The sequence below is a fragment of the Schaalia vaccimaxillae DSM 15804 genome (assembly GCF_000420425.1).
Lineage (GTDB): Bacteria > Actinomycetota > Actinomycetes > Actinomycetales > Actinomycetaceae > Pauljensenia > Pauljensenia vaccimaxillae.
This window is the reverse complement of record NZ_ATUX01000006.1, coordinates 1-115,343: the sequence shown is the minus strand read 5'-3', so window position 1 is coordinate 115,343 and position 115,343 is coordinate 1. Positions and strand designations below refer to the sequence as shown.

105 protein-coding genes, 2 tRNA genes, 1 rRNA gene, 1 pseudogene and 1 riboswitch (1 of these 110 running past the window's edge) are annotated in these 115,343 nt (G+C 56.1%); of the genes and pseudogenes, 25 read left to right on the top strand and 84 right to left on the bottom strand.

Translation table 11 applies throughout. The features are described from left to right. Positions 1–584: the 3' portion of a (d)CMP kinase gene (gene cmk / locus G439_RS0103560; protein ID WP_022867815.1), read on the top strand. It extends 142 nt beyond the left edge of the window; the window shows 584 of its 726 coding nt (coding positions 143–726); its start codon lies off the left edge, out of view; its stop codon occupies positions 582–584. Between the two features lie 11 nt (positions 585–595). Here the strand turns inward: cmk and G439_RS12875 are convergent, their stop codons facing one another. Genes G439_RS12875 through G439_RS0103550 form a run of 3 tightly spaced genes read right to left on the bottom strand, consistent with a single transcriptional unit; the run spans position 596 to position 3,627 of the window. Further along, positions 596–1,060 (bottom strand): pyridoxal phosphate-dependent aminotransferase, encoded by a 465-nt coding sequence (locus tag G439_RS12875; RefSeq protein WP_341532746.1) that lies wholly within the window; start codon positions 1,058–1,060, stop codon positions 596–598. A 43-nt stretch (positions 1,061–1,103) separates the two neighbouring features. Then, positions 1,104–1,781 carry an aminotransferase class I/II-fold pyridoxal phosphate-dependent enzyme gene (locus G439_RS12870; protein ID WP_341532745.1) on the bottom strand — a complete coding sequence of 226 codons (678 nt, stop codon included), beginning with the start codon at positions 1,779–1,781 and terminating at the stop codon, positions 1,104–1,106. A 7-nt stretch (positions 1,782–1,788) separates the two neighbouring features. Continuing rightward, complete coding sequence (locus tag G439_RS0103550) at positions 1,789–3,627, bottom strand: glycoside hydrolase family 2 protein (RefSeq protein ID WP_022867814.1); 1,839 nt, start codon at positions 3,625–3,627, stop codon at positions 1,789–1,791. 139 nt (positions 3,628–3,766) lie between these two features. Here G439_RS0103550 and G439_RS0103545 point away from each other — a divergent pair. Then, positions 3,767–3,840, top strand: a tRNA-Pro gene (locus G439_RS0103545). A 361-nt stretch (positions 3,841–4,201) separates the two neighbouring features. On the opposite strand, the gene G439_RS0103540 is transcribed toward G439_RS0103545, so the two are convergent. The 4 genes from G439_RS0103540 to G439_RS0103525 all read right to left on the bottom strand — a co-directional run bounded on the left by G439_RS0103540 (position 4,202) and on the right by G439_RS0103525 (position 9,823). After that, entirely contained in the window at positions 4,202–5,020 is an 819-nt protein-coding gene (locus G439_RS0103540; protein WP_040434647.1) for a hydroxymethylpyrimidine/phosphomethylpyrimidine kinase, read from the bottom strand. Positions 5,021–5,183: 163 nt separating this feature from the next. Further along, the gene (putP, locus tag G439_RS0103535) at positions 5,184–6,692 is read right to left on the bottom strand and encodes a sodium/proline symporter PutP (protein WP_022867812.1); all 1,509 of its coding nucleotides are present in this window, start codon (positions 6,690–6,692) and stop codon (positions 5,184–5,186) included. 6 nt (positions 6,693–6,698) lie between these two features. After that, complete coding sequence (gene der / locus G439_RS0103530; protein WP_022867811.1) at positions 6,699–8,177, bottom strand: ribosome biogenesis GTPase Der; 1,479 nt, start codon at positions 8,175–8,177, stop codon at positions 6,699–6,701. A gap of 62 nt (positions 8,178–8,239) precedes the next feature. Continuing rightward, complete coding sequence (locus G439_RS0103525; protein WP_022867810.1) at positions 8,240–9,823, bottom strand: UDP-N-acetylmuramoyl-L-alanyl-D-glutamate--2,6-diaminopimelate ligase; 1,584 nt, start codon at positions 9,821–9,823, stop codon at positions 8,240–8,242. A gap of 83 nt (positions 9,824–9,906) precedes the next feature. On the opposite strand from G439_RS0103525, the gene pepN reads away from it, so the two are divergent. The 7 genes from pepN to G439_RS0103490 all read left to right on the top strand — a co-directional run bounded on the left by pepN (position 9,907) and on the right by G439_RS0103490 (position 16,355). Beyond that, positions 9,907–12,480, top strand: coding sequence for an aminopeptidase N (pepN, locus tag G439_RS0103520; protein WP_022867809.1), 2,574 nt, complete (start codon positions 9,907–9,909; stop codon positions 12,478–12,480). Then, positions 12,477–13,322 carry a DUF881 domain-containing protein gene (locus G439_RS0103515; RefSeq protein ID WP_022867808.1) on the top strand — a complete coding sequence of 282 codons (846 nt, stop codon included), beginning with the start codon at positions 12,477–12,479 and terminating at the stop codon, positions 13,320–13,322. Before pepN ends, G439_RS0103515 begins: the two co-directional genes overlap by 4 nt. A gap of 1 nt (position 13,323) precedes the next feature. Further along, complete coding sequence (locus G439_RS0103510; protein WP_022867807.1) at positions 13,324–13,656, top strand: small basic family protein; 333 nt, start codon at positions 13,324–13,326, stop codon at positions 13,654–13,656. 1 nt (position 13,657) lies between these two features. Further along, positions 13,658–14,407 carry a DUF881 domain-containing protein gene (locus G439_RS11040; RefSeq protein ID WP_022867806.1) on the top strand — a complete coding sequence of 250 codons (750 nt, stop codon included), beginning with the start codon at positions 13,658–13,660 and terminating at the stop codon, positions 14,405–14,407. Positions 14,408–14,497: 90 nt separating this feature from the next. After that, the gene (locus tag G439_RS0103500) at positions 14,498–14,929 is read left to right on the top strand and encodes an FHA domain-containing protein (RefSeq protein WP_026459351.1); all 432 of its coding nucleotides are present in this window, start codon (positions 14,498–14,500) and stop codon (positions 14,927–14,929) included. Beyond that, complete coding sequence (ftsR, locus tag G439_RS0103495) at positions 14,926–15,687, top strand: transcriptional regulator FtsR (protein WP_026459350.1); 762 nt, start codon at positions 14,926–14,928, stop codon at positions 15,685–15,687. Before G439_RS0103500 ends, ftsR begins: the two co-directional genes overlap by 4 nt. 110 nt (positions 15,688–15,797) lie before the next feature. Continuing rightward, positions 15,798–16,355: a MerR family transcriptional regulator gene (locus G439_RS0103490; RefSeq protein WP_022867803.1), complete on the top strand. Its 558-nt coding sequence runs from the start codon at positions 15,798–15,800 to the stop codon at positions 16,353–16,355. Between the two features lie 11 nt (positions 16,356–16,366). On the opposite strand, the gene G439_RS0103485 is transcribed toward G439_RS0103490, so the two are convergent. Then, on the bottom strand, positions 16,367–17,878 hold the full coding sequence (locus G439_RS0103485) for an Hsp70 family protein (RefSeq protein ID WP_022867802.1): 1,512 nt from the start codon (positions 17,876–17,878) through the stop codon (positions 16,367–16,369). Positions 17,879–17,882: 4 nt separating this feature from the next. Next, positions 17,883–18,698, bottom strand: a complete 816-nt coding sequence (locus tag G439_RS11035; RefSeq protein ID WP_022867801.1) for a phosphatase PAP2 family protein — start codon at positions 18,696–18,698, stop codon at positions 17,883–17,885. Between the two features lie 219 nt (positions 18,699–18,917). On the opposite strand from G439_RS11035, the gene G439_RS0103475 reads away from it, so the two are divergent. After that, entirely contained in the window at positions 18,918–19,283 is a 366-nt protein-coding gene (locus G439_RS0103475; protein WP_022867800.1) for an RNA polymerase-binding protein RbpA, read from the top strand. A gap of 131 nt (positions 19,284–19,414) precedes the next feature. On the opposite strand, the gene lnt is transcribed toward G439_RS0103475, so the two are convergent. The 43 genes from lnt to G439_RS0103260 all read right to left on the bottom strand — a co-directional run bounded on the left by lnt (position 19,415) and on the right by G439_RS0103260 (position 65,354). After that, positions 19,415–20,998 (bottom strand): apolipoprotein N-acyltransferase, encoded by a 1,584-nt coding sequence (gene lnt, locus G439_RS11030; protein WP_243442543.1) that lies wholly within the window; start codon positions 20,996–20,998, stop codon positions 19,415–19,417. An 11-nt stretch (positions 20,999–21,009) separates the two neighbouring features. After that, positions 21,010–23,790, bottom strand: a complete 2,781-nt coding sequence (locus G439_RS0103465; protein ID WP_022867798.1) for a DEAD/DEAH box helicase — start codon at positions 23,788–23,790, stop codon at positions 21,010–21,012. Then, positions 23,787–24,737 (bottom strand): helix-turn-helix transcriptional regulator, encoded by a 951-nt coding sequence (locus G439_RS11025; RefSeq protein ID WP_022867797.1) that lies wholly within the window; start codon positions 24,735–24,737, stop codon positions 23,787–23,789. Before G439_RS11025 ends, G439_RS0103465 begins: the two co-directional genes overlap by 4 nt. After that, positions 24,730–25,662, bottom strand: a complete 933-nt coding sequence (locus G439_RS0103455) for a helix-turn-helix transcriptional regulator (RefSeq protein ID WP_022867796.1) — start codon at positions 25,660–25,662, stop codon at positions 24,730–24,732. The genes G439_RS11025 and G439_RS0103455 overlap by 8 nt, the downstream gene beginning before the upstream one ends. A gap of 38 nt (positions 25,663–25,700) precedes the next feature. Continuing rightward, entirely contained in the window at positions 25,701–26,546 is an 846-nt protein-coding gene (gene hisG, locus G439_RS0103450; RefSeq protein WP_022867795.1) for an ATP phosphoribosyltransferase, read from the bottom strand. An 8-nt stretch (positions 26,547–26,554) separates the two neighbouring features. After that, a complete protein-coding gene (locus G439_RS0103445; RefSeq protein ID WP_022867794.1) occupies positions 26,555–26,818 on the bottom strand; it encodes a phosphoribosyl-ATP diphosphatase in 264 nt (87 codons plus the stop codon). 77 nt (positions 26,819–26,895) lie between these two features. Further along, positions 26,896–27,939, bottom strand: coding sequence for an ABC transporter substrate-binding protein (locus G439_RS0103440; RefSeq protein ID WP_022867793.1), 1,044 nt, complete (start codon positions 27,937–27,939; stop codon positions 26,896–26,898). A 9-nt stretch (positions 27,940–27,948) separates the two neighbouring features. Then, complete coding sequence (locus G439_RS0103435; RefSeq protein ID WP_026459348.1) at positions 27,949–28,722, bottom strand: ABC transporter permease; 774 nt, start codon at positions 28,720–28,722, stop codon at positions 27,949–27,951. A gap of 60 nt (positions 28,723–28,782) precedes the next feature. Beyond that, a riboswitch (FMN riboswitch) is annotated at positions 28,783–28,907 on the bottom strand. A 78-nt stretch (positions 28,908–28,985) separates the two neighbouring features. After that, entirely contained in the window at positions 28,986–29,648 is a 663-nt protein-coding gene (rpe, locus tag G439_RS0103430) for a ribulose-phosphate 3-epimerase (RefSeq protein WP_026459347.1), read from the bottom strand. A 45-nt stretch (positions 29,649–29,693) separates the two neighbouring features. After that, positions 29,694–31,166: a transcription antitermination factor NusB gene (locus tag G439_RS0103425; RefSeq protein WP_022867790.1), complete on the bottom strand. Its 1,473-nt coding sequence runs from the start codon at positions 31,164–31,166 to the stop codon at positions 29,694–29,696. Next, positions 31,166–32,110: a methionyl-tRNA formyltransferase gene (gene fmt, locus G439_RS0103420; RefSeq protein ID WP_022867789.1), complete on the bottom strand. Its 945-nt coding sequence runs from the start codon at positions 32,108–32,110 to the stop codon at positions 31,166–31,168. The genes G439_RS0103425 and fmt overlap by 1 nt, the downstream gene beginning before the upstream one ends. A gap of 31 nt (positions 32,111–32,141) precedes the next feature. Next, positions 32,142–34,121, bottom strand: coding sequence for a primosomal protein N' family DNA-binding protein (locus G439_RS0103415; protein ID WP_040434609.1), 1,980 nt, complete (start codon positions 34,119–34,121; stop codon positions 32,142–32,144). A gap of 47 nt (positions 34,122–34,168) precedes the next feature. Then, positions 34,169–34,714, bottom strand: a complete 546-nt coding sequence (locus tag G439_RS0103410; RefSeq protein ID WP_424133825.1) for a vitamin K epoxide reductase family protein — start codon at positions 34,712–34,714, stop codon at positions 34,169–34,171. Between the two features lie 77 nt (positions 34,715–34,791). After that, positions 34,792–35,994 (bottom strand): methionine adenosyltransferase, encoded by a 1,203-nt coding sequence (metK, locus tag G439_RS0103405; RefSeq protein ID WP_022867786.1) that lies wholly within the window; start codon positions 35,992–35,994, stop codon positions 34,792–34,794. Beyond that, entirely contained in the window at positions 35,991–37,229 is a 1,239-nt protein-coding gene (coaBC, locus tag G439_RS0103400; RefSeq protein WP_022867785.1) for a bifunctional phosphopantothenoylcysteine decarboxylase/phosphopantothenate--cysteine ligase CoaBC, read from the bottom strand. Before coaBC ends, metK begins: the two co-directional genes overlap by 4 nt. Before the next feature lie 5 nt (positions 37,230–37,234). Next, positions 37,235–37,501, bottom strand: coding sequence for a DNA-directed RNA polymerase subunit omega (gene rpoZ / locus G439_RS0103395; protein WP_022867784.1), 267 nt, complete (start codon positions 37,499–37,501; stop codon positions 37,235–37,237). Positions 37,502–37,546: 45 nt separating this feature from the next. Further along, on the bottom strand, positions 37,547–38,104 hold the full coding sequence (gene gmk / locus G439_RS0103390; RefSeq protein WP_022867783.1) for a guanylate kinase: 558 nt from the start codon (positions 38,102–38,104) through the stop codon (positions 37,547–37,549). Positions 38,105–38,149: 45 nt separating this feature from the next. Further along, positions 38,150–38,461 (bottom strand): integration host factor, actinobacterial type, encoded by a 312-nt coding sequence (gene mihF / locus G439_RS0103385; RefSeq protein ID WP_022867782.1) that lies wholly within the window; start codon positions 38,459–38,461, stop codon positions 38,150–38,152. Positions 38,462–38,558: 97 nt separating this feature from the next. Continuing rightward, the gene (gene pyrF / locus G439_RS0103380; RefSeq protein ID WP_022867781.1) at positions 38,559–39,410 is read right to left on the bottom strand and encodes an orotidine-5'-phosphate decarboxylase; all 852 of its coding nucleotides are present in this window, start codon (positions 39,408–39,410) and stop codon (positions 38,559–38,561) included. After that, positions 39,407–42,706: a carbamoyl-phosphate synthase large subunit gene (gene carB / locus G439_RS0103375; protein ID WP_022867780.1), complete on the bottom strand. Its 3,300-nt coding sequence runs from the start codon at positions 42,704–42,706 to the stop codon at positions 39,407–39,409. Before carB ends, pyrF begins: the two co-directional genes overlap by 4 nt. Further along, entirely contained in the window at positions 42,706–43,290 is a 585-nt protein-coding gene (locus G439_RS11020) for a carbamoyl-phosphate synthase domain-containing protein (RefSeq protein WP_022867779.1), read from the bottom strand. Before G439_RS11020 ends, carB begins: the two co-directional genes overlap by 1 nt. Beyond that, a complete protein-coding gene (locus G439_RS0103365) occupies positions 43,290–44,606 on the bottom strand; it encodes a dihydroorotase (RefSeq protein ID WP_022867778.1) in 1,317 nt (438 codons plus the stop codon). Before G439_RS0103365 ends, G439_RS11020 begins: the two co-directional genes overlap by 1 nt. Next, a complete protein-coding gene (locus G439_RS0103360; RefSeq protein ID WP_022867777.1) occupies positions 44,599–45,591 on the bottom strand; it encodes an aspartate carbamoyltransferase catalytic subunit in 993 nt (330 codons plus the stop codon). The genes G439_RS0103365 and G439_RS0103360 overlap by 8 nt, the downstream gene beginning before the upstream one ends. A 1-nt stretch (position 45,592) precedes the next feature. Further along, positions 45,593–46,162: a bifunctional pyr operon transcriptional regulator/uracil phosphoribosyltransferase PyrR gene (pyrR, locus tag G439_RS0103355; RefSeq protein ID WP_022867776.1), complete on the bottom strand. Its 570-nt coding sequence runs from the start codon at positions 46,160–46,162 to the stop codon at positions 45,593–45,595. A 253-nt stretch (positions 46,163–46,415) separates the two neighbouring features. Beyond that, on the bottom strand, positions 46,416–47,363 hold the full coding sequence (locus G439_RS0103350; RefSeq protein ID WP_022867775.1) for a transketolase family protein: 948 nt from the start codon (positions 47,361–47,363) through the stop codon (positions 46,416–46,418). A gap of 1 nt (position 47,364) precedes the next feature. Continuing rightward, positions 47,365–48,246, bottom strand: a complete 882-nt coding sequence (locus G439_RS0103345; RefSeq protein WP_279379489.1) for a transketolase — start codon at positions 48,244–48,246, stop codon at positions 47,365–47,367. 40 nt (positions 48,247–48,286) lie between these two features. After that, positions 48,287–49,570, bottom strand: coding sequence for a TRAP transporter large permease (locus G439_RS0103340; protein WP_022867773.1), 1,284 nt, complete (start codon positions 49,568–49,570; stop codon positions 48,287–48,289). A gap of 3 nt (positions 49,571–49,573) precedes the next feature. After that, on the bottom strand, positions 49,574–50,188 hold the full coding sequence (locus G439_RS0103335) for a TRAP transporter small permease (RefSeq protein WP_022867772.1): 615 nt from the start codon (positions 50,186–50,188) through the stop codon (positions 49,574–49,576). 3 nt (positions 50,189–50,191) lie between these two features. Next, positions 50,192–51,226 (bottom strand): TRAP transporter substrate-binding protein, encoded by a 1,035-nt coding sequence (locus G439_RS11015; protein WP_022867771.1) that lies wholly within the window; start codon positions 51,224–51,226, stop codon positions 50,192–50,194. Between the two features lie 44 nt (positions 51,227–51,270). Next, complete coding sequence (locus G439_RS0103325) at positions 51,271–52,086, bottom strand: SDR family NAD(P)-dependent oxidoreductase (protein WP_243442542.1); 816 nt, start codon at positions 52,084–52,086, stop codon at positions 51,271–51,273. Between the two features lie 157 nt (positions 52,087–52,243). Then, positions 52,244–52,918 (bottom strand): GntR family transcriptional regulator, encoded by a 675-nt coding sequence (locus G439_RS0103320; RefSeq protein ID WP_022867769.1) that lies wholly within the window; start codon positions 52,916–52,918, stop codon positions 52,244–52,246. Between the two features lie 206 nt (positions 52,919–53,124). Then, positions 53,125–53,814, bottom strand: coding sequence for a transcription antitermination factor NusB (gene nusB / locus G439_RS0103315; RefSeq protein ID WP_022867768.1), 690 nt, complete (start codon positions 53,812–53,814; stop codon positions 53,125–53,127). Further along, positions 53,814–54,377 carry an elongation factor P gene (gene efp / locus G439_RS0103310; RefSeq protein WP_022867767.1) on the bottom strand — a complete coding sequence of 188 codons (564 nt, stop codon included), beginning with the start codon at positions 54,375–54,377 and terminating at the stop codon, positions 53,814–53,816. Before efp ends, nusB begins: the two co-directional genes overlap by 1 nt. Positions 54,378–54,403: 26 nt before the next feature. Then, the gene (locus G439_RS0103305) at positions 54,404–54,952 is read right to left on the bottom strand and encodes a shikimate kinase (RefSeq protein WP_022867766.1); all 549 of its coding nucleotides are present in this window, start codon (positions 54,950–54,952) and stop codon (positions 54,404–54,406) included. Beyond that, on the bottom strand, positions 54,949–56,532 hold the full coding sequence (gene aroB, locus G439_RS0103300) for a 3-dehydroquinate synthase (protein WP_022867765.1): 1,584 nt from the start codon (positions 56,530–56,532) through the stop codon (positions 54,949–54,951). The genes G439_RS0103305 and aroB overlap by 4 nt, the downstream gene beginning before the upstream one ends. Next, a complete protein-coding gene (gene aroC / locus G439_RS0103295; RefSeq protein WP_022867764.1) occupies positions 56,529–57,743 on the bottom strand; it encodes a chorismate synthase in 1,215 nt (404 codons plus the stop codon). Before aroC ends, aroB begins: the two co-directional genes overlap by 4 nt. Positions 57,744–57,787: 44 nt before the next feature. Further along, entirely contained in the window at positions 57,788–58,561 is a 774-nt protein-coding gene (gene hisF / locus G439_RS0103290; RefSeq protein ID WP_022867763.1) for an imidazole glycerol phosphate synthase subunit HisF, read from the bottom strand. A gap of 22 nt (positions 58,562–58,583) precedes the next feature. Further along, a complete protein-coding gene (locus G439_RS11010; protein ID WP_022867762.1) occupies positions 58,584–59,621 on the bottom strand; it encodes an FKBP-type peptidyl-prolyl cis-trans isomerase in 1,038 nt (345 codons plus the stop codon). Beyond that, positions 59,618–61,006, bottom strand: a complete 1,389-nt coding sequence (gene pafA, locus G439_RS11005) for a Pup--protein ligase (RefSeq protein WP_040434605.1) — start codon at positions 61,004–61,006, stop codon at positions 59,618–59,620. The genes G439_RS11010 and pafA overlap by 4 nt, the downstream gene beginning before the upstream one ends. A 1-nt stretch (position 61,007) precedes the next feature. After that, complete coding sequence (locus G439_RS0103275) at positions 61,008–61,190, bottom strand: ubiquitin-like protein Pup (protein WP_022867760.1); 183 nt, start codon at positions 61,188–61,190, stop codon at positions 61,008–61,010. Positions 61,191–61,226: 36 nt separating this feature from the next. Beyond that, positions 61,227–62,762, bottom strand: coding sequence for a depupylase/deamidase Dop (gene dop, locus G439_RS0103270; RefSeq protein WP_022867759.1), 1,536 nt, complete (start codon positions 62,760–62,762; stop codon positions 61,227–61,229). Further along, positions 62,759–64,315: a proteasome ATPase gene (arc, locus tag G439_RS0103265; RefSeq protein WP_022867758.1), complete on the bottom strand. Its 1,557-nt coding sequence runs from the start codon at positions 64,313–64,315 to the stop codon at positions 62,759–62,761. Before arc ends, dop begins: the two co-directional genes overlap by 4 nt. Then, a complete protein-coding gene (locus G439_RS0103260) occupies positions 64,305–65,354 on the bottom strand; it encodes a tRNA (adenine-N1)-methyltransferase (RefSeq protein WP_022867757.1) in 1,050 nt (349 codons plus the stop codon). Before G439_RS0103260 ends, arc begins: the two co-directional genes overlap by 11 nt. Positions 65,355–65,434: 80 nt before the next feature. Here G439_RS0103260 and G439_RS11000 point away from each other — a divergent pair, with 80 nt between their 5' ends. Further along, positions 65,435–66,292, top strand: a complete 858-nt coding sequence (locus tag G439_RS11000; protein WP_022867756.1) for a RecB family exonuclease — start codon at positions 65,435–65,437, stop codon at positions 66,290–66,292. A gap of 6 nt (positions 66,293–66,298) precedes the next feature. On the opposite strand, the gene G439_RS10995 is transcribed toward G439_RS11000, so the two are convergent. Both G439_RS10995 and G439_RS0103245 read right to left on the bottom strand, forming a co-directional pair. Beyond that, positions 66,299–66,982, bottom strand: a complete 684-nt coding sequence (locus G439_RS10995; RefSeq protein WP_022867755.1) for an HAD family hydrolase — start codon at positions 66,980–66,982, stop codon at positions 66,299–66,301. Further along, a complete protein-coding gene (locus tag G439_RS0103245; protein ID WP_022867754.1) occupies positions 66,979–67,836 on the bottom strand; it encodes an undecaprenyl-diphosphate phosphatase in 858 nt (285 codons plus the stop codon). The genes G439_RS10995 and G439_RS0103245 overlap by 4 nt, the downstream gene beginning before the upstream one ends. Positions 67,837–67,924: 88 nt before the next feature. On the opposite strand from G439_RS0103245, the gene G439_RS0103240 reads away from it, so the two are divergent. Beyond that, positions 67,925–68,860 (top strand): aldo/keto reductase, encoded by a 936-nt coding sequence (locus G439_RS0103240; protein WP_022867753.1) that lies wholly within the window; start codon positions 67,925–67,927, stop codon positions 68,858–68,860. Between the two features lie 91 nt (positions 68,861–68,951). Here G439_RS0103240 and G439_RS12600 read toward each other — a convergent pair whose 3' ends face one another. From G439_RS12600 to G439_RS0103210, 6 genes are all read right to left on the bottom strand, one after another. After that, positions 68,952–69,248, bottom strand: a complete 297-nt coding sequence (locus tag G439_RS12600; RefSeq protein WP_022867752.1) for a hypothetical protein — start codon at positions 69,246–69,248, stop codon at positions 68,952–68,954. A gap of 30 nt (positions 69,249–69,278) precedes the next feature. Then, on the bottom strand, positions 69,279–70,376 hold the full coding sequence (locus tag G439_RS0103230; RefSeq protein ID WP_022867751.1) for an FAD-dependent oxidoreductase: 1,098 nt from the start codon (positions 70,374–70,376) through the stop codon (positions 69,279–69,281). A gap of 82 nt (positions 70,377–70,458) precedes the next feature. Beyond that, positions 70,459–71,499 carry a GNAT family N-acetyltransferase gene (locus tag G439_RS0103225; RefSeq protein WP_022867750.1) on the bottom strand — a complete coding sequence of 347 codons (1,041 nt, stop codon included), beginning with the start codon at positions 71,497–71,499 and terminating at the stop codon, positions 70,459–70,461. Further along, positions 71,496–72,182, bottom strand: a complete 687-nt coding sequence (locus G439_RS0103220) for a DsbA family oxidoreductase (RefSeq protein ID WP_026459341.1) — start codon at positions 72,180–72,182, stop codon at positions 71,496–71,498. Before G439_RS0103220 ends, G439_RS0103225 begins: the two co-directional genes overlap by 4 nt. A gap of 80 nt (positions 72,183–72,262) precedes the next feature. Continuing rightward, positions 72,263–72,348: transfer RNA gene (locus G439_RS0103215), tRNA-Leu, on the bottom strand. 173 nt (positions 72,349–72,521) lie between these two features. Further along, entirely contained in the window at positions 72,522–72,983 is a 462-nt protein-coding gene (locus tag G439_RS0103210) for a MarR family winged helix-turn-helix transcriptional regulator (RefSeq protein ID WP_022867749.1), read from the bottom strand. Between the two features lie 115 nt (positions 72,984–73,098). Here G439_RS0103210 and G439_RS0103205 point away from each other — a divergent pair, with 115 nt between their 5' ends. Next, complete coding sequence (locus G439_RS0103205) at positions 73,099–73,761, top strand: HAD family hydrolase (RefSeq protein ID WP_022867748.1); 663 nt, start codon at positions 73,099–73,101, stop codon at positions 73,759–73,761. 6 nt (positions 73,762–73,767) lie between these two features. On the opposite strand, the pseudogene G439_RS10990 reads toward G439_RS0103205, so the two are convergent. Continuing rightward, positions 73,768–77,074: pseudogene (locus G439_RS10990) on the bottom strand (error-prone DNA polymerase). 69 nt (positions 77,075–77,143) lie between these two features. Between G439_RS10990 and G439_RS0103195 the strand changes: the two are divergent. Then, positions 77,144–78,205 (top strand): alcohol dehydrogenase catalytic domain-containing protein, encoded by a 1,062-nt coding sequence (locus tag G439_RS0103195; RefSeq protein WP_341532744.1) that lies wholly within the window; start codon positions 77,144–77,146, stop codon positions 78,203–78,205. Here the strand turns inward: G439_RS0103195 and G439_RS0103190 are convergent. The 3 genes from G439_RS0103190 to G439_RS10980 all read right to left on the bottom strand — a co-directional run bounded on the left by G439_RS0103190 (position 78,194) and on the right by G439_RS10980 (position 83,477). Further along, positions 78,194–81,346 carry a DEAD/DEAH box helicase gene (locus G439_RS0103190; RefSeq protein ID WP_022867746.1) on the bottom strand — a complete coding sequence of 1,051 codons (3,153 nt, stop codon included), beginning with the start codon at positions 81,344–81,346 and terminating at the stop codon, positions 78,194–78,196. The two genes, G439_RS0103195 and G439_RS0103190, sit on opposite strands and share 12 nt — an antisense overlap. A 281-nt stretch (positions 81,347–81,627) precedes the next feature. Continuing rightward, positions 81,628–82,992, bottom strand: a complete 1,365-nt coding sequence (locus tag G439_RS10985; RefSeq protein WP_083940768.1) for a DNA polymerase Y family protein — start codon at positions 82,990–82,992, stop codon at positions 81,628–81,630. Continuing rightward, complete coding sequence (locus G439_RS10980; protein ID WP_022867745.1) at positions 82,992–83,477, bottom strand: hypothetical protein; 486 nt, start codon at positions 83,475–83,477, stop codon at positions 82,992–82,994. The genes G439_RS10985 and G439_RS10980 overlap by 1 nt, the downstream gene beginning before the upstream one ends. Positions 83,478–83,635: 158 nt before the next feature. Here G439_RS10980 and G439_RS0103175 point away from each other — a divergent pair, with 158 nt between their 5' ends. Beyond that, on the top strand, positions 83,636–84,097 hold the full coding sequence (locus G439_RS0103175) for a tRNA (cytidine(34)-2'-O)-methyltransferase (RefSeq protein ID WP_022867744.1): 462 nt from the start codon (positions 83,636–83,638) through the stop codon (positions 84,095–84,097). Between the two features lie 2 nt (positions 84,098–84,099). Here G439_RS0103175 and G439_RS0103170 read toward each other — a convergent pair whose 3' ends face one another. Next, a complete protein-coding gene (locus tag G439_RS0103170; RefSeq protein ID WP_022867743.1) occupies positions 84,100–84,600 on the bottom strand; it encodes a hypothetical protein in 501 nt (166 codons plus the stop codon). A 202-nt stretch (positions 84,601–84,802) separates the two neighbouring features. Between G439_RS0103170 and lpdA the strand changes: the two genes are divergently transcribed. Together lpdA and sucB are read left to right on the top strand one after the other, a co-directional pair. Next, positions 84,803–86,176: a dihydrolipoyl dehydrogenase gene (gene lpdA, locus G439_RS0103165; RefSeq protein WP_022867742.1), complete on the top strand. Its 1,374-nt coding sequence runs from the start codon at positions 84,803–84,805 to the stop codon at positions 86,174–86,176. 19 nt (positions 86,177–86,195) lie between these two features. Beyond that, entirely contained in the window at positions 86,196–87,947 is a 1,752-nt protein-coding gene (sucB, locus tag G439_RS0103160; RefSeq protein ID WP_022867741.1) for a 2-oxoglutarate dehydrogenase, E2 component, dihydrolipoamide succinyltransferase, read from the top strand. 43 nt (positions 87,948–87,990) lie between these two features. On the opposite strand, the gene G439_RS0103155 is transcribed toward sucB, so the two are convergent. Further along, entirely contained in the window at positions 87,991–89,232 is a 1,242-nt protein-coding gene (locus tag G439_RS0103155) for a protein kinase domain-containing protein (protein ID WP_022867740.1), read from the bottom strand. A 114-nt stretch (positions 89,233–89,346) separates the two neighbouring features. On the opposite strand from G439_RS0103155, the gene G439_RS0103150 reads away from it, so the two are divergent. From G439_RS0103150 to G439_RS0103135, 4 genes are all read left to right on the top strand, one after another. Beyond that, on the top strand, positions 89,347–90,042 hold the full coding sequence (locus G439_RS0103150) for a DUF4191 domain-containing protein (RefSeq protein WP_026459338.1): 696 nt from the start codon (positions 89,347–89,349) through the stop codon (positions 90,040–90,042). 97 nt (positions 90,043–90,139) lie between these two features. Continuing rightward, positions 90,140–91,081, top strand: a complete 942-nt coding sequence (locus tag G439_RS0103145) for an ABC transporter substrate-binding protein (protein ID WP_026459337.1) — start codon at positions 90,140–90,142, stop codon at positions 91,079–91,081. Between the two features lie 59 nt (positions 91,082–91,140). Beyond that, entirely contained in the window at positions 91,141–92,082 is a 942-nt protein-coding gene (locus G439_RS0103140; RefSeq protein WP_022867737.1) for an amino acid ABC transporter permease, read from the top strand. Then, complete coding sequence (locus tag G439_RS0103135; protein WP_022867736.1) at positions 92,079–92,852, top strand: amino acid ABC transporter ATP-binding protein; 774 nt, start codon at positions 92,079–92,081, stop codon at positions 92,850–92,852. The genes G439_RS0103140 and G439_RS0103135 overlap by 4 nt, the downstream gene beginning before the upstream one ends. Before the next feature lie 28 nt (positions 92,853–92,880). Here G439_RS0103135 and G439_RS0103130 read toward each other — a convergent pair whose 3' ends face one another. Continuing rightward, positions 92,881–94,494, bottom strand: coding sequence for an ABC-F family ATP-binding cassette domain-containing protein (locus G439_RS0103130; protein WP_022867735.1), 1,614 nt, complete (start codon positions 94,492–94,494; stop codon positions 92,881–92,883). Between the two features lie 104 nt (positions 94,495–94,598). Here G439_RS0103130 and G439_RS0103125 point away from each other — a divergent pair, with 104 nt between their 5' ends. From G439_RS0103125 to G439_RS0103110, 4 genes are read left to right on the top strand one after another with little or no spacing between them, the layout of a single operon-like run. Next, positions 94,599–95,282 carry a queuosine precursor transporter gene (locus G439_RS0103125; RefSeq protein ID WP_022867734.1) on the top strand — a complete coding sequence of 228 codons (684 nt, stop codon included), beginning with the start codon at positions 94,599–94,601 and terminating at the stop codon, positions 95,280–95,282. Then, on the top strand, positions 95,279–96,598 hold the full coding sequence (tgt, locus tag G439_RS0103120; protein WP_022867733.1) for a tRNA guanosine(34) transglycosylase Tgt: 1,320 nt from the start codon (positions 95,279–95,281) through the stop codon (positions 96,596–96,598). Before G439_RS0103125 ends, tgt begins: the two co-directional genes overlap by 4 nt. Positions 96,599–96,601: 3 nt before the next feature. Next, positions 96,602–97,498, top strand: coding sequence for a KPN_02809 family neutral zinc metallopeptidase (gene ypfJ / locus G439_RS0103115; RefSeq protein WP_022867732.1), 897 nt, complete (start codon positions 96,602–96,604; stop codon positions 97,496–97,498). 56 nt (positions 97,499–97,554) lie between these two features. After that, complete coding sequence (locus G439_RS0103110) at positions 97,555–99,237, top strand: AMP-binding protein (protein WP_022867731.1); 1,683 nt, start codon at positions 97,555–97,557, stop codon at positions 99,235–99,237. An 80-nt stretch (positions 99,238–99,317) separates the two neighbouring features. Here G439_RS0103110 and G439_RS0103105 read toward each other — a convergent pair whose 3' ends face one another. The 17 genes from G439_RS0103105 to rrf form a co-directional block, all read right to left on the bottom strand. Next, on the bottom strand, positions 99,318–99,743 hold the full coding sequence (locus G439_RS0103105; protein WP_026459336.1) for a metal-sulfur cluster assembly factor: 426 nt from the start codon (positions 99,741–99,743) through the stop codon (positions 99,318–99,320). Then, a complete protein-coding gene (sufU, locus tag G439_RS0103100) occupies positions 99,736–100,206 on the bottom strand; it encodes a Fe-S cluster assembly sulfur transfer protein SufU (RefSeq protein WP_022867729.1) in 471 nt (156 codons plus the stop codon). The genes G439_RS0103105 and sufU overlap by 8 nt, the downstream gene beginning before the upstream one ends. Next, positions 100,206–101,495 carry a SufS family cysteine desulfurase gene (locus G439_RS0103095; protein ID WP_026459335.1) on the bottom strand — a complete coding sequence of 430 codons (1,290 nt, stop codon included), beginning with the start codon at positions 101,493–101,495 and terminating at the stop codon, positions 100,206–100,208. The genes sufU and G439_RS0103095 overlap by 1 nt, the downstream gene beginning before the upstream one ends. A 5-nt stretch (positions 101,496–101,500) precedes the next feature. Next, a complete protein-coding gene (gene sufC / locus G439_RS0103090) occupies positions 101,501–102,253 on the bottom strand; it encodes a Fe-S cluster assembly ATPase SufC (RefSeq protein ID WP_022867727.1) in 753 nt (250 codons plus the stop codon). 66 nt (positions 102,254–102,319) lie between these two features. Continuing rightward, the gene (gene sufD / locus G439_RS0103085) at positions 102,320–103,498 is read right to left on the bottom strand and encodes a Fe-S cluster assembly protein SufD (protein WP_022867726.1); all 1,179 of its coding nucleotides are present in this window, start codon (positions 103,496–103,498) and stop codon (positions 102,320–102,322) included. Between the two features lies 1 nt (position 103,499). Further along, on the bottom strand, positions 103,500–104,951 hold the full coding sequence (gene sufB / locus G439_RS0103080) for a Fe-S cluster assembly protein SufB (protein ID WP_022867725.1): 1,452 nt from the start codon (positions 104,949–104,951) through the stop codon (positions 103,500–103,502). A gap of 39 nt (positions 104,952–104,990) precedes the next feature. Beyond that, on the bottom strand, positions 104,991–105,686 hold the full coding sequence (locus G439_RS0103075; protein ID WP_022867724.1) for a helix-turn-helix transcriptional regulator: 696 nt from the start codon (positions 105,684–105,686) through the stop codon (positions 104,991–104,993). A gap of 105 nt (positions 105,687–105,791) precedes the next feature. Further along, the gene (locus G439_RS0103070; RefSeq protein WP_022867723.1) at positions 105,792–106,442 is read right to left on the bottom strand and encodes an NUDIX domain-containing protein; all 651 of its coding nucleotides are present in this window, start codon (positions 106,440–106,442) and stop codon (positions 105,792–105,794) included. Positions 106,443–106,452: 10 nt separating this feature from the next. Beyond that, positions 106,453–107,370, bottom strand: coding sequence for a copper transporter (locus tag G439_RS0103065; protein ID WP_026459333.1), 918 nt, complete (start codon positions 107,368–107,370; stop codon positions 106,453–106,455). A 10-nt stretch (positions 107,371–107,380) separates the two neighbouring features. Beyond that, positions 107,381–108,562, bottom strand: a complete 1,182-nt coding sequence (steA, locus tag G439_RS0103060) for a putative cytokinetic ring protein SteA (protein ID WP_022867721.1) — start codon at positions 108,560–108,562, stop codon at positions 107,381–107,383. After that, positions 108,562–110,235, bottom strand: coding sequence for a DNA repair protein RecN (gene recN, locus G439_RS0103055; protein WP_022867720.1), 1,674 nt, complete (start codon positions 110,233–110,235; stop codon positions 108,562–108,564). The genes steA and recN overlap by 1 nt, the downstream gene beginning before the upstream one ends. Then, positions 110,232–111,089: an NAD kinase gene (locus tag G439_RS10975; protein WP_022867719.1), complete on the bottom strand. Its 858-nt coding sequence runs from the start codon at positions 111,087–111,089 to the stop codon at positions 110,232–110,234. Before G439_RS10975 ends, recN begins: the two co-directional genes overlap by 4 nt. 4 nt (positions 111,090–111,093) lie before the next feature. Further along, positions 111,094–111,924, bottom strand: a complete 831-nt coding sequence (locus G439_RS0103045) for a TlyA family RNA methyltransferase (protein WP_022867718.1) — start codon at positions 111,922–111,924, stop codon at positions 111,094–111,096. Beyond that, positions 111,921–112,100 carry a hypothetical protein gene (locus G439_RS0103040; protein ID WP_022867717.1) on the bottom strand — a complete coding sequence of 60 codons (180 nt, stop codon included), beginning with the start codon at positions 112,098–112,100 and terminating at the stop codon, positions 111,921–111,923. Before G439_RS0103040 ends, G439_RS0103045 begins: the two co-directional genes overlap by 4 nt. Continuing rightward, positions 112,097–113,941: an HAD-IIA family hydrolase gene (locus G439_RS10970; protein ID WP_051125685.1), complete on the bottom strand. Its 1,845-nt coding sequence runs from the start codon at positions 113,939–113,941 to the stop codon at positions 112,097–112,099. The genes G439_RS0103040 and G439_RS10970 overlap by 4 nt, the downstream gene beginning before the upstream one ends. 71 nt (positions 113,942–114,012) lie before the next feature. Beyond that, on the bottom strand, positions 114,013–114,636 hold the full coding sequence (locus tag G439_RS12130) for a hypothetical protein (protein WP_051125684.1): 624 nt from the start codon (positions 114,634–114,636) through the stop codon (positions 114,013–114,015). A gap of 461 nt (positions 114,637–115,097) precedes the next feature. Further along, positions 115,098–115,216, bottom strand: a 5S ribosomal RNA gene (rrf, locus tag G439_RS0103030). Between the last annotated feature and the right edge of the window lie 127 nt (positions 115,217–115,343).

The window sequence follows — 115,343 nt, the reverse complement described above, 5'->3', positions numbered from 1 at the left end:
TGTATCGGGCACTGACATGGTTCGCCCTCGAATCGGGTATCGATCTGACAGATCAGGAAGCGGTCCGCAGATGCGCTGACGACCTGCCCCTCATCATGGATTCACACCCACGTAACCCTCGACTATGGGTGGGAGAAACGGAAGTGACCTCCGACATCCGTGACCCCCGAATTGCCCTGGCGATTAAACACGTGTCCACGAACCTAGCGGTGCGCAAATGGATGGCCATCGAGCAGCGACGCCGCATGATGGAAGCACGTGAACGAGGCTCGGGCATGGTAGCTGAGGGGCGCGATATCACCACCGTAGTGTGTCCCGACGCCGATGTTCGCGTCCTTTTGCTGGCCGATCAGGAAGCTCGGCTCAAACGCCGTACCCTTGAAATCTACGGTGATACCAGACCTGAACACCTGGAAATCGTGCGCGAACAAGTTGAAGGCCGCGACCAAGCAGACTCCACTGTCTCAGAATTTATGACACCAGCTCCCGGGGTTGATGTCGTAGACTCCACAGGATTGGATGTCGACGCAGTGGTGGAAGGGGTGCTCGCCCTCGTCGATACGAATCTGACTGCGCGCGCGTAACGAAGTTAGGGTTAGCTGCCGGCAGGTGGGGCCAGTAGTGGAGCCAGCCGCCTGATGCCCTCCCGAATGTCGTCAATCGAAGCCGAACACGATAAACGCACATGCGTTGAAGCAGTCAAAGGCCCAAAATCTTTACCCGGAGTTAAAGCAACACCACATTCTGCCAACGCCCGTGCGCAAAAGACGTCGGCTGATAAGCCCGTTGAAGCCACGTCAATATAGACATAGAACGCTCCCTCCGGGACAACTGGAACCTCAAGGCCCACCCTGGACAGCTCTTCGATGGCCACCTGACGGCGACGTTGAAAGAGGTCGCGGCGCTGTTCGCACCAGTCGATGGAATCGGTGGTGAAACATTGCAAAGCTGCCATTTGAGCAGGAGTCGACGCACACAGGAAGAGATTTTGAGACAAGCGATCCATTGCCTCAACCATGTCGTCTGGGACAATCGCCCAGCCCAAGCGCCAACCGGTCATACCGAAATACTTCGAGAAACTTGAAATAATGATGGCCTCATCGTCAACCGTTAACGCACTGGGGGGGGCGCGTCCCGTCCGCGAGATCGTCAGACAGATCCAAGTAGATTTCATCGATGACACGCCAAGCTCCCTGCTCACGAGCAAAACGGCAGATCTTGTCAAGTTCGTCAATGGGAACTCGTGTGCCTGTGGGATTCGATGGTGAGGCGATGAGAACTCCACGAGTGTCTTCAGTCCAATGATCGCGGACCAGTGTCGAATCGAGCTGGTAGCGAGTATGCGGCGAGGTCTCAACTAGGTCGACGTGGGCGCCGAAGGTGGAAAGAAACTGTCGATTACACGGATAGGACGGATCGCCAAGCATGACATGGTCGCCAGGATTGACCAAAGCGGCTGAGACGAGAAGCAGCGCGGCCGATGCGCCGGCCGTAATACAAACACGACGAGGAGAGATCTGGGCCCCGTGAATATCGCGGTACCGGTCAGCAATAGCTTGGCGTAGCTGTGGCAAGCCGAGGGCATCGGTGTAGGGCAAAGGCCGCCCATCGGCGAGCTCACGTAGGGCATTGATCACCGGCTGAGGTGCCCCAGAATCAGGTTCACCCAAGCTGAGCTTGATGATGTCTTGACCTTGCGCTCGCCTTGCATTCGCCTCGGCAGCAATCGCCATCGCATGAAAGGGCTGAAAATCAAGAGCACGTTGAGCCAGTCGGGTCATCCCTCCATCATGGCGCGCCGTGATCGTTTATGAAGGCCCGTTCCAATTCCTGGTTGAGGCTGCGCATCAGCTGCGGGTCGACCTTTGTGACCTCGCGGTCGTAGGTCACCAGCCCGTTTGTTTCCTGCTCCACGTCACTGACCTGGGTGTACGTAATCGCCGTCAACCCGTGTTCGACCAGAGGAATAATCTGCTCGCGGTAGAGGTCAGTTAAAGCCTGAGCAAGGGCGTGCTCGTCCTCGTAAAACCCGTATCCAAATGGAGCGATGGTCGGCCACATATGACCTTCGACTGCCAGGTTATAACCGCCAAACTCAGACAAATAATACGGTCTGGGATCGCGTTGGCTCGGTTTGCGCAGCTTCAAGAAGTACTGGTGGCGAGAGCGAAAATCGCCGCAATTGTGGCCTTGATCGAACCACCCAGACGCTGCGTCAACCAAGCGTGTCGGGTCCGTTCGCCGCGTGATGCGGTCGAGCGTTCGGGCATCAAATTGTCCCCAGCCCTCATTGAAGGGGACCCACATGACGATGCATGGGTGGACTTCGAGATGATGGATCGTGTTGATCCAGTCATGGATGAACTCGGCGCGTACATCAGCATCCTGGCGCCCCGTGCGCATCGCGAAGAGCTTGGATCGATCTGGACTGGTAATATCCAACGCCTGGACAACGCCCGATAGTTGGATTCCTAACGGAGCTTTCGCGCCCGACACAGCGTCCTGAACGACCATCAATCCCATGCGGTCAGCCAAGGTGTAGAAACGCCTTGGTTCGATCTTGGCGTGAATACGGACTCCGTTGAAACCCATGTCTTTGAGCAGTTGCAGATCGTGGACCATTGCGTCCTCGTGGGGAGCAGTCATGCCAGACTCTGGCCAATATCCTTGCTGCAAGGGGGCATTGATCAGCATGGGTTTTCCGTTTAGTAAAACGTGACGCCCTTGGCCGGCCCTCTTGCGGGGTTTACTACCGGGCGCCTTGTATTCGGGCGCTGAGATGGCCACGGTACGCAGTGCAAAGTAGGACCGAGCCTCGTCAGTGCTTGTGCGCACCGTCATGGAATATAGATACGGATTGGCGGGGGACCAGCACTGAGCATCAGGGATCTCAACATCGAAAGGAATGCCCGAGGTTCCTTCGGCAGTGATGGCTGACTGTCCCGCATCGATTGAGAGTGCGACACTCTCACGAGGGCCATCCGTTTCTACCAGCACCGACACGGTCTTCAGATCCTCATGGGTTCGCGTCGCAACACGCGTGATGGCGTGTTCGGGCAGTGGCTCCATCCAAACGCTCTGCCAGATTCCCGATGTAGGCGTGTACCAGATCGTTGCAGACGTTAAGGCTTGCTTGCCTCGTTGCTGCATGCCAGTATCAGTGGGATCAGTTACTTCCACCCTGACGGTGACAGAGCTTTGGTGTGTGTCAGGGATTTCCGCATGGAAGGGCAGGTAGCCTCCCGTATGAGTAGTGACCAGCGTGCTATCGATCCATACGCGGGCTAGATAATCCACGGCCTCAAAATTGATGGCAATGCGGCGCCCTTGCCACTTCTTGGGAATGTCGATTGAGCGCTCATAGACCAATGTGTCTGCAGGCGTGAAGCGCTTGTGAACTCCCGATGCCGCTGATTCGACGGCAAAGGGCACCCTGATTTTACCGTCCCAGGAAGCGAGGGGGAGGGGAGCGGCTTCGCTATTGTGCTGCCCGACGATTGCATAATCCCACCAGCCGTTGAGATTGATCCATTCAGCGCGTTCCAGCATGGGGCGCGGGTAGTGGTTCAACGGCTGGTCGTTAAGGGATTGCCCCCATCGGCTGGTTAAAGGGGCGTCGGCAGTCATGGGCAGATCCTACGGCAGAAAAGAGGGAATAACCCGTTCAGAGATATCAAAAGGTGATCTGGATCGCTCTGCTGGATTGGCTTTCAGGAGGTCAAGTGGGCTAACATCATCGAGTCGCTTTCAAGCGGCGAAGTGAATACGGGCTGTGGCGCAGTTTGGTAGCGCACTTGACTGGGGGTCAAGGGGTCGTGGGTTCAAATCCCGCCAGCCCGACAATGAAAAACCGCGGGAAACCGCGGTTTTTTCTTTTCTGAAGCGGGATCTCACTGAGAGTTTCAGCCTTGTGCGGATGAGATCCTTGGTTTGTTGGAGCCACAGCTCACCCCCCATACGACCGCGGACTCGCCCGTATACGACCGTGCTAGGAGTCTTAGCGCGGCGTCACCCGCAAAAACAGACACAGTCGCGGTATTGCCTCACTCTCATCTTCGGATGAAACCTTGATATTTAGCGGATCTTAGTTTCAGATGTGGCAGTGCTGGCAGACGACTGTGTCTGTTTTGCGGGGTTAGTGCAAACAGATGGGGGCTGGTGAGGTGTTCAAACTCCTCACCAGCCCCGTTGAGTCAAACTGTCACTTTTGACCGTAACGCCCTTGATAGACGCAGTCGAAAGGAGCATTGCCGTGCATGCGATGTGTGATCGCTGAGACCACAACATCCTTCGCGGTACGCGAAGCATCGAGGGCAGTAGCACCCTTAGCCAGTTCGGCGGTGATGGCGGCCGCAAGAGTGCACCCAGCTCCCGAAACCCGTTCCTTGCCGATCGCAGGAACTTCCAGGACCTCTAAAGTCGTACCGTCGTAGAAGACATCCAACGCGGTACCCGTATTGAACAAAGTGCCAGCCTTGGCCAAGACCGCGGGCACTCCCTGGTCAAAGATCTTCTTCGCGGCGTCCTTGAGCTGATCGACGTTGGTGATTGAGTCCACTCCAGCCAAAACCTGAGTCTCGAAGAGATTGGGCGTGGTGATGGTTGCGTAGGGCAGGACCTTGTCACGCAGAGCATTGTCGATATCGAGGGCAGCGGATGCTTCCTGGCCCTTACAGATCAGCACAGGGTCAACCACGATGTTCGAGAACTTGTAGTGCTCTAAAGCATCGGCCACAGCGTCAATGGTAGGGATTGAGCCAAGCATGCCGATCTTGACTGCATCAATGGTGCCGTGAACACCAACAGCTGCCTCGATCTGATCGGTCAGAACCTGAGGATCAATGGGGGTAAGGCGGTGTGCGAAGTCATTCTTCGGATCGAAGGAAACAATGCAAGTCAGCGAAACTGCACCAAACACACCGAGCTGGGCGAAAGTCTTGAGGTCAGTCTGTGCACCAGCACCGCCAGATGCTTCCGATCCGGCGATGGCGAGGGCGATAGGAGTGGAATCTTGTGTCATGCACATAGAGTCTCACTCCTGGACCCGTCGCGCATCTTTGTGGCCACGAAGTGGTTACTTGTAACAGATATCGCGACGCGTAGCTTATTAAGACGAGCATTCTGACAATCAGGCGAGCATGAGGACTATCGAAAACGCTGGCCGAATGACGGTGCAGCGCAATTCACTGCGCGTCAGGGGCTTTAAGGACCCTCTCCATAGCGTCAAATTGAGCATCGACACCGGCAGAAGCTCGATACGTCGCCCTTGAAACAACGACTGCGACCGCTAGATTGGTGATGAACCCGGGAACAATCTCATACATCGCGTTAGAGAGCACATCAACTGTACCCCATACATAGGTGGTGATGGCTCCGGCGATGAGACCCGCAAAAGCCCCTGTGGGGGTTAGTTTGCGCCAGTAGAGGCTCAGCAGTATCAGGGGTCCAAAGGACGCGCCAAATCCGGCCCATGCGAATGCCACAAGACCAAGAATTGCGTTGTCCTTGTCCAATGCCAGCATCACCCCAATGAGCGCGATGATCAGCACGCCCACACGGCCCAGCATTAGCTTGCGTGCAGGCGACCAGATGCGCCCAGTCAACGCCAGCAGATCTTCAATTAACGCCGATGAACACACCACTAGCTGACTGGACATCGTGGACATGATTGAGGCCAATACAGCTGCCAGAACAAAACCGGCAACCAGAGGGTGCAAGAAAACCCGAGACATCGCCAGGAATACGGTTTCTGGGTCTTCGAGCGTCAAGTTAGTGTTGGTCCCGAAATAGCCGATGGCGATGAGAGCTGTGAACATCGCACCCACTGCCGTGACGACCATCCACAGGGTGGAGATCCTGCGTGCGACCACGGCTTCTCGTGGGCTACGCAGCGCCATGAAACGCACGATGATGTGCGGCTGCCCGAAGTATCCCAAGCCCCAAGCTGCGGTTGAGATGATCCCAATAATCCACAGGATGGGACCCTTTTCGTTCCATCCGGCAAAAAGGTTGAGGGCATCGGGGTTGATTGAGGTGATTGCCTGCGTTGCTGCACTCAAACCACCCAGCTCCACAACTGCCACGATCGGAACAAAAAGCAGCGCTGCAAGCATTAAGAGCCCCTGGGCAACGTCTGTCAGTGTTGCTCCAAGAAATCCACCGAAAGCGGTGTAGGCCAGGGTAATAGCAGCGACAATCAGCATTCCCGCCAGGTAGGGCAGGCCGAATGAGGCTTCGAAGAATTTGCCTGCTGCCACCATTCCTGACGACACATAGAAGGTGAAGAAAGCCAGAATGACGATGGCTGCGGCAATACGTAGGGGGCGTGAGCCTTCGCCCAGCCGATTGGATAAGAACGACGGAATGGTGATGGAGTCTTGGGCGATTTCGGAATAGGCACGCAGGCGCGGAGCGACGAATTTCCAATTCAGCCAGGCGCCAATAGTCAGACCGATGGCAATCCAGGCTTCCACCAGCCCCGACAGGTAGATCGCACCGGGAAGGCCCATGAGGAGCCAGGCTGACATATCGGCTGCGTTTGCTGAGAGCGCGGCCACTGCGGGGCTTAAACCCCGTTCTGCCAGCATGTATCCGTCAAAACTCTTCGTTTTTCGATACGCGTACCAGCCGATCGACAGCATGACCGCGAAATAAATGGTGATAGCGATCAGCTGATAGGAATGGTCAGTCATCAAAAGTTACTTCCTGCGTCGTTCGCGTGCGCGCACCGAAATCTGAATGGGAGAGCCGGAGAACCCGAATTCTTCACGCAGGCGACGCTCAATGAAGCGTCGATAGCCGGGGTCAAGGAATCCCGTGGTGAAGAGGACGAATCGGGGAGGCCGGTTGGAAACCTGGGTTCCGAAAAGAATTCGAGGTTGTTTTCCACCGCGTAGCGGGTGGGGATTAGCGGCAACCAATTGGCCTAGGAATGCGTTGAGCTGGCCCGTGGGGATTCGGGTTTCCCAACCTTCGAGGGCTTCGTCAAGGGCTCGAACAATCCGGTTGGTATGCCACGACGTCTTGGCCGAAAGGTTGATGCGTGGCGCCCACTTGACCTGCACGAGCTCGCGTTCAAGTTCATCGCGCAATTCTTTTTGGCGTTCTTCGTCAACCAAATCCCATTTGTTATTGACGATCACCAGGGCGCGCCCGGCATCGACCGCTTGTTGTACGACGCGAACGTCTTGTTCGGTGAGTTTTTCGGAGCCGTCAAAGAGAACGAGGGCGACCTCGGCCTTTTCCAAGGCAGCTTGGGTGCGGATGGAAGCGTAGTAGTCGGCCCCTGTTGTGCGGTGCATCTTGCGTCGAATGCCTGCAGTATCAACGAACCACCATTCGCGGCCGTCCAGAGTGATGAGTTCGTCGACGGGGTCGCGGGTAGTGCCGGCAAGCTCGTTGACGACGACGCGGTTGGACTTAGCTAGAGAGTTGAGCAACGACGACTTTCCCACATTGGGCCGGCCGACGAGGGCGACGCGGCGAGGTCCTCCAGCAGGTAGAGCCTGAGCAATTGCTGATTGCGTTGGCAGAATCTGCATGACAGCGTCCAAAAGGTCGCCGGTGCCGCGTCCATGAAGAGCTGAGATGGGGTAGGGCTCGCCCATTCCAAGGGACCACAGATAGGAGGCGTCGGCTTCCTGCTGGGCGGAATCGACTTTGTTGGCAGCCAGGATGACGGGTTTGCCTTTGGTGCGCAGCATGGACACGATGCGTTCATCTGACGAGGTGACCCCTACGGAAACATCGAGGACGAGGATGACCGCGTCGGCAAGATCGACGGCGATTTCTGCTTGTTCGGCTACGGAACGATCAAGGCCTTTCACGTCGATTTCCCAGCCGCCAGTGTCGACAACGGTGAAGTCTCGGCCGGCCCACTCAGCAGGGTAGGAGACCCTGTCGCGAGTTACTCCAGGAGTGTCTTGGACAACGGCTTCCCTGCGGCCAATAATGCGGTTGACCAGGGAAGACTTTCCGACATTGGGACGTCCAACAATGGCGAGGACGGGAAGGCCCGCCTCGATATCGTCGACATCTTGGATAGTGGCTTGCCCCGAGAGGATGGCAAGGTCCTCGTCGTCAAGTTCGAATTGGTCGAGGCTCGCGCGCATCGCGCGCGCACGTGCCTCGATATCGTCGTTGTCGGCGGGCTCAATCGGCAAGTCGTTGTCAATCACCTGAACAGTCTAAAGGGTGGGCAGGTCTGGGCGCCCAAGCGACCGCAGGCGCCGTGCCCGTTTTAGTGATCCGTGAAGCTGTAGTGCAGGACTTCAGCGGCGACTGCTGCGTCGTCGTAGGCGTGTTTAACTCCCATGACTTCCTGGTACCACTCGGGGCCTTTGCCAGTAAGAATCACGGTGTCGCCGGCTTGGGCTGCTTGGATCGCCATACGCGTGGCGTCTCGTCGCGACGTTTTAACTTCGGTGACATCGTGAAGGTCGGGCCGCACGTTGGCAATACCGCGCATGAGGTAGTCGCGGATTTCTTGGGGGTCTTCCGTGCGCGGATTTTCGTCTGTTACCCACAAGATGTCGGCCTCTTGTGCCGCAACTTGGGCAAGCCCTTCCCGTTTGGACGCATCCCGATCTCCGTCGGTGCCAAACACAATAATGAGGCGTCCGCGGGTCAGTTCTCGGGTGGAGCGCAAAGTCCATTCCAATGCCTCGGGTGTGTGCGCGTAGTCAACGATAACGAGGGGCTGGTCGGTGGCCTCAGGGTTGATCTTTTGCATTCGTCCGGGGATCTGTTCGGCGTTCTCTACCGAAGTGATCACTTCATTGACCTCGTAGCCCAATTGGACGGCGGACACGATTGCCACGGCGGTGTTTTGAACATTGACCTGGCCCAATAAAGGCATGGCGACCCGATGACGACCTCCGTCAGGATCAATCAAAGTGAACACGGTCCGACTAATGCGCTGGTCGGGGTGCGTATCACGAACCTGCCAGTCGGCTTGGTGATCAGTCAGCGCTGAAACGGTCGCAACGGGTATCTCGGATTCGCGCGCAAGCCTTTGGCCCCACTCGTCATCGACGCAGACAACTCCACGGCGTGCATGGGCGGGGGTGAAAAGTTGCTTCTTCGCCTCGAAGTAGGTGTCCATATCCCCGTAATAGTCGAGGTGGTCATGCTGCAGGTTAGTAAAGCCCACGACGTCGAAGACAATCCCGTCAATCCGGTGAAAACTCAGAGCATGCGATGAGGACTCAACAACTGCTGCTCCAAGATTTCTCTCGGCCGCCAAAGCCAAGAAGCGTTGAATCACGGGGGCTTCAGCCGTGGTGCGCGAAGAAAGGAAACGCAGATCACCGATTCGAGTTTCGATCGTTCCGCATAGAGCAGGGTCTGCAAACTTTGTTTTAAGGGCGGCTCTCATGAGGTACGAGGTCGTGGTTTTGCCGTTCGTTCCTGTAATCGCCATTGTTGTGAGTCGACGAGCGGGACGATTGGCGAGCGTTGCCGCGATACGAGCCGCTTCTCGGCGAGGATGAGCAACCACGACAATAGGAACGGGCGAGGCCAAGTCTGCTGCCTGCCTGGCACCGTCCTCGTCGGTGAGAATAACGGTGGCTCCGGCATCGACGGCCGTAGACGCGAAGCGAATTCCGTGCTGAGTCAAGCCGGGGATGGCAACGAAAATCCAGTCTTGATCGCAGTCATCGCTTGCCACTGTCACTCCGCGAACTCCAGGATATTCCTCAAGTGAATCCACGCTGGCCTGTTGTCCCTGCTGGTCAATGACAGAAATGACGTCGACGCCTACGAGTGCGTGGCTCAAGGGCATCGGATCGATGGTCGGACGGATATCAACGACAGAACTCATGGGCACACTCTAACGTCGTTGCCTATTGGACCCGCGGGCCGTAAGCGTGGGTGTTGAGGATCAAGGCCCATAGAATCGCAGTCATGCAGATGCTGACACGTGATGAAGCGCGCAAACGTTCCCAAGACTTAACGGTCACCGAGGTTGATGTCGACCTCGACTTATCAACGGCACACGACATCTCAGCATCCCAATATCCGGTAACATCCAGGTTTTCTTTAACGACATCCAGCCCAGAGTTCTTCATCGACATCGCTGGAGACGTCGAGCAAGTCACGGTCGATGGACGCGTGTGGCCACATGAAGCAGACGGCGAAAGAGTCACATTGCACGACATCCCCACTCACCGCCGCCTGGAGGTCAGTGTGAGTGCACGCTGCTCGTACTCTCGAAGTGGGGAGGGACTCCATCGATACGTCGATCCTGAAGACCAAAGGATCTACCTCTACACCCAGTTTGAGCCCAATGACGCCCATCGGGCCTGGCCATGTTTCGATCAACCCGACATCAAACCCCGCTGGCTCTTCCGCGTTACCGCCCCACGCGGGTGGGTAGTCACTTCCAACGGAATCCAAGAATCTGCCAGTGAGCAAGGGGATTTGCGGATTCACGAGTTCTCCCGCACGCACCCGTTGTCGAGCTACATCACTGCTGTCGTTGCAGGACAGTGGGCAGTGGTCGATGGGGGCACCTGGAGTGGGGGAGCGGCGGACAACGGCCACGTCGAAGTGCCACTGCGTTTGATGTGCCGACAGGCCTTAGCCGAGCACATGGACGCTGACGACATTCTTGAAGTGACGCGTCAGGGTTTCGACTTCTATCACCGCCATTACGGCGTTACTTTCCCCTGGGGCTCCTACGATCAAATCTTCGTACCCGAATACAACCTGGGTGCGATGGAAAACCCGGGGTGCGTGACTTTTAACGAGAACTACCTGTCCCGCAGCGTGCCTACACATTCGGAACGCCAGAGGCGAGCAAACACCATCTTGCACGAGATGTGCCACATGTGGTTCGGAGATCTGGCGACGCCAGCGTGGTGGGACGACCTGTGGCTCAAAGAATCTTTCGCCGAAAACCAGGGAGCCTACGCCCTGGCGCAAGCAACCCAATACACCAGCGAATGGGCGTCCTTCGCGATGAATCGCAAAGCGTGGGCGTACGAACAAGACCAGCTGCCCACGACCCACCCTATTGCCGCAGACATTGCCGATGTGGCTGCTGCGAAGACGAATTTCGATGGCATCACCTACGCGAAAGGAGCGGCGGTCCTTAAACAACTCGTCGCCTGGGTGGGCGAGGAGGCGTTCTTTGCAGCTGCCCGCCAATATTTTCAGACTCACGCTTTTAGTGCCACGACGCTAGCAGACCTTCTGGAGGCTTTGGAAGAAGCGAGTGGTCAGTCTTTGGATGATTGGCGCGACGCATGGCTGTACACCTGTGGCCCGTCAGTTCTAAGTGCCTCATGGAATGTTGACGCGGTGGGGTGCATCAGTGGCTTGACCCTAGAACAGCGTCCGAGCGAAGCTGTGACGAGTTCTGATCTGCGTCCTCACCGTGTCATTGTCTCGACGTGGAAGCGGCACGAAGGAACGCTGCAGCGCACACATCGTTTTGATATCCGTGTGCAGGGGCGTTCCACACTTGTTGATCCTGAGCGGATACTCAATGTGCCCGGTGCTTCAAATGACATCGACATGGTCGTGGTTAATGATGAGGATCTGACGTACGCGGTGTCGCGTTTGGATGAGCTTTCGACGGCGACAGCCTTGTCAATGATCAGTAGTTGCCCCGAAGCTGTCACCCGCGCAGTAGTTTGGGCAAGTCTGTGGAATGCCGTGCGTGACGGTCTGCTCGACCCGGCGCGTTTCGTCAGAGCGGTGCTCGTCCAGGCGCCAGTTGAAGAAGAAGCAGCGATTCGAGACCGACTCTTGGCCCTCTTGCCGATTGCAGTTAGTCGCTTTCTGCCAGGATCGAAGCGTCAAGAGTTGCGCGAAACAATCATGTCCACTTGTGCCCAGGTGTGCGCTCGCACCAATGACGAGGACGCGCACAGGATGTGGACACGGCTACTCATCGAAATATTCGCGACCTCGTCATCACCGAGCCACACTCTTGATATCGAGGGCTTAAGTGAGGGGCCTGATGTCGACTTGGCGTGGCGAGCACGGCGGGCTTTAGCTGCACGCGGTTTGACACCTCGCGGTCGCCTCGACCAGTGGTTAGATGCGGACCGCTCGGGTGAGGCCCAACGCCACCACTGTCAGGCCGTGGCCTCACTGCCGGATGCACAATCGAAGGCTCAGGCGTGGAATCGAGTCTTCTCCGATGAGCTTTCGAACGAACTGTTGTCAGCTACCTTGGATGGCTTAACGTCCTCGGCAACTAGCAGCGCGCAAGATGCTCAAAGGGTTATTGATGGTCTCGAAGCGTTCTGGAACTCGCACACCATAGGATTGGCGATGCGCTATGTGCGCGGCGGGCTTGAACTCGGGCTGAATGTCGAAGATGAGGAAGCCACAAAGACGTTTCTGGATGGACTTGGCCAATGGTTGGCCGACCATGAGGCGGCTCAGCCTCAGCTGCGGCGCCTCATTATCGAAAAAATTGATGAACTTGAACGCAGTCAACGTGTCCAAAAGAGTTGTTTGCCATGACCGAACCCAACAAGAAGAATGGCGAAGAGTCAGGGCGCGCTTGGGCTGACCCTGCGGCTTCGATGTCCCTATTGACCGATCTTCTGTCTAATCCCCTCGACGCCGGCTATGGCTACTACGCCAACCAAGAACGGCGGCGAAGTCGTTGGTGGCAACGCGTACTTGTCATCATCGTTGCGATGGCCCTTGGTATGGCATCGGTGTTAGCGGTCAGATCCTTGAGACATCCAGACGATGACGGGGTTACCGCTCAACTACTTGAGCAGGCACAGTCGCAGCAAGTAGTAGTTACAGGCCTGGAATCTGAAGTTAATACGCTGTCGGAAACAATTGCGGGACACGGGGCTCAAATGTCAGGCGGAGCCGATATTTTGGACCCCTCGGTGTCTTTGCGTACCGCCACGTCGTCGGTGAGTGGTCCAGGCTTGGTTGTCACATTGAGTGATGCAGATGATGCAGCCGCGTTGAAACGCAGTTCGTCGGGAGCAGTGAGGGATCAAGATCTCAACGTCGTGGTTAACGCACTGTGGTCGGCAGGGGCAGAAGCAGTTTCGATCAACGGCAAAAGGATTGGTCCTTCTACGTTTATTCGCACAGCGGGAAGCGTCATCCTCATTAATGTCACCCCTGTTCAATCGCCCTATCAGATTGAGGCAATCGGTGATGCCAACGCAATGTCTGTGACCCTCGTTCGCGGAACGACCGGTGATTATTTGTCGAGTGCTCAATCAATTAACGGCATTTCGATCACGACAGCAGGAAGTTCTTCACTGACAATGGAAGCGCTCGATCCTCGGGTCTTCAAGTACGCCGAAGCTATCGACACCCCCGAAGGAGATTAAGATGCTGGCATTCATCGGCCTGGCTCTGGGCATTGTTCTGGGGCTAATGATCGACCCGACCATTCCGGCTTGGTTGCAGCCCTTCTTGCCCGTGGCAGTCGTTGCTGGTCTAGATGCACTCTTTGGTGCGGGTCGCGCCTGGCTTGAAGGTACTTTCCAGGATCGAGTCTTCATCATGTCGTTTTTCTGGAATGTTGTTGTGGCATGCTTGCTGGTTCTTTTGGGAACTCAGCTGGGAGTCGGCTCAGCGATGACCACCGCAGTTGTTGTTGTTCTCGGTATCCGAATCTTCTCCAATACAGCGTCAATTCGTCGGTTGATCTTCAAGGCGTGATATGGCTAGGAACTCGCATCGGTCAGGACGTCAGAGCGACGCAGTCTCGTATGGGCATCGGCTCAAAGGGGCAGTTTTTGCGATGCCGCGAGGGTTGCATCTGCTCCTTCTTGTCATTTGTGCGGCCTTGGGTTTTGCCTTGGTGACACAGGTGCGAGCCCAGCGTGAGGATCCCCTGGAGTCGTTAGCAGAAGAAGATTTGGTCGTTTTGCTCAATGAGCTCAACACTCAAGAGGATGCGCTGCGCATTCAAAGGAATGAATTGCAATCCCAATTGGCGTCGTTGGAAGCGGCAAGTTCTCAACAGGAAGCTGCTCAAGAGGCAGCAAGAACCGCCCAACAGCAGGCGCGTATTAGCGCAGGCCAGGCCGCGGTAACGGGGCCGGGTGTCGTGATGAATGTGGTCGATAACCAGGCGAGTCTGACATCCACGCAATTCGTCATGACTTTGGGAGAGCTTCGTAATGCGGGGGCTGAGGCCATTGAGCTGAATGGTCATCGCCTCACCGTCAGATCGTCTTTTGTCTCCGATGAATCCGGGATAGAAGTTGATGGACACAAGATCACTTCGCCATATCAATGGAGGGTGATTGGCGCATCGGGAACAATTTCAACGGCGCTCGAAATTCAGGCTGGGTCGGCGGCTCAAATGCGTGCAAAAGGCGCCACTGTCTCCATTAGTGAGGAAGATTCTGTGCTCATTGAATCGACGGTTGAGCCTCTGGTCCCTCAGTATGCGAGCGTTGATTGAGTCTCGAAGTTGACCCAAGTGTCTGCCGTTGGGGCGTTGAGCGCCTACACTGACGGAGTTGCACTAATGCTGACCGATGGGGGAGACACGATGGATTCGCAGCAGGAGTTCGATCCGACCGCCACTTCGATCTTCGGGCCCAATAGCCTGGAGGATTCCGGGCAGATGCCCGTTGTCCTTTCTGCAAGGGACCGAGATGCCGTTGACGCTCTTCCTGCCGGCTCTGCGCTGCTCATCGTCATGCGTGGCCCGAATACGGGAGCGCGTTTCCTTCTTGATCCAGAAGTGACGAATGCTGGCCGTTCACCTAAGTCAGATATTTTCCTTGACGACGTGACAGTTTCTCGTAAGCATTGCCAATTTATTGCCGAGGACGGCGGACATATTGTCCGTGATTCGGGTTCTCTCAATGGAACCTACGTGAACCGTGAACGTGTGGACCAGGTGCGACTCAGTGCGGGAGATGAAGTCCAGATCGGCAAGTACCGCCTGACCTACCAGCCTTCCCCGCTTCAGGCATGAGCCAGGCACGCGCGCTCAAAGAGGAGCAGATTGAAGAACTGGGCCCGTGGCCACGAGGAGTGTCACGCGATCCTGTCCTCTCCATTGGACAAGTCGTGGGACGTCTTGAAGCCGAGTTCCCAGCGATTACGGTCTCAAAGATTCGTTTTTTGGAGGACCAGGGCTTGGTGACGCCTGCGCGCACGGCAGCGGGATACCGAAAGTATTCCAAAGCTGACATTGAGCGGCTTCGCTATGTTTTGATTCAGCAGCGTGATTCTTTTACTCCGCTGAAGGTCATCGGCGACCAGTTACTCGCTCTCGATGCAGGGCACGAGGTCGAGCCCGTACGTCCCGCCCAGGTAGTTGCCTCGCAGGGGCGAGTTGTGGCGACGGCGAATCGCAAGTCGATACCTGTACGGGATCTGTGTGATTTAACGGGGCTTGATGTTGCAAGCGTTGACCGTTTAACTCGTTTGGGGATTATTACTCCAGATATTGGCGGCTATTTTCCCTCGCGCTGCGTGCAAGTGGTTCAGCTCGTCATTCAGCTGGAATCGATGGGGTTTGATGCGCGCTTGCTTCGCACGGTGCGTAACAGTGCTGAGCGGGCCGTCGATGTTATCGACCAAACGGTTTCGTCGCAAAGATCACGACGCCGAGCTGGTGATCTTGAGCGTGCAAACGCTCGAGCAGTGGACTTCGGCGAAATCATTGCTGAGCTGCACAAAGAAATGCTTAGAGTGTCGATTCTGCAACTGACTGAACATAACGACTGAGTCTCAACTTCAACTTGAAGGTCAGACTCGCCCATAGGATCGTTGACCGGACAAGCGCACCGGCCTAGCGTGAAGGCATCATCAACGTATCCGCAATCAAGGAGCACACCGTGAGCGCTGAACCTCTTGAGGCAGCACCTGCCCGCCAGGCGATGCTCTTCGGAGATCCTCTCGAAGGTCTCAACACTGACGAGCTCGGTTATCGAGGACCTGTAGCATGCTCTGCCGCAGGTATTACCTATCGCCAACTCGACTATTGGGCCCGAACAGGCCTGCTCCAACCGTCAATTAGGGCAGCTCGCGGCTCCGGATCGCAACGCCTGTATTCTTTCCACGACATTCTCGTGCTCAAGATTGTCAAGAAGCTCCTCGATGCTGGAGTCTCGCTCCAGCAGGTGCGAACCGCCGTATCTTCCTTGCAAAACAGGGGAGTGGAAGACCTGTCTTCGATCACCTTGATGAGTGACGGCGCCTCCGTTTACGAATGCACGTCAACAGACGAGGTCATTGACCTACTCCAGGGCGGTCAGGGCGTGTTTGGCATCGCCGTTGGGCGCGTGTGGCGCGAGGTCGAAGGCTCATTGGCTGACCTGCCCGTCGAGCACTCCGACCATGCTTTCGTTGACGAATTGGCGCAACGGCGCCGCAAGAAACTCTCGGCCTCGTAAAATACTCCAAATTAAGCTGAACCGAGATTCTTCTTAATGGAGTATCCCGATTCAATGTCGGTGATCTGGACAGAAACGATCCCGTGAGAGTCCACGCTGTAGCGTTCTTCGATCAGCGGTGAATCGGCGCAACGATCGATGGGGTAGGCGCCCAATTCGATCTCAGGAACCTGTAGGGAACGATCAAAGGGGAACAGGACTTCTCCAAAGGGCAGGACATCCCCACGCGGGACGCCTGAGTCGTCAAGATGCGAATACTCAGCAAATCGGAAATATCCGATGTTGTGTGCGGCTCGATACCGACGAGTGATAGTAGCGCCCTTGACAGAATCTACGGCGAAATCTGGTTCGAGCAACGTATCGAACGAGACTAAAGCACCTGATTCTTTCTCCCTGAAAACACCCAGTCCACGTGAGAGCTGATCACGCATCGTAAAGCCCGCGTCCGGGTCGATACCGATTGCCAAACCGATAGCGGTCGAAGCTGTCGGCATTTGTGAACGGTGAACGCGCCGACCGTGGTGATCGCGCAGGATCCGTGCAATAAGGGGGAGTTGGGCCCCTCCACCTACCACGTACAGGCCTGCGATATCATCGCCGAGCTTGGCGCCACTTTCGTCATTGACCAATAGTGGCAACATTGACGCCAATGTTGATTCAACGAGTGGGGTAGCGGCCTCGTAGAAGGTCTGAACCGGAATCGAAATAATGCGCTCACCCAAAGGTACAGAGACAATACGAGAGTTTGGGGTGAGTGCTTCTTTGGCCGTTTTGCATTCGTCGATGAGCGCTGACCACGCAGCCTCTCCAAGATGACCAGAATCCGTGTCACCAGCTTGTGCAATGCAGTGAGCGAGGACGAGGTCGAAGTCATCGCCGCCAAGCAGATTGTCACCGCGCGTTCCAAGGATCTGATGGTCTGTGCCCGTCGCCGCGACAATGGAGGCATCGAAAGTTCCGCCACCGAGGTCATAGACGAGGACGCAGGTGCGTTTGGAGTTGAGCGTGCCAGCGTGTCGATGAGTGTATTCAAAACCTGCAGCGGAGGGCTCGTTGATCATAGATCTGACGGTCCAGCCAGCATCGCGGAAAGCCTCTAAGGTGAGGAAGCGCTGCCCAGACCATGCGTGAGCAGGCACTCCGATAGCAGCTTCAAGAGGCTCAGAATCGTCCAATGTGGCAACTGAGGATGAGTGGCGAAGAGCTGTGGCGACGTAGCGCAGGTAAAGGGTCACCAATTCGAGAAGAAGAAAATCGCGGTTACCTAGCCGCACGGTCGTGGTCGATGTGACCTGGGGATCTGCCAAGAGCCGCTTGAAGGAACGCAGATGTTGGGCACCGGCGCGCGCACGTCGGTCGGCTTCAAATCCGAAATGTAAACCGTCCTCGTCATAGGCGATGACGGAGGGAATCGAGTCGAAGACATCGCCGAAACCATCCTCGAAAGAAACCACTGGATAGTTTCCACGGTCAACTGTGGCAACGGTGGTTGTTGTGGTACCGAAATCGACTCCAAATCTCATGGAGTCAGACTAACGAAGTGACCGCAGATGTGGGGGACTTCGTCGCAGTTGCTTGCCTCTCGGCATCAGTGACTACGTGCGAATGGCAGATATTGGAGAAGACGGCTCGCACGAAGAGGAAAGCCCCGAGGAAATAAAGCGCCCCAGCAACCGCATCAAGGATGTAGTGGTTGCCAGTAGTGATGACAATGATGATGGTTAAAGCCGGGTGGATGGCAAGTAAGAGGCGCTGCCAAGGGGCTTTCCAGACGAATAAACCGAGGCATACGGCTACCCAGATTGACCAGCCAGTGTGCATTGAAGGCATTGCAGCGTAAGGGTTTCCCAGCGCTGAATATAGTTGGGAATATCCAGAACCGAATGCGGATTGCTGGGCCACGGAGTCAACGAATGCTGTTCCTGAAAGCAGCCGTGGGGGAGCCAAAGGGTAAACCCAGTAGGTCACCATGGCTGCACCGGTCATGATGAAAAGGACGTTGCGGGAAAAATGGTAGTGTTCGGGCTTCTGAAACCAGATGAGTAATAGTGCGCCAAAGGTCAGTGCGAAGAATGACACTGAGTAGTAGATGGCGAAAGACTCAGCGATGACAGGGTGGCGTTGGAGCCAAAGGTTTGCAGACAACTCAATGTCGAGTCCCAGAAGGTCCTCAATGCGCAGAATCTGTCGGGCGTGTGCGTTAGCGCTTTGAGCTGTTATTGGAGCGATGTTGCACAAGATTGAGTAGGCCATCGCACATAGGGCTACAAGCGACACTTCCTTGACCAGTGCGCGCCGGTCCAGCGCCGTGGGCGCAATGGATCTGCGAGTCTGAGAGCTCATGGGGCTCCTTGTGCACATCAACTGAACGGATAGCTGAATTGATCTTAGGTGTATTGCGGACAGGAGATCTGTCAATAAGGCAAGGGTGGGGGCTTAATCAGGGTGATTCCTGATACCTTTCTCAAAACTGACATAATGTACATTATCGGATAGTCCGGTGGGGCTTCGTCGGTCCGGTACAATCAATGCGGTTCAATTTTTGATATCAGGAGGCCGCACATGGCAGATCGCGCACTTCGTGGCATGCAGATCGGCGCAAAGTCGATGGAATCGGAAGAAGGCGTCGTCTTCGCCGACCGTTTCGTCGTCAAATACCTATGCCCGAATGGTCACGAATTTGAAGTGCCACTGTCGACCGAGGCCACCGCGCCGGCGACGTGGGAATGTCGATGTGGCGCAGCAGCGGACCTTATTGGTGAGGCCGAAGAAGACGAAGACCTCAAGCCTGCCAAGCCGGTGCGCACGCACTGGGACATGCTGTGTGAACGCCGTTCCCTTGAAGAACTCGATGTGGTCTTGCAAGAGCAACTTGCTTTGTATCGCGAAGGGCGGCTGCGCCCCGAAGGTCACTACCGCAAGGGCTAATTCAAGATATTAATCTCAGATCGACGTATCAAGCGTCCTGTGTTCTATGCGCAGGCCGCTTGTGTTGAACTGCTGGGCCGGAACAACTCAGGATCCGTGGCATCCCATCTAATTCCTGGATTGATCCGACTTTATTTCTTGGATTGGACGAACTTTAACGCGGCCTTCAACGCGCGCCACGTCATCGCACACACCACCAGCAAGGCGGTGGCGCATTGAACTGCCAAGCCTGGCCAATGCCCCATTTGAGTCGTTAACGTCAGTGACGTGCGCAAAGGCACCTGGGCAACCAAATACTCAGCAGATTGAGGTTGTGTCATTGCTTGAATTTGTCCATCCGGACGAATGACATACGACCTGCCAGTTGTTGAAGCCTGAACCGAAGAACGCGAAAATTCCATACTCCGAAAACGCAGCGTCTGCCCCTGTTGAGCAGTCTGAGCGGAATCGAGGAAATGATAGTTATTCGACGGAGTGACAATCATTTGGCCGCCCATTGTCACGCCCTCGCGAAAAATCGACGCGTACGCTGCCTCAAAGCAAATGCCAACGGCTAACGGAACTTGTCTGCCCGAAGCAGTCCGGATTTCCATATATCCCGGGTTATCTGCCGGAGCCATATCGAGGTTGACCTGGGCCGCCTCGGTAGCCAAACGGGACACAAGGCTGCGCCACGGAATAAACTCCCCAAAAGGCACAGGCTTTTGCTTCGCGTACAGGTTCGACTCATCCAGGCCCTCGCCCGGATACCATGTGCCAATCCAATTCCACCTCAAGTCATCTTTGACATTGGCAAATCCCAAAAGGATAGGCGCATCAAGTTTCTTTGAAGAACGCGACACCAAATCTGCAACCAACTGGGATTCGCGCGGATCGCGATCAGCCGCAGTCTCCCCCCAAATCACGAGGTCAACAGACTCACCTGCGCCTGCAACTTCGGCTGTCACCTGCGCATTATTAGCCGTCACCTCGCCCTCGCGACTGAAAGCTTGAGCTCCTGGTAGGCGCACATCACCTTGAACGAGCGCCAAACGCAATGAGCCAGCCTCTTGCGAACTTGGCAAAGGAATGGCCAGAGGCGCAACGAATAGTGCACATGCCAGGCCCAACATCGCTGGCCTGCCCCACCAAGACGTCACGTCGTGGACTTGCCGTAAAGAAAATGTTCGCCTAACCAGAACTGCTACGACAACGACAACACCACCAACCAGGGTCTCTCCCCCGTACGGGGCTAAGTGGCCAAGTGGCGAGTCAACCTGGGGAAGATGGACCGCCCCCCACGGGAAACCCGACCAAGGAAAAGACGATCTGAGCTGTTCAATGCCCACCCAGGTGATCCCATAGATTACGCTCTGCCCCAAAACTGACATAGTCCAGTGCCAGACCTCGATGAGTTTGACGCACAACACCCATACTGCGTAGAAGAAAACTTGGCTAGCCGTCAGAGCAATCCAGGGAAGCCAGCCACCGGTTGCCAACACGACCCAATCAATCAAAGGAAGCCAAAAACAGGTGGCAAAGACAATGGTGTAGAGCAGGCTTCTGCCCCAGCCCACTGTGTCAATACGTGAGAAGAACAGGGCCAAAGACGGCACGACCAGCCACCACAAACCCGCATCTGGGAAGGCACACCACATGGCCAGACCTGCCAGGGCGCAGACCACGACGTCAATAAATCCACCCAAACGGCCTCGGGAACGACTCGACCCTGTCACTCCCCCTGTCTTTACAGATTTGACCATGAGACCACTCCGTGAACAAGAAGTTGGCGAGCTTTCTTCGCCTTTTCGCCAATCTCACCGCGATCCAGGTGTCGCAACTGATCCAGCAGATCCATCACCTGTCGAATCCAGCGGACAAAGTCTCCACCCTGCAGGTCGCACTCTGACAGCGCAGTGGACAAAGAAGCTCCGTGAGCCCATGCCAAACATGCGGTCATTAAACCTGAGTCTAGCTGGGCGGATAGCTGTGTTCCGCATGATTTTTCTGCTGCGTGAACCCGTCCCATGGCCGCCAAAGTGCGCTCCCAAGCCTGGGCCAAGCGAGCATTGACCCCCACTGGCAGCACTGTGGGATCGGCCTCGTCCGAGCGAGACTCAAACACGCACGCCGACGCAATCGCCGCCAATTCGGCCGGCTCAAGATCGTCCCAGGCGCCACTGACAATGGCTTCCATTGTGATGAGGTCACGCTCACCGAAGACACGACGCAGTTGGCGTCCCGATTCGCTCACTTGCTCGCCGTTGAGAAAACCGAGCTGATCAAGTACTGCACACACCCGATCAAACTCCTTGGCTACGGAGTTTGTTCGCGAATCTATCGAAGCCATCGTTTGATCGATCTGGCGACTTAGACGCGCCCACTCATGGCCTGCGTGAGCATGAGATTCACGCTGAGGACAACGGTGGACCGGATGAGAGCGAAGCCGCGTCTCCAGGGCGCGGATGTGCTCATCCTGGCCCATAGTGGGTGACGAGGGCGTGGGAGCAAGATTCCCCGAGCGCACTAGACGGCGCAGTTCCTCTCCAATACGCACTCTCTCCTTATTACGGTGTAATGCCGAGCCACCAGCAATCTTCATCCGCCCCACAACATCGAGGCCGCCCGGAGCGCCCTCGGCTAAAAGATGATGCCACTTTGAATCAGTACCAATCACCTGGGGAATGACCTGACCGGCAGCCGAATGGGCCATTGCGGCCACGACTCCATGCAATTGGCGTCGTCCCTTGCGATACGCCACAACGTCTCCAGGTTTGAGGCCAGCCAGCGTCTCGCGCATCTGGTGTCTGCGGGCAGCAGCCCTGTTCTTCGATGCTTCCTTTTGAGCCAATGAAATCTGATCTCGCAAGGAAAAGTACTCCCCGGCATCTCCCAGGTCGCAATGCATTTCCTCTTCCAGGTCAGCGCGCCTACGTACCAGCTCACGCGAACGGGTTGCCAAATGAACTACTGCACCATCAGCTTGGAATTGGGCGAAGGAGGTCTCCAAAACGTCACGAGTGGCGGCGCGCGAAGAATGCTCGAGAAGATTGACCACCATGTTGTAGGTCGGATGAAAAGCACTAATGAGCGGATAGGTACGTTTCGACGCGAGAGCCGCCACTTCCTCGGGGGCTACGGTGCCTCGGTGGAGTACGACTGCGTGCCCTTCGATGTCGATGCCGCGTCGACCTGCTCGCCCCGACAACTGGGTGTACTCCCCCGGTGTTAACTGCACATGAGAGGCACCATTCCACTTGCGCAGTGATTCGATGACCACGGTTCGGGCAGGCATATTGATCCCCAGCGCCAAAGTCTCTGTCGCGTACACCATCTTGACCAGGCCGTGAAGGAATAGATATTCGACAGTCTCTTTCATTACTGGAAGCATGCCTGCGTGATGGGCTGCCACTCCCCTCATCAAGGCGCGCGTCCACTGATCGATACCGAGCACCGCAAAATCGGAAGCATCGATGAGAGCAGTTGCAGACTCGACAAAGTTACGAATCTGTTCAGACTCCTGACGCGTTGTCAGCACAATGCCAGAGCTGAGAATCTGATGAACGGCGTCTTCGCAACCGGCGCGAGAAAAGATGAAGGTAATCGCCGGTAAAAGGCCAGCCCGATCTAAGGTAATAAGAGTTGATGGGCGAGATTCGCGTCGCACGGGTCTGCGTTGTCCAGATTCAGCCCAGTTGCGTCCTCCCCTGCCCACACGCCCGCCAGGGCCGGGTGCAACGGCGTGGACGAGCTCGGGGTTGAGGCGACCTCGGGCGACAGCATCCTTTGTTGGCGCGTAGAGGTCAAATAGCTCTTCGCCCACCATCATGTGCTGGTAGAGGGGAACGGGACGAGTTTCGGACACAATGATTCGGCAGGAGCCGCGGACCTCTTTAATCCAAGCGCCGAACTCTTCAGCGTTCGACACTGTTGCTGACAAAGCCACAACCTGGATCGGGTGCGGCAGGTGAATAATGACTTCTTCCCACACCGGCCCGCGAAAACGGTCAGCTAAATAGTGCACTTCGTCAAGGACAACGGAGTCAAGCTCGGATAAATCAGCTCCCGCATAAATCATGTTGCGCAGGACCTCCGTGGTCATGACAACTATCGCAGCGTTGGGATTGATTGAAGTGTCGCCCGTGAGCAGGCCAACGTTGTCTGAGCCGAAACGCTGTGACAAGTCGAGATACTTCTGGTTCGACAGGGCCTTGATGGGGGTTGTGTAAAAACTCCTCTTGCCTCGGATCATCGCCAAATGAGTGGCAAATTCGCCCACGACAGTTTTACCTGCTCCAGTGGGGGCAGCAACGAGAACGCAATCACCGTCCTCGACACCATCCATTCCCTCAATTTGAAAAGGATCAGGGCGAAAACTTAAGGTCGAGGCCCAGGCGTGGCGGACAGAGGCTTGCTCAGCTTGGTTTGCTTTGAAAGCTGCCATTCTTTCGGCTGCACTTAGAGCTGGTTCAATGCTTGGCTCCATGCTGGGCGAAGTTGCTCTACGCCGACGGCGTTTCGGGCTCATTCTTCCTCCTGAAATTCCAGTCCAGGCATAGTTGACCACCGGTGTAAGGCTGCGTTGGCGCGAGATCTCATTCGCTCGACGAGGTCAGTGGGAGCATCGATCAAAAATGGGGAGATGTCGATGAGCATCGCTTCCAACCATTCCTCATCCCATACTCGCAATTCAATTCGCATAGCGCCATCCGCCTCGTGGCCTAAGACCGCTGCTCCGGCCTCGTCAATGAGCCACTGAGCCCCAGGGCCTACGGTCAGCCGCACGCTGCTTGGACTCTGCACCGGAGGGCTTGTCGGAGCTTGAGAGGCACAGGCCTGGATCTGGTGAACATCACTCATACGGTCCACCCGGAAGGTCCGCTGATCCTGAGCCTGGTGGCACCATCCGTGCAACAGCCACCCCTGGGAACCCATAGAGACCTGCCAGGGATCCACAATCCGTAAGGATGCTCCACCATCGGACTTGAGGTATGTGAATCCCAACTGGCATTGTTCGCGCAAAGCGCTCAATATCGGGTCGAGCTGATCAGGGTGCTCGTCTTGGTAGGCAGCAACGACTGAGTCAGCGGGGATTCCTGGGCTCAAATGACGCACAGCCATTGCCACGCGCGGTAGGCGCTCGCGCAGGTCATGGTCTAAAGCGCCGGATACAGCGTGAAGTCCCACGATGATGGCGGTGGCTTCTGCTTCAGTTAATCGAGGAGGAAGATCTGCACCGAGTGTCGTTCGAATCGAGAGTTTTGCCTGGCTGGCGTAGAGGTTCCAGTCAACTTCGAATGACCGCCCAGGTAACGAGTCTCCGACTTGGCCAAGGTTTTCAATATCTCGTGTGATTTGGCGTTTGGTTCGGCCAAAGTGTTGAGCTAACTCTTCGATGGTAATACCCGGATGGTCACCAATCCAACTGACCATTGAAAGCAAGCGAGAAAGCGCAACGGGGACTGCTTCAGGCATGACGGTCCTCCCACCTTGCTGCGGCATTGAGTCGTGCCAAGACCGCATCTTTGAGACGCTTGGGTTCAACGACAATAACGCGATCTGCTTGCTGCAACACTGCGGAGATCCACTCCCCCAGTTCGGCCTCCTCGCCGCGCATGAGAGTCCAATCGGGGCCGAGGTCCGGAGATTCAACTTCTAGCGCTTCACTGTGCGTGACCACAGGGCCAGTTGCCTGAGCACTGACCGCCAAAATGGGACTCACGACAAGCTCTGTGAAAGGATCAGTGAAAGTTTCAGGGGCTGGTAGAGCATCACCCGGCTCGCCCAAAAATGACACTTCGGAGCGAAAACGTGAAATACGGAAGAGCCGATCATCGTCACGATCAAAATCCTGACCCCACAGGTACAGTGCGCGGCCTCGCACAATCAATCGCCACGGCGATACAGCCCTTTCAAAAAGACCATTGACCGATCCGTACAGGAAGGACACAACACGACGCTCAGCGATAGCTCGGGTCAGATTTGCAACAGTGGTAGCGCCGCTCAAATCGAGAGTTAAACCCGCAGACCGCTGTATAACATTCGCATTCGTTGACGCTGCAAGTTTGGGCTCGACCAGACTAAACGCAAGATCTTGACCATTCCAAGCCTGGATAGCCATATGAATCAGAGAGATGTCGGTGTCGTCCAGAGTCACATCCACCGCAGCGAAAGAGGAATCGGCGACGCGATAGCGTTCGTCAGCGCCCACATCCAGAACAATGCCGACGTCTCGAAGGGCATCCTTGTCGCGTTGAAATTGCGATTCGAAGGCCGATTCAGACAGCCCTTCGTAGCCGAGCAGGTGGCGAATCTGCTGCTTCGTTCGTCCTCGCTCGGCCGTCAACAATTCGAAGAACAGCCCGAGTACCCGGACATTCGTCGACAATTCGTAGCTCACCGGCTCAGCCTACGGGGCCAAGCCGGTGAGGAGGAACATCACAGACGGGAAGCCGTCAGTTGAGTAACGATAATGCCCCTTGCTCCGGCCTGGTGGAGACGGTCCATCACCAGATTGACTCCTTGGGACGGAACCATTGCGCGGACCGCCATCCACTCCGAATCCACCAGCGGGCTGACCGTGGGTGAATCGAAGCCCGGTGCAATAGCGATGGTCGCTTCAAGGTCGTCCTGGCGCACGTTGTAGTCGATGAGGACGTAGGACCGCGCGACTTGAACGCCTTCGAGCCGACGGTCGAGAGTTGCTAGGGCAGGATCGTCACGCAGTTCTTCTCGAGTGATGAGAATGGCTTCAGACTCAAGGATTGGCTCGCCAAAAACTTCGAGGCCAGCAGCTTTGAGAGTCGAACCTGTTTCGACAACATCAGCGATGAGGTCAGCGACCCCCAGACGAACAGACGATTCAACCGCGCCGTCAAGGTGGACCACCTCTGCAGTGATTCCCTGCGATTCCAGGTAGCTGCGCACAAGCAGGTCGTAGGAGGCTGCCACGCGTTGGCCTTCGATCTGGCTCAGCTGCGTGATCTGGCCTTGAGGCGCCGCGAAACGGAACGTGGAACGAGCAAAGCCTAGCGCTCGGTGCTCGACCGCTGCGGTACCCGAGTCCAGAAGCAAGTCGCGTCCGGTGATACCCGCGTGGATGGAACCGCGGCCCACATACACGGCGATATCGCGGGGGCGCAGGAAGAACAATTCAACGTCATTATCAGAGTCGGTCAAGACCAGCTCACGTCCTCGACGCTTGGTCTTGTAGCCGGCCTCGGCCAACAAAGAAATCGCCGGATCAGACAGGGAACCCTTATTGGGCACAGCAATGCGCAGCATGGAAGTCCTCACAGGTGCTTGTAAATATCGTCGAGAGTCAGACCTTTGGCGATCATCATGACCTGCGCGTGGTAGATGAGTTGAGAAATCTCTAGCGCACAATCATCTAGGGATTCATATTCAGCGGCCATCCATACCTCACCGGCTTCTTCAACAATTTTCTTGCCGATGAAGTGGACGCCTTTATCGAGTTCATCAACGGTTCCCGAACCTGCTGGGCGGGATTGCGCTTTCTGGGATAGCTCTTCAAAAAGGTCTTCAAAAGTAGTCACAGGAACACACTAGCGCGAGTCGAAGCACATTCGGCGTCCTGCCCGTTCGTTAAGACCCAGGCAGGACGCCGCTGGCATCACTGGCTGACGTAGTCGTTGGTGACGGCCTTGCCAGCGTCCGGAGTGGTCGAGACGAGGTCGGGCACATCGGCTAGGAAGACAGCCATGTTCTTCCACACGTCAAGATCCTGCACCGCCGAGGCTTTGCCAGAGTCATCAACCATGAGTTCAAGAGTTGCTTGAAGAACAGCTCGAGCCGTATCGAGTTGCTCTTCCTGGGTCAAAGTATCGTCGCGTTTCTGGGTGGCAGAGATTGCCAACTCGGGATCATTGAGAATCATTTGCGTGCCCGAGGTAATTGCTGAGACAACAGCTTTGGCTTGTTCGGGATTATCTTGGGCCCACTGACGAGTAGTAATAATCGAGGCCGCGACCAGCGCAGTCTGCTCAGGATCGAGGTCGACGGTGCGCACGTCGATTCCGCCGCGGCGCATCTGGACGAGGTCGTTGTTGGTGAATCCGATGACCGCATCAACGGACTTTTGCGCAATAGCTGCTTGCTGCGTGTATCCGATGGATTCAATCTTGACGTCCTCGCGAGTCAATCCTGCCTGCTTGAGGGCCGAAAGAGCTGCATACCAGTTCGATCCGTACTCTCCGGGAATCCCAATGGACTTGCCTTTGAGATCATCAAGGGAATCAATGTCGGAGTCTGCCGGAACGATTACAGTTGCCGGATAGCTTCGGTAGTAGGCGCCAATGGACACCAGGTCCATTCCTTGATCGCGGGCCACCATCGCTTCGTCGCCTGAGGCAACGACAACATGTTCCTCCCCCGAAATTAACGCGGTAAATAATCCTTCATCGCTGCCGTGATGGCGAATCGTTGCGTCAATGCCGCGATCGTCAAAGAGACCGTGGTCTTCGGCTACATAAACTGGGGAGAACTGAACGTTGGGAATGTACGTCAGTCCGACAGTGACCGATTCGGCGGCAATCGTGGACTGCGTTTGTTCAACGGCGGACGATTGATCGGATGGAGCCGAGCTGCACGCGGAGAGAATGAGCGCTGCTGCGGCAATAGTTCCACCCCATCGGGTGGCTGTATTCACGTGAATCATTTGTGACCTTCATTGCTCGATGTCGTACCGGCGGGAGCGTTCGATCCTGTAAATCACGATGTAGGCGATGGTCGCCATGATGCACAAAATGAGGATCGTGACGAACATTCCAGCGGTATCAACATTTGTTCGGGTTTGGGTGAGCACCTGCCCGAGCCCCGAGCCACCCATGACCATCTCCCCCACTACTGCGCCGGTCACCGACAGAGTAAAACCGTTACGAAGTCCGGCCAGAATTGACGGTGCTGCAAGTGGCAGCTCAATAGCAAAAGCCATTTTGAAGCCAGAAGCACCGTCAAGTTCTGCAGCTTCAAGCACCTCAGAATCAAGGTGTCGAAGACCTACAACTGTAGAAACCAAAATGGGAAAGAACACCATGAGTGTGCACAGGGCAGCAATCGACCACAGCCCGTAACCGATCCACAGGACCAGGAGCGGTGCCAAGGCGATTGCTGGTAGCGCCTGGGTGGCGCCGAGGAAGGGTTCGACCGCGGCCTGGATGAGCCGCGACCGATAAATGATGTAGGCAAGTGGAAGAGCAATGACCGCCCCCAGCGCCGACCCAATGAGGGCTTCGGTCGCAGTGATGCCAACACGCTTCCAAATTGATGCCTGCGAGAGCAAAGCCTGCGCACGATTCCAGGTGTCTGCCGGTGAAGGTAAACGCCAAGATTCGATGCCGGTTAGAGATGTCGCGGCCCACCATGCTGCCAAGCAGATGGTGAGAAATACGATCGGCGCCACGACGGTCATTTGACCTGTTGGCTTGGATCGACGTGCCACGAGGCGCCCTTTCCGGCATCCGGGTACGCACGGCGTGGCGCACGCGGCTACGCCGCACGCGCTGCACTCCTCCCATCCGGACTTTAACCGTCGGTATCGGATTTTCACCGATTCAACCATCCGATAGCGGACGGGTCGCGGACTATCACCGCCGGTTCGGACTTTCACCGACCCCGGAGTACTCGGAGGATATTGTGCCACTGATTGAGTGCCAATGCGACTACAGCTCTCAATAGCGGTGCCGAGCGGCTGCGGCGAAAGAATCAGTGGCAGTGTTGTGCAGCCAGCCGGCGCAGTTCTTCGACCTCGGCGTAGGCGTCGTCAGCTTTAAAGACCGCAGATCCGGCCACGAAGTTATCTGCTCCTGCCTCGGCCGCAATTTCAATGGTCTTGCGTGAAATGCCACCGTCAACCTGAATAGAAACCTCGAGTCCGGCGGCGCTAATAGCCTCACGGGTACGGCGTACCTTCGCCATCATCGACTCAATAAAGGACTGGCCTCCAAAACCAGGTTCGACGGTCATCACGAGGATCATGTCGAATTCACCCAAAATATCGACGAAAGGGTCGATGTCCGTGGCTGGGCGAAGGGCGAGACCCGCCTTTGAACCCAGATGCCGCAATTCTCGAGCTAAACGCAAAGGTGCAGTTGCGGCCTCGGCGTGGAATGTCACTGATTCGCAGCCAATCTCGGCATAAGCAGGTGCCCAACGATCCGGATCTGCAATCATCAGATGAGCGTCTACGGGAAGGATGCCGGACTTGACGACGGCCTCGGCCACAGGCACTCCCCAGGACAGATTCGGCACGAAGTGGTTGTCCATGCAATCCACGTGTGCCCTGTCTGCGTTTTGAATCTTGGTCAATTCACCGCGTAGATCAGCGATGTCACAGTTGAGAATGGAAGGTGAGATCATCGGTTTCATGAAAGTCATGCTACCTGTGGGTATGGAACAAATTGGGTATTCGATTCACAGTTTGCGCATGACTGACACGAACATCAGGTCAGTGCCGTAGCGGTGATCCCACATTTGTAGGGTGCGTCCCTGGCCTCCACCGGAAACGACACCTGCCGACTTTGGAACCTCGAGCGGCGTTGGCGAGACACCATTAGCTAGCTCAATAGCATCCAGCAATTCGACACCGCCTTGGGATAGCAGGCGCTCAACCTGGTCACGCGTCTCAGCTAGGTGAGGAGAACAGGTGATATAGACCAGGACGCCGCCCGGCCGAGTCAGAGCCTGAGCCCTGTCAAGGAGATCCCGTTGAAGGGCCACGAGGTCTGCCAAGTCGGCCTCGGACTTTCGCCACCGTGCCTCTGGACGTCGGCGCATTGATCCCAGACCCGAACACGGGGCGTCGACAACGACGCGGTCAAAAGACCCAAATGGCCACGACGTACGTGGACCTCCAAAGACCCGCCCATCGCCCGACACAACCTCGACATTATCGAGCAAACGTGTTGTGCGTTCGATCAGTCGTGCTCGATGCGAATGCACCTCATTGGCGGTGAGCTTTGCTCCGCGTTGAGCACCAATGGCGCCCAACAGTGAGGCTTTGCCGCCAGGTCCTGCGCATAGATCGAGCCACTGGGAGTCGGGACCCTCAATTGGTGCTGCTGCGGCGATGATCGCAGCTAACTGAGAACCTTCGTCCTGTGCGCCCGCACGCCCGTCTCGGATTGCAGGCAGCAAAGCAGGATCTCCGGATTCAAGAATCACCGCGTATTCACTGAAGTCTCCGGGTGCAACGCGCGTGGAAAGGATCTCTTGAGCTTCATCAGCCAAGGCCGCTGGATGGATGAGGGTTGGCCTTGCAGCCAAGGTCACCAAAGGAGGCTCATTGTCAGCGTCCAGAAGATCCTCTAACTCGTTGGCATCGTATCCGTGTCCTACAAGGGCTTCGCGAAAAGCGTTGATCATCCAGACTGGATGCGACGTTCGTACGCTGAGTCTTTCGAGCGGATCCTCCAGAGCGTCGATCTTGGCATCGATCGAACCGGGTTCCTCGCGGGTGATTGCGCGCAGCACCGCATTGACCATACGCGCGGGTCCTTCAGTCAGATGCTCGCGAGCCAGATCCACCGTTGTCGATACCGCTGCATGATCTGGAACTCTCATATTGAGAAGCTGGTGGGCCCCCAATCGAAGTAGATCGATGACCATTGGATCAGTCTGGTCAATAGGTCGACTCAGATACTGGGAGATCACCCAGTCCAGACGTCCTCGGGCACGTAAAGTTCCATGAACGAGTTCAGAGGTGAAGGCAGCATCTCTGGCATCGAAGCGTTCTTGGCGTCGGATCTCGCGCAGTACTTTGGCAAGAAGAATATTTGCGTACGCGTCTTGAGAGGTGACCTGGGAGAGCACATTGAATGCCACCCTGCGAGGGGCGTCTACCTGTCTTTTCGCACGGTAGCCGTCGGAATATCGGTGAGTAGCCATTAGTTCTCCTGTGGTTGTCCCAGGACTGCGCCAACTTCGAGGCGTGCGCCGCGAGCCCACGCCGCGCCGTCCATCCACCCTTTACCTGCAGGCGCCACCCTTCCTAAGCGCAAACTGCCATCACTACACCCGACGTAGACATCCGTCTTGGTAGCGTGGACCTGTCCGGGAGCTAATTGAGGTTCTGGGCACGCCTGACAGTTGGCGAGCTTGAGTCTGCGACCATCGGGCAAAGTCGTGTAAGCACCGGGATTGGGGCTTACCGCGCGGATACGTTGATCGGTCTGCACTGCCGTTTCAGTAAAGGTGATGAAGCCGTCTGCGGGGCGGAGCATACGGGCGTGCGGGGTTTCTTCATCGAGCGGTGTTTGAGGAATTGCAGTGGCGCCATCTTTTGCGATCTTGTCGACGACTTCAAGAACCTGGTCAGCGCCCATAGTCGACATCCGTTCTAAGAGCTCGCCGGAGGTTTCATGACCGATTTCTAGACGTTGGCGCGAAAAAACTGGACCCGTGTCTAATCCTTCTTCAAGCTGGAAAACACATGAGGCAGTTGTTGTATCGCCGGCCAGGATCGCCCACTGAACAGGAGCTGCTCCTCGCCATCTGGGCAGGTCAGAAAAGTGCAGATTGATCCAACCGTGCGTTGGTAGGCTCAGCACATCAGCAGGTACGAGGGCGCCATAGGCAACGACGACCGCCAAGTCAGGATTCGTTTCCTCCACGCGTGTCTTGACCTGCGGGGTTTTAAGCGTGGAAGTCTCGATGAGTTCAATGCCGTGTTCGGTTGCGACCTGCGCAACCGGCGAGGGATGCAAGGATCTTCCACGACCGGAGCGTGCGGGCGGACGGGTCAGCACTGCGACAACGTCATGATCGGAGCCGATCAAGGCTTTGAGGGTGGGGACAGCCGCTTGCGGGGTTCCTGCAAAAAGAATACGCACTCCCCCAGTCTATGCGAGGGCGCCCGCCCCATCAGAACAGCTCGGGCGGATTCACTGTCATTTTAATGACAGGCATTTTCCGTGAAGCGCGTGTTCTTTGGATCTGTGCCAAATTCTTGAGTAAGTCAAGTGACTGAGCCTTTTCCACTCGCACAAGGCATCGCACAAAAGCCTGCCCAGTGGCTGGATCTTTTCGGTCCACGGTTCCCAGGATGGGCGCGTCAATCTGTGCGACAACTGGAAGAACTTGAGAGCTTGGACCATCCAAAGCGATGATCGTTGTGGCTGGAAAGAAACGTAATGCTTCGCGTTCATCAAGCAATCGTTGGGCAGCGTCCACAGGATCCCAACGAACCATCGCCTGCCCCAGTTCGGAACCGATCTGACCAATAATCATGCCGTGACGGCCGGGAGCCAGCAACGAGAAAGCATTAAACCACCGACGCAGAGCCTCTTGCGGAGCCCAGAGCTCAGGTCTTCCAGCGATCGCTTGCGCGTCGAGCACTAATACTGCCTCGTAGCCATTGGTGGCTTGTGGTTCCGCTCCGGCCGTGGCTACGACCACTTGAGGCTTGTCAAGGATATGCCGAGTGATTCGATGAGTTGATGATGATTCAAGAATGGATACGTCAGAGAGATTGCGAGCTAATTCTTCAGCGGTACGTTCAGACCCCACACGAACAGCCCGTAACTTCGTAGAAGAACACACTTGGCAACGCCACTGCGTGGCTTCTCGTGAACACCATGTACAGGTGATTGTCCCATTGACACTCATTGATAGTTGGCCCGCGCACTGGGGGCACCGCGCCGTTTTGTGACAACGACCGCAGCGGATTGCTGGCACATAACCAGCGTTGGCTACTTGCACTAAAACGGGACCGACTTTGAGCCCGTTGCGAATCATTCGAAGCGCTGCCGAAGGCAGTCGGGAATATCCTGACGGGCCTTCACGGTCAGCTTCGGCCTCACCATGGACGTGGATCTTTGGGGCGGACAAATGGCGGGCGGTGTCATTGGGGACCAGGGAGGCAGCCCACCCTGATTGTACGAGCGCCTGGGCTTTGATCGAACGGCTATAGGCTCCGCACACCAGAGCACAATCTTCAAGATGCGATCGCGCCACCGCAACATCCAGGGCATCACAACGCGGGGCCCGCTGCTCGACCAACCTGTCATCGGCGTCGTCCCACACAACAATGAGCCCTAGCGATTGAAGAGGAGTCCACACCGCTGACCGTGTCCCCACAACGATGCGTGTTTGCCCTTGCAAGGATGTCAGGTGAACTTGGTATCTTGTTGCCGCAGCGACGTCCGAACCGGTCAAATCGATGCCAAACCCAGTGTCTTGCGCAAGGTTTTCGCTGATTTCTTGGGCTTGCCAAGAAGTTGGTACGACGATTAAGACACTGCGTTGGGAAGCCAAGGTCGCTTGAACCATGCAGGCCAGCTGGGCACGCTTGTAGTGAGCAAGAGCAGTCCACACTGCCCGAGGGCTGCCGCCACCGCTTAGGTGCTCGATGAGTGCCGGCCCTGCGTTCCATTCCTGCCAGGGACTTTCGTCGAAGTCGTTGTGTGTAACGGGAGTATCAACCAAACTTTGCGCGGTCTTGAGCACTGCCTTCTCTGTTGCTGCATGACGAGCAGGAATCGCCAGGGAAAGGACCTGTGAAAGGGTACAGATGTGGCGATCGGCGATTCTTCGTGCCAAACGCAAGGTCTGTGGATTGACCACCGGGCAGGCTGAAACCACTGATTCGATAGATTCCAGGCGTGGCTGCTGCGCCTTGATATGACGGTCAATAATCCACCCGTTATATCTTTTGCCAGCCAATCTGATGCGTACAAGATGACCAACCTGGGCGCGGTCAACGAGATTGTCGGGAATGAGATAGTCAAAGGGGTGGTCTAGATGTGGTAGATCTGTGTCGACGATGACTCTGGCAATCAGGGCAGGAGGAAGCTCAGGAGCGGCAAAACCTTCGAAAGTGTCCTGAACGGGGTCCATAGTCATAGTCAATCACCAAGCGTCCTCATTTGCGGACGGCCCTTTAGCTAGACCTATGCGAAGAGTTTGACACCGTAACCTGCGACAAGCATTGCGGCGATGACGAAGAGGATCAGACCCCAGATTGCCCAGTCAAAGCCTTTGACAACAAAGTGACGGAGGCTATCTGGCGCGGGAATAATCCCATCACGAATATTGATCCTCGTCAGTCCTGCGAATACCAGCGTGGTGGTGACGGTGATGCACAGGCACCAGGGGCACAGGACATGGATAACGAAGTAAGACTGCAAGAACAGCCAGTAGGCGAAGAAGAGAGCGATCGCGTACAGCAGATTTGCGCAAATCATGTACCAGCGTGGGAACTGTACGCGAGCAAAGATAGCCACGGAGATTGCCAGCACAACGGATTCAAAAAGGATACCGAGGAAAGCGTTGGGAAATCCCAGGAGGTGAGCTTGTGGAGTTGTTGCCACTGTCGAGCAGGACAAGACCGACGAAATATCGCAAGAAAAACGGGCTGAAGAATCCTTGGCTAGCTCCCATGCTTCAATGGAGAGCACCATTGAAGCCAATAGGCCGATGATGCCAGAGATAGTCATCTCGACAGCTGTGTGCTGATGCCAACGTTTCGATTCAGGAGTCTCCTGACCAACAACGTAGTCGCCGCTTCGCTGCATCATTGGATGGCCTCCTTGAGGGCATCGACTCGATCGGTACGTTCCCAAGGCAAGCCTTGGCGCCCAAAGTGTCCATAGGCGGCGGTCTGGCGATAAATGGGACGGAGTAGCTCCAGGTCTTCGATCATGCCCGCAGGACGCAGGTCAAAGACTTCCTCAATTGCTTGGGCAATCCGATGGTCTGGGACAATGCCCGTCGAAAAGGTATCGACATACAGCCCCACTGGGCGCGCCCGTCCGATCGCGTAGGCAAGCTGAAGTTCGCAGCGTTGCGCCAGTCCTGCGGCCACGACATTCTTGGCAACCCAGCGGGCAGCGTACGCCGCAGAACGGTCCACCTTGGACGGGTCCTTGCCAGAGAATGCTCCGCCGCCATGACGCGCCATTCCCCCGTAGGTATCGACAATAATCTTGCGCCCCGTGAGTCCGGCATCACCCGCTGGCCCACCAATGACGAAGCGCCCCGACGGATTGACGAGCACGTTGGTAGCTGAAGCATCGATGTTGAGCCCCTTAGCACCCTCGGCTTCGAGGACTGGTGAAAGCACCTCTTGAATCAGGGCATCATGTAGCCATCCCCCGCTGCGGTCTTCATCGTGCTGGGTGGAGATAACGACGGTATCGAGGCTGACTGGACGACCGTCCTCGTAGCCAATTGTCACCTGGGTTTTGCCGTCGGGGCGCAGCCCCTCGACGATTCCCTCTTGACGCACATAGGCGAGGCGCTCGGCGAGTCTGTGGGCAAAATGAATTGGCGCAGGCATAAGTTCAGTAGTCTCATCGCAGGCATAACCGAACATGATTCCCTGGTCACCTGCTCCTTGCCGGTCCCTGGGATCAGTCTGAGCACCTTCACGCACTTCGAGCGCTTGGTCAACGCCTCCCGCGATGTCGGGGCTTTGCTGTCCAATAGAAATGGAAACACCGCACGATGCTCCATCGAATCCAACTTTGGATGAGGTGTAGCCAATCTTGCAGATCTCGTCGCGCACAATTTGTGGGATCTCAACGTAGCCGTTACAGGTGACTTCACCAGCGACATGCACTAAGCCGGTGGTGGCCATGGTTTCGACGGCAACGCGCGCGTGGGGGTCTACCTCAAGCATTGCGTCGAGAATGGCGTCGGAGATGCGGTCACAAACCTTATCGGGATGTCCCTCAGTAACGGATTCGGATGTGAAAAGCTGTCGAGTGAAAGTCACCTGGCAATCGTACCGAGTCTGAGGGCAATCATCGAGATCAACTCCTGAGCAACGATACTTTTAGTACCCGATGCTTGGCCAACCATCTTTCCAAGATGGTCAAGTACATAGACGGAATTATCAACGTCACCAAAACCGTGTCCGTGTCCGACGCGGTTAACAGCAAGTAGGTCGGCGTTCTTTCGAAGCGCCTTTTGGCGACCGAGCTCGAGAACTTCATCGAGTGTTCCCGTTTCCGCAGCAAAACCAACTAGGACTGACGGACGGTCGGATGACTGCGCTACGGCGGCGAGAATATCGGTGGTTTGTTCCAGCGCGATCGTAGGAGCCTCGGTTGACAATGGATCCTTCTTGATCTTTGAGTCATGCGCAGCTTTGGGTCTGAAGTCCGCAATAGCTGCAGCCATGATGACGACGTCAATGTGGTTAAGACGTTCCATCACGCTCTTTTCGACCTCGGCTGCACTTGGAGCGCTGACAATCGAAATGCCGGAGGGCAATTCATTGAGAATAGAAGCGTCAATATTTGAGGCGATCAGGGTCACATTAGCGCCCGCATCGCTGGCTGCCCGGGCCAAAGCAACTCCTTGACGGCCAGAAGATGAGTTTCCTATAAAACGAACGGGGTCGATAGGCTCACGCGTGCCGCCGGCAGTGATGAGGACACGGCATCCTGTTAATGCCAGGTCGGATTCGTTTCCAGCAGATCCGGTCAAGACATTGAGGGCGCGCCAGGCAATCGCCTGGGGTGCAGCCATGCGGCCGACGCCGAAGTCTCCCGAGCCGAGTGCTCCATCTTCAGGGGCGATGAAGATCACTCCCCGAGACTTAAGCGTTTCTACATTGTCTTGGGTGGCCTGTGACAACCACATTTGGGTGTGCATTGCCGGGGCGATGATCACCGGGCAGGAGGAAGCCAAAATTGTCGTGGTGAGCAGGTCATCTGCGATGCCCGCACGTGTGCGCGCAATAAAGTCGGCGGTTGCAGGTGCCACCACAATGAGGTCGGCGCGGCGCGCCAACTCGATATGGTCGGCGCCTCCAGCGTCAAACACTCCAGTGTGGACAGGGTTACCCGTCAGGCCTTCCCATGTTGCGGTGCCAATGAATTGGGTGGATGCAGGAGTGGGCACGATGTGAACATCGTGCCCAGCTTTAATGAGCTCGCGCACAAGGCTGGCTGCCTTGTACGCGGCTATTCCTGCGGTGACCCCGACAATGATTGTGCGGGACACAGCGATCAGGCTCCGGGTTCAGCCTCGAGAGACAGAACACCTTTGTTGATCTCGCGCAGGGCGATAGCCAAAGGCTTTTCGTCTGGCTCAACATCGACCACAGGGCCAACGAATTGAATCATGTTCTGTTCGAGTTGAAGGTTGTAGGAGTTGATCTGTCGGGCGCGGCGTGCCGCGAAGATCACCAGCGCGTACTTCGAATCGACATGCTCAAGCAGGTCGTCGATGGGCGGTGAAGTAATACCCTCGGGCTGTGCGACGATTCCGGACATACGTCTCCTCCTCAAAATTCGGCCATTTGGCCACGGTTGGCAAGTCTACTCCAGGCCCATGACTCGAGCCAGTTCGGACACGGTGGTCTTGAGGTCGTCATTGATCACAGTTGTGTCGAATTCGCTTTCCGCTTGCATTTCTATTCGGGCTGTTTCGAGCCGACGGCTGCGTTCGGCTTCGTCCTCGGTGCCACGTGAGACAAGCCGATCGACAAGGCAGTCCCACGACGGTGGCGCAAGGAAGACGAAGCGGGCATCTGGGCGGCTTTGACGAACCTGACGTGCGCCGGACAGATCGATTTCCAGAAGTACGCTTTTACCCGCATCTAATGCCTCGTCGACGGGAGGCCTGGGGGTGCCATAGCGATGTCTACCATGGACAGTTGCCCATTCGAGCATATTGCCGGAGGAAATGAGGTCATCGAACTGGGAGTCCGAGACAAAGTAGTAGTGGACACCGTCGATTTCACCTGGACGCGGAGAACGGGTCGTTGCTGAAATGGACACAACAAGCTCAGGATGTCGTTGTCGCAGTAGAGCAACGACCGTACCCTTACCCACAGCCGTGGGACCTGCAAGAACCGTCAAGCGAGGAATGTCCATGTGGTCATACTGCCATCCGGATCGGTTCTGGGCCGAATCGCGCGCCTAGCCAAACTTCTTGACGAGCTGCTCACGCTGAACTGGGCCCAAGCCACGAACTCTGCGCGAAGGTGCGATGGCGCACTCTTCCATGAGTGCAGCAGCAGTTGTTGTCCCGACCCGCGGGAGGGATTCGAGCAAAGCAACTACCCTCATCTTTGCGATAGCTTCATCGGATTCGGCCATCGTGAGAACTTCAGATAGCTGCATCTGCCGGGTCTTGAGCGCAGTCTTAATCTCTGCGCGGCGACGCCGTGCTTGTGTCGCTTTCTCAAGCGCCTCGGCGCGTTGCTGCGGAGTCAGATCGGGTAGAGCCATTTCGGACCACTCCTCACATAGGACCAAATCGTGTGATTAGCATGACACCTTTATCGGTGGTTTGCGCGTCACTATCCGATCTGACTCCGCATTCATGTCATACGAATGTCATTTCTGAGGCGGTTTGTCCATACGCTCGACGCAAGCCTTCGATGCTGGGGCCCTGAGCGAGGATGGCGCGAGACGAGGATGCGAGGACTGTGTCCTCTACCCCTGCAAAAACATTCCTGACCTGCATTGGTCCGGCTCCTTGCGCTCCGATTCCTGGGGCCAGGAATGCGCCTTTGAGCGCTGCTAAATCGATGCCGAGTGAGCGGACCGAATCTCCAACGGTGGCCCCGATAACGATGCCAGCAGGGCCAATGTGATGTGCATCACATTTTGTATTAAAGGTTGCCAATTGACCGACGACCGCGCCGGCGACCGACACTCCGTCAACACTCCGTGCATGCTGAACCGAGGCACCCTCGGGATTGGAGGTTAACGCCAAGACAAACACTCCCCTGCCAGATTCATGCGCCAGCTCCAAAGCCGGCATGAGAGAACCGACACCCAAATAGGGCGAAAGCGTTACGGCGTCTCCAGCCAAGGGCGAGTCATCGGATAAGAACGCATCTGCGTATCCCCTCATTGTTGAACCGATATCACCACGCTTGGCATCAACAATGCACAAAGTGCCGGCATCCTTCGAGGCACCGATCACCTCCTCTAACACACCAACGCCACGCGATCCGAAGCGCTCAAAGAAAGCGGCCTGAGGCTTAAAAGCCGCAACCTTACCGCCAAGAGCTTCGATGACAGTCATGGAAAAGGCGCGCACGCCCTCGACGTCATCACTGAGCCCCCACTGAGCCAGCAGAGACGAATGAGGATCAATACCCACACAGACTGGACCGAATTTTCGCATTGCCTCATACAAACGGTCGCCAAACCCCTGCTTCGTGGTCATGCAACATCCCCTTGGCTGCGCAATTCACTCCACTCCTGCAATGAGCGCACGCGGTATGCGCCGCGTAGGCGCACCTCAATGGCTTGCACCGCAGCGTTAAAGGCCTGCAGAGTCGTGATGATTGTTCTGTCGTTCGAGGTCGCCGCGGTCCTAATTTGGTAGCCATCATGGCGGTTCGAGGACTTCTGAGGTGTGTTGACAATAATGTCGATCAAGCCATCGTTAATGAGATCAACGACCGTTGGCTCGCCATTCGGGCCACGTCCATCCGAGGACTTGCGTACGATCTGGGCTTCAATACCGTTACGGTGTAGAACCGAGGCCGTGCCAGCCGTTGCCATGATATGGAAACCAAGCTCACGCATGCGAGCCACAGGGAAGACAATGGCTCGCTTATCCGAATCGGAGATCGAGATAAAGACATTACCTTCCATCGGCAATTCGCTCACAGCAGCTGACTGAGACTTTGCAAAGGCTGTCGGGAAATCACGGTCGATGCCCATGACCTCGCCCGTTGATCGCATTTCCGGCCCGAGGATGGTGTCAACGACTTTGCCGTCAACGGTGCGGAAGCGCCTAAAGGGAAGGACGGCCTCTTTGACGGAAATTGGAGCGTCGTCGGGAATCGTCCGAGCATCAAAACTGGGCAAAATCCCCTGCTCTCGCAAAGACTCAATCGTCTCACCAACCTGGATGAGGGCGGCAGCCTTGGCTAGCTGCACACCCGTCGCCTTCGAAGCGAAAGGAACCGTCCTGGATGCACGCGGATTCGCCTCGATGACATACAGGGTGTCTGAGAGCAAAGCGAATTGGATATTAATCAGGCCGCGAACTCCCACGCCGTGGGCAATTGCCTCAGTCGAGGCCGTAATACGCTCAAGCTCTCGGCCAGACAGCGTCATTGGAGGCAAAACACAGGCCGAGTCGCCAGAGTGAATACCGGCTTCCTCAATATGCTCCATGATTGCGCCCATGAACAATTCGTTGCCGTCATACAGAGCATCGACATCGATCTCAATTGCTGCATCCAAGAAGCGGTCGATCAGAAGGGGCCCACGGGCAAACATCTGATCGATGTCATCGCGATCCAGGTATTCATTCAGAGCCGACTCATCGTTGATGATTGCCATACCTCGTCCCCCCAGAACGAAGCTAGGACGCACCAAAATCGGATAGCCCAACTCGCGGGCCACTGCGTGTACTTGGGCCACAGAATGAGCCACATCGTGGGCGGGAGCCGGACACCCAGCAGCTTCCAAGACCTTACCGAACTCCTCACGGTCTTCAGCCAACTCAATGGATTCCGGTGAGGTTCCAAGAATCGGAACACCCGCTTTCTTGAGTTCTTCAGCCAAGGACAGCGGGGTTTGGCCGCCCAACTGAACGATGACGCCTCGCACCGGTCCCGCAGCGCACTCGGCGCGGTACACCTCAAGTACATCCTCAAGAGTCAGCGGCTCAAAATACAGGCGGTCCGAAATGTCATAGTCGGTCGAGACTGTCTCAGGGTTGCAGTTGACCATAATCGTTTCGAAATGCTGCGACAAAGCCATCGTCGCATGGACGCAGGAGTAGTCGAACTCGATTCCCTGGCCAATGCGGTTTGGGCCAGCGCCCAGGATCATGACGGCTTCGCGTTCGCGAGGACGCACCTCGTTTTCCTGGTCGTAAGTGGAGTAAGCGTAGGGCGTGTCCGCAGCGAATTGTGCAGAACAGGTATCGACCATCTTGAAAACCGGATGGATTTCAAAAGCGCCGCGAACCTCGCGCACCGTGTGCTCGGAAAGACCTCGCATGTCCGCGATCTGGCGATCCGAGAATCCGTGCCGTTTGGCTTCTTCAAGAACCTCGCGCCCCAATGCTGGTGCATTGATGATACGTTGAGCGACCTCGTCGAGCAGATACATTTGGTCGAGGAACCACGGATCAATCTTCGTCGACTCGTAAAGATCTTCGAGTGAGGCTCCGCCACGGATAGCCTGTTGGACCTGAACTAAGCGGGCTTCGGTGGGAGTTGCCGCAGCCTCGACCAGATCCCGTGTCTCCTGCGAGGAAGGGACCGGACCATTCCAATGGAATTGGATCCCCGCTTTATCGATCGAGCGCAGAGCCTTTTGCAATGCTTCGGTGTAGTTGCGACCAATGGCCATCGCTTCACCCACGGCTTTCATTGAAGTCGTGAGGGTTGGATCAGCAGCCGGGAACTTCTCAAAAGTGAAACGAGGAACCTTGACCACGACATAGTCCACGCTCGGATCCGCTGAAGCAGGGGCACCCGTGATGTCATTACGGATCTCGTCGAGCGTATAGCCAATGGCCAACTTCGCCGTAATCTTGGCAATCGGAAAACCGGTGGCCTTTGACGCCAGAGCCGACGAACGCGACACACGCGGATTCATTTCGATGACAATGACGCGGCCCGTACGTGGATCCAAGGCGTACTGAATATTGCAGCCTCCTGTTTCGACGCCGACCTCGCGAATGATTTGGAAGCTGAGCTCACGAAGTTTCGTGGCTTCCTCATCGGTCAGGGTCAGCGCGGGGGCAATGGTGATGGAATCACCAGTGTGTACGCCTACAGGATCAACATTGTCGATGGAACAGACGGCAATGCAGGTGCCCGCGGAGTCACGCATGACCTCGTATTCGATCTCTTTCCACCCCAAGATGGACTCTTCGAGTAGCACCTCGTTCGTAATCGAGTCTGTCAACCCCTCCCCTGCGATCCGTTCAAGATCCTCAGGCGTGTAGGCAAAACCAGATCCAAGGCCACCCATAGTGAACGATGGGCGAACGACCAGCGGATACCCCAATTCGGCGGCGGCCTCATGACACTCTTGCATGGAATGGGCGATAAAGGAACGCGCAACCTCAGCTCCACAGCGTTCGACAACCGCTTTGAACTCGTCACGGTCCTCGCCCTTGCGGATAGCATCCAGGGAAACGCCGATCAATTCGACGCCGTACTTTTCCAAAACACCGGCCTCGCCCAACTCGATTGCAGTGTTCAGAGCAGTCTGCCCACCCAGGTTGGCGATCAGCGCATCGGGGCGTTCTTTATCAATGATTGAAGTGATGACGTCCAGGGTCAGTGGTTCAACATATGTTGCGTCAGCCATGCCCGGGTCAGTCATGATCGTGGCGGGATTGGAGTTGACGAGGATGACGCGGTAGCCCTCAGATTTGAGAATCCTGCACGCTTGGGTGCCCGAATAGTCAAACTCGCAGGCCTGGCCAATAACGATAGGGCCTGAACCAATGACGAGGATGGAATGAATGTCTGTTCTACGGGGCATCAGAGCGCCGTCCTTTCAGCCGCTAAGTGATCGGCTTTGGCTGCACACATGGAATCGATGAACAGGTCGAATGTTGATGCGGTGTCGGCACCAGCTTGTCCAGCCTGGAATTGTTCGGTAATGAAGTTCAGATCGAGGCTCTCGCGGCTTCTGCCCTCCAGGTATGCCGCAGATGCGGGCAAAATCTGGCCAGAGACAATGGCTGCTCGCATGGAACCTGCTGCTCGTATGCGTCGTGTAATAGCGCGAGTATCCACACCTGCGATTCCAATGACGTTCTCGGCTTGGAGCTGTTCGACAAGTTCTCGGCGTTTCTTGAGCGGATGCGGTCGCGCTGGCTCACGCACGACCAGGCCCGCAGGCGTAATCTGTGCGTCATCATTTTCGTCGAAGGCGCCAATTCCCACGTGAGGTGTGGTCATGACGAGGATGCGCCCGACCTTTTCAGGATCGGTCATTGGACGCTGATAGCCGATCATTTCGGTGGTGAAATCCGCATCGCCAACCACCAATCCTGTTGCTCCCCAAGCGGTCCCCACGTAAACGGTTCCGTCTTCGAGGACGAGTAATGCAATGTTGGTCATCAGCGATTCTCCTTTTCAATCGGCACGCCGCTATCGACGGTGATGGCGCCCTCGTAGATCGTGTACAGTGCGCGACCAGGTAACTCGAGTCCCTTGTAAGGTGAGTTCGTCGATCGGGTCCACTGCTGGCGTGGATCGACCACACGGCGAACCGTGGGATCGACCAGAGTGAGATTGGCGTTGGCACCGACCTCGAGGGCTTGTCCTTGACCTGCCACCCGTCCGATACGCGCAGGCGTCGTCGATAAGACACGGGCGACGTCATTCCAATCCATACGACCGGTATTGACCATCGTTTCAATGACAACGGGTAGCGCGGTCTCAAGGCCTGTCATACCGAATGATCCGGACTGCCACTCACAGTCTTTCGATTCGAGGGGGTGAGGCGCATGGTCGGTACCCACCACGTCAATGGTGCCGTCTGCCAGCCCTTCACGCACCGCTTCAACGTCCTCAGCCGTGCGCAGTGGCGGGTTCACCTTGTAGATCGGGTCGTAACTGCGAGCGAGTTCTTCAGTTAATAGCAGATGGTGTGGTGTCACCTCAGCGGTAACATTCACACCCATCTTCTTTCCCCACCTGACGATGTCGACTGATCCTGCAGTGGATAGGTGGCACACGTGCAGACGTGAACCCACATGTTTGGCCAGAAGGATGTCCCTGGCAATGATGGCTTCTTCAGCGACCGCAGGCCAGCCGGCCAAACCAAGTTCGCCCGAGAGTGCCGATTCATTCATCTGCGCGCCCTCGGTCAACACGGGGTCCTGGGCATGTTGGGCGACCACCGCGTCGAACGCCTTGACATATTCGAGGGCGCGACGCATCAAGACTGGATCGGCAACGCACTTGCCGTCATCGGAGAAGACACGGACCTGTGAGCGTGAGCGGGCCATCGCACCCATAGCCGACAGCTGCTTGCCTTCAAGACCAACGGTGACAGCACCGACAGGGCGTACCTGCACCCATCCTGCTTCCTGGCCCAGTTCAAGAACCTGGTCGACAACTGACGCGGTATCGGCCACAGGATTCGTGTTAGCCATTGCGTGGACCGCGGTGTATCCGCCAACTGCGGCTGAACGCGTTCCGGTAAATACTGTCTCAGCATCCTCTTGGCCAGGTTGGCGCAGATGGGTGTGAATATCGACGAGGCCGGGCAAAGCAATGAGTCCCTCGGCGTCAATAATCCGAGCGTCGTGTGCTTCGTCTTGTGCTTGCGATCCGGCGGCAATGATGATTCCGTCGCGGATAAGGAGGTCATTCGCTCCGTTTCCCACGAGGTCGGCACCCCGGATTAGCAGGTCACGGTTTTCAGTCACGGGTGGTTCCTTCCGGAGCAAGAAGTAGATAGAGAGCTGCCATACGCACGCTCACACCATTGGACACTTGTTCAACGATGACGGACTTGGGTGAGTCTGCGGCCTGGGCGCAAATTTCCAGACCTCGATTCATGGGTCCCGGGTGCATGACGATGGCGTCGTCTGGCAATCGGGCATAGCGCTGGCTGTCGAGGCCGTAGGCGGCATGGTATTCGCCAGGTGATGGGAAGAATCCTCCCCCGGCACCGCTCATGCGTTCACGCTGGACGCGCAACATCATGATGGCGTCGGGTTCTTGAGCGATAGCACGGTCTAGGTCATATTCGACGACGCAGTTCCAGTTTTCGACCCCAACGGGCAGGAGCGTTGGCGGGGCAACCAGAGTGACTTGAGCGCCCAGCAGAGTCAGTAGATCGACGTTGGATCGGGCGACGCGAGAGTGCAAGACATCTCCGACTATGACAACCCTGGCTCCTTTCAGGTCGGTGCCGGGAGCCAGTGGCTCGGCCTGGTTAGCCTGGGGATCGCGTTTGTAGTGGCGGCGCAATGTCATCGCGTCGAGCAGTGCTTGAGTGGGATGTTGGTGCGTACCGTCACCAGCATTGAGGACAGGCAGATTCATCCACCCTGCGTGGGCCAGACGGTGCGCAGCACCAGATGATGAGTGACGAACGATGACCGCGTCCGCGCCCATGGCCTGCAAGGTCAGTGCAGTGTCTTTAAGAGATTCCCCCTTTGACACAGAAGATCCTTTGGCTGAGAAGTTGATAACGTCCGCGCTCAGACGTTTTGCCGCGGCTTCGAAAGAGAGCCGCGTGCGCGTGGAGTCTTCGAAGAAAAGATTAACCACTGTGCGGCCGTGAAGTGTTGGAAGTTTTTTAACTCGTCGCGACTGTGTGGCTGCCATCTGTTCGGCAGTATCGAGCAGCTGAACCGCCTCACGGTAGTCAAGATCGCGAATGGAGATCAGATGGTCGAGGCTCATGCTAGGCGCTCCTTCCCAGAAGGACCGCGTCACGTCCGTCGGTTTCTTCGAGCAGAATGGTCACAGTCTCGGTATGCGATGTTGGCAGGTTTTTACCGACGTAGTCGGGCCGGATGGGAAGTTCACGGTGGCCTCGGTCAACCAGAACCGCAAGCTGGACGATAGAGGGACGCCCAATTCCCATGAGGGCATCGAGGGCTGCCTTAATGGTGCGTCCCGTGTAGAGGACATCGTCGACGAGGACGACGGTGCGGGCGTCTATACCTTCGACTGGGATGACTGTCTCGTGAGGGGTACGCAGAGGTTGGGAACCTAAGTCGTCGCGAAACATCGTTGTGTCGAGCTGAGCAAATTGCGGGCGTGGGCCACCAACTTGCTCAATGCGCTCAACGAGGCGATGGGCAAGAGTTGCGCCACGAGTTGGGATTCCCGCAATAATGAGGCCTTCACCTCCCCCGTTTTTCTCGAGGATCTCGAAGGCGATGCGAGTCAAAGAACGGGCGACATCTTGAGCGCCGAGCACTTCTTTGCCGCGACTTGCGCGATCTGCGGATGCTTGCACTGATCCCATGCGGATCTCCTTCCCCGCCTCTCTGGACGGTCATTAAAGGATTGCTTCCGACAAACAGACTACGCCTCGAGGCAGTCGCTGGCAGCGTCGATCCAGCCATGTGGACAGTGCAACTGCCCACGTCCGTGCCCAACTGCAAGGCCCCCATGCACTCTCGTGGATATAAAACCGTGACCCGGCTGATCACATGCTTTGGGCTGGAGGAACAAAGCATGTGGATCAACCGGGTCGGGTCGAGGTGGGGATCAGCCGATCAGGCGAGCAGCTCCTTGGCCGCGGCAACGATGCCTTCGACGGTGATGCCGTTCATTTCGAGGAGTTCCTCGTAGGTTGCGGACTGGCCAAATTGGTCTTGGATACCGATCTGGCGCACGCGCGCGCCTCCTTCTTCGGCAACAACCTGGGACACTGCGGCGCCCAAGCCGTGCAGTACCTGGTGATCTTCAACGGTCACGATCTTGCCCGTCTCGATGCATTTGAGAACCTCATCGCGGTCGAGCGGTTTGATCGTGTGCATGTCGAGCAGGCGGACCTTGATTCCTTCGGCTTCGAGTTGCTCGGCAGCTTCGATTGCCAAACGCACGGTGTCGCCGTTGGCGATGATTGCAACGTCTTCGCCCTCGTTAAGAATCTTGGCTTTGCCGATCTCGAACTCTTCATCGGGACCGTAGATGTCCGGCACCGCATCACGGGTGAAGCGTAGGAACATGGGGCCAACCCAGTCGGTGGCTGCACGGACCAGCTTCTTGGTCGAGTTCGCGTCTGCGGGCATCACGACGGACATATTCGGCATGCCGCGCATGGTGCCCATGTCTTCGATAGCCTGGTGAGAACCACCATCGTTACCGGGGGTCAGACCGCCGTGCGAGCAGGCGATCTTGACGTTGAGGTTCGGGTAGCAGATGGACTGACGGATCTGCTCTCCCATGCGTAGTGAACCGAACACGGCGTAAGTGACAACGAAAGGAATCTTGCCGGTTGTTGCCAGGCCTGCGCCGACGCCTGCGCCATTTTGCTCAGCGATGCCGACGTTGACATGCTGTTCGGGCAGAGCCTTGGAAAACGCCGTGGTCTGGCAAGACTTAGCGATATCGCAGTCAACAACGAAGACCTCGGGGCGTTCCTTGCCGATCTCAACGATTTCCTCACCAAAAGCGGTGCGGGTAGGAGTCTTAGAATCGTAGTTAACCGAGTACTTCATCTCAGTTAAGTCCCTTCTCGAGTTCTTCCATGGCTTGCTTCCACTGCTCGTCGTTGGGAGCTGCGCCGTGCCAGGCTGCCTGGTCTTCCATGTAGGACACGCCCTTACCCTTGATGGTCTTGAGCACAAGACCCTTGGGCTTGCCGTTCTTGAGTTCGCGGAAACGATCAAAGGCGTCAGAAATCGCCTGCATATCGTGGCCGTCAATCTCTACTGCGTCGTAGCCGAAGGCTTCGAGCTTGGCAACGAAGTCAAGGTTCGGAGAAATCTCGTCACAGTGGCCGTCGATCTGGAGGTTGTTGTCGTCAATAATGACGACGAAGTTATCGAGCTTCTGAGAGTTGGCAAACTGAATGGCCTCCCAGACCTGGCCTTCCTGGGTTTCACCATCGCCCAGCAGGGTGTACACGCGAGAGTCGCGACCATCGCGCTTGAGACCAAGGGCCATACCGACCGCTGCAGAGATGCCTTGTCCAAGGGAGCCCGTGGAGATTTCCACGCCCGGGCACTTCTTAGAATCCGGGTGTCCTTGGAAGGGCGAGCCCTTTTGACGCAGTGTGTGGATGGTGTCCATCGGAACGAATCCGGTGATCGCCAGGGCGGAGTACATGATCGGAGCAACGTGTCCCTTGGACAAAACGAAGCGATCGCGATCCTCCCACTTGGGGTTCTTCGGGTCGAAGCGCATCTCGCGGAAATAGAGATTAGCAACGACATCTGCAGCTGACAGCGAACCGCCGGGGTGTCCCGACTTAGCTTCGTAGACCATCGTGACGGCGGTCTTACGGAGCTCCTTCGCACGTTCCTTCAGCTCTTCGGTGGAAACGTTCTGCACCATTGGTGTGCTCTCGATTCTTCTGATGGGTGGATGGTGTTTAGGCAAACGGTGGGGGCGCTACCTGGGCAACGCCCCCACCGAGGGATCAGGCCGCGCCGACGGGGATCAGGAAGACCTGAGGCAGGTAGGCGATAGCAAGAACGAAGAGGATGATGAGCGCGTAGAACGTCAGCAGCTCCCTTGTCACCTTGTTAATACCTACTCGGCCAATGCCGGCAGAGATGTATAGCGTCGTTCCAACTGGCGGTGTGTACAGACCCATGGCCAGGGTGCAGACCATGAGGATACCCAGGTGGATGATGTTCATTCCGATTTCGTTGGCTAGAGGCATCAGGACGGGCGTCAGCAGTAGGACTGCCGGAGCCATGTCGAGGAACATGCCGGTGACCAACAGGATCAGGATGAGGAAGAGAACGATGAGGTAGTAGTTGTCCGTCAACGACAGCAATGAAGCGGCGAGCTTCTGAGGAGCTTCCTGAATGGTCAGGAGCCAAGATAGAGCAGCCGAGAACATAATGAGGATCATGACGACGGCCGTCGAACCAGCAGACTCTGCTGCTGAACGCATGAAGGTCTTCCACGACAAATCGCGGTAGAAGAACACGCGAATAATGATGGCGTAGACACATGCCAGAACCGAAACCTCGGTGACCGTGGCGGTGCCGGTGAAGAGGAATACACGGATGAGCACCACGGGGATGATGATGGCCGGGGTTGCTACCAGCAGGCCCTTAATCAGGCCGGCCGTGGTGAGCTTTGCGCGTACGCGCGGGTAGTCGTTTCTCCAAGCAACGAACCAGCAGGCGAAGATCAACGCCACGGCCATGACAACACCGGGGATCATGCCGGAGTTGAAGACTGCTGCGACGGAAGCTCCAGAAGCGGCGGCGAAGAGGATCATCGGGATCGACGGCGGAATAATCACGCCGAGGACGGAGCTGGCTGCGTTGACGGCGGCTGCGTACTGAGCCGGATATCCGATGCGCTTGGTCCACGGAATAAGAACCTTGCCTAGACCGGTGGCGTCGGCGACGGCAGAACCGGAAACACCGGCGAAAACGGCGTTCGTCAGAACGGAGGTCATACCCACACCGCCGCGGAAACGGCCAACAAGGCGGGTCATCAAGCCAATGACCTGGCCACCCAGCTTTCCGGAGAAGAGCAGGTCAGCGGTCAAGATGAAGAATGGGATGGCGAGCATCGAGTAGTCGGTGGCGCCGGAGAAAGACTGCTGTGCCAATGCTTCCATCGGCAGGGAGCCAATAGCGAAGAGGCCGACGATCGTTCCGGAGATCACCGAGAATGCAACGGGCACGCCCAAGAGAAGCAGGGCGATGAAAACGAGGATGGCAATGCCGACTTCAAGCATGTGTCATGCCTCCTTGGTCGTAGCGGAGCTCTCGTCGACCATGTCGACAGTATGCAGAGCACCGTTCTTGTAGAAGTACCAGGCGCGCACGAGGGCCTGAATGCACAGCACGGCTGTCATGACGATGAATGCCATGAAGGAACCGAGCTGGGGCCAACCCATGATCGGGGTCTCCTGCTGGGCCATGGGGCCAGCCATGTAGATTCCGAGGTAGGTCATGTATGCCATAACGACGGCAACGAAAATCCAGATACCGATTGCCATGTATTCGTAGGCCTTACCTTTGAACTTCTCAAGGAAGAAGTTGACACCAACGTGTGCCATTTGGGCCTGGGCAACGATAGCGCCGGCGCACACCAGCCAAGGCAGGAGGTATGACGGTGCTTCGGCGGCAAGGTCGATGGAAGAGTTCATCACGTAACGCAAGAAGACTGCGACGGTAATGAGGGTGACCATGACGATGGTGATGGCAACTGCTGCCCATGAACCGACGCGCAGGAACCACATATTGATTGGGTCGGTTGCTTCCAAGGGCTCATCGAGGGCGGATTGAGTATCGAGCTTCTCAATGTCTTCTTCAGTAATGACACTGGCTGCGGACTTGGTGTTCTCGCTCATGGTTCACTTCCCTTCTGCGTAATCGGCGCGGGCATTGTCCGCGGCTTCAGTAATGATCTTGTAGAACTCGGGGTACTTTGCTTCCCACTCGTCGTAAACCGGCGCGGTCGCCTCGCGGAAGGCATTCTTGTCCGGGTAGCTCACGGTCAAGATGTCTTCGAACTCGGCGTAGATGTCATCTGTCTGGGCCGTCATTTGCTCACGCTGGTAGTCGCGTGCCTCATCGGCGGCTTCCTGAATGATGGCCTTTTGCTCATCAGACAGGCGTGCCCAACGCTGGGTTGAGATGACGAAGGGGTTCGATTCGTACTTGTGTCCCGTGGAGGACAGGTACTTTTGCACTTCCTGCAACTGGGAAGACTTGATATTGACGACGGGGTTTTCCTGGCCGTCGACAGCACCGGTCTTCAAAGCCAGGTAAAGCTCACCGAAAGCCAGTGGCGTTGGGTTGGCGCCGAGCTGGTTGAAGATCGAGATCGTCATTGTGTCGTCGGGGGTGCGAATCTTGAGACCTTTGACGTCCTCGGGGGTGTTGATCTCGCGCTTGTTGTTCGAGATGTCGCGCATGCCGTTGTCCCAGAAGCCCAGGACGTGGAAGCCGTCGGCCTCAGCCTGCTCAGCCAGGTAGCTCTCGATCTCCTTCGAGTCGACGACTGAGTATGCGTGCTCGGAGTTCTCAAAGAGGAAGGGCAGGCCGATGAGGGCCGCCTCGGGAACGTAGCTAGCGAAGGGTCCCTGCGAGTTGATCGACATGTCGAGGGTTCCAGCCGAGACCGACACCATCATTTCTGAGTCAGAACCGACTGTTTCTTGGGCCAGAATCTGGATATCAATCTCTCCGTTGGACTTTTCCTCCACAAGTTCTTCGAACTTTTGCGCGGCGAGGAAGCGTGGGTTTCCGGGGGCAGCGCCGTGGCCGAGGATGATACGGATCGAGTCCGTTTGCCTCGGGCCATTGCCTCCTGCACATCCGGCGAGCAGCAGTGTTGCGGTAAGTGCCGCGGCGACACTGCTGACAACGTTTTTACGTCGCAACATGGCATCGTCTCCTTTGACGGTGTGTGTTGTGGAAAATTGTCGGATCAAGCGATGTAGGTGCCGCCATTGATGGAATGGGTGCAGCCCGTGATGTAGGCGGAATCTTCGGAGGACAGCCAGCAGATCAGTGCTGCGATTTCCCACGGCTCAGCCTGGCGCTTGAGCGGAACGGCCTCGGCGAGAGCCTTTTCGGTCTCTTCCGTGGTGCCGGTACGGATATTGGTGTTAACGACGCCGGGTGCCACAGAGTTGACGGTGATGCCGTATTCGGCGAGTTCACGTGCCATTCCACGGGTCAGACCGAGGACGCCAGCCTTTGCAGCGGCGTAGGAGGTCTTAGAGAAGACACCACCACCATGCTGGGCAGTGACAGAAGAAGTGTTGACAACGCGACCGTAGCCGCCCTCGATCATGAGCGGCACGACGGCCTGGGCGAGGATGAAAGAACCGGTCAGGTTGATTGCCAGGACGCGGTTCCACTCCTCGAGTGAGATTTCAAGGAATCCCTTGGGAGAGGGAATGCCAGCGATATTGGCGAGGGCGCCGACGGGAGGCAGGTCTGACGCCTTAATAGCCTCGACGACATCCTTGACGGAGTCTGGATCTGCAATGTTCGCAACGAAAGCTGCAACCGGAGCTCCGGGAACCTCAGCCTTGACTGCATCAGCTGCAGCGTTGACGCCTTCTTCATTGATATCGAGCATTGCAACGCCCCAGCCTTCACGTGCGAAGCGCAGTGCGGTGGCGTAGCCAATTCCTTTGAGGGACGAAGCGCCGGTAACGATGGCCGTACGCTGTCCGATTCCTGTGCCGTAGCTCATTGGTTCTTCTCTCCACATCGATGTGACTACAGGCACCATCGCCTGCATTGTTAACAGTAAACAATGCAATGAATCGATGTCAATTAAGCGTGATCATTTGTCGCACTTTCCGTAGGTCAGAACGACAAGACGCGCGGGATCCCCAAAAGAATCCCGCGCGATAAGACCGGCGTAAATTGCGAGCCCCCGCTCGCCGTCAGTCAATAGCCATGATTTCTTTGAAATCGCTGGCTCTGTCTTGCCAAGCTAGTCCGGAATGACGCATGTGATCAACAATGGCTTTACGAGCTAACTCTGCATCGCCAGATCGAAGGGCTTCAATAATCGGCACATGGTAATCAGACTGCATGAGGCGAGGACGCTCAGTCGAGGAGTCGGACAGAATGGCAATTCTCATCCGGTCCTGAAGCTGACTCCACATGCTCAACAGGACGGTATTGCCCGATGCACGACACAGAGCTTCATGGAAACCCAGGTCAATATCGAGTCGTTCGTTGAGCGTTGCTCCCTCGGGGAATACTGGAAGTTTTGCTTCAAGATCCTCAATGAGTTCGTCAGCGTGATCTGAGTGAACAATGTGCACCGCAGCTAGAGATTCCAGAGCTGCACGAACGTCATATAGTTCGACAACTTCTTCGGCGCTGAGTTGAGCAACCCGAAGTCCCATGCGTTCTTCGCCTTCTACCAGGCCAGACTGTTGCAATCTGCGCAGGGCCTCACGGATCGTGCCCCTGGAAACGCCCAGCTGCTCGGACAAATCGACCTCACCGAGTCGCTGCCCCGCTGTCAGCCTTCCATCAAGGATGGCAGAACGGAGGGTTTGCCTGACCTGTTCCCTCAAGGTCTGCCGACTAATTCCCGACATTGCCATGGTCTCGTGGCCTCCGACACTGGTCTACATAGGCTCGAACTGGACGAGTTCAAACATTGTGAATATTGATCATCTTGCAAAAAGGTACCTGATTGTCAACAAAAAGTGCATCTTCTTGTTCAACGTTTGCGTCAAAAAGAGCCAAAGTCAGACAAAGAGGTCGGTCCGAAGAAAAATCTTCGGACCGACCCAACGCCAGCGCTCAATCAGTATTCATCGAGTAATTCGTCGAGTTCTTCAAGATCGGCTGCCGTAATGTCATCCATCGAGGGGTAGGAAACACCCGATAAAGCTTCATCTGTGGCCTCGGTTGCTGGAGCATCCGGATCATCAGTAACGGACGATGAGCCCTCCTGAGGTACCGCTGCGGTGAACTCGGAGAGGTCTTCGTTGAAAGTATCCGACCGCTCGTCTTGCCATCGGTCCGCAGAATCATTGCGACGCGACCACGCTGGAGACTCAATATCCTTGCGGCACGCATCCAGGACGGCGTTGACGAAGTTAGGTGACGTGTCAGTCGACAAAGACTTGACAATAGAGATTGCCTCATCAATAGCAATGACAGGGTTGACGTCTTCTCGATTTTCAAGCATTTCCCACACGGCTACGCGCATCACTGCCAGATCGACAGCAGCAATACGATCCAAACCGGCTACTCTGGCATGAGCAGCAAGCAAATCGTCAATATCGCGTAAACGATCAGCAACGCCCTCGATAATACGGATCGAGTACTCCGGCAAAGGAGTCAAGGCTGCCGTAATCACACGACGTTCGCGAAGCAGATCGCGCAAGACCTCCGGATTACGCCCCATGCCCCGCTGATCAGCTTCAAAAACGACATCAGCGGCCCTCTTACGAGCTTTTGTACGAGAGGTGAAACGATGTTGCTTCGACATTACTCAGTGACGCGTCCAGAGTAGGAGCCATCGCGAGTGTCGACCTTGACTCGAGTTCCTTCCTCCATGAACAAAGGAACCTGAATTTCATAACCGGTCTCCAAAATTGCCGGCTTTGTCCCGGCAGAAGAACGATCACCCTGCAGACCAGGCTGAGTCTCAGTAATGGTCAGAACCACCGTCGCGGGTAACTCTACAAACAGAACCGTGCCCTCGTGCTGGGAGACAATCACGTCCTGGTTTTCGACCATAAAGTTCTTCGCGTCGCCCACGGTTTCAGCTGAAACAGTAATCTGGTCGTAGGTCGACTGATCCATGAAGACGTAATCCGCACCATCCTGGTACAGGTAGGTCATATCGCGACGATCAACGGTTGCCGTCTCAATCTTGAGGCCAGCGTTGAAAGTCTTGTCCACAGTCTTGCCAGACATGACGTTCTTAATCTTCGTACGCACGAAGGCCGGTCCCTTGCCGGGCTTGACATGCTGAAATTCGACAACTTGCCACAGCTGGCCATCGATGACCATGACCAGACCGTTCTTCAGATCATTCGTCGTTGCCACAGTATTAACCTCACTTCAGGGGATTCTCAATCGTCGGCCAGTCTACACGCCGCCATCACGGCATCGGCCACCTCATCGGGGGTGAAACCATCAGTGAGCACTGAGTGATCGGCCACTGCAACGTAGGACTCATGCAACTGTGCAATCATCTGAGCGAGCACTGCGCGAGGGGCTCCCAGAGCCACCGACCGCGGGCCATTAAGTCCCTGGCGGCGAGACACATGAGCAATTCCAGCAACCAACTCAACAACCAAAGCACCTTGAGTCTGAGCGGCACGAAGACTATGGCGCACCGACTCAACATTGATCTGAGAAGCACCCAATGTACACACCGCTCCCCCAGTGCTTAACGCGCGAAGAGCCTCCTGCTCACGTGCCTCATTCAGCCTCGGATCGAAATTGACCACCAGATCCGCCATTGACGTTCCTAGCCGTTCTTCGACGGCCTCGTCAACGTCAATAAAAGCCAATCCCACACGCTGACTGATGATGCGACCCACAGTTGTCTTACCAGAACCAGAAACACCGACCAAAACTAACTGAGGCACCAAAGGCTCACCCTGCACAGTCGTCACGCAAGCACCTGCTCAATCACTTCTCTGACTTCGTTGGGATCGACTCGATGTGTGGCCGGCTGGGAAAGCCCGTGAAGAAGAACGAAGCGCAGAACACCTGCCCGGACTTTCTTATCGGAGCCCATAGCGTCAATGAGGCGATCCACCGAACCGCCCTCATATCTCATTGGCAAGCCCACTTTGGAAAATAAATCCTCATGCAATGTGACCAGGTCCTGCCCAATCAGACCACGCGCTTGAGCCAGACGCGCCGCAAACACGCAACCGACCGATACTGCTTCCCCGTGGCGCCAGGTGTATCCCTCGCACCGTTCAATCGCGTGCGCCAGAGTGTGCCCGTAATTGAGGATTTCACGCAGACCCGACTCTTGAAGATCTTGTCCAACGACATTAGCTTTTACCCGTATTGCGCGTACGACAAGTTCTCTAAGTGCAGCAGATGACGCGGTGAGTAGATCATCGATGCTCGCCGATTGCACCAACTCCAGGATCTGTGGGTCAGCAATGAAACCGCACTTGATGACTTCTCCCAGACCCGCGCGTAAATCTTGGGCAGGAAGAGTCGCCAAAAAATCAAGATCGCACACGACTCGAGCAGGGGTATGGAAAGAACCCACCAGGTTCTTACCGCTACGAGTATTAATGCCAGTCTTACCGCCCACAGCCGCATCAACCATTGCTAGCAGCGTCGTTGGCACATTGATCACGTCAATGCCTCGCAGCCACGTCGCCGCGACAAAACCGGCCATGTCGGTCGTAGCTCCACCGCCCAAAGCAACAACGGCGTCTGCACGTCCCAAAGCCAAGGTGCCGGCTTGGTCCCATAACTGCGCGACAACATCGATTGTTTTGGCCGCCTCAGCATCAGGATGAGCGCAGGCAAGAACCTCGTATCCACCAGCCCGCAATCCTTGGCTGATGAGCTCAGCCTGGTGCTGTAAAGCGGGAGCGTGGATCACCAGCACCTTCGTTGCGTCACTGCGCAACACCTGGGTGATGTAGCTGGTGTTAAACCCGCGACCAACCAGTACGTCGTAAGGCCGGTCAGCTTGGACTTGGACACGGGTATAGTCGTGAACCACCATTGCAGCGATCGCCTCGACGACCTGCTCAGCAGGCCCAGAATCAGAATGCACTCGAACAGTCTCAACCTCGGCGTACAGCGGCGAACGTTGCTCGCGTAGTTGCTTTAGGGCGCCGTCGGGGTCCTCACGTAATAAGGGCCGATGTGTCTTACGGCTCGTACGCCGCAGCAATTCTTCATGCTCAACGTCAATATGGACAACGCTGGCACTAGCCAATAGTTCTCGCACCCGTGGTGTCACAACAGCTCCGCCCCCCAGGGACACCACCGCATCCATCGTCAAAGCGCGAGAGACAGCCTGAACCTCAAGCTGGCGGAAGGCCGCTTCCCCGTCCTCGGTAAAAATTTCGGAGATTGATTTGCCAGCATCAGATTCGATGAGATCGTCGGTATCAATATGGGCAACTCCGAGCTTGTGAGCCAACAGCCGCCCAACTTTTGACTTTCCGGCACCGGGCAAACCAACCATGACGATGGGTAGAGTTAATTGGCTCATGCGCGTTCTTCCACTCGTGCGAGGTAGGCCCTCAGGTTTCGTTTCATCTCCGCAATGGAGTTACCGCCTGCGTGGTCGCTCAGCATGTCAGCCAAGACCAATGCAACTTCGGCTTGGGCAATCACGGCGCCGGGCACCACCTGGCAAGTATCGGACCTTTGATGCAGACCAACGGCCTCCTCCCCCGTCGCCAAATCCACGGATTTGAGTGCGCGAGGAACTGTTGAGATCGGTTTGAACGCAGCTCGGGCGACGATGGCTTCTCCGTTGGAGGTACCGCCTTCTATGCCCCCAGCGCGATTAGAGGAGCGAGTGAGCCGGCCGTTGGCACCCTTGACGATCTCGTCATGTGCTTTCGATCCCGGCAAAGCTGCCTGGGCGAAGCCATCGCCAATCTCGACACCCTTGACTGACTGGATAGACATGAGGGCTGCCGCAATGCGCGCATCGAGGCGTCGATCTGCTTGAACATGGGTCCCCAAACCAATGGGAACACCCCAGGCAACCACCTCAATAACGCCACCAATCGTGTCGCCAGCTTTCTTCGCCTCGTCAACGGCGAGAGTGAAACGCTCATCCGCCTCGGCGTCGATGGTGCGCATTTTTGACTGATTGAGTGCGTCCTCGTCACCGGGTTGGGGTAGATGATGAGGATCTTGAATAGCTTCGGCGCCGACCCGAACAACGTGTGACACCAATTCGATGCCACCAACCTGACGAAGTATGGCCTCAGCAACCGCACCAAGAACAACCCTGGCCGCAGTTTCGCGCGCGGATGCACGTTCGAGGACGGGGCGGGCCTCCGCCAAGTCATAAGAGATCATCCCAGCCAGATCAGCATGACCGGGGCGCGGACGCGTCAGAGGCTTGTTACGCGCAATCTCGCGTTCATCCCCGGTACCGGCATCGACTAAGAGATCCTTAGGATCGACTGGGTCTGCCGACATGACGACTTGCCACTTTGGCCATTCTGAATTTGCGATCTCGAGGGCGACAGGGGCGCCAGTGGTCAAGCCGTGTCGAATTCCTCCAAGGATTCGGACGACATCTTGCTCGAACTTCTGGCGAGCCCCGCGCCCGTGTCCAAGTCTGCGGCGCGCTAAGGCATCACGAAAGGTCTGAGTCGTTAATTCCACCCCTGAGGGGACACCGTCAATGATCGCTACCAGCGACGGGCCATGGGATTCACCTGCAGTCAGCCATCTGAGCATGTGCCCAGTGTGTCACAGCGCCCCCTCATCGGTCGCGGTAGGTGCTACATACGGACGGGGAAACCCTCGCTTGACAGATGCTGCTTGACCTCGTGAATCGTCAGAGTGCCGAAATGGAACACAGATGCCGCTAAGACTGCGTCGGCGCCGACGCGGGCCGCAGAAACAAAATGGTCTGATGTGCCGGCACCGCCCGAGGCGATGAGGGGTACGCCGACATGCGAGCGGATCTGTGAGAGCATCTCGAGGTCAAAACCGTCACCAACACCATCGGCATCCATTGAGTTCAGGAGGATTTCACCGGCCCCAAGTTCTTGGGCGCGAATCGTCCATTCGATGGCGTCGATGCCCGTCGAGCGTCTACCGCCATGCGTCGTCACCTCATAGCCGGAGGCAGTAGACACTCCTGGGGGGCACCTGCGAGCGTCAACGGACAAGACAATCACCTGGTTGCCAAAACGATCAGAAACTCGCGCCAGCAAATCCGGGTCAGCAATCGCTGCGGTGTTGATTCCAACCTTGTCGGCACCGTGAGCTAAAAGCCTGGCGACATCGTCAACGCTACGTACCCCGCCCCCAACTGTTAACGGGACGAATACCTGCTCGGCAGTGGCTGCGACAACGTCAAGCATGGTGGCTCGCCCATCTGCCGACGCTGAGATGTCAAGGAAAGTGATTTCGTCAGCCCCTTCACCGCTGTAGCGGCGAGCAAGTTCAACGGGGTCGCCTGCATCTCGCAGATTCTGGAAGTTGACGCCTTTAACGACGCGGCCCGCATCAACATCAAGACAGGGAATAATACGCAAAGCTACGGTCATGCCATCGATCCTAACGGGACGTTTAGCCGGACTGTTTGGTGTTTTCGTCCGAGGTGCCGGATTGAGATTGGGGAAAATCTTGTTCAGGTTGAGAAACGGTGGAAGGTTGAGTTCCCAAAATATCAATGACGACGCACAAAGTGTCATCGCCCTCGGCCATATCAGGCGGAATTGAAATTGCCAGTCGAGAACCGACACGTTGATCAACCAGAGCCTGACGCAGTCCCACCATCGCGGTGTTCATATCAACCAACTCGGGAATTCCGGTCTGCCAGGTTGAAGCACGCACAACACCGTCATTCCATCCCACAACAGAAAACTGAGCCACCACAAGATCCGTTTCAAGTACCTGCCCTCCAGCACCTGAAATCAAAGTTTGAACAGTCAGTCCGCCGGGCACTTGCTCATCATGTTTAATTACGGGGCCTTCGTCGCGCATAGTCACCTGGAGGGAGCCCGCTTGCTCGCCTGTGACTTCATCCCCATAGGCAATGGACGCCAAAATGTCGATCACGTCGATTTCCACCGAAGATGAGGATCCTTGCGCGCCCTGTTCTGGTGCGATTGGCCGTACAACGAGGATTCGAGCTCCTTCGGCTTGTCCCACCACCAAATTCAGGATGTCTTGTCCAACGGTGTCAGCGTCGGCGCGTCCAACCATGAGCTGGGGTCGACCTTGGGGCGAAAGGTTCGTGCCATCGTCACCATCAAAGGCTGTGACTGAGAGCAGGACCGGCGCATCTTGCGTAATTGTTCTTCCGCTACCGCTGGCAAGAACGCGGCTTTTCATCGCATTCACATTGATTTGACCATTAACGGCCACAACGGGAACCGCCCCTACCCTGCCCGACACCGACACAGCATCAAAGACCGACCAAATCGACTGCGGGGTCGTTTCGACTTCTGAGTCATCCTGGCCGTGTTGCATGAGGAACACGGTCAGCAGCGTCACGCTCAGGGCAACGACAATAGCAATAAGAGGCAATAGCACGCGTTTGAGCGGCTTCGGACGATGTTCCCCCGAAGCCGCTGCGACCTGCGAGCGTATAGGAATCGTCATGCGGGTAAATCGCCTTGGAGACGCGTCATCGATTCAATGAGGGCATCGACACGAGGGTCTTCGTTGGCCAGTGGATCCTGTAAAGACAATGGAGCTGCCGAATGGTCGTCCACTCGCACATGCACCCAGTCAGCAGTGAGATCCGTTCGCGTGTCCTCCGCAGCAGCAATAATGCGGCCACGCAGGTGTGCCCGGGTGGTTCGCGGAGGCACCGTTAAGGCTTCGCGAACTTGCGCACGCGTTGTCAATCTCCTCACCAGGCCTGCACTTTCCATACGTTCAAGCAGGCCCGCGGAAGTGATGTCATGGTAGGAAAGCTCCAACCTAGCAACCCGTGCATCGTCAAAAGACGCCGACTGCCGACTGGCATAAGAGGTCAGCAATTTACGTTTAATAGCAATATCAAGTTCAGTATCAACGCCCGACCAGTCCCCCGACTCGATAGCATCCAGTCCCCTGTCCCACAGGTCGGCAACGTATGCATGGATCGGATCTAGGCTGGACTCGTCAACTGCCTCCAGGATGCGTCCGCGGATCTCACGTTGGATTCCAACGGGAGTCATAGAACGTCCATCCGCCAAATCTACAGACGTTGTGCCCGTCAGATCGGAATTGATTTCACGGATCGCTCGCATGGGGTCCGCTAAGGAAAGATCTTCAATATGTAGCCCATCCTCTATGGCTTCCAGCAGCATCTGGGTCATACCAACTTTGAGGGCAGTTGTGGGCTCGGCGACATTCGTATCTCCCACAATGACGTGCATACGCCGGTATGAACCGGAATCAGCTAAAGGTTCGTCGCGGGTATTGATAATTGGACGTGATCGCGTGGTTGCAGCAGACACTGCATCCCACATTTGCTCGCTACGCTGCGAAAACGTCAACCGGACTCCCGACGGCGTCGGCTTAAGCCATCCGTTACCCACCACAATCTGGCGTGTAATGAAGAAGGAAACGAGAGCGTCTGCGACCTGCCGGAAGTCTCTACGTCGGTGGAGCAAATAGTTTTCGTGGCAGCCATAAGAGTTTGCCTGTGAGTCCACGTTGTTGCGGAAAAGATGAAGCCTTTCGCTGGCACCGAGATCATCGAGTGCCGCGTCAGCTTGCTGGGCGAGCTGGGCAAGCATCTGAGAGCCCGCTCGGTCTTGAGCGAGCACATCTATGAGTTGATCGCATTCGGCGGTCGCGTACTCCGGATGTGAGCCGACGTCGAGATAGAGCCTTCCACCATTGCGTAGGAAGAGATTGGAGGAGCGTCCTCGGTGTAGCAGAGGCTCGAAGAGGAGGCGCGCCGCATGATCGGCATCCATGCTGGACGGCTGCCCTGTCGTTGTGGCGGCTGTCAGCCCATACTCCGTCTCGATTCCGACGACTCTGCGCCTCACCTCACTGGCCACCCTTCTGAACAAAGCCCTGGACGAAAGCCTGCGCGTTAGTCTCGAGCACGGTGTCGATTTCGTCTAAAAGGTCGTCAATGGAGTTGGTCTGCGCTTGAACCTGGCCGGCGGCTCCGTCCTCGTCCGAATGGTCATCGGAGCCAGATCCAGCAAAAAGTTGGTTGAGAGACATTGATTTTTCTCCTGATCTGCGGCGCTGAAGCGCCCATTAATCCTGTAATGATGGCGTGTGGAGCTGTCGTGCGTCAGGCAGAGGAACACGAACGAGATCCCCCTGCCCTGGGTCATGCACAAGAGACGTCCACGAGGCTTTCACCAATCCTGGGTCGTTGGCAACCGCATGACCTCTGATAGAGGCGCGTGTGTTTGTTGGAGCACAATCTGCGGCTCTTTGCACTTCCTCATCGTTAAAGAGCCTCTCAATGAGTCCTGCGCGACCCAACTTAAAGGCGAGTCCCTTGTCGGGGCGCAGATCCGCCCACTGCAAGTCAATCGCTGCCAGACGCGGATCACTCCAGTCCAGCTGTGCACGTTCCTTTTGCCGTTTAACAAGCTGATACTTGCCCACCCATTCAACCTGGGTTGCCACGGAGAAAAGATCATTGCGCATGCGCTCCAACACGGATTGCCACAGATCAAGGACTCTACGGTCTTCCTCACTCGGCTCAATTCCAGTGCGGTCAAAAGTTGCGACGACCAGGTCGAGGTAGACCTGCTGCAGTTCGGCCGCATTGTATGAACGACCGCCCGCGGTTGTGGCTCGGTAATTCAAATGCGGGTCGTGGGAGAAGTTCCATGTTTCTTGGACAGCATCGTCAAGGGCGAGCGATTCCCATTCAAGCCCAATGCCCTGCTCAATAGCCCAAATGACAAGCGACGTGGTGCCAAAGCGCAAGAGTGCTGAGCAGTCGAACATATTGCCGTCACCGCCGATGATGTGAAGCCTACGAAAACGCGAGGGGTCAGCATGGGGCTCATCGCGGGTGTTGATAATGGGCCGGTTGAAGGTCGTTTCCAACCCAACTTCATTTTCCACGAAGTCAGCACGCTGGGAGAGCTGGAAGCCAGGAACTTGACTCTTTTGCCCGATGCCGACTCTGCCAGCCCCGCAGGTCACGGGCCGCGAAACCATGAATGGAGTCAAACCCCGTACGACATGATCAAGATCAACGTCGCGGCGCATCTGGTAGTTCTCGTGGGTGCCATAAGCAGCACCTTTGCCATCCGTGTTGTTCTTGACGAGGACGATCTGCCCGTCCCCGGCATCGGCGGCAGCGCGCATCATTCGGTCGGCAATGACTTCACCGGCACGATCCCAAAGGACGGCATCCATTGCCCCCAAGGTTTCGGGAGCAGAGTATTCGGGGTGGGCATGATCGACGTAGAGCCTGGCTCCGTTGGTCAGTACCGCTGTTGTCGCAGCAGGCAGAGCCAACTCTTCCGGGGTGGGACGTGCGACCCTTTCAGTTCCCCCTGAAGGAGCAAGGTGGTAGGGGTCATCAGTGAGTAGGGACGGATCTGCTGCTGCGCGCGACATCCGCATCCCGCGGAGGTCGTTGAGAGGGTCTTCAGCCGTGTAGTCCCAGCGCACAGGTCCTAAACCTTCGGTGGCTGTTCCATTTCGAGACAGCTCGGCGTAGGCACGCACGACCTGGCTTGATAGAGCCACGGGATTGGCCCAGGGATCGCCGGGGCGATACACACCGTATTCGGTTTCGGTGGCAATAATGCGTTGGGTTGTCATGCATGGGCTCCCAGAGGCGAAATGCTGACAATCTCCTCGCGTAGGCCGATGGTGCGCGACCAATCTTCCAGGGATGAGGTCGCAGCCAACTCCACAGACTCATTCATTTCTTCAGAGACACCCATGAGCAGGTGATGCATTGACATTCCTCGGTCAACGCCATCGAGAGATTCTTTAATCGCATGCTTCTTTGCTCGTTCAACGATGCCAGCGATCATCGCTCCCGAAACAATGTCGTGCAGATGAATGCGTTTGATTCGACCAGAGGACAAAGTTGCATCAAAAAGTGCGGTTGTCTCGTCCTCGACAAAGAGGCGATCTACTGCAGATTCGATCATTGCATCAACAGCATTTTGGCTCGAGCCTGCGGCGTCGACCTCGTCTTGGTGCAGTGGAATGTTTCGCGTGAGGTACTTCGAGAAGATTTCGCTAGCTCCTTGCCTATCTGGTCGTTCAACTCGAATGCGAACATCGAGGCGCCCCGGCCGTAGAACTGCAGGATCGATCATGTCAGCACGGTTTGATGCTCCAATAATGACGACATTATCCAAAGATTCGACGCCATCCATTTCGGCCAAGAGCTGGGGAACGATCATGGTTTCGACGTCGCTGGACACGCCTGTCCCTCGGGTTCTAAACAGAGCCTCCATCTCGTCAAAGAAGATGACGACTGGAACATCTCCTGCGGCAAGGGATCTGGCGCGAGCAAAGATTGCTCGGATCTGACGTTCAGTTTCACCGACGAACTTATTGAGCAGTTCGGGGCCCTTAATCGACAGGAAGTATGTCTGTTTGCCGCTCCCCTGCTTTGAGAGTGAGTTGGCGACGGCCTTGGCAATGAGCGTCTTGCCAGAACCAGGCGGCCCATACAGAAGAATGCCTTTGGGGGGCCGCAAACCGTAATTTCGATACATCTGCGGGTGGCGGAAAGGAAGTTCAATAGCGTCGCGCACTTGTTGAATCTGCTCGCCGAGGCCGCCAATGTCACCATAGGTGGTTTCAGGGATTTCTGGCGTGAGCAACTGTTCGACATCAGAGCGGATAATGCGTTCGAAAGCGATGCCGGATCGCAAATCAACCGCCAGAGAATCTCCGGGTCGCAGGTTCCCGTGCCGCAGAGGACCGGCCAATATCAGGAGGTGTTCTTGTCCGCCATCAGCCGCCACGAGAACGCGGTCGTCGCCAACCATTTCAAGGATTGACGCCATTTGGCCGGTACGAGGGAAGACGTCGGCGGCAACCGCGATCATCTTGTCATCAACCCTGACCCACTGTCCGTAGGACAAGGATGCGAGGTCTAGAGCGGGCGCTACGGCCAAACGCATATGTCGCCCGTTAACAATCGCTTCGATTTGACGTGAGGCAATATCGGCGCAAACAAAGAGAGCCAGAGTCTGCGGAGGACGATTAACTTCCTGGAGCTGGGCCTGCATTTGTATGAGTTGGCCCCGCACTTGCGTGAGTGCCTGGGAAAGTCGTTCGTTCTTACCTTCGAGAGAGACAATCAGGCGCTGCATCTCATCGACTTGATGAGCGGAAAAATCACTGGTCATCTGACTGTCCTTGTCGACGATCCTCGACCCACGTGTCAGCCTGATTCGTCGTGTCTCGCAGGACCTTGCGGACTTTCTTGGGAGAGGAAACTCTGACGCCAACGGATTCTTCACTCCAGTCTTGAACGCCGTTCCACTGGCCTTGAAGGCCCTCGGCAGCTTTTGCCGGGCGAGTCGAACGCTCCTGCGGATCGACCCCGGGAGCAAGTCGACGGGTGATTAGAAGGAATCCCGTGTGGGCAACCATGCGATGCTGGGGACGAACGGCGAGCCCATCAAGGTGCCATTCACGTCGCATATCTTCCCATGCAATCGGATCGGTGTATTGTCCGGTGGCTCGCAGGTCTTCGACGAGGCGCGACATTTGGGTGACGGTGGCTACGTAACAGACGAGGACGCCTCCGGGGATCAGCGCGCGCGAAACTGCTTGAAGATTCTCCCAGGGTGCCAGCATATCCAGCACAACTCGGTCGACGCTGGAAGCCTCTAGGGAGTTGAGTACCGTTTCCACGTCGCCGACTTGAAGATCCCACGCAGGATGTTCGGTTCCGAACCACAGGTCAACATTGGCTTTGGCGATCTGGGCGAAATCCTCGCGTCGTTCCACTGAGATGAGTTTGCCTTGCGGACCAACCGCGTTGAGCAGAGCCAGGGATAGCGCACCAGAACCAGCACCGGCTTCGACAACTGTGGCACCGGGGAAGATATCACCCATGTGGATGATTACTCCCGCATCCTTTGGGTACACGACAGCCGCACCACGAGGCATTGCCATGACATAGTCAACTTGAAGGGGGCGCATAATTTGGAATTGGCGGCCTTCATCGGTGGTAATAACCTGCCCGTCAGGGCGTCCGATGAGCTCATCGTGACTGAAGCCTCCGCGGTTTGACTGGAAGCGCCCACCTTCGACGAGGATCACCTGGTGGAACCGACCTTTCGGATCGCGAACTTGAACTCGGTCCCCGACCCTGAGAGGACCTCGCCTGTTCTGCTGTCCGATTGCAACGTCGGTATTTGTCGTCATCTCTTCACTCATATCGCTTCGATTCTATCGTGGACAGTCCACAGCTCCCATGTGAGTCCGCAAACGCCTGAGAGCCCAGATACGGTGTTCCTATGAATGACCAGCAAGTTCTACGCGAAGGCAGCCACGTTTCGCGCTCCTCGGCGCTATCTGCAAGTCGAGCGAAGGAATATGAGCGTTGTCCTTTGCAATACAGGCTCCACGTTGTTGATCGGATCAGAGAACCTGCAACAAAAGCAACAACTATGGGAACTCTCATCCATGCGGTGCTCGAACATCTTTTCGACGCACCCGCCCCTGAGCGGATCGATGCCCATGCGCAGGATCTTTTAAGCCAGCAATGGGCAGCGCTGAAGTCAAAAGATCCACAAGTGCTTGAACTCTTTGTCGATCAAGAGGACCAATCTCAATGGGAATCGCAAATGAGGACCATTTTGAGCCAATATTTTGCTATCGAAGATCCGAAGCGTCTTGAGCCGCACAGCAGGGAGCAACTCATTGATGCGGTAACAAATGAGGGAATCAGGTTGCGCGGCTTCATTGATCGCGTCGACTGTGCGCCCAATGGGGCCCTGCGCGTGGTCGACTATAAAACCGGAAAAGCTCCGTCACCTCGTTTTCAAGAAGAAGCTCTTTTCCAGATGCGTTTTTACGCATTGCTCTTGCAGTTAGTTGATCGTCTCCCAGCTCGTACACAGTTGATCTATCTCAAGGCCGGACAAGTGCTGACCTTAGATCCGCAGGCAGCAGATATTGAGGCGTTCAGAGTTCAGCTGAGTCAGTTGTGGTCACGCATTGAGGCCGACGCTGTCAAAGGTGAGTTCGCCCCGCGTAAAAATCCTTTGTGCAACTGGTGCGGGGTCCGTTCGATGTGTCCGCTTTTCGGTGGGACAACTCCCGAACTTGACCAGGAACGGATCCAGTGGCTCCTACAAACACGGGTCGCTTAGCGTCAGCTAATTGGCACAGGTGTCAATGATTTCGCCCGCTGTCAGACGTATAAGAGCTTCCTCGGTTAATTCCTCCAGGGAGCTCAAGCGCGAATAATCGGGACTTGCAGGAATCGCAATCTCACCTGGAATGACAACGACATGCGCACCGCTGGCTACGCCGGCGCGAATACCCGTTGGCGAGTCCTCAACGACAACGCAGTTGCGAATATCGACCGAAAGCTGCCGCGCTGCCTCCAGGTACGCGTCTGGCGCAGGCTTGGGTTGGGCGACCTCATCTCCAGCAATGACAAGGTCGAAGCCGCCGCTTGGGGCTTGTGCCGCCACAGCGCGGGCAATACGTCCCCAAGCAGATGTCACCAGGCCAATCGGAACGCCCATGCTCCTGACTCGGGAAATGAACGCCGGAGTTTCTTTCATCCAAGGTGCTCCGTGTTCGTGGATGTAGTTGGCTACGGCGTCAACTAATTCGGCTTCGACTTCGTCCACCGGACGAGGATGTGGCGCTGCGCTGAGCATGACCTCCACAGTTGTACGCAAAGGACCGCCCACCATCTGCGTGCGCATCTGGCGGGTTAACACCCCACCCATTGATGACAGGAGTTCGCCCTCACATCGCTCCCACACGGGTTCGGTATCAACAACCGTTCCGTCTTGATCCACCAAGACGGCTGCTGGTAGCTGGCTCACGACACTGCCACCGTTCCTGTGGCCGTCAAAACGCCCGTGATGAGCAGAACCGCGACCACAATGGCCACGACGATGCGATACCAGACAAACGGCATATACGACTTGGTCGAAACCAGTTTGAGGAACCAGACGATGCACGCCCAGCCAACGACAAAGGCAATGACAGTGGCTACAACTGTGGGGCCTACATCGACGTGTTCTCCTCCCGAGAACACCTTGTAGACCTTGTAGAAACCTGATGCGAAAACCGCAGGCATTGCTAGCAGAAAGGAATATCTAGCGGCTGTTTCTCGCGTGTAGCCCAGCGCGCGTCCCATGGTGATGGTGCCACCAGAGCGCGACACGCCGGGGATGAGGGCCATCGCCTGGGCGAATCCGTACAGGATCGCATCCTTCCAGGACAACTCTTTCAAAGTCTTTTCTTGTGGACACACACGGTCTGCTGTGCCCAGCAAGACGGCGAAGAAAGCAAGCATTGCCACTGTGATCCACAGATTTCTAAATGTCGTGTCAATCCAGTCTTCCAAGAGCAGGCCCAAGACTGCGATAGGGATAGAACCAACGATGATCATCCACCCCATGCGTGCGTCTGGATCCGTTGGGCTCAGGCGGCTGGCTTGAGGCCAAAACGGTAGCGCCCTGAACCAGTGTCCGATGATGCGAACAATGTCTTTCCAAAAGACGATCAGCACGGCAGCCTCCGTGCCAATCTGTGTGATCGCTGTAAAGGCAGCCCCAGGATCCGAATTGCCAATGAGCTCACCAATAATCCGGAGGTGGGCCGAAGAAGATATGGGAAGGAATTCGGTTAGACCTTGGACGAATCCCAGGATAATTGCGTCGAGCCAGCTCATGGTTTCCACTCTACGGGGCTTCGGGCGCTCAGCCGCGCTCCGGCGGGGCACACGATGTGTGGGAACGCCCACCACGTACCCTTAAAGCATGCGAATCAGACAATGCGCAACGACTGGACTACGGGTCTCTGAGCTTGGTTTAGGGACTTTGACCTGGGGGCGAGACACCGATGATCTCGAAGCCATCGAAATGCTGTCGCGTTTTATTGACGCGGGTGGAAACCTGGTGGAAGCTTCTCCTCGCCACGGCGATGGAATGGCAACGGATGTACTGGCTCAGGGACTAAATGCTTTGGGTCGACATCGCGTGGTCCTCGTATGGCGTGGCGCCGCTCGCCAAGAAGGCTCTTTCTGGGTGGCCTCCGGTGCACGCGGTGACATGCTGAAGTCTCTGGATGATTCCCTCGCCCGTCTGGGCACGGACTATGTCGACGCTTGGTTAGCTCCCTACGACCCGGAAATTCCTCTGACCGAAACGTTGGAAGCGCTGGAAACCGCGCGCTCGTCTGGCCGGGCTTACTATGTGGGAGTGTCGGGTATGCCGACTTGGGAGCTCGCTGAGGCCGTGACGAGAGCGTCGTTGGGACGCTCACCGATGGCTGTGGTTGAGGATGAGTTTTCTCTCTTGGCAGCTCGCGCTGGCAGCGGTCGGATTGACTCCCTACGGAAACGAGGTGTGGGATTCCTTGCTCACTCCCCACTTGCCTGTGGCGCGTTGACGGGCAAATACCGTCATTCGACGCCTCCCGATTCCAGAGCAGCATCGCCGCACCTGCGTTCCAGTGTTTTGCCCTATCTCAACGATGAGTCTCGCGGCATCATCGAGGCAGTGGTTCGAGCTGCCGATGGCCTAGATCGAACGCCCACTGATGTCGCCCTTGCTTGGGCTAGAGACTTTCCTGGAGTGTGTGCGGCCATTGTTGGTCCTAGGACAGCCCGTCAGCTCGATCAGCTGATAGAGCATTCAGATCCCCTGCCTGAACCTATCCGTCTCGTGCTCAATGAGGTAGCTGGGTTGCAATAAGACCTTTGACGAGGGCGAGATTTTCGCTTGGCCCTCGTCAAAGGTCTTGTAAGCGGGGGTACTTTGGCTCGCCTAGACTGCGTTCGCCTTATTAGTCATCCACGTCGATGAAGTCATCGTCTTCATCGTCCTCGTCTACATCGTCGAAGTCCTCTTCTTCGTCCTCGTCGAAATCCTCGTCATCTTCTTCATCGAGAAGGTCGAAAGGCAATTCAACGCCGAAGCGAGTGAAGAGTTCGTCATCGTAGGTGAAGAACGCATTGCGTAGCTGTTCCTCAGCGGCTTCTAACGCGTCGGCGTCAGAGTCTTCACCGAGTTGAGCCAAGGCAAAGTGCGTCTCGAAGGCATCGATCAGGCGAGTTAAAGCGTGCCGCGTCTGGGAAGTCATATAACGATCCTAGCTTCGGCGTGGCCTGACTCACGGAAGATTGAGTTGCGACCGGATAACAGAAACCATCAAATCAGTTCCCTTGATCTCGGCCGTCTGCTCTGCACCCAAGATTCTGGTCTGGCCGTCGGCATCGAGCAACTGAGATGCACCCATCGAAGGACCGAGAGGAAGGATCACCCATTCCTTGGTCGACTGATAGACGGCGTCAGGTTCTTCGCCCTCGAGTTGATTGGAAATATTAGCGATGACGACACGAGCTTGCTGGCGCGCAGCATCGGCACGCTTAGACTCACGCACATCCGTTAAATCTCCGACAGCATAAACGTTGGTATGCCCCTTGACCTGCAGATTCGCCTCCACTTGAAGGGCACCTGAAGGAAGCAAAAGTTCTTCGTATTCAGTTCCCACCAAGTAGCCGGAGTTCGCACGAGAACCGTGGCACTGGAACCAGATGTCGCCCTCAATCTCATCACCGTGCTTTGTTGCAACCTGGAAGTGCCCGAGCTCGCCGACGTTATGAGGCGGCAAGTACGCCAGTTCTGAACCGGTAATGACCCGTACACCAAGCTCGGCGAGCTGCTGTGAAATTTCCTTGCGCAGCTCATCGGTGTAGCCCGGAGTCGAAAGGATCTGCTCGTCTTTTTCGACGATCGTGATTTCGAGTTCCGGGTAGGCGTTCGCCAATTCGCCCGTCAGTTCAATGCCGACCGTGCCGCCACCAACAATCATGACTGAGCGGGCGCCCGCTAGGTTTTCGTGGAGCTGTTCGAGGCGAGCTTTGGCTACCTGAGTCTTGGATGAGGAATACTTCGCAGGGAAGGGGTAGGTCGAGCCAGTCGCCATGACCACGTAGTCAGCCTCGATAGGTTCGCGTCCAAAGACGTGGACCGTCGTGCCCTCAACCTTGGAGACGGTGCCTTGAATGAAGGTTCCGTTCTTCAAAAGATTTGTGTACGGCATGAAGATTGAGTGTTCCCAGACTTCATCCACCGCAGCGCGCAGGGCTGCAGCATGGTGAACAAATTGGTCTTTTTGCTCAATCAGAATGACCTCAGCCATCGGGTCAAGTCCCTTGGCGACGGTGACACCGCCGTATCCGCCACCGATTACGACGACACGCGCCATGTTTTGGTCCTCCTTAGGATTCACAGATCACAAGTATCTTCCCATGTGACGCGCTCAGATGCGCGCGACAAAGATCACGGGTTTACTGTTCTTCGCCCAGGCCGAGCGCGCGGCGAACATTGGGCGCAAAGAAATCTGGGCCCTTCAAAACCTTTCCATCTTCGCGCAGCTTGACCGTTCCATCGGGCATGAGCTTGGAAAGATTGGAGGCTTGGACCTCTGCAAGAACTTTGTCAAGATCGATACCTGACTCAATCCCCATGCCGTAAATCACATAGACCAGGTCAGCTAATGCATCCGCAGTTTCAACCAGGTCACGTTCATGTTCATCAGAGGCAACCGCCGCCGTGACAGCCTCTTCAATAATTCGCCTTGCCTGGGGACCATAGACCGCGCCCAGCAACTCAGCAAATTCTTCGGTAATGAGCGACATCCGCATATGGAGGCGCTCATAGTCGATGGTCGGGGCGGCGCCCGATCCCAGGCGTATAGGCATCGAATAGGTTCGGTGGAATTGCTCAACCAATGCCTGGGGTCTTGACGGGTCAAGTGCTGGGCCACGTCCGCTACCGGGCCCATCCCAGGGGGATGCAGGCTGGCGTGGATCGGAAGGGAGGATCGCCGCCTGCCATAGGTCACCACCGGAGGAACGGCGCACGCCCTCGCGCTTAAAACCACACTTCCACACAGGCTTCCAGGACGCCCAGTTATCGATGTGGGCGAACCATTCCACACGGGTAGCGCCCCACTCGTCTAAGGCAAGGTTGACTGCCACCCTGACGGCCTGCGACATAATGCCCTGGTTCCAGCGGTCGGAGCGGCAAAAGAAAGCGAGCTCGTATTGATCGGGTGTTCGGGTCGAGGCTATGAGTTCGAGCCGACCAAGAAACTCCCCGTTGTCGGCCGCTTCGATCGCCCAGTCGCCACCGCCTACATTCCACCGCTGTGCCGATCCCGCGATGTTTTCTTCCGCCATCTCAAGCGTGTACGGGAAAGGAATGGTCGTTGTTTGACTAATCCGTGGATCCTGAAGCGCATCGGTCATTGGGCGGGCGTGTTGGGGGCCCATAGGTACAAGGCGGATCGACTGGCCATCAACACTAACTGGCGTACGCAGATTCATGACTGTTGCTCCTGTTGCTTGTGGTCCCATGCACTGGACAGAATGTTACGCATCGCTGTGACTGGTTGATGGTCCTGGACAACCAATGCCCGATCAAATAGATACGTCGGTACCAGATCTATTCCCATCTGCACGCCGATTTGGAAATCAGAGAACACTTTGGCGGCGTAGTGTTCTTCAGCCATCGCGCGAACGATGTTGTCAGCCTCCATGCCAATATCCTGAGCGCAGCCGATCACTACGTCAGGGTCGGCTAGATTTAAGCCCATTTCTAGGTAGGACCGACTTAAAGCTTCAAAAAGCTTGAGCGCTGTCGTATCTGGGCCGGTGACTGTATCGCGCTCAATATCGAGTTCATGGGCCAAAGCGATAGCCCGGTGCGCGTTGGAGGTCGGGGCGACAATCACATTGTCAAAAGCAAAGACGACGCCTTCGGCTCGCCCTAGCTTGCGGAGCCTCTCATTTGATTCCTCAATCTGCTCAGCACTCACTGATCCAAACGACTCAAGGTATTCCGATCGGCTGATATCCAAGGGACCCTCAAGCTGCGGATCCAGAAAGTAGGCGTGGATCACAACTTCCACTTCGTCACGATGCTCGAATTCCGATAAGGCGGTGCGCAGGTGGCGAATACCTAGGTAGCTCCACGGGCAGGCGACATCCGCCCAAACGTCGATGTGCACGGTGACTCTCTTCCAGTAGATCGCATCCGGGTTGAGGATATAAGAAATCCCCGGAGCAAATGCTCTGGGGATTTCAGTCGTGCGCGGAGGGGGACTTGAACCCCCACCCTCTAATACGAGGACTAGCACCTCAAGCTAGCGCGTCTGCCTATTCCGCCACCCGCGCAGGTGACACACGACTTGCGTTTGAAACGTTCGCCGTGAAGCGAGAAGAACACTAACACGCTTGCGAGCCTAAAGGCCAATCGAGATGAGTCAGGATGTGAATGACAACATCAACATTAGTGAACCGACGTTGATTTTTTGCTGTTTTGGAGCGCATAGAAGCAAATTTTTGCGTCACAGCGAAGATTTGAGCTTGGAGTCCAAGGTCGAGAAGACCTTGACGATCTGGTTGATCTCGGCGTCTGTCATGCCATCAAGAAGATATTCACGCACGGTCTGCTGATGCAGATCTGTGGCAGCCAACACAGTTTCAATTCCCTGTGTGGTTAAACACGCATCGTAGCCGCGTCGATCGTCTTGGGAAGGAATGCGAACGACCCATCCGTCTTTTGTCAGGTTCGATACAAGGTAGGTCACTCGCGAGGGCGAGTAGACGACCCTTTCAGCCAACTCCCCCATACGTAGGCGATGATCTTTGGCTTCCCACAGCGCTAGAAGAATGTTGTAGTCGGGCATCGATACGCCATAGGTTCGCTTGAGACGCGTTTCAAGAATCCCCTGAAGTCTGCCCGAAGCCTCGAAGAAAACCCGCCAAGCAGCTGAGCGTCGATTACCCGCCTCGTTGATCGGGTTCATCCCCGGCCCATCCACCACTTGCCTCTCCGTTCACAGTCCGCTTCCGCGTCGCACGTATACAGGTCGGATCATATGGCATAGTTGCCGTGAATGAGCGTAGAAGAAAGGTCGCGTCGTGCCCCACTTAGGTCCCTGGTCTTGTCTTCTCTTCGATATTGACGGCACTTTGGTTGATTCTGCTCCCGTAGTGATCGGCGCATTCGAAACAGCTCTTGGCGAGTGCGGTTATCCAATCCCGAGCTACGAAGAACTCCAAAAGTATGTTGGTCCGCCTCTGTGGTGGTCTATTGATTCGCTCGGATACTTCGGTGACAAGGCCGCACATCTTCTTCAGCGTTACAAAGAGATCTATGATCAGCACTATTTGGAACCGCAACCCTTCGCTGGCATCAAAGAGCTGCTGGTCGAGCTCCGGCAAGGCGGCTATCCGATGGCGACAGCGTCTTCGAAGGATGATTACATGGCTGAAGAGCAGATGCGTGTCCTGGGTTTTGATTCTCTCCTCGACGTTGTTGCCGGCGCGAACTCTTCGCGAGAATGCACGAAAGCCACGGTTATTGCAGACGCTTTGGAATGCATGGAAGCCATGGGACACGACGTATCCGCTCCCGTACTCATCGGAGATTCCATTTGGGATATCGAGGGCGCCCACGAAGCCGGATTGCCGGTTATTGCAGTGGGCTGGGGATACCCGGGAGAAGGTGGCTTATCCGGCGCGGATGCCCACGCCGAAACTTTGGCAGATCTACGCGAACTATTGTTGCCGCATTCGCGCTGAATCGGATTAGCGCAAGTCTCGTGATCGCAGGGTTAGCGCCAGCCTGATTTCTTCCATCGCGTGAGCCTTAATATTGATCGCTCCGTCGGCGTACTCGACTCTGCCCCTAATTTCGAGAGCATGTGCTTGTAGTGCCATGCGGCGAAAATGGGTCCACATATTCTTCGAACAAGACACGTTTAATAGCCCTGTTTCATCTTCCAGAGACAAGAAAATCACTCCATACCCCGTGTTGGGACGCTGTCTATGAGTGACAATCCCGCACACTTTGATGACTCGTTTATCCAAGTTTTGTGTGACATCGTGATTCGCAATAATTCCGCGGGCTTGTAACCACGGTCGTAACACCTTCAAAGGATGATCTTTGACTGTTAAAGACGCAGACTCATAGTCAGATTGCAGTTCTTCAACCGGTGACATTGCACAAAGCGAAGGAGGGCGAACACCAACTTCGGTTCCCAGCAAAAGGGCTGGTGCCATTGCTCTTGTCCCAAGGCCCCAGAAGCCCATATTCCTTCTCTTCGAGAAACTCCCAATCTGTCAAGGGCTCCGGCGCGCGCAAGGAGCTGTAATTCTCGAGAACTTAAGGATGCTCTGGAAGCCAAGTCAGCCATTCCAGCAAACGTTCCACCCGTATCACGACAAGCGACAATACGATCCGCTGCAGTACCCAATCCTTTGATCTGATCAAGACCAATTCGCACAATGGTGTTCTCGTCGCAGTCCAGGGTGACGGGAGCAATCGGAGCAGGAGCTGGCGGGTTATTACTGTCTGCGCGGTGGGCATGAGCACGCTGACGGGATAGCTGAACATCGGGGCCACCCACGCGCACGCCGTGTCTTCGTGCATCTTGAACCAACGAGGCCGCAGGGTAGAACCCCATGGGCTGGGCTGCTAAGAGAGCCGCATAGAATTGCTTGGACGCATGGACTTTAAGCCAAGCTGAAGCGTAAACAATGTGGGCAAATGAAAATGCGTGTGATTCGGGGAATCCGAAGTCTGCAAACCCCTTCAACTGGTTGTAGATCTTATTGCGCGTATCCTCATCAATTCCTCGCTCAGCCATCCCGTTCATCAGTGCGGGCTTGAGCGCTTCCATACGTTCCGCACTGCGCTTAGCTCCCATGGCTCTGCGCAGTTGATCTGCTTGGGTAGCGCTAAAACCAGCAGCATCAATGGAGATACGCATCAGTTGCTCCTGGAAAATAGGCACTCCTAAAGTTTTCTCTAAGGCCGGTCGAAGCAAAGGGTGCGGATAGGTGATCGCTTCACGGCCCTGGCGCCTGCGCAGATATGGATTCACCGCATGGCCTTGTATAGGCCCAGGGCGGATCAACGCTACTTCGATGACAATGTCGTAAAAACATCTAGGAGCCAGGAGCGGCAAAGTATTCATCTGCGCCCGAGACTCAACTTGAAATACTCCGACCGTGTCGCCAGCACATAGCAGGTCATAAGTGCGAGGGTCGTCCTCGGGAACACAATGCAAACCCAGGATCTGTCCACCACGGCCTCGTTTCCCCTCATCAGCAAGGGCCTCAAAACAGAGCCTGAGTGCCGTCAGCATTCCCAATCCCAGTAGGTCGAATTTGACCAGGCCGGCATCCGCACAATCTTCCTTGTCCCACTGCAAGACAGAGCGATTGTCCATCGCTGCCCACATCACCGGGCAGATCTGGCTAACAGGTTCATCTGTCAGGACCATGCCACCGGAATGGATTCCCATATGACGTGGGAGCCTGTTTAAAGCAGAAGCTACTTTTTCAACGAGGACGGGGATTTCCTCATCGTTTTGGTGATGCGCCGTTGTGTCGTTTTCGCTATCTTCCTGAGAATCTACGACCTCATCCCTCCATCCCATACGACGCCGATATTGCCCTGCGCTTTTACTCCAAGCTGCCGCCACCCCCGATGGATAACCCAAAGCTCTCGCTGCATCGCGTACAGCAGAACGTGGCCTATAGCTGATGGCATTGGCAACCTGCGCTGCCCGATCACGCCCATAAGTCTCATAAACATGCTGGATGACTTCTTCTCGGCGCTCAGCCTCAATATCGATATCGATATCAGGGGGCCCGGATCTTTGAGCAGAAAGGAAGCGCTCAAAAAGAAGCTGGTGGCGAACCGCGTCCACGGCAGTGATCCCAAACAAAACACACGGCAGAATTGGCTGCAGAACCGCGTCCTTGAGCCAGAATCCCCTTGCTACGACAGAAGTCAATAATCTCATTGACAATGAGGAAATACCCGGGAAAATCCAGGTCGGCAATAATGTCGAGTTCACGTTCGATAGTGCGCCAGGCCTGCGGATTGTCACTGGCAGATCCATATCGACGCCTCGCTCCCCGATAAGTCAATTCGCGCAGCCATGAAGCGGGAGTATGTCCACTGGGGACGTGAGTACGAGGCAAATGGGGTGCGACCAGACGCAAATCGAAAGCGGCCTGTCGAGCAATATCACAAGCGTTGGCAACATCGTCTAAATGATGCCGATGGATCTGGACCATTTCTGAAGCGCTTCGTAAGAAAGTACGAAAAGCCGGCAAGTGTGGTTCAGCCCGTTCCAAAGTCCGATTGAGTCGAGTGGCGCACAGGACATCGCCAAGAGCCTGGGAGTTTGGCGTCGCACAACGCGCACCAGTCGTAGCCACCAGTCGCAGCCCTCGACGGTGAGCAAGGTCAGCAAGACGATCTGACTCAACGCGACTATCGGTGGGCAAAGCACAATTCTCAACAACAACACTTTCGCGGCCAAAGAGGCCAATCAACAGGTCAAGCATCTTCTCTCCTGCTGGCACTCCTCCCTGGGCAATCGCCCTTTTTAAGGGACCTCGCGCGGTCCCTGTCATAACAATCCAATCGCGAGAATGCTCAGATAGATCTTCCAACAGATGAGCGGATTTGCGCCGACCAGGGCGAGCAAGGAAGTGATCGCTCATGGAGGCACATAAAGAGGTATATCCCCTGGGAGAAGTCGCAAGAATCGGCAAGCGAATACCCGGATCTTCAGCTCCTGCTACTAGCCCCCCACCCCGCTTGATCTGTCGAAAAAATAAGGGGGAGAATTGTTTGTGATCCAGTGTCAGCTCTGATCCATAAACAATTGGTAGCCCACTATCGCGGGCAGCCATTGTCACCTGAATCGTTGAGTACATTCCATCAACATCAAGCAACGCTAATCCCTGTAGCCCCAGGTCTGCGGCCGTGTGAACAAGATCAGCGGGGGGCATCGCAGCCATCAAGAAAAGTAAAAGCCGAATGAGCGTGAAGCTCTGCGTATTCACAGGGTTCGACTGATCGTGTTGGTAGCACCCAACAAGTGTATCGAACATCTGTTCGATACGCCTTTTGTTCCTCCGGTTGAACAATTAGTCTCAGACCATGAACACCATGCTGGCAGCACGCCTAGCCGCTATCGATAACTTGACTCTGCAGACCCAAGAGCGGCCAACCCCAGGACCCGGAGAAGTCCTCCTCAAGATTGAATCAACAACAATCTGCGGCACAGATCTGCGAATTGTAACTGGCGCGAAAACGCAAGGAGTCACAAAGAACGTCATCATGGGCCACGAGATTGCCGCCCGCGTTGAATCAATTGGCGAGGGATCCACGTGTCCACCTGTGGGCACCCAGGTCGGCCTCGCACCCGAATACGCGTGCTACAGGTGCGACACCTGCCAATCGGGACGCTCAAATATCTGCGAAAATATGCTGCTTTTTGGCACCACCATTGATGGGGGCCTTGCTGAATATCTCCTCGTTCCCGCTCCCGCAGTAGCGGCAGGAAGTATCGTCGCTACCTCATCCCCTGTTGATCCGCGTGTTCTGAGCCTGGCCGAACCTCTTTCCTGCTGTTTAAGGGCTCACCGAAGTTTCAACATTGAGCCACAATCCACGGTGCTTGTTTTAGGAACAGGCCCAATAGGGCTTATGCATATTGCCTTGTCACAATCTGGCGGTGCCCGCAAGATCATTGCTTGCGGACGCCCCTCTCGTTTAGCTCCGGCCGTACAAATGGGAGCACACCACACGACGAGCGCTTCGGGGCAAGACCTCATCGATGAGGTCAAGGCACTCACATCAGGACGCGGCGCCGACCTCGTCATTTTGGCTGTTGGTTCAACCGAACTGGCCCACGCAGCTCCTTCAATGGCGGCAGTTGGGGCGACCATCAGTTTCTTCGCGGGTTTTTCTCCTCGCGACCAGGTCGTCTTAGATCCCAACGCCATCCACTACCGCGAGCTCACCGTGCGCGGCAGCGCGAATGCAACGGTCGCTGATTATGCCGACGCTGTTCGAATGATCTCCGAAGGTGAAGTACGCCTTGATTCCCTTATCACTCACACCTTCCCCTTAGAAAAGGTCGCAGACGCTTTCCATGCTCAGCGCACACGCCAAGGCCTCAAGGTTGCTGTCATTACCGATGAAGAATCACTGAGATAACAAAGACCGCAGGTCCTCGATATCAATCCTGCCACCTGTGCCGCCACCCTCGATCACGGATGTCACTAATTGCCGCTTGCGTTCTTGAAGGTCTAAGACTTTGTGCTCAATGGTGTCTTGAGCAACCAGACGATAGACGTTGACCTTCTTTGTTTGACCGATTCGATGAGCGCGATCGACAGCTTGAGCTTCAGCCGCTGGATTCCACCACGGATCCATCATGTAAACGTAGTCGGCTTCAGTCAGCGTCAATCCGGTACCTCCGGCTTTCAAAGAGATCAGGAAAACCGGGGACTGCCCTGAACGGAATTGCTCAATAACTCCTTGACGATCACGCGTTGACCCGTCTAACTGAACGACACTTAGACCTCGCCGTTCGAGGACGCGACGAATGCGCTCAAGGAATGACGTGAATTGGCTAAATACCAATACCTGGTGTCCGCGGGGCACGATTTGGTCGAGTTGTTGAGCCAAGAATTCAATCTTCGAAGAACCCACATGATCGTAGGAATCATCGACCAAAGCTGGGTCCAACGCGAATTGGCGCAGTCTCGTAATAGACGCCAGTACATCGATTCGATGATTTGAATAGTCGTCTATGAGGGACAGGATCTTGGCGCGCTCGCGGGTCAGGAATTGGTCGTAAATATGCCGGTGTTCCTCGCCGAGCTCAACTTCAATGACGGATTCAATCTTATCGGGAAGTTCGGGGGCAACTTCTTCCTTCGTTCGACGCAGAATAAAGGGGGAGGTCAGACGATGGAGCCGCTCTAGGGCCTCACTGTCGTCTTCCTGTTCGATTCTTCGGCGCATCGAGTCGTTAAACGTTTTCCATCCGGGCAAAAGCCCCGGAGTTGTCAGTGACATGATGGACCACAAATCAGTCACAGAGTTTTCCACCGGCGTACCTGTTACGGCAAAAGTCCACGGCCTGCGAATCCCAGCGAGTGCTCGATGGATCGCAGTGCGCGGATTCTTGGCTGCCTGAGCCTCGTCAATGACCAGACCGCAGAACTCCTGCTCGCTAAAGTCATCAACCTCGAGACGCAAAATTGTGTATGAGGTCACCACCACGTCCGCACCCTGACAAATCTGCGCCAGAGGTTGAGATCTGCGGCGCGCCGTCTCGGTGACGGTGCGGACCTTCAGGTTCGGGAAGAAACGTTCGGCTTCATGCTTCCACGTCGTCAGCACCGACGTCGGTGCGACAACGAGGACGGGGCCTGACGGCTGGGATGAGTCCTGTGAGGATTCGAGGATCGATCGGATAGCCGACAAGATCTGGATTGTTTTGCCTAGGCCCATATCGTCTGCGAGGATCCCGCCAAGTCCCATACGTGCTCTTACAGTCAACCAGTCGTGACCACTTGCCTGGTAGGGACGCAGCTGTGCTCGACACGAGGGCGAGACAGGTAAAGGTCCGGCGGTGCTGACTCCTCTGAGCATGTCGAGACGTTTTGACCAGGTCTGAGAGGCAGTCACATCGTCGGCGGCGCCTTCAAGGTCATCCCAGAGCCCCATGTGGATGAGCGAAATGCGCGGCTGATCAAAGATTGACGATTCTGCCGACAGCATCTGAGCTTCATCCAAGAGACTCTTGAGTACGCGAATGCGTTCTCCGTCCAGACGTACCCAAGTTGAATCAGAGAGTAAATACTGTTCGTCGCGCGCCAAAGCACCCAAGATTTCTTCGAGGGCGACTTCATGGCCACCAACGTCGATACGAACTTTGAGGTCAAACCAGTCAGATGGGCCATCTTGGATGGATGCGGATATACGCATTCCGCGATCATCGACCTTGATATCGGCAACCTCGGCAGCAATATCCCAAACTAAACATGGATCCTGCATGGTCTGGACAAGGTCTTTGAGCAACTCTGGAGTCCGCCATGCTGGTAAGCGAATTGTTGCCGGTCCTGGCTGATAAAGGCGCGACGGCGCGCGTTTTCCAAGTTCGTCAACCATTTCCGCCAAGTCTTGAACCTGAGGATCGTCGAGGGCTCTGGACAAAAGTATTCGCGACGTCGACCCGCCGAAGTCAAATTCGGCCCACCACCGCACAACAATAGAATCGTTGTCTTGCGTTCGGACGGTGGCAACAACCTGCGGTTGGGCCTTGTCCACGATCTCAAAACTTCGATCCGAAGAAGTCAGGCTGAACTGGCGGCGCAAAGAGGGCAACCAATTGGCTCTAAAATCTGCCAGATCGTGACTAGGGATTTCGATATTTCCTGTCGCGGGCATGGCCTCCAGCAGACTGATGCCATTGACTCGTGCTAGCCTCGTTCCTCCCTCCAAGATGAGCATTCCCATCGCTGCGTTTAATCGTGGGCGCCGAGCGATCTGCTCACCGTTGCGGGCAACCGGCACCAGAGCCAGACCTTCTTGTGTTGCTTGAGCATCCAGATCCAAATCCCATGTGGATCGATCTAAAACTAAAGGAGTTAGGGGATCTAGGGAGGCAAGAAGTGTCACTCCTGCGCGCGATAGTCGTGTGAGCCACCCAAAGGCTTGGTCCCCCAAAGATCCCAAGGCAACCTCGCCGCGCGAGTGCCACTGTTCTGATTCCCTGGATATCCTGTATCCCTGACGCATGAGTGCCAGATGAGTGGCGTTGATGCCGTCAGTGACTGACTCCCATTGGGTTGAGGTTAGATCAGGCCAGGTGGCACGTTTTTCTGTCCACGCCACCCGGGTACCTGGTCGAAGAGGGCGCAGCCAAATCTCACTGGATGGGTCGTGCGCGTCGACGAGCAGCCCCAGGGGCTCACCTGAAATTCCTGATTCCCCGATCATCTGCGCAAGAGCGGTTTTCCATCCTGATTTTTCAGGCTCAAGTTCACGCGCTTGCTCGCGCAACGCAAGCAGTGCCGCTACCGCGTGCGCACAGTCTCTTCCAATAGTGCACGCACAAGTCAGCTCGAGTCTGCCCACACCATCGGCAATCCATGTTTTGTACGACAGTCCGGTGTCTTTAACGCGCGCGCTAGCGCTGCCTTTTCCGTCCCACTGGGTGCTTTCAACCTTGCCGGTACGCCACAGCGTTAATCCTTTAGCCCAGGTTGACGGTCCAACTTGGAACATGATGTCGGAGTCGTCAAGAACGCGAATCGCGTATGAAAGTGGCGTGGCATTGCGCATCCCGCCAGTCTATGACAGGTGCCAATACTGTGCGGTGACGGCATCTCGACTACTGATCGTAGAGCCCCTCTATGAACCAGCGGTTATGTCTTTGAACCAGAAGAATATCGCCGCCGCCTCTTCGACTAACCCTGAGATAAGCACGCGGTGATCTGTCGTGATCTACCCCTTCCCACCATCGCCCTAGAACCGGCCAGGGGCCTGACACCAGATCAATTGCAAGGATTCCACGGCCGTCAAAAAGTTCATCCACATCGCGAGGATTCAGTGGAGTATTTGTCTCAAGTAGACGCAAATAGCAAGGGTGAGCGTTGAGTGCCCCACGAGCAGTCACTCGTATCGGTGCTGTGAGAAAGCAATTCAACACCGATGGGATTGTCATAGAGCGTCTGGGGACTCAGTTCTAAACTTCCCGCCCATTCGCCCCCTTGACAAGGAGGATCTTCATCTTGTCCCCAAGGCAGCATGACAACCCGTGATCGAGGATCGAAACCGCCTTGGAGTCGCGGAGTCATCAAGGCCTGCTCTCCAGGTAAGGATTGGATCCTCCTAGCACTGCGCAACACTTTTGAATCAAGTCCCGCAGTGCCCCATAGTCCTTGCGGCGCATAACCAGGCACAGGATCATGGGCGCATAGGACCATACTTTTGACACTCGCGTCCTTGTATCGTGAATCTGCACCTTGGTCACTCAGCGCCTTGAGAACCCAGCGGATACGATCCGCTAACGCATCTTGGTCTTCAAGGTCAATTCCTCGCCACGAACGAGTCACCACACATTCTTGAGCATTATGGATGCTGATAGTGATGAGGTCACTGGTGATCCCCGCTTCCTGTAGACGCTGGAAGAATCCTTCACACAGACGTCGAATAGGCAAGGTGAGGGTATCGAGCCCCTCCCCGCCCTCGTCTATGTCGATGGATGCATAGATGTTGTCAAGCGGACACTGCCGTGGTTGCGTCCACAGCTCACGACCATGGGTGAGTTCCCATAGCCTCTGCGCAATCTGACCAAACCTGGTGACTAGAGCCCGTTGTCCCATCTGCGTTAAATCTGCGCAGGTTCGCACACCCAGCGCATGAAGCAGGTCCAGCACCTGCACAAAGTCCTGGTGTAGCCGTGGGGGAACGACTTCGAGCACTCGACGTAAAGGAATGGCGGCAAGAAATTGCCCCGTTTGTTCGGATTCAACGATGATTCCCTGGCGGGCAGCCTCGACTGCCGCAAACGCTGCGTCACCAACGCCAACAAAACACTCAACCCCAGTCGCTTCCTGAACAGCGTTGACGAGATTTTCGCTGGCTTGTTCTTCGCTGCCTGCCCATTTCGCAGGCCCTGCAGCCCGAGCCCAAGCTAATCCGGGCCGCAGGCACTCAACTCCGGCAGCGACCTGATCAAAAGCTGCCAGCACTGGCTCAAAGGCTCTTCCCTGACGATCAGGATCTTCAGCCATCACGATGAGTTCGGGGCAAAGATACTGAGCCATCGTTACTTTCATCCCGGCACGAACCCCACCGCGACGGGCATGAGCTGACACATGCGTAATGAGATTTTTACGTGCAACAGCTCCTTTGCCTCCGGGAGGCAGATCAACAGCCAGACTATTCGTGGGCCAGTCGGGTACCCATAAAACAATTCGTCTCATCAGCTAGCCTGCCGCTTTGAAGCCGTGATGAGCGATGATGCTTCGTGACGGGAGCGTGAGATCCCGTCCCACGGCTCCAGGGTCAGAATGTGTCGCCCTTGGGATCGGGTCTGGGCCGCGAGCCGACGGCGCTGCTGGTGAGTTAAATCAACCGCGCCAAGACACACAACATCAATACCCTCAAGCATTAAAGAACACACGTACCCCGCGTATTCCCGTGTTCGAACAACGAGTACTCGCTCAAGATCAAGTCCCGCACGCGCTGCTGCTTCCCACCTCACATTGGCAGTAGCAATCATTCCCACCCATCCTCTTTCTGGGAGGAGATCAACCACTGTGGGCATCAATTCGTAGGTGCGCACATGCATCACAGGGAATGCAAGGCCACGCGTTTCAGAGATATCATGTCGGCATCTGACTCCCATGGCGTTTTCTGCACTGCGCAGCATTGCCCGTGCATTCTCGAGGCGCTCGCGGCGATCCACACCTCCCCCTTTCGAACATTTGTTCGAAGTTTAGATCTGCTCCCCCGCATTTGCGTACCGGTCAACACTTCCTTGACAACACCGTCTTGCGGGAAATTCCAGCTTCGACCGCAGGCTCTTTATTCGGCGTATCGCCTCAACGGTGGCAGGATATGAGCGTGCTTCACATCATTTTCTTTGAACCGGAGATTCCAGGAAATTCTGGGGCCGCTATTCGCCTCTCCGCCTGCACAGGCTCAATGCTTCATCTAGTCGAGCCGCTTGGTTTCGACATGGATGACGCTAAGCTGCGCCGCGCAGGGCTGGACTACCACGACCTCGCCCACGTTCAGATTCACCCCGATCTCGATTCGGCCCTTGCGGCGGTGCCAGGCAGGATTTGGGCCTTCACCGGCCACGGATCAAGGATGTATACGGACGTGAGCTATCAAGATGGCGACGGACTGCTTTTTGGTCGCGAATCTGTCGGCCTATCTGCCGAAGCAATGGAGCACCCACGCGTTGAAGATTTGGTGCGAATTCACATGCTTGACGGTGTTCGCTCGCTCAATCTTGCGAACTCAGCATCGATCGCCCTGTACGAGGCATGGCGCCAAATTGGTTTCCCCGAAGGAAACTGACTTCAGCTACGCCTTTTGAGCATGGGGCGCTCTACTTGCTCGGCGAGTTCAACAATCCTGCGCGGATTAGACCACCACATCCAAACCACTCCGATGATCGCGACAATTACGGGAAGGTAGTAGAAATCCCTGCCCATATCTGTCCACGCTGATCGGGCCATACTTAAAGTGGGAACATCTAGGCCTGCGATCCATAAGACGATTGGACAAACCAAGCAAGCACTGACGCACACCCATCCAATAATGCGCATTCGCCGACCGTTGTGCGTCAGTCCCAGAGCTGCAGCAAGGTAGACGAGGCCTGCTACGAGGGCCAGGATCACTGGACCCAGCGGTCCGTCCTCGTAGCGAAACAGGTCAATAACGGCAACCGTAGTAACCCAGGCTCCAAATACCCAGTAGATCACCATGACGAGGCGCCCCAACCCCAGTGCCGGTGGGCGTGTATCAACGGATTCAACGCTGCCGTCGAAGTTGGGAGGATCCAGCGTCGGATCTGTCATAGCTTCCTCCTTGCGCGAACAGATGCATCCTAGCGTGGCGTGAGCGCAGTCCAGAAGGACAATCAGTGTTAACAATGTGGGCGGTCCCACCACTAGTCATGCTCATCAGCAACGACATTTGACTCAACGAGTGGGACAATAGGCCCAGATGGCCCCTGTGGAGGGTCACGCATATTGCAACAACACCAAGGAGTGGAATCTCGTGACCGAGCCCGAATACGATGTCGTAATCCTGGGAGCCGGTTCCGGTGGATACGCCACCGCCCTGCGCGGCGCCCAGCTGGGACTAAAGATCGCCCTCATCGAGGGAGATAAGGTCGGCGGTACTTGCCTGCACCGCGGATGCATTCCCACAAAGGCTTATTTACATGCCGCCGAAACAGCCGATGCGGTTCGCGAATCTGCAGCCTTCGGCATCCAGTCTTCTTTCGAGGGCGTGGATATGACGCAAGTCGGAGCTTACCGCGATTCTGTCGTCAATAGGATGTACAAGGGCCTGCAAGGCCTGATCTCTTCGCGCGGCATCGATGTCATTAACGGTTGGGGGAAGCTAACCGCCAAGGATACGGTGACGGTCGACGGCAGGGCAATCACTGGTCGCCACATTGTTTTGGCGACGGGCTCTTACTCTCGTTCCCTGCCCGGTTTGGAAATTGGCGGACGCATTATTAGCTCCGATCAAGCTCTGCGCATGGATTGGGTTCCTCGTTCAGCCGTCATTTTGGGTGGCGGAGTCATAGGTCTGGAGTTTGCTTCCGTGTGGCGTTCCTTTGGCGCTGAGGTCACCATTCTTGAAGGCCTTCCTCACTTGGCTAATAACGAGGACGAAGCGATTTCTAAGCACTTGGAGCGCGCATACCGCAAGCGCGGAATCACGTTCCACACCAACACTCGTTTCGCCTCTGCCACTCAGTCCGACGCCGGCGTGAACGTGACAAGTGAAGACGGCAAGTCTTTCGATGCCGATGTTCTTCTCGTTGCCATTGGACGCGGCCCGGTCACCGAGGGACTGGGCTATGAAGAGGCCGGAATCAAGATGGATCGCGGATTCGTTTTGACCGACAAGCGTCTACATACTGGTGTTGGCAATATCTACGCGGTTGGTGACATTGTTCCCGGCCTCCAGCTGGCCCACCGCGGTTTCCTTCAGGGCATTTTTGTTGCCGAAGAGATCGCAGGCCTCAAGCCAAACCTCATGGAGGATTCAGGAATTCCTCGCGTGACCTTCTGTGAACCAGAAATCGCTTCCGTTGGTTTGACAGAAAAGCAAGCACGCGAAAAGTACGGCGACTCGGTCAAGACCGTCGAATACAACCTGGCAGGCAACGGAAAGTCCACGATCCTGGCCACTTCGGGCATTATTAAGCTCGTTTCCATTGAGGATGGACCGATCGTTGGTTTCCACGGAATCGGCGCCCGTATCGGTGAGCAGGTCGGTGAGGGCGAACTCATGGTTAACTGGGAGGCGTACCCTGAGGATGTCGCCTCTCTCATCCACGCTCATCCGAGCCAGAATGAGTCAATCGGCGAAGCTGCATTGGCTCTGGCCGGCAAACCTCTTCACGTCCACAACTGACCCTCCGGAGGAGATCATCATGGCAACCGCAGTGACTATGCCCGCACTGGGCGAGTCCGTGACGGAGGGAACCGTCACTACTTGGCTTAAGAACGTCGGCGACACCGTGGCCGTTGACGAACCCATCGTGGAGGTTTCCACAGACAAAGTTGATTCCGAGGTCCCCTCGCCTGCCGCTGGCATCCTGATCGAAATCCTCGTTGGCGAAGACGAGACTGTCGAGGTCGGCACGAAGATCGCAATGATCGGTGACGCATCGGAGGCCTCCGAATCACAAGAATCGCAGGCCAAGGAGGCTCCGGCTCCCGCTGAGTCGGCCTCTACTGAGCCTCCCGCACAGTCTTCGACTTCTGCTGAGCCAGCTGGCCCGGCTTCCGGCATCGAGGTCAAGATGCCTGCGCTGGGAGAATCTGTCACCGAAGGAACAGTGACAACGTGGCTGAAGGCTCTGGGTGACAAGGTCGAGGCGGACGAACCTCTGCTCGAGGTATCCACCGATAAGGTGGACTCCGAGGTCCCCTCTCCCGCCGCGGGTTACTTGACGGAGATCCGAGTCCAAGAGGATGAAACCGTTGAGGTTGGAACGGTTGTTGCCATTATTGGCGATGAACCCACAACGTCGGTTTCTCCTGATCTTGCGGCCCCAGATGAGGCGCCCATTGAGGGCGAAGGAGAGTCAAACGCTCCTGTGCCTTCCTCCCAGCCTGAGCCTCCAGCAGCCCCAGCTGCTACGGCGCCGCAGCCTCCCGCAAATCCCTTCCCAACCGCACAATCTTTGACAGAACAAGCAGCTTCTGGGGCAACCACAAAGGAAGCGCCTTCGGCTGCTGGCGCAATTTCGGGCGGCTACGTGACCCCGATTGTTCGTAAGTTGGCACGTGAAGCTGGCATTGATTTGTCCGAGGTTTCTGGCACTGGCGTCGGTGGCCGGATTCGCCGCGAGGATATTGAGGCAGCGGCCGCAAAGAAGGCTCAGGCTTCGGCTCAGCCCGAAACCCAGGTTTCTTCCGCTCCTACCTCCACCTCCACAGATGAGGCTCGCGAGCCTTCGCCGCTACGTGGCACGACCGAAAAGATGTCTCGCCTACGCCAGACCATTGCTCGCCGCATGGTTGAGTCACTGCAGGCTGCTGCTCAACTCACAACGGTCATTGAGGTTGACGTGACGAAGGTGGCGGCGCTGCGCGCACGCTCAAAGGATGCGTTCTTAGAAAAGAACGGAACGAAGCTGACCTTCCTACCTTTCTTTGTTAAGGCAGCGACCGAGGCGCTTCAATTCCATCCGAAGATCAACGCCACGATCGAGGATAAAGAGGTGACCTACTTCGACCACGAGCACATTGGTATTGCGGTTGATACGCCTCGCGGCTTGCTCGTTCCGGTGATCAAGGATGCTGGTACGAAGTCGATGGCTGAGATTGCTTCATCGATCAACGATCTGGCTGCCCGTACTCGTGATTCAAAGGTTGGCCCCGAAGAGCTCTCCGGTTCGACCTTCACAATTACGAATACGGGATCTGGCGGAGCCCTTTTCGATACTCCGGTTCTCAATATGCCTGAGACTGCGATCCTGGGCGTCGGTGCGATCGTCAAGCGTCCCATGGTAGTCAAGGGTGCTGACGGTTCCGACTCTGTCGCCATTAGGTCGATGGTCTACTTAGCTTTGTCCTACGACCATCGTTTAGTCGATGGTGCTGACGCGTCGCGCTACCTCACGGACGTCAAGAAGCGTCTTGAGGCTGGTGACTTCGAAGCAGATCTGGACATCTGATTTCTTCTTGGGGAGGGACGCCGCAGCGGTGTCCCTCCCCTCTTTATGCCAGCGGTCGCATACGTGTTGCTTTGATGGGGGCGCCTTCAAGGACGAGTTCAACGAGGTGTTCTTGTTGCGGACCCCACTGGCGACATTGGCCTGCCTGACACGTCTGGGAGCGATTTTGTTGGATGACGGCCTCGACAATCATCCTTTGCGATGAGCAGGAGGAAATTGTTTGGACTGTACCGGCCGTAGAGATGTCTTGAAGCGTTGTCCCGCTCGCGACAAGTTCTTCGATTGTGCGGGTGTCTATCTGAAGTAGTTCTGCGTCCAGCACAGTAGCAAGCTGGTCTACTGAGGTACTTTGAAAAGCTAAGTCACGCTGTCGCAGAATCTCATCGAGTTGGTTTTGCGCGTCTTGGAGTGAGCAGCGGTGCTGTGGCCGGAGCGCAGATTGAGCGGGAAGATCTAAAGAATCGATCGTCTCGTCCTGCGCCCACCACGTAAATCCCGATGTCGCTGCCATCACCGCAACCGCAGTCAGGCCAAGGCTCAGGCTCAGCGGGATAGAAGGACGTTTTCTTGGGCGTTTGATGCCATGGCGTCCTTTTTGTTGAGGTGAAATAGTTGGCGTAACGGCGGCGGCTCTACGTAAGTCTTCAACGGCATTGGTCGGGTCGATGAACATTTTGGCAATCAATTCCTCATCGACAGGTTTGACCGTGTCGTCCTTGTCAGTAGTTTCTTGCGCATCGTCGTCATCGTGTATTCCAAGAGCCCGTGCAATACGTTTCAGAGCCACAAAGTCAGAGGATGGACAAACGGAAAGGTCCAGTGTCCATCCTGGGGTTCCTGCATCGTCCGTTGGCAGGTCGATGAGGTCAATAATCACCGGCGAAAGGCGTTGATCAATAAGGACATTGGAGACAGATAAATCCCCATGCACTACGCCAGCTTCGTGGAGAGCCTCGAGCCCGCGCCTCAATCCTCGTATGATCATGCGCCGTGTTGCCAGAGGCCGTAGTTCGTCCGAAGTTAAGAGGGATTCCAGGGTGCGCCCTCGCACACGCTCTTGGACGATTGCACAGCGTCCATCGTCGTGTTGGGCCACATCAATGAGACGCACAACGTATTGCGAATCGACGTTGGCCCAGGCTTTCCAACGTTGACGACTGCGCTGAGCTTGGTTGGCGGATCTGAGGGCGACGAGGGCGGGGCAGCCGTCGGCTGTTGTGGCCCACAACGGCCCTCCAGCTGTCATAAATGCAATCTCGCCGAACTCGTAGCCATTAATATTCATACGTCAAGTTTTCCGTGCGCACCGCGGGTATCTCAATGAGTGATGAAGTTCCTGTGGATAACTCATCTCGCGTCGTTCTCTTCACATGTCAATCCCGGGTACGATGTGGACGTTATGACTGAGAATCTTGCTTCCGGAAAGAAGCGTCGTTGGTACCACAACCTGATTGACGCTTATCGAGTGACTGCCCGCACATACCCGTGGGTGGGCTGGCTTTTAGGTGGCGTCTCGGTGGTGGTGATTGCCCTCGCCCTAGCCGTATGCTTCCTAACCAAAGGGAATTGGATTCTCTGGACGGTACTTGGCATCCTGCTGGCGCTCACAGCCGCTATGGGAATCTTGTCTTTCATGGTGCGGCGGGCGATGTATGCGCAGATTGACGGCACTGTCGGCGCGGTCTACGGGGTCCTGAGTCAGATTCGTTCGGGTTGGATTATTCCCGAACAGCCTCAGCAAGTCACCCGCCAGCAGGACGTTATTTGGCGCATTGTCGGACGCCCGGGTGTTGTTCTCATCTCTGAGGGGCCCTCGAGTCGCGTCCAGCCCCTCATGAACGCCGAACGCAATCACATTCGTAAGGTCATCCAGAATGTTCCGGTTCATGTCATTCAGACTGGTCACAGTGATGGCCAGATCGAATTGGCTAAGCTCCAGGGCAAGTTGCGCTCATTGAAGAAGGAGCTTGCTAAGGAAGATGTTCCTTCGGTTGCTGCGCGTTTGGCGGCACTCAGATCATCGCAGATGCCTATCCCTAAGGGTATTGACCCGATGAAAGCTCGGCCGAATCGTCGAGCGATGCGAGGGCGCTGACTTTCGAGGTCATCACATGCTGAGACACCCCCATGCATAATATGCATGGGGGTGCATACTATCTATCAAGATGATCAATATCCTTGGAAGGCACATCATGCGCACTTTGCCCGCCCTACTCGCACTTTCGGCTACAGCCGCACTCGTGGCAGCCGGCTGCTCAGATCCCACGAGCACAAACTCAACCTCAGATTCCAGCACCGAGCAGTCCTCGTCAAACGCATCCACCGACATCGTTGCCTTCGATGTTTCTCAGATTCCCGTCAACGAAGAGATCGCCGCTATGGTTCCCGAATCTCTCAAAGAAAGCGGAGTTCTGCGCAATGGTGCTTCCACCGACTACGCCCCGGGTGAATACCGTGCAGCAGACGGACAGACACCCGTCGGTTATGACATCGACCTCGTCAAAGCCCTCGCTCAAGTCATGGGACTGAAGGAAGGGACCACCACTCATGCAGAGTTCCCCACCATCATTCCGGCCCTGGGAACCAAGTTTGATGTCGGCGTCTCTTCTTTCACGATCACCGCAGAACGTATCGAGCAGGCATCAATGATTTCCTATGTTGAGGTTGGCTCCGCCTACGCGGTGGCAGCCGGCAACCCGAAGGGATTCGATCCCACCGATCCATGTGGCACCACGATCGGCGTCCAGACTGGCACCTATCAGCAGGACTATGCCAACGAACTGTCCACCCAATGCGAGGCCGACGGCAAAGACCCCATTAAGGTCATGCCACTGGAGGTTCAAACCGATATCTCCACCAAGGTCATTGGTGGACAGTACGACGCCACCCTCGCTGATTCGACAGTCATTGGCTACACGACAACACTGGCCGACGGTAAACTCGAGAAGATCGGCGAGGACATTGAGTCCGCTCCCCAGGGGATCGCCGTTGCCAAGAGCGACCAGGAACTCGCAAAGGCACTCCAAGCAGCAACTCAGTACCTGATGGACGAGGGCTACCTCGCCAAGATTCTTGAGCCCTACGGCGCTCAGGATGCGGCACTGACCAAGGCAGAGCTCGACCCCGCGCTCTGACACATCACGAGTCAGCCGACCCTCCATCGGAGGGTCGGCACTGACGTGTAGAGGAACCCATGGCACAGATTAAAGACGGCGTCGAGTTACTCCAAGCCAAAGCGCTCCCGCGCCCCGGCAGGTGGGTCAGCGCCGCGATCACGGCAGTTTTTGCCGCGATGATCGCCAGCGCTCTCATCACCAATAAGAATTTCCAGTGGGACCTGGTTTTTCAATGGCTCTTCTCCCAATCGATCATGACGGGAGTCCTCTATACACTGATCCTGACAGTTTTAGCAATGGTGATCGGCACGGCATTGGCCATCACCATGGCGATTATGCGTCAAAGTGTTAACCCGATTCTGCGGTGGGTAGCAACCGCCTACATCTGGTTCTTCCGCGGTACCCCGATCTACACGCAGCTCATTTTCTGGTCTCTGCTACCCACCCTCTATCCCCAACTTTCGATCGGTATTCCTTTTGGCCCTGAGTTCATCACCTTTGAAACCAGTCGCTACTTCTCGAGCTTCATGATGGCTTTCATCGGTTTAGGTTTGAACGAAGGAGCCTACCTGGCCGAAATCATGCGCGCCGGACTCCTTTCGGTTGATAAAGGCCAGTGGGAAGCCGCCACGGCGCTGGGAATGCCACGAACCACTATCTTCCGGCGCATTATTTTGCCCCAAGCAATGCGTGTCATCGTCCCACCGATTGGCAATGAAACCATCTCCATGCTTAAAACAACGTCCTTGGTTTCAGCCATTCCCTTCACATTGGAATTAACCTTCGTAGCAAAGGACCGCGGCCAGCAGCTTTTCGCCCCGATCCCCCTGCTTGTAGCTGCCGCCCTGTGGTACCTACTCATTACCTCTTTACTCATGTGGATCCAGTCCCATATCGAGCGTCACTTCGGTAAAGGCTTTGAACGTCGCGATGGAGCAGCACCAACCGGAACCGGCGACAAGAATGGCGCTTCTGATTCTTCCCAACTCAATCTCAAATTCTTGGATGTGACACCATGACCGACACAATCCCCAAGGTCCGAGTTCAAGGAGTCCACAAGTTCTTTGGTGACTTGCACGTACTCAAAGGCGTCGATCTGCAGATCCAATCGGGCGAAGTCTGCGTTATTCTCGGCCCTTCAGGTTCCGGAAAATCAACACTTCTACGCTGCCTCAATCAGCTCGAAGAAATCTCCGCCGGCCGCGTGTATGTCGACGGTTCTTTACTGGGATACCGCGAGGACGAGTCGGGCCAACTCTACGAATTACCAGACAAAGTCATTGCAGCTCAGCGGGCTCGAATTGGTATGGTCTTCCAGCGGTTCAATCTTTTCCCCCATAAGACGGCGCTTGAAAACATTATGGAAGCTCCGATTCATGTCACCGGAATCAGCAAAGAAGAAGCAAAATCTCGCGCCCTCGAATTGCTAGAGCGCGTGGGCCTAGCCGATCGCGCGGACCACTACCCTGCCGAATTGTCCGGCGGACAGCAACAGCGCGTTGCTATTGCACGCGCTTTGGCCATGGAACCGGAGATCATGCTCTTTGATGAGCCAACCTCAGCTTTGGATCCTGAGCTGGTCGGCGAAGTTCTTGGCGTCATGAAAGACCTCGCGCAGTCAGGTATGACAATGGCAGTGGTCACTCACGAAATCGGTTTTGCCCGCGAAGTCGCCGACCACGTGGTGTTTATGGACGAGGGCGTCATTGTCGAAGCGGGAACCCCCGCTCAGGTCATCGACCATCCACGCGAGGAACGCACCCAAGATTTCTTTTCAAAGGTCCTGTAATCACAGCCCTGACTGGAAAGCCGCTAGCTCAGGTCAAGGTCACCAGGTCCAGATAGGAATCGTCCCACAGGTCCTCATCCGCGTCCGGCAGCAGGAGCACCCGTTCAGGTTCCAGGGCTTGGACGGCTCCCGGATCGTGGGTGACGAGGACGACCGCGCCCTCGTAGGAATGTAAGGCTGACAAGATTTCCTCACGAGAAGCAGGATCGAGGTTATTCGTCGGTTCATCAAGCAGCAGGACGTTCGCGCCCGACACAACTAGCGTAGCCAACGCAAGTCTGGTCTTTTCTCCCCCCGATAGCACCGACGTCAGCTTATCCACATCGTCACCTTGGAATAGGAACTGGCCCAGGACGTTGCGCACATGCGTGTCATCGAAGTCGGGGGCAGCCACAGACATATTTTCGCGCACCGTAGCCGACATATCGAGGGTCTCGTGTTCCTGGGCGTAATAGCCCAACTTGAGGCCATGCCCAGGCAACACCTCACCCATATCGGGCTCCTCAATCCCAGACAAGAGCCTGAGCAAAGTTGTTTTACCAGCGCCGTTGAGCCCCAACACGACAACCTTTGCTCCGCGGTCGATCGCCAAGTCAACTCCGGTAAAAACTTCCAGCGAACCGTACGACTTGGACAAGCCCTGCGCTGTTAGCGGGACCCGGCCACAAGGCAGGGGTTCAGGGAAACGCAGGCGGGCAACTTTATCTTGAACCACCTCTCCCCCAGCTTTTTCAAAGAGCTCTTCAGCACGGCGCAGCATCTGCTGGGCAGCAACGGCTTTTGTCGCCTTTGCACGCATCTTCTCGCCTTGTGCTCGCAACTGTTCAGCTTTCTTCAGAGCCGTCGCACGTTCCTTACGGCGTCTGCGCTCATCCTCTTCACGCTGCTTAAGGTACGCAGACCACCCCAGGTGGTAAATGTCAATCTTGGCTCGGTTCGCATCAAGATAAAACACCTGGTTGACGGTTTCTCCCAACAACTTCACGTCGTGGGAAATCATCATGACGCCGCCGGAGAAAGTTTTAATCCAGTCGCGCAGCCAGACGATCGAATCGTGATCAAGGTGGTTGGTGGGCTCATCAAGAAGCAAAATATCAGCGTTAGAAAAGAGGACTCGCGCCAGTTCGACGCGCCTGCGTTGCCCACCTGACAAAGTGTCGAGGCTTTGTTCTAAAATCCGATCCTCTAAACCAAGTGAATGTGCAATCTGTGCCGCCTCTGCGTTGGCAGCCCATCCGCCCTGATTCGTGAACTCTTGATCGAGGCGAACGTAGCGTTCCATCGCTTTTTGCTGACGCGCCCCTTCCGTGGTCGACATTTCGTGCTCAGCTTTGCGAATCCTGGCGATAATCGCATCAATTCCTCGCACGGAAATAATCCTGTCGCGTGCCAACATCGCCTGGTCTCCCACATGCGTGTCCTGCGCTAAGTAGCCGATGGTGCCAGACGATGTGACCTGGCCCGTGTACTCAGCCGCCCCGCCCTCGTCGGCCTGGCCTGCCAACAAACGCATCGTCGTGGTTTTTCCCGCTCCGTTTCGCCCCACGAGGCCGATACGCATGCCTTTGTCGACCCTAAAGGATGCATCACCAACGAGCTGACGCGGACCAATGCGCAAAGAGAAATCCTGGACGTTAATCACCCATTGATCCTAGTGGTTGTGGGAAGCTCCACCCACCTTGAAAGGGCGGGAAGATGCAATAAGAAGGCACAATGGGAGGGACTTAACATCCCGGAAGGCGTTTCATGACAACCCCGAACACGCAGTCTGCTCGTACGCCGCGCATCTTCGACGTCATCGCAGTCTTATTCGTCGCATTCCTCCTGATCTCCAATATCGCGGGCACCAAGATCACGGCTCTCGATTGGGGGCCAATCCATCTGGTATTCGACGGTGGTGCCATCCTTTTTCCTCTGACCTACATCCTGGGAGATGTCCTATCAGAGGTCTATGGTTTTGCCCGCGCCCGTCGCGTCATCATTATGGGATTCGTGTGCTCGATCTTGGCCTCACTCACCTTCTGGATCGTCCAATTAGCCCCAGTTGGCCCCGGTTATGAGGCGCAGGAGTCATTCGAAGCTGTTCTTGGCTTCGTGCCACGCATCGTGGCAGCGTCCGTGTGCGGCTATCTCATCGGCCAGCTCGTCAATGCACTGGTGTTGGTCAAGATTCGCCAGCGTTGGGGTAAAAACCATCTATGGGCCCGCCTCATTGGGTCGACCTTAGTTGGCGAACTCTTCGATACCGTGATCTTCTGTACGGTTGCTTTCCTTGGAGTAATCCCCGGATACGAATTCCTCAATTACGTCATCACCGGGTACATCTATAAAGTGGCTGTGGAGATCGTGCTACTGCCTTTGACTTATCGCGTCATTGCTTGGGTGCGTTCACGAGAAGGTTTAGAAGCTGGAGAGGTATTAGCTGCATGACATCAGCAACGTGGTTGGCAGCTCCAACCCAGGGATTTCCCAAGCCTGGCGCACATACTTCAGGCCGTGATCGTGGCTTTGACATCGGTACACGGCTCGACGAGAGCGCTGGATTGGGTCGCACCGGCGTTTTGCACACTGCCCACGGCACAATCTCAACTCCAGCATTTATTCCAGTTGGTACGAAAGCCACCGTTAAAGCTCTGACTCCGGAGATGGTTTCGAGCCTAGGGGCACAGGCTGTTTTGGCCAATGCCTATCACCTGTATTTACAACCAGGATCCGATCTCGTAGATGAGGCCGGAGGTTTCGCTGCTTTTATGAATTGGCCAGGGCCCACCTACACCGATTCTGGTGGATTCCAAGTTTTGTCATTGGGAGCCGGTTTCAAGAAGGTTCTCTCTCAGGAGTTTTCTGGTACCGCCAACACGTCTGACCCGAAGCTCCATATGCAGGCCGTCAAAGCGTCCAACGCTGTGGTCGATAATGATGGAGTTGTTTTCCGCTCACATATTGACGGAACTCGCCATCGCTTCAATCCCGAGATTTCTATGCGGATCCAGCACCAGTTGGGTTCGGACATTATGTTCGCATTCGACGAACTCACATCCCTGCTTCATCCGCGTTCCTATCAGGAAGAGTCTTTGGAACGCACTCACGCCTGGGCCAGGCGTTGCCTGAGAGAACATCGGCGACTGACCGAGGAACGCAATTCAAAGCCCTACCAGCAGCTATGGGGTGTTGTTCAAGGAGCGCAATACGAGGACTTACGACGTCAAGCTGCCCGGACCCTAGCTCAGATGGAAGAGGACGGCCAACGTTTCGATGGCTTCGGCGTTGGAGGCGCCCTCGAAAAAGAAAACCTGGGCACGATCGTTTCGTGGGTTTGTGAAGAACTGGGTGAGGATCGCCCCCGCCACCTGCTGGGTATTTCAGAACCAGACGATTTCTTTCGCGCAGTCGAAGCCGGTGCCGACACCTTTGACTGTGTGAATCCATCGAGGGTTGCTCGCAATGCAGCCATTTACACTCCCGATGGGCGTTTCAACATCACCAACACGCGATTCAAATGCGACTTCACGCCCCTCGTAGAGGGCTGTGGCTGCTACACCTGCACGCACTACACTCGTGCTTACGTACATCATCTGTTTAAAGCCAAAGAGATGTTGTCGTCTACTTTGGCCACAATTCACAACGAATGGTTCACTGTACGACTCGTCGACGCGATTCGTGCCTCCATCGAGCGGGGCGTTTACGCTGAGTTCCGCGACGACATGCTCGCCAGATATGCTGCGGGCTCCCGAAAGGGGAATTGACACATGAGTTTTAACGAAGGCGTTCGTTCAGATACATCCAGAGTTCGTACTTCTAGTGGACGTAAAGCCGCGGGCATTGGCGGTGGTTCCGTTCTTCTCGTAGTTGCGGTGTTCCTCATCGGCCAATTCACCGGAGTCGATCTGACGCCGATCCTTGGTGGGGTGAGCTCCTCCCAACAAGTTGAATCAGTACCGGGAATTGACCTGTCTGATTGTGGGACCGCTGAAGCGGCGAACTCCCGAACTGAATGCCGCATGGTGATGACAGCTGACTCTCTCGACGCTGTGTGGAAAAACCAACTGGCCGAGCAGAACACCTCCGTGACCTACAAGATGCCCAGTTTCCAGATTTTCCAAGATGCCGTATCAACGGGCTGCGGCAATGCCACCTCCTATTCGGGCCCCTTCTACTGCCCGGCTGACTCTTCCGTCTACCTTGATCTCGGATTCTTCGAGCAGCTAGAGACTCAGTTCGGAGCTGTTAATGCGCCGCTGGCTCAGGAATATGTCGTAGCCCATGAGTGGGGCCATCACATTCAGAATCTTCAAGGAATCCTGTCCACCTATAACACCCGCGAGACGGGTGAGCAGGGAGCGGGGGTACGTTCTGAACTTCAGGCCGACTGCTATGCCGGCGTGTGGATGCACTGGGCTTCGCGGACAAAAGATCCAGACTCGGGTGTGACTTTCTTACAGGAGCCCACCGAATCTCAGATTGCTGACGCACTGGCAGCCGCCGAAGCTATTGGTGACGATCGGATTCAAGAAAAATATCAGGGCTCTTCCAACTCTGAAACATGGACCCACGGTAGCTCTGAGCAACGCCAAACATGGTTGCTCAAGGGCTTGAAGTCAGGTTCGATCCAAACCTGTGATACATGGTCTGCTCAGACTGTCTGAATTCCAGGCCATCGAACAAACGCCGAAACACACAATAGACTCCGTTGGGAGAGCCGATGACTCGCAGCATCGTCGATCAAGGCCACGATCAATACAACGCAACCCCATGGGAGGTTCCTCTCTGGGATCGTTCGCTGTTCTGGCTCCTCGATGATGCTGCGCGTCATTACCCCAAGCGCGATGCCCTCGATTTCTTCGGAAAGTCCATCACCTACGAGCAGGTGCACGACATGGTGTTACGGGCTGCGAGTGTCCTTGTTGATGCGGGAGTGAAGAAAGGCGATGCCGTAGCCTTAGCCCTGCCGAATTGCCCACAGGCTTTTGTGGCTTTCTACGCCTGCATGAGGATTGGTGCCGTTGCTGCTCAGCACAATCCTCTCGCGCCTGCTGTAGAGGTCGCAGGTCAGCTTGAACGCCACCGCGGAAAGGTTGCGATTGTCTGGGAGAAATGCGCTGACGCATATCCCCTCGGCGAGGGCGGTTTGGAAAAGGTATTCACCGTAGATCTGAGTCATCACATGCCGCGTCACCAGCGGATGCTCTTAGCCTTACCTGTACCCAAGGCCCGCCAGACCCGTGATCAGCTTCGAGGAGAGGTCAGCCCTCAAACCGCGTCATGGGACCGTGCGGTGACTGCAGCTTGTGCATTGCCGTCCTCATTCCCGCACCCAAGCGGTCAAGATCGGGCCGTGATCTTGCATACGAGCGGCACCAACGGCGTACCGAAGTCTGCTCCCCTGACTCACACCAATATCGGCACCAATGTGGATATGTGTGTCTTCTGGGTGTGGATGCTGCACGAGGGCGCAGAGACTTTCTTTTCTCTGCTTCCCTACTTCCATGCTTTCGGCTTGACTTTCTTCTTGTGCGCAGCCGTGCGTAAGGCGGCAACCCAGGTTCTTCTTCCCAGGTTTGATGCCGAAATGGCTTTAGATGCTCACCGACGCAGGCCCGTAACATTCTTCGTCGGCGTCGCCCCGATGTTCCAAAAGATTTTGGCCCAAGCCCAACGTACTCACACCGATATTTCCTCTATCCGTTACTCGGTCAACGGTGCTATGCCCTTGTCTACAAAATTGGCAGCCCAGTGGGAAGCAGAAACTGGCGGAATGATCGTTGAGGGCTACGGCTTATCTGAGACATCGCCCGTGGTCATGGGTGTTCCCCTGTCGGATAAACGCCGCCACGGTGTACTGGGCGTTCCTTTCCCCTCAACACAGGTCAGGCTTGTCGATCTGGAGGATCCTTCCATTGACGTCGAGGACGGTTCGCCGGGAGAGATTCTGGTCAAAGGTCCCCAAGTGTTCTCCGGATATCTTGATGCCCCCGAAGAGAACGCGAAAGTCTTCACTCCCGATGGGTGGCTGCGCACCGGAGACATCGGTGTCAACCACGAGGGTTTTATCACCATGGCTGACCGCAAGAAAGAGTTGATCTTGTCGGGAGGGTTCAATGTTTACCCCAGCCAGGTTGAAGAGGCGATCCGTTCGATGCCGGGCGTTGCCGATGTGGCCGTGGTGGGAGTCCCATTGGAGGATGAGACTGAGCAGGTGGTTGCGGCCGTCATTGTCGACGAGGGCGTGCCCGCAATGTCACTCGAAGACGTCCAAGCCTGGGCCACGCAAACGATTCCTCGTTACGCCCTACCCCGCAGGATCATTTTTATTGATGAGCTGCCTCGTAATCAGATGGGCAAGATTCTTCGTCGTAAGGTCCGAGAACGTCTCCTAGGTGATTGAGTGCAAAGCGCTGAGGACCTCGTTGCTACGAGCTGTGGGCCCAAAGAACTGTCATTCTTTGGGCCCACAGCTTTTGACACTCAGACGTTAAAACCAATAGCACGTAGCTGTTCGCGTCCATCGGGGGTGATGCGGTCAGGCCCCCATGGCGGCATCCACACCCAATTGATCTCGACATTGTCGGTCATTGAAGACAAAACCATTTGAGTTTGTCGTTCGATGACGTCTGTTAGAGGGCATGCCGCTGAAGTCAAAGTCATATCGAGGCAAACTGCGTCGTCCTCGCTAATTTCAATCCCGTAAACGAGGCCGAGGTCGACGATATTGATGCCCAGTTCAGGATCAATGACGTCGCGCATTGCTTCGAGGGCGTCTTCAGCGTTAATCGTGCCGTTTTCTACAACGTCCGTGCCGTCAATTTGTCGGCTCGCGGTTGCGCAAGCAGAATCGTCCACCGGAGCGAAACGCTGTTCGACTGGCTCGGACTGGGCCATGGGGTTACTCATTGGTGGAGCCTCCTGCAATATCTGTTCCTAGTTGGGCCATTGCATCGCGCAGGGCGTACCAGCCCAGCAGCGCACATTTGACACGGTTAGCGAATTGGGAGGTGCCCTCAAGGGCTGCGGCATCTCCCAGCACATCGAGCACGTCGTCGTCAACGCCCAGATTGCGCGAATGCATCATCGTTTCCATCGCCTGATACATCTGAGCAATTTCGTCGGTGGACTTTCCGTCAACCAAATCGAAGAGCATCGACAGTGAGGCTTGCGAAATTGAGCAGCCATCACCGTCCCAAGCCAATCGGGTCACCTGTGTGCCGTCGAGGTTGAGTCCTAACGTCACCTCGTCGCCGCAGGTGGGGTTGACCTGATGGGATTGTGCCTGCAGCCCTTCAAGGCTTGCGCAACCGTGGCGGGCTCGCGAGTGATCCAAAATCACTTGCTGGTAGAGCTGTTCGAGGCTTGACATTAAAAACCTCCGAAGTAGTGGCGGACGTGAGCCAGAGACTCAATGAGACGATCAATTTCGTCCTCGTTGGTCATCGGCGCGACAGATGCGCGCCCCGATGATCTGACACCAAAGAACGTGTGCAACGGTATCGCACAATGATGCCCGACACGCACAGCAACGTCATCGGCATCCATGACTTGACCGACGTCGTGGGGATGGACACCATCGACGCTAAAAGCAACCACGCCAATGCGATCTTGGCTATCGGTTGGTCCTAAGACTCGCACGCCTTCAATGGCTGATATGCCGTCCAGCATTTTCGCTGTCAGTATCTCTTCGTGGGCGGCGATCCGATCCATCCCGTAAACGCTCAGGTACTGCAGAGCGACGGTCCAGCCTGCGATCTGCCCGATAGGTTGCGAACCTGCTTCGAAGCGTTCGGGCGGGTCCATGTAGACGGCTGAGCCCATAGTGACGGTTGCGATCATCGAACCCCCTGTCAGGACAGGAGGCATAGCCTCGAGGAGGCTACGGCGTGCCCAAAGTGCTCCAACGCCGGTGGGCCCAAGCATTTTGTGGGAAGAAAACACGGCGAAGTCGATGCCAAGCGCACCAACGTCTACCGGCAGATGAGCAGACGATTGGCATGTGTCCAGCAGGACTAGTGCACCCACGTTGCGCGCTGCGGCCACAATCTGCTCAACCGGGCTAATGGCACCCGTAACATTCGAAACGTGGGTGAATGCCACAAGTTTCGTTCTCTCGTCGATGACGTCGAGAGTTTCGAGGTTGATTCGACCGTCCTCGTGAAGATCCAGCCAAGCCAGTTCAGCTCCGGTGCGAGCACACAGCTCTTGCCACGGAATGAGGTTGGCATGGTGTTCTGCACGGGTGACAACAATCCGGTCTCCGGCACCGACAGCAAGTGTTTGAGCGGCTGCTCCCCCGCGTCCTAAGGAAGCGTGGCCAATGGACAGCGCGACGAGATTAATGGCTTCCGTCGCGTTTTTTGTCCAGACGATCTCGTCGCTTCGCCCACCGATAAACTGCGCCAGGGCAGCCCGGCCGTCCTCGTACACGGACGTGGATTCGTCTCCAAGTAGGTGGGTCCCCCGATGAACGGCGGCGTTGTGGAGGCGATAGAAGTCGGCTTCCGCTTCAATGACTTGAAGGGGTTTTTGCGAGGTCGCGGAAGCATCGAGGTAGGCAATTGGGCGCCCTCCTCGGCCAATCCTGGCAAGGATTGGGAAGTCCGCGCGCATGGATTCCAATTCCTTCGCGGAAAAATCTGCGGAAGCCGACTTCATCGTTGTCACAGGTTCAGGTACTTGTCGTAGCCGTTTTCTTCGAGTTCGTCGGCAAGCTCGGGACCACCCTGAGCAGCGACATGGCCATCGACGAAGACATGAACGTGACTTGGCTTGATGTAGCGCAAGATACGCGTGTAGTGGGTGATGAGCATGATGCCGCAGCCAGTGTTGCCATGGACGCGGTTCACGCCCTCGGACACGATACGTAGAGCATCAACGTCGAGGCCGGAGTCGGTCTCGTCCAGAACCGCAAAGGAAGGCTTGATGAGCTCCATCTGGAGGATTTCGAGGCGCTTCTTTTCGCCCCCGGAGAAGCCGACATTGACGTCACGCTCGGCGAAGTCTGGGTCCATACGCAGGTTCTCCATAGCGCCGCGCACATCCTTGACCCACTTGCGGATCTGGGGAGCTTCACCGTCGATAGCGGTCTTCGCGGTGCGAAGGAAGTTGGACACGGAAACACCTGCGACCTCAACGGGATACTGCATGGCCAGGAAGAGACCAGCTTTAGCGCGCTCATCCACCTCCATCTCAGTGATGAGCTTGTCATCGAGCCACGCTTCACCTGAGGTGATCTCATAGTCGGGATGGCCTGCCAGGGCGTAGGCCATCGTTGACTTGCCGGAGCCATTCGGTCCCATGATGGCGTGGATTTCGCCCGAATTGATGGTCAGATTGACGCCCTTAAGGATCTCCTTGGGGCCGTCGGCAGTCTCCACGTTGACGTGGAGGTCCTTGATTGTCAGAGTCGACATTATTTTCTCCTCATCGGCGCATTGCGCCGTTCAGTCTTGGTTCGGGTGCGCAGTCGCGCGTAGTGGTCAGTCGTTGCGCGACTTTGTCAGCTCGGCCTCGACTGAGGCCATGAGGTGGTCTTGGACTTCCTTGACGCCGATCTGATTGATGAGTTCAGCGAAGAAGCCGCGCACAACGAGACGGCGAGCATCCATTTCGCTAATTCCGCGGCTCATCAGGTAGAAGAGCTGCTGGTCATCAAAACGGCCCGTAGCCGATGCGTGTCCGGCTCCCTTAATTTCGCCGTTTTCGATCTCAAGGTTGGGAACGGAATCAGCTTTAGCTCCCTCAGTCAAAACGAGGTTGCGGTTGAGTTCGTAGGTGTCGGTATCGTCCGCTGTTTCGCGAATGAGGCAGTCGCCGATCCACACGGAATGAGCATCCTTACCTTGCAGCGCTCCCTTGTAGGTCACACGCGAGTAGCAATTCGGTGCCGAGTGATCAACGAAGACGCGGTGTTCAAGGTGCTGCTCGTTATCAACAAAGTACAAACCGAGCATATTCAGTTCAGCTCCCGATCCGCGGAAATCCGTGTCGGAACAAATCCTGACCAGGTCGCCACCGAAGGTAACGACGATATGAGTGAGCTTCGTGTCCTTACCGACGGCGATACGGTGATTGGAAGCGTGCAAGGCACTGCGGTCCCATTCCTGTACGGACACGACAGTCAGATTCGCGGCATCAGCAGCGTCGATTTCAATGGTCTGATTAAGTGCTGCCTGCGGGCTACCAGCGTGCTGAATAATGACCGTGGCGCTGGATAATTCTTCAGCCTTGATCAGTAGGTGCTGGGCTCGAACTCCCTCGACCGCGTCAATATCGATCCGGATGGGTTCGTCAACTTGCTCGCCTTTCGCCACGGTCACGACAGTGGAACGCACAAAGCGATCCCAAGCAACCGCACCTGTACGATCTCCCGGTGCCAAAACGGTGCCCAGGCGCTCGTCGTCTCGTTCAACCGATTCGACGCTGACGTTGGCTGGCGCATCCACGCGCACGGGGGCGTCGCCCTCGTCATATAGGGAGGGGTCGAAAAGTTTTTCGATGCGGCGCATCGGGGTGAAACGCCAGTCTTCCTCACGTCCACGAGGCGTGGGAATGTCAGCGAGATCGAAAGATGTCAGTCGATCTGCGCGTGATTCGTGAGAGCCAGACTCAACTGCTCCGTGGGAGTGGGACTGGCCAAGGGTATCTATGGTGGTCATATCAGCCGACGGATCCTTCCATCTGCAATTCGATGAGGCGGTTCAATTCGAGGGCGTACTCCATCGGGAGTTCCTTGGCGATCGGTTCAACGAATCCTCGAACAATCATCGCCATGGCTTCATTTTCAGCCAGTCCGCGGCTCATCAGGTAGAAGAGCTGATCGGCTGACACCTTCGACACTGTCGCTTCGTGTCCCATTTCGACATCGTCTGTGCGCACATCGACGTAGGGGTATGTGTCTGTCCTGGAAATCTTGTCGACCAGCAGGGCGTCACACAAAACATTGGACTTAGAGTGACGGGCACGTGCGTTGATCTGGACCAGACCGCGGTACGAGGTGCGCCCTCCGCCTCGTGATACTGACTTAGCAACGATCGACGAGGACGTGTTGGGGGCCATATGCACCATCTTGGCGCCCGTATCCTGGTGCTGACCGGGACCAGCGAAACCAATCGAGAGGGTCTCTCCGCGAGCATGCTCACCCATGAGGAAACATGCCGGATATTTCATAGTGATGGCAGAACCCATATTGCCATCGATCCATTCCATTGTGCCGCCTTCTTCGACGATGGCACGCTGAGTCACCAGGTTGAGAACATTGGTGGACCAGTTCTGGATCGTCGTGTAGCGCACCCGCGCGTCCTTACGAACGAAAATTTCCACGACTGCGGCGTGCAGGGAATTCGTGTCGTAAATCGGAGCCGTGCAGCCCTCAACGTAGTGGACGTAGGAGCCTTCATCGGCAATGATCAGCGTTCGTTCGAACTGTCCCATTGCCTCGGTGTTAATTCGGAAGTACGCCTGTAACGGGATTTCCACGTGCACTCCCTTGGGGACGTAGACGAATGATCCACCCGACCAAGCAGCCGTATTCAATGCGGCGAACTTATTGTCACCGGAGGGAACGGAGCGTCCGAAGTACTCTTCGAAGAGCTCTGGGTACTCCCGAAGACCCGTATCGGTATCAAGGAAGACCACACCCTGCTTCTCCAGGTCTTCCTGGATCTGCTGGTAGACGACCTCTGATTCGTACTGAGCGGCGACACCAGCAACCAAACGATTCTTCTCCGCCTCAGGAATACCGAGGCGGTCGTAGGTTTCGCGAATGTCTTCGGGCAGATCCTGCCAATCTTTGACCTGGCGATCTGTCGGATTCACGTAGTACTTGAATGCGTCGAAATCAATCGAAGACAAGTCCGGCCCCCATGTGGGCATCGGCTTGCGTTCGAACATTTCGAGAGCCTTGAGTCGGCGTTCAAGCATCCATTCGGGTTCGTTCTTACGTTCGGAAATCGCACGAACAACGGATTCATCAATACCGTAGGGCACGTCTTTTGAATACTCGTCATTGTCGTGCCAACCGAACTCGTAAGCGCCGATGGACTCGATGATCTCATCATCGGTCATCTGGCGATCCTCGAGTCCCGTGGCCGTTGGCGGGGACTGGGTCATAGTGGTGTCAACCTCTCATCATGGAACTTGCTGCGTGAGTCACTTACGCAGCGCTGCACGCGCAGCAGGACGGATCATCGGGGCACCTACTGGGATATGAGTGGTGCACACGTGTTCCCCGCCGGCCAGCGTGGCAAGTCTTTGAACATGGACGTCAAGCAGTCGAGAAAAGGCTTGCGTCTCGGCGTCACATAGTTGGGGAAAGTCCCCGGCAACGGTACGGATCGGACAATGGCCTTGGCACAGTTGGACCGCGAAGGCTCCACCGGCGATCTCACGGACTGTGGCGGCGTATCCATCCAAAGTCAGCGCATCGGCGAGGGCTTGTGCTCGCATCTTGGGGTCCGATCCGGCTTCGCGCACGATCGGCGCATAGCGGCGCTCAATTTCTCGAGACCTGGCAGCGGCAAATGCGTCAATGGCCTCTCCGCCGCCGACTTGTCCAAGATATCCCAATGCTTTGACAGCGAGGTCGGAGTAGCCGTCAGCGAGTTTGAGATGAGCCCGTTCAGTGGCTACATAGTGGCGGGCGGGTCGGCCTCGTCCTCGTTTACCGATATGGCCAGGATCGTGCTCTGCTATCTCCCGGGAATCGAGAAGGATCGTAATATGGCGTCGCACCGCCGCAGTTGTCAGGCCTAGAATCTTGGCAATGGCGGAAGCTGTGACCGGCCCCTTCTCAACGATGAGGTCCAGCACGTACTGGCGAGTGTTCGCGTCCTGCTGTTCGGACAAGACCCCTCCGTTCCTCGGTCGATCGGCTCAGAAACGAGTCTACGACCTTTTAGCAAAAGGTTCCTTTCCTAAACCGGATCCTCGATATTGACCACGCCACACAATTCAGCGAAACCACGGCTCACTTGGCTGCCGAAGCGTTTGCCAGTCCCGAGAACGTGCGACAAAAGCAGCCATAATGCCCTGCGTGGCATTGGGATTGTGAATCGAGCCATTAAGGACCAGAGACACCGCATCATCAAGGCTGACCCACGTCGCCACCATGGAAGCCTCCTCATCTTCACGATCAAAAGGATCTTCAAGTTCCTCAAGATCACGAGCTAAAAAGACCCGGATGGATTCGTTCGAGCCTCCCGGAGAAGTGAAGTAATCCAACAGAACATCCCACTGTCGGGCGACCATATCGACTTCTTCACGCAACTCCCTCTGCGCAGCCACGAGAGGGTCCTCGCCCTCGACGTCAAGCAGTCCAGCCGGAATCTCCCACAGCTGCGCCCCAACGGGATGGCGATACTGTCGTTCCAGGAGAACTTCTTCTTGCCCGACTTGCCCCCTCAGAGCAACAATCGCAACGGCCCCAGGATGGCCCACATACTCGCGAGTCACCGGGGCCGCATCCTTGGCAACGCACACATCATCAACCTGCAGGCTGATGACTCTGCCTTGCCAGATCTCCCGATGAGAAAGGACCTGGCGTTCAACCTTGACGTCGCAAATCGAGTCGGTCGAATCCGACTCAAACATCTCCAAGCCCATGGTTTATCCTCTATCGAATCTCGGGCAAAACTGCCTGAGCTTCGAGGTCTACACCATAGTACTTTGCCTCACTACCTGCTTGAGGAAGCGCCAGGACAACACCGAGGGAACCAAGGACTGTCCCCGGGGAATCAACGGTAGTGACATCAACGCCGAGTTTGCGGATCTTTGCTCCCATCGATTCCTCTACCGCAGCGTCCACCAGAAGGACACCCGCCTTAGGTGCAGAATTAAGCGCCTTAGCAAGGCCAGACCATGCTTCAACAGATCGCAAGGTGCCACCCGACTGGGCTTCGTCTGCCTGGACTGCGGCGGTACTGCGCGCCGAAATCAGCACAAGAGCTTCAGCGGATCCTGAAGGATCTTCCTCGAAGGTCAAAATCGGATGTTCTTTATCGGTGAGAATATCGGAAACAAGTTTAGTTTCAGAACCCGTTGTGGTCAGCACCTGCACAATGGAATATCCGACGACACCATCAGAGGTCGTCTGAGCAGGTAAATCGACCACCATGTGGGTCGCCAAGGGCGTGGCGAGCGTATCCCTGTACTTACTCATAGCCTGGGAATCCCAATTTGATGTCAAGGAGACTGCACCAACGAGTTGCGCTCCTGCGTCTTCAAGCATTTGGCGGGTCTGAGAAACATCTCCTGAATCTGCGCCCGGCAACGACACGGTTACGACTTTCAGCCCCTCAAGGGTGCCCGGAATAACCGCTTGAGCGGCAGCAAGAAGCCCCGCTGCTTCAGCGTTTTGGCGAGCTCGAGCATCGGCCAACGCCGGACTATCCACCTGAGCAGCTGGGTCGTCGGACTTTTCAAGGGCCGAGCTCAATCGCGTTTGCAAAGGACCGGCACCCAGAATGATGCCAATAGCCAGCGCTGAGAACACCGCAATGAGAGAAACCAAGTGATAGCGAAAGTTAATCATGATGGCCTCCTCAGCCCACATCCTCGCCCGCTGCAGGCAAGTCATTTCCAATAAGATCGATAAAAAAGCCGATCACCGACTGATACACGTCATTGCCCCACGGCGTAGCCCACAAGGCTACGCCGCAAGTGACGAGAACCGTGAGCGCAAAAAGAACGACCATCCAGGCGGAGATGCGCGGCCTATGTGTTGCGGCCACTGCGTCAGCGGCGACCAACAGGTCGCCGGCGCGGAGGCGAGTGAAGAACGAGGGCGACATAGCTGCTCGGCCCTGATCGATGAGATCATCAATCGAATGATGCGCGCCGACAGTGACAATGGCGTCAGCACCAGAATGCGTTGCGATGAGCGTCGCAGCATCTTCAGGCCCACCCATCATTTCGATGACCTCGTAGTCGATCCCCATCCGATCTAGCCGATCTCTCCCCGGAGCAACGCCATCATGTCCGGAAACAACGATAAGGCGAGCGTTTGACCGAAGAGCCTTCTCAGACACCAGGTCCATGTCGCCAATGATCATGTGCGGATGCAAACCCACGCGCCGAGCGGTGTCAGCTCCGGCATCAACTCCGATGACAAGCGGATCAGCATCACGGCACCAACTCCGCAGAGCCTTAAGTTGAGGCTTCGTATCAGCATCGTCCATGATGACCATAACCGTGCGACCTTCGAAAAGATCGACGGCGATCGGTACGCCTTCCCCCGTCAGCAGGAGCGATCCGTCGCGTTCAAGGTAGTCATCGATTGAAGCTGCGAAAGACCGCATTTGAGTTTTCACAAGTTCTTCGTCTGCAGTATCCGGCCACGACGTGTAAGTCACCGGGGTCCCGCTGGCGACGACGTGTCCGTCACGTAGAACCTGGCCGCCAGCGATACTGACAGTCTCGCCCTCGCGCAACGTCATAATGTCTTGACCTAAGTCGTCGATAAGGACGATTCCTGCGTCGACGATCATGTTTGGCCCAAGCACTCGGTGGCGTCCTGATGCCGAGGGAGCGGCATTGAGAACTGCGACAGGCTGGGCTGTAATCAGGGCCTGCGCGGTGGTGCGGTCCAAGTCCGTCTGATCGATAACGGCGATATCACCCGGCTCGAGCCGAGTCGCTAGTTTGCGCGGTCGAGGATCAAGTCGGACTTTGCCAGAAACGGCGCCGGCGTGTGCGTCTACATTCAATGTGTCGGTGTGAGTCATCAGTTGGATTGTGGCACGGCTGAGCCGAGCACCTGCATAGCGTTGCGGCGTGCCGCTGGAGAGTCAGGATCCCCACCCATCATTCGAGTCAGCTCCGCCTCGCGAAGTTCGCCTTCAACTCGTTCGACGGTGGTCACCCCATCAGCTTTGGAAATGACCATGTGATGTTGGGCGAAAACTGCTACCTGGGCCAAATGAGTGACAACGATGACTTGACGGTCGCGTGCAAGCCGGGCAAGGCGTGATCCGACTTCTGTGGCAGTTCGTCCACCGATACCGGCGTCAATCTCATCAAAAATTAATGTTTGCACTTGCGAGTCCGCTCCCAAAACGACCTCGAGTGCGAGCATAACACGCGATAATTCGCCTCCAGATGCACCCTGGCCCAGTGGCCGTGCGGGTGCGCTGGGGTGAGGACACAGTGCAAACACGATGTCTTCAAGACCGTGAGATGCAGGCTTCGATTGGGTGAGCTGAATCTCCAGGTGCGCGTCAGGCATGGAAAGATCGCGAAGTTCGGCATCCACAGCCTGCGACAGTTTTCTTGCCAAATCCTGGCGAGAAGAACTGAGTAATGCGCCGATGCGCAAAACCTCATCCTGTGCGCTGGTGAGTTTCTCGCGCAAAGTCTGCGGATCTGAACCAGGCTGAGTCAGTTCATCAAGCCGACGTTCAGCTTGATCACGCCATTGGAGCAGACCTTCAACATCCGAGGCCCTGCCCTCCATCGCTTGTTTGAGTAGTGCCCGGCGCTGTTGAATATCCGCCAACCGGCTCGGATCGGCTCCCAGTCGCTCGTCGTAGTGGCGGATGTCGTCCGTCAATGCGTCAAGCTCAAGGAAGAGAGAGGAGAGCCGCGAACTCAAAACGTCGAGTCCAGAATCGAATCGTTGCGCGGTGAGTAGATCGTCTAGCACCATCCGCGTTGAATCGACAATTCCAAGGCTGTCCGTGTTGCTTGAACCCGTAAGCAAAGCGTGAGCGCGACCAACGTGCATACGTAGATCCTGAATATTGGTCAGCCTTCTGGCCTCGTGCGCCAAGTTTTCATCTTCTCCAGGCTGCGGATCCAAGTCAGCGATGAAGTCGATGGCCGATCGGAGAACCTCAATTTCGTCTGATCGAGTTGCTGACTGTGACACGGCCTCGTCAAGCATGCGTTTGACATGGACGGCATGCTCCCAAGCATTTCGGTATTCTTCAACGATTTTGCGGTGTTTGGCTCCACCAAATGAGTCAAGCGCTTGCCGTTGCGTCGAGCGATTCTTAAGCCGTAACTGATCGGTTTGGCCGTGAATGGTGACGATGGATCCGACGATCTCTTGGAGTAAAGAAGCGGGCACAGGCCTGCCTCCAAGGTGAGCTCGCGAACGTCCTTGGGTGGGAATGGTTCGAGAGACGATCAATTCGTCGTCCTCGATCACTCCTCCGGCTTGCGCGGCAATAGCGCCGATATCTGGAGGAACAATGAAGATTCCGTCAACGAGAGCTTGCGTGGCGCCGGTACGTACGAGGACGGCGTCGGCGCGTTCACCCAGGAGCAGTTGCAGCGAGGTCAGAACCATCGTTTTACCGGCGCCTGTTTCTCCAGTCAGGACAGTCAAGCCCTGTGCTAGATCGAGGTGCGCTTCATCGATCACGCCCAGGCTCGAGATGTCGATTCTTGAGATCATCGATTCTCCTCAGCGACCCCGGCTGGCCCGACGTTCCTCCAACCTCGAACGGGAAGATTAAATTTATTGACAAGTCTGGTTGAAAATGGAGTATCGTCCAGACGCACCAATCTGACCGGCCTCTTTCCAACCGTGACTTCGACGCTAGATGCCGTCGGAAGTTCGGAGCTTCGAGCACCGTCGCACCACAGCTCGGGAGCTGACCACGTTTCCTCCAAGACAACAATTTCAAGTGTCGAGGACGGGCCCACCACAAGCGGGCGTGTAAAGAGGCCGTGAGCCGCCAGAGGAGCCATGACAATCGCCTCTGTATCTGGCCAAACGACGGGACCGCCGGCAGAGAACGAGTATGCCGTTGATCCAGTAGGGGTGGCTAACACGATTCCGTCAGCCCCGTAGGTTGAAACATCCTGGCCGTCGACAACGAATGCAAGTTGAACAGGATGGGCAACATCTGTGTGCATGACTACAGCTTCGTTAAGTGCCCAGTCACAAATGGTGTCCCCGCCAGGCAACTGCACGTTGACGTCCAAGGTCATTCGAGAATCAACTTTGAAGTCTTCGGCTCCAATGCGGGCGACGATGTCGGGAATCCCGTTAGCATTCCCTTCGGCCAGGAAGCCCATATGGCCCATATTTACGCCTAGAAGCGGAGCGTCGTGCCTACGTGCGTGGTTGGCGGCGGCCAAAATTGTTCCGTCACCACCCAGAGCTAAGACGAAGTCGGCGCGCTCATAGTCTTGCGGAAGAATGACGTTGAGCCCTCTTTTTTCGATCTCTCGTTGTGCAGTTTGCGCGGCAGCAATCGCTTGCGATCGGTGAGTGTTCCAGATGACGAGGATATTTTCGACCATCTGTTCACCCCTTTCCTTCGCCAGCTGGTCCGAGGTGTACAGCTTCGACGATACGCGATTGAAGGTCCTCGCGCGCAATAGCTTGCGGGTGGTGCGCCCTCATGTAAAGAAAGTACTCGACGTTACCGGAAGGACCCGGCAAAGGCGATGCCTGAACCGCCGCGATCTGCAGCCCAAGCTCTAAAGCGCACTGGGCAACATTCATGACTGTTTCAACATGGTGCTGCGGATTGCGAACAACACCGCCGTGACCGAGTCTTTCCTTACCGATCTCGAACTGAGGCTTAACCATGAGAAGAAAGTCAGCATCTGGTGCAGCCGCTTTGACCAGCGCAGGCAGGACGAGCGTCAAAGATATGAAGGACATGTCACCGACAACTACCTGTGGGGCGGGAGCCACCTGAGCTGGGTCGAGGGTGCGCACATTGGTCCTGTCGTGTACTTCAACGCGGGGATCAGCTTGCAATCGCCACGCGAGTTGACCGTAGCCGACGTCGACAGCAACGACGGATGCAGCGCCTCGTCTTAGTAGCACGTCAGTAAAACCACCTGTCGACGCACCCGCATCCAAACATCGACGTCCCTCAATAGTGGGGCCCAGTTCGCCAAGCGCGTCCAATGCTCCAGCCAATTTGTGGGCCCCTCGGGAGACATAGTCGTCTTCTGTGGCCTCTTCAATGACAATGGCTTGAGCTGGATTCATCTGACGTGCGGGTTTAAGAACAACTTCGCCATCGAGTTTTACGCGTCCAGATTCGATAAGCTCACGAGCCTGGGTGCGCGAACGTACCAGCGATCGGCGTACCAATTCGGAATCAATGCGACGCAGCTTCACCCTGCGCTCCCCTGATTCGTTAGCCGAGCACGTAAATGAGACTCGACGTCTTTGAGGAGGGCGATCTGCTTGTCTACGTCCATCTCGTCGTATTGAGCGAGTCGCGAGACGGCATCGTGAGCCGGACGAGACAAGTGCGTCCCGCCCGGCATCACCACGTCATACTCGTTGTTCATTCGTTGTCGTCGGTGGCCTGACCGAGTGCTGAGGTTTCTGCCTCTGCATCGTCATGCTGTGAATCGTTCATGGGATCTGTTTCCTGCAGCAACGCTTCGAGTTCTTCTTCGCCTGGCAGGAATGTCACCGTCTCCTCGCTGGGCTCGGGGAGGCCATCCGCGTCCAAAGACAGATTCTCGTCTGCTTGGGTGAACTCGTACTCGTCGGTTTCATCTTCGAGCGGAGCTACAACGACTCCGCTTTCATCGTCGTTACCGACAACGGTCAGGGTAGGACAATGCACGTCGTTACCAAGATCGGCATACTCCCAGGCCGCAGCTGCCAACGCTCGATAAGAGTCCAGACATACGACAGTATCTTCATGGAGCTCTATATCGTCGAGGGTCAGTGTGCCATCACGCAGTACCTTGGCAACCTGCGAGACTCCACAGGTCCAGGTGCCATCTTTGTGATGTTTAGGTGCCGGGTGTTCTTCAAGAAGTCCACGCAGATCCAGAGCAAGATAACTTGGCCTCTGTCCACGCGGAGCGGTAATGATCTCGCGGGCACCATGGACTCCCGTCAGTACGTGCATTGATGGGATACCTGCGGCAACTGCACCCATAATGTCAGTCTCAAGACGGTCCCCGACCGCAATCGGATTTGTTGAGCCGATGAGCTGGGCTGCACGATCGTAAATGCCGGGTTCAGGCTTTCCACCAGCGATGGGACGTTTGCGAGTCGCATGCTGGATCGCTTTAACAAGGGAGCCATTACCAAGGGCTTGACCGCGCTCCTCGGGCAGCGTGGCATCAAGGTTGGTAGCGAAGAATTCTGCTCCCTTTTGGATAGCCAGAGCACCTTCGGTGAGGGTCTCCCAGTTCACGCTTCTGTCGAAACCTTGGACTACGGCTGCCGGTTCAACATCGGCAGAGTCAACGATTTCATAGCCTGCATCCGTCAGGGCTTCGCGTATTCCTGCGCCGCCGATAACGAAGACCTTGGCGCCTTCTTCAAGACGATCCTTGAGCAATGCGGTGACATCCATGGCCGAGGTCATCACCATCTGCGCTGTTGCTTCAAATCCGTGTTGGTTGAGTTTGTCGGTGACTTCAGCAGGGGTGCGCATCGCATTATTAGTGACGAAGGAAGTTTTCATTCCTAACGCGCGGGCCGCAATGATTGATTCCGATGCATTATCAAGCTTGATGTCTCCCGCCCATGCTGTCCCGTCTAGATCCAGTAATGCAGCATCGAACATAGAGGCAAGAGGTTGAGAAGATCCACGCAACGCTGAACGCTTGAAGTCGACGTCGGCATCGGCAAAGAGCGAGACATCAACAATTTCAGGATCTTCGATCTCATCGGGGATCGACGCCTCAACTTCATCAGCTTCGGAGTTTCGACCAAGTTCACGCAGGCGATCTACTTTGACTGCCATCAGTCGACGCACGAGCTCTTCGTCGCCGTCTGCTGGCAGTGCGGCGAGTGCGTCATCAACGAGGACGAGCCCCACCTCATGTTGCCCGAGGTCGGCACGGGCTCCCGAGGACACAAGGACCAGCTCAACCTGGTCAGCGAGGTCCATTCCCTTCGTGTCGGTTTGGTCAATCAACTCGACGGCCTTTTCAGGACGTCCCAGTCCGCGTTCACAATCGGCTTCAACAGCACGCAGAGATAGATCCCCGCGCATACGGCGAACCGCACGCACTTCGCGCAGAGCTTCTTCGTAGCGTCCGGAAGCGTAGGCAGTGAGTGCGGCGGCTTCCCGAACCACATCGACACGGCCGGCTCGGTTCGATGCTGCTTGTGCGTGCTTGTAGGCTTCCTCGGGGTCGAGGTCGATCAGCTGGCCCGCCATCACGAGGTGCCGTGCAACAATGTCCTTATTCGGACCAGAAAGGGTTTGCAGAGCGCGCAGCGCGTTGGCGTCTAGCTCTTCTGCAGAAACGCCCGCAGGAATTGTTGGTTCGTCTCCACGCGGAGAGACGTACTCTTCCGTACTTGCGTAGTTTTGGTAGTCACGGTCGTCGCGATTCGGTGTACGTTGCGCGTCGCGAGAGCGCCCTCGGCCCCCGCGATCGTCGCGGTTGAAAGACCGCTGACCACGATCATCACGACCATACGAGCCACCAGAACGGCCGCCACGATCATCACGGTTAAAGGAACGCTGACCATCACGCCCATAGCCACCACGACGTTCACCACCGCGGTCATCGCGGCTAAAACCTCGGCCCCCGCGATCGTCGCGGTTGAAAGACCGCTGACCACGATCATCACGACCATACGAGCCACCAGAACGGCCGCCACGATCATCACGGTTAAAGGAACGCTGACCATCACGCCCATAGCCACCACGACGTTCACCACCGCGGTCATCGCGGCTAAAACCTCGGCCCCCGCGATCGTCGCGGTTGAAAGACCGCTGACCACGATCATCACGACCATACGAGCCACCAGAACGATCGTCACGATCGTATGATTGCCCCTCGCGACCTCGCCAATTACGGTCACCTGAATCACGCCAGTTGTTTTGTCGACGCTGGTATCCACCACGACCGCGGTCTAATTGTCCTCGCTGCTCGTCTGCCATGGCTTCAACCTCTATTCCTGCGCAAAGCTGCGCGTCTTTTGCTCACTCGACCTCATCGGTCGCTTCACGCCTTCTTGGCTCAAATTACCGTAATCATAACTGGCCAATGAGACATAAGGGTAGTTCGTACGGGCTTAAGCCATGTGATGTGACGCGTCGTAATACACGTACGGACCGAATGCAGTCCAACGAACGCACGAGCTAGACGGTCGCAGCATGAATGAAACCTGTGAATAGGCATTGCCTAAGAAGAGGCATTGATGGCAGCAAAAACTTGCTTCGACGGGAAGGCGTAGGGACGTTTTTAGGGTTGTTAGTGTGTTGTTTGTTGTGGGTGTTTTGGAAACAAAAGCAAGGGGGGGTCGCAACTTGTCGTTCATTGTGTTGACGGGTTGCGGCCCCCCCCTTGGTTATTTTGGTTTGGTTGTGGCGGTGTCCTACTCTCCCACACCCTCCCAGGTGCAGTACCATCGGCGCTGTAGGGCTTAGCTTCCAGGTTCGGAAAGGGATGCTGGGCGTTTCCCCTACGCTATGACCACCACAAAACTATGTGTCCACACACCGTTTACCGTTGCCGGGGTTTTGCTGTGTGGGTTGGTGGTGATTCGTATAGTGGTTAACGAGCATTGTTTGCTTGTTTGTGTCCCCACAATAAGTGGGGATTGTTTTG

What these genes read in the sequence shown, in the direction of transcription:
- G439_RS12875 (WP_341532746.1), bottom strand. Translation starts at nt 1,060, where the DNA reads ATGACCGGTTGGCGCTTGGGCTGGGCGATTGTCCCAGACGACATGGTT.
- G439_RS12870 (WP_341532745.1), bottom strand. Translation starts at nt 1,781, where the DNA reads ATGACCCGACTGGCTCAACGTGCTCTTGATTTTCAGCCCTTTCATGCG.
- G439_RS0103550 (WP_022867814.1), bottom strand. Translation starts at nt 3,627, where the DNA reads ATGACTGCCGACGCCCCTTTAACCAGCCGATGGGGGCAATCCCTTAAC.
- G439_RS0103540 (WP_040434647.1), bottom strand. Translation starts at nt 5,020, where the DNA reads ATGACACAAGATTCCACTCCTATCGCCCTCGCCATCGCCGGATCGGAA.
- putP (WP_022867812.1), bottom strand. Translation starts at nt 6,692, where the DNA reads ATGACTGACCATTCCTATCAGCTGATCGCTATCACCATTTATTTCGCG.
- G439_RS0103525 (WP_022867810.1), bottom strand. Translation starts at nt 9,823, where the DNA reads ATGAGTTCTGTCGTTGATATCCGTCCGACCATCGATCCGATGCCCTTG.
- pepN (WP_022867809.1), top strand. Translation starts at nt 9,907, where the DNA reads ATGCAGATGCTGACACGTGATGAAGCGCGCAAACGTTCCCAAGACTTA.
- G439_RS0103515 (WP_022867808.1), top strand. Translation starts at nt 12,477, where the DNA reads ATGACCGAACCCAACAAGAAGAATGGCGAAGAGTCAGGGCGCGCTTGG.
- G439_RS0103510 (WP_022867807.1), top strand. Translation starts at nt 13,324, where the DNA reads ATGCTGGCATTCATCGGCCTGGCTCTGGGCATTGTTCTGGGGCTAATG.
- G439_RS11040 (WP_022867806.1), top strand. Translation starts at nt 13,658, where the DNA reads ATGGCTAGGAACTCGCATCGGTCAGGACGTCAGAGCGACGCAGTCTCG.
- G439_RS0103500 (WP_026459351.1), top strand. Translation starts at nt 14,498, where the DNA reads ATGGATTCGCAGCAGGAGTTCGATCCGACCGCCACTTCGATCTTCGGG.
- ftsR (WP_026459350.1), top strand. Translation starts at nt 14,926, where the DNA reads ATGAGCCAGGCACGCGCGCTCAAAGAGGAGCAGATTGAAGAACTGGGC.
- G439_RS0103485 (WP_022867802.1), bottom strand. Translation starts at nt 17,878, where the DNA reads ATGAGATTTGGAGTCGATTTCGGTACCACAACAACCACCGTTGCCACA.
- G439_RS11035 (WP_022867801.1), bottom strand. Translation starts at nt 18,698, where the DNA reads ATGAGCTCTCAGACTCGCAGATCCATTGCGCCCACGGCGCTGGACCGG.
- G439_RS0103475 (WP_022867800.1), top strand. Translation starts at nt 18,918, where the DNA reads ATGGCAGATCGCGCACTTCGTGGCATGCAGATCGGCGCAAAGTCGATG.
- G439_RS0103465 (WP_022867798.1), bottom strand. Translation starts at nt 23,790, where the DNA reads ATGAGCCCGAAACGCCGTCGGCGTAGAGCAACTTCGCCCAGCATGGAG.
- G439_RS11025 (WP_022867797.1), bottom strand. Translation starts at nt 24,737, where the DNA reads ATGCCTGAAGCAGTCCCCGTTGCGCTTTCTCGCTTGCTTTCAATGGTC.
- hisG (WP_022867795.1), bottom strand. Translation starts at nt 26,546, where the DNA reads ATGCTGCGCATTGCTGTGCCCAATAAGGGTTCCCTGTCTGATCCGGCG.
- G439_RS0103440 (WP_022867793.1), bottom strand. Translation starts at nt 27,939, where the DNA reads ATGATTCACGTGAATACAGCCACCCGATGGGGTGGAACTATTGCCGCA.
- rpe (WP_026459347.1), bottom strand. Translation starts at nt 29,648, where the DNA reads ATGAAACCGATGATCTCACCTTCCATTCTCAACTGTGACATCGCTGAT.
- G439_RS0103425 (WP_022867790.1), bottom strand. Translation starts at nt 31,166, where the DNA reads ATGGCTACTCACCGATATTCCGACGGCTACCGTGCGAAAAGACAGGTA.
- G439_RS0103415 (WP_040434609.1), bottom strand. Translation starts at nt 34,121, where the DNA reads ATGACTATGGACCCCGTTCAGGACACTTTCGAAGGTTTTGCCGCTCCT.
- G439_RS0103410 (WP_424133825.1), bottom strand. Translation starts at nt 34,714, where the DNA reads ATGACTATCTCTGGCATCATCGGCCTATTGGCTTCAATGGTGCTCTCC.
- rpoZ (WP_022867784.1), bottom strand. Translation starts at nt 37,501, where the DNA reads ATGTCCGGAATCGTCGCACAGCCCGAGGGTATTACTTCACCGCCCATC.
- gmk (WP_022867783.1), bottom strand. Translation starts at nt 38,104, where the DNA reads ATGGACATTCCTCGCTTGACGGTTCTTGCAGGTCCCACGGCTGTGGGT.
- mihF (WP_022867782.1), bottom strand. Translation starts at nt 38,461, where the DNA reads ATGGCTCTACCCGATCTGACTCCGCAGCAACGCGCCGAGGCGCTTGAG.
- pyrF (WP_022867781.1), bottom strand. Translation starts at nt 39,410, where the DNA reads ATGACCACGAAGCAGGGGTTTGGCGACCGTTTGTATGAGGCAATGCGA.
- carB (WP_022867780.1), bottom strand. Translation starts at nt 42,706, where the DNA reads ATGCCCCGTAGAACAGACATTCATTCCATCCTCGTCATTGGTTCAGGC.
- G439_RS11020 (WP_022867779.1), bottom strand. Translation starts at nt 43,290, where the DNA reads ATGACCAACATTGCATTACTCGTCCTCGAAGACGGAACCGTTTACGTG.
- G439_RS0103360 (WP_022867777.1), bottom strand. Translation starts at nt 45,591, where the DNA reads ATGAGCCTCGACCATCTGATCTCCATTCGCGATCTTGACTACCGTGAG.
- pyrR (WP_022867776.1), bottom strand. Translation starts at nt 46,162, where the DNA reads ATGGGATCAGTGCAAGCATCCGCAGATCGCGCAAGTCGCGGCAAAGAA.
- G439_RS0103350 (WP_022867775.1), bottom strand. Translation starts at nt 47,363, where the DNA reads ATGAAGTACTCGGTTAACTACGATTCTAAGACTCCTACCCGCACCGCT.
- G439_RS0103340 (WP_022867773.1), bottom strand. Translation starts at nt 49,570, where the DNA reads ATGCTTGAAGTCGGCATTGCCATCCTCGTTTTCATCGCCCTGCTTCTC.
- G439_RS0103335 (WP_022867772.1), bottom strand. Translation starts at nt 50,188, where the DNA reads ATGAGCGAGAACACCAAGTCCGCAGCCAGTGTCATTACTGAAGAAGAC.
- G439_RS11015 (WP_022867771.1), bottom strand. Translation starts at nt 51,226, where the DNA reads ATGTTGCGACGTAAAAACGTTGTCAGCAGTGTCGCCGCGGCACTTACC.
- G439_RS0103325 (WP_243442542.1), bottom strand. Translation starts at nt 52,086, where the DNA reads ATGGTGCCTGTAGTCACATCGATGTGGAGAGAAGAACCAATGAGCTAC.
- G439_RS0103320 (WP_022867769.1), bottom strand. Translation starts at nt 52,918, where the DNA reads ATGGCAATGTCGGGAATTAGTCGGCAGACCTTGAGGGAACAGGTCAGG.
- nusB (WP_022867768.1), bottom strand. Translation starts at nt 53,814, where the DNA reads ATGTCGAAGCAACATCGTTTCACCTCTCGTACAAAAGCTCGTAAGAGG.
- aroB (WP_022867765.1), bottom strand. Translation starts at nt 56,532, where the DNA reads ATGAGCCAATTAACTCTACCCATCGTCATGGTTGGTTTGCCCGGTGCC.
- aroC (WP_022867764.1), bottom strand. Translation starts at nt 57,743, where the DNA reads ATGCTCAGATGGCTGACTGCAGGTGAATCCCATGGCCCGTCGCTGGTA.
- hisF (WP_022867763.1), bottom strand. Translation starts at nt 58,561, where the DNA reads ATGACCGTAGCTTTGCGTATTATTCCCTGTCTTGATGTTGATGCGGGC.
- G439_RS11010 (WP_022867762.1), bottom strand. Translation starts at nt 59,621, where the DNA reads ATGACGATTCCTATACGCTCGCAGGTCGCAGCGGCTTCGGGGGAACAT.
- G439_RS0103275 (WP_022867760.1), bottom strand. Translation starts at nt 61,190, where the DNA reads ATGTCTCTCAACCAACTTTTTGCTGGATCTGGCTCCGATGACCATTCG.
- dop (WP_022867759.1), bottom strand. Translation starts at nt 62,762, where the DNA reads ATGACAACCCAACGCATTATTGCCACCGAAACCGAATACGGTGTGTAT.
- arc (WP_022867758.1), bottom strand. Translation starts at nt 64,315, where the DNA reads ATGACCAGTGATTTTTCCGCTCATCAAGTCGATGAGATGCAGCGCCTG.
- G439_RS0103260 (WP_022867757.1), bottom strand. Translation starts at nt 65,354, where the DNA reads ATGAGTGAAGAGATGACGACAAATACCGACGTTGCAATCGGACAGCAG.
- G439_RS11000 (WP_022867756.1), top strand. Translation starts at nt 65,435, where the DNA reads ATGAATGACCAGCAAGTTCTACGCGAAGGCAGCCACGTTTCGCGCTCC.
- G439_RS0103245 (WP_022867754.1), bottom strand. Translation starts at nt 67,836, where the DNA reads ATGAGCTGGCTCGACGCAATTATCCTGGGATTCGTCCAAGGTCTAACC.
- G439_RS0103240 (WP_022867753.1), top strand. Translation starts at nt 67,925, where the DNA reads ATGCGAATCAGACAATGCGCAACGACTGGACTACGGGTCTCTGAGCTT.
- G439_RS12600 (WP_022867752.1), bottom strand. Translation starts at nt 69,248, where the DNA reads ATGACTTCCCAGACGCGGCACGCTTTAACTCGCCTGATCGATGCCTTC.
- G439_RS0103230 (WP_022867751.1), bottom strand. Translation starts at nt 70,376, where the DNA reads ATGGCGCGTGTCGTCGTAATCGGTGGCGGATACGGCGGTGTCACCGTC.
- G439_RS0103225 (WP_022867750.1), bottom strand. Translation starts at nt 71,499, where the DNA reads ATGAATCTGCGTACGCCAGTTAGTGTTGATGGCCAGTCGATCCGCCTT.
- G439_RS0103210 (WP_022867749.1), bottom strand. Translation starts at nt 72,983, where the DNA reads ATGAACCCGATCAACGAGGCGGGTAATCGACGCTCAGCTGCTTGGCGG.
- G439_RS0103195 (WP_341532744.1), top strand. Translation starts at nt 77,144, where the DNA reads ATGAACACCATGCTGGCAGCACGCCTAGCCGCTATCGATAACTTGACT.
- G439_RS0103190 (WP_022867746.1), bottom strand. Translation starts at nt 81,346, where the DNA reads ATGCGCAATGCCACGCCACTTTCATACGCGATTCGCGTTCTTGACGAC.
- G439_RS10985 (WP_083940768.1), bottom strand. Translation starts at nt 82,992, where the DNA reads ATGAGACGAATTGTTTTATGGGTACCCGACTGGCCCACGAATAGTCTG.
- G439_RS0103170 (WP_022867743.1), bottom strand. Translation starts at nt 84,600, where the DNA reads ATGACAGATCCGACGCTGGATCCTCCCAACTTCGACGGCAGCGTTGAA.
- sucB (WP_022867741.1), top strand. Translation starts at nt 86,196, where the DNA reads ATGGCAACCGCAGTGACTATGCCCGCACTGGGCGAGTCCGTGACGGAG.
- G439_RS0103155 (WP_022867740.1), bottom strand. Translation starts at nt 89,232, where the DNA reads ATGAATATTAATGGCTACGAGTTCGGCGAGATTGCATTTATGACAGCT.
- G439_RS0103150 (WP_026459338.1), top strand. Translation starts at nt 89,347, where the DNA reads ATGACTGAGAATCTTGCTTCCGGAAAGAAGCGTCGTTGGTACCACAAC.
- G439_RS0103145 (WP_026459337.1), top strand. Translation starts at nt 90,140, where the DNA reads ATGCGCACTTTGCCCGCCCTACTCGCACTTTCGGCTACAGCCGCACTC.
- G439_RS0103140 (WP_022867737.1), top strand. Translation starts at nt 91,141, where the DNA reads ATGGCACAGATTAAAGACGGCGTCGAGTTACTCCAAGCCAAAGCGCTC.
- G439_RS0103135 (WP_022867736.1), top strand. Translation starts at nt 92,079, where the DNA reads ATGACCGACACAATCCCCAAGGTCCGAGTTCAAGGAGTCCACAAGTTC.
- G439_RS0103125 (WP_022867734.1), top strand. Translation starts at nt 94,599, where the DNA reads ATGACAACCCCGAACACGCAGTCTGCTCGTACGCCGCGCATCTTCGAC.
- tgt (WP_022867733.1), top strand. Translation starts at nt 95,279, where the DNA reads ATGACATCAGCAACGTGGTTGGCAGCTCCAACCCAGGGATTTCCCAAG.
- ypfJ (WP_022867732.1), top strand. Translation starts at nt 96,602, where the DNA reads ATGAGTTTTAACGAAGGCGTTCGTTCAGATACATCCAGAGTTCGTACT.
- G439_RS0103110 (WP_022867731.1), top strand. Translation starts at nt 97,555, where the DNA reads ATGACTCGCAGCATCGTCGATCAAGGCCACGATCAATACAACGCAACC.
- G439_RS0103105 (WP_026459336.1), bottom strand. Translation starts at nt 99,743, where the DNA reads ATGAGTAACCCCATGGCCCAGTCCGAGCCAGTCGAACAGCGTTTCGCT.
- sufU (WP_022867729.1), bottom strand. Translation starts at nt 100,206, where the DNA reads ATGTCAAGCCTCGAACAGCTCTACCAGCAAGTGATTTTGGATCACTCG.
- G439_RS0103095 (WP_026459335.1), bottom strand. Translation starts at nt 101,495, where the DNA reads ATGAAGTCGGCTTCCGCAGATTTTTCCGCGAAGGAATTGGAATCCATG.
- sufC (WP_022867727.1), bottom strand. Translation starts at nt 102,253, where the DNA reads ATGTCGACTCTGACAATCAAGGACCTCCACGTCAACGTGGAGACTGCC.
- sufD (WP_022867726.1), bottom strand. Translation starts at nt 103,498, where the DNA reads ATGACCACCATAGATACCCTTGGCCAGTCCCACTCCCACGGAGCAGTT.
- sufB (WP_022867725.1), bottom strand. Translation starts at nt 104,951, where the DNA reads ATGACCCAGTCCCCGCCAACGGCCACGGGACTCGAGGATCGCCAGATG.
- G439_RS0103070 (WP_022867723.1), bottom strand. Translation starts at nt 106,442, where the DNA reads ATGGGCTTGGAGATGTTTGAGTCGGATTCGACCGACTCGATTTGCGAC.
- G439_RS0103065 (WP_026459333.1), bottom strand. Translation starts at nt 107,370, where the DNA reads ATGATTAACTTTCGCTATCACTTGGTTTCTCTCATTGCGGTGTTCTCA.
- steA (WP_022867721.1), bottom strand. Translation starts at nt 108,562, where the DNA reads ATGACTCACACCGACACATTGAATGTAGACGCACACGCCGGCGCCGTT.
- recN (WP_022867720.1), bottom strand. Translation starts at nt 110,235, where the DNA reads ATGATCTCAAGAATCGACATCTCGAGCCTGGGCGTGATCGATGAAGCG.
- G439_RS10975 (WP_022867719.1), bottom strand. Translation starts at nt 111,089, where the DNA reads ATGGTCGAAAATATCCTCGTCATCTGGAACACTCACCGATCGCAAGCG.
- G439_RS0103040 (WP_022867717.1), bottom strand. Translation starts at nt 112,100, where the DNA reads ATGAACAACGAGTATGACGTGGTGATGCCGGGCGGGACGCACTTGTCT.
- G439_RS10970 (WP_051125685.1), bottom strand. Translation starts at nt 113,941, where the DNA reads ATGGCGGGCCAGCTGATCGACCTCGACCCCGAGGAAGCCTACAAGCAC.